This is a genomic window from Rhodococcus sp. NPDC076796, assembly GCF_040702765.1.
Taxonomy (GTDB): domain Bacteria; phylum Actinomycetota; class Actinomycetes; order Mycobacteriales; family Mycobacteriaceae; genus Rhodococcoides.
The window spans coordinates 1-96,577 of the sequence record NZ_JBFBMS010000013.1; the positions used below are offsets into that span (position 1 = coordinate 1).

The window sequence follows — 96,577 nt, forward strand, 5'->3', positions numbered from 1 at the left end:
ACGCGCCAGGCTCACAGATTCTCGCAGCTCGCGTACACGCAGGCCCGGCATCCAGCCCGAACTCGTCGCCATCTAATACGTTGCGTTACCGGTAATTGTCGTTATTGATAACGCGGGCGAGTCCCGTAGAACGCCTCAGGCCTAAATGTCTACGGTCAGCGGTTCAACACTTGCCGCCCCTTACATACATAGCACTAACATAGAGGAGTGACGGACACATTTCGGGGCCAGGTGCACGTCGATACGGATTGCGGCGTCGATGACGCCCTTGCTCTTGCCGTGGCGGCGAGGCTGGGCAACCTGCGCAGCGTGACGACTACGTGGGGAAACTGCACTGCGTTGCAGGCGGCCGCGAACGCCGATTACATAATCCGCCAGACCGGCGCAACTTCGATTCCGATAGTCCCCAATAACGCGGTGCCTCCGTCATCGTGGACGCCCTCGGACGTCCACGGTCGTGACGGACTGGGAGACGCCGTCGGCCTCGCGCCGATGCCGGCTTCGACGATGGACTATTCAGCCGCACAATCCATCGTTGAGTTCGCCCGAGCTGCGGGGAGAGCCGGTCGGCTGCTTGCCATAGCACCGTTGACGAATGTCGCAGCGGCTTACCGACTGGACCCGGAAGCCATGTTGTCGTTGGAACAGGTGGTGATAATGGGGGGACAAGGCTTAGCTACGCGGTCAGCTTGGCTTGATGAGTCCGGTGACACAAACACGCGACACGATCCAGCAGCAACCGCAGAGATCGCGGCAAGCGCTCTTCCCGTCACTTGGGTTGGCATCGATGTGACCCGGCACGTCCTGCTGAACTCTCGCTCGTTCGGTAACTCCAGTTTGGGTCTCAACCTTCTCTCCATCAGCGAGGGGTACGGACGAGCGCGAGCGAGCTCGTACGGTTACGACGAGGTCGGGCCAGGATGGCGGGTCCCGGCCCACGACACAGTTGCCGCTACCGTCCTCCTCGCACCACAGTCTGTCGCTAGCGCCTCCGCCCACCCGATAATCGATTCCGTAGCTGGATCGGAAGTGCTGCGCGGCCGGCGGACATCGTCAGATTTGGAGTCGGCCCAGCGCTTTGTGATTGCACCACCTAGGTTGCCCACGGTGGACGATCTCATACGAAAGGCGTTCGACGAGTGAGACTCCGCGATCGATTCGAGGTGCAGAGGATTCTCAGAGGTGCAGTCCGACACCGCGCGCGCACGATCCAAGCGCTGGTCGACTACTCCGAGCAGGTGACGGGGAAACAGATCACGGTTCGTGCCCTACCTGGATTGAGTTCTGTCAGCGGAGCCGTCAGCGATAGCGGGCGAGATGCAACGATCTACTACTCTCGGGACGGCGGAGAATGGCGGCAGCGAATCGTTATCGCACACGAGCTCGCACATCTATTACTCCGCCACACTTGCGAGCGCGCCAACTCTCCGAGGATCCGCGACATCCTGCAACTGTTCGCCGGTCTGCCCGAAAGCATGGTAATCCAAGCCTTGGAGCGGGCAGGATTCAAAGACGAACCCAACACTGAATCCTCGAACTACGACTCACCTGAGGAACAGGCAGCAGAAACGCTCGCGAGCAAACTTCTGGTGTTAACACTGGCTTCCGATGATGACTTCAACACCCTTAGTGCATACCAGCGCTGGGTATCAAACTCATCAATTGTAACGACGTTCATGGGTACAAGATGAAGAATACAATACCGTTGTACTTGGACTTGGCAATAGTTGCACTTGCACTAACATCAATTATCGCTCGAAGCATCTTCATGCGGACGCGGCAGGCGCGCTGGTTTACCCTACTCGTCACCTGCTTCTGCGCCGCTGACCTTATCAAGATGGGTCTGGTCAACGACCTATTGACCGACGTTCTGGACGCTCGGGCAGTTCGCGTCCTCGCACAGATATTTACCGTCGCCGCCGCCTTTGTCGCTTTTGCTGCTGTACGGGACGCAGAAACGACATGGGAGGGTCAACCTCGTCGGGCCGCGAATCGCATGATCGTGCGAGTAGTAGGGTGTTGGTGCGCTACATCGTTGCTGTTGATTGGAATAGACCTTGTGGCCGACGACCGCACAGGAGCGATAGAACTAGCTAGCCCCGGGTGGTCTATCGTTTACTTTTCGGTTTATGCGGGAGCAATACTGTGTGCCGACGGCTATGCCCTAACGCGTGTTGTTGCCGCGCTACGGTCTCACCAGCGTGCGGAAAGACCGCCCGGAGCATTGAGTCTCACGACCCTCGCTATTTTCGTCACAACAGGTCTGAATTCGTTGAGCCTGCTCTGGTACGCCATTGCAAGCGCCACCGGCAGAATTGGTCCAGCTGAGAGGCTTCAACGAGATAGCAACGGAAACCTCTTCGCGTATTTCACGCTCGGAATCACAATTGTCTCTATTGTAGGACTTATTAATTGGTTCGCACGTCGACGCGGAGAAGACAGCGACCTGGCATCCGCGATGCGTGGGCTGCCGATCGTCTGGAGGAGGCTCGTAACTGAAGTCCCCTCAGTACGGTTGATACCGACATCACCACTCGATCGCGACGAGGCCGTAGTAAGAATGGTCACCGAGTGCATTGACGCTCTGGTGATCCTGCATCACGCCGAAAGTGGCACAACCGGCCTGGGGTCCTCTGCTAGCGGTCCCGGCGAGGTTCTTCGTCTGGCTCGCGCGGCAGATCCGAAGCGGGCAGCGCCTTCCCTCGAAGTTTGAGCTGCCCGGGGCCGGCGGTGACCACCGCCTCCAGAAACAGAAACCTCTCATCCATTTCAGGTCTCTCTCCGTAGAACCATTCAACAGCCAGCCCAAGATGATCAGCGAGCCTCTCAAGCTCGTCGTTCTCCAGGTGGCCCGATTCCACAGCCTCGACACTGCACCCCGTCCGCCTGCTTACCTCGGCGGATGTGATGCCCAGTGCATGCAGTGCGCATCGCACTCGATCAGCCGGAGACATCAGTGGCTTTGTCATCGCTGGACCCTCCTCCCACCGCAGGGCGATCTTCGGAACTGGAGGATACCTGAGAGTGCAGCCGCCGCCTTTCCTTGTTGGCCGCTGTCCGGGCCGGCGTCTCATCGTCGGCGGGCCGAGACATGAAAGCCTCGATTGCCTGTGCCACGCGCGCCGCAGGAAGACCGTCGGACGCGTTTGAAGCCAGCATTGCCGATACGACACGCCCCACCAGAGGCGACAATGCGCTTCTGAGCTCAGCGATAGCGTCCGTAAGTGCACCGCCCACCGGCTCGTAGATTCTCGCGGCATGAGTGATCGAGTTGGCGGCTTCGACAAGTGCGGTCAACGAGCCCACAGCAACCCGCAGCTCTCCGCTTCGAAGCGCAGGGCCACGTTCGTCGCCGGCTTCGTTAAGCGGTTCTCCACCTGCGTAAACGCTCATGGCGCTGCCCGCCTGCCAATTCAGCGCCTGGTCAAGCTTGCGAAAGGTGGGCGCTCGCAAGGGCGGGGTTCGCCCACTCTCGATCCTCACCATTGTCGGTTCAGAAGGCCCACCGCGTTCCACCACGGCGGCAAGACTTAGACCTAATTCCTTGCGTCGCTTGTGAACGACGTCCGCAAGGTACTGACCGTCAGACATGGCCTTGGAAGGGGTTTCCCCCGGGCAGGTAGACGTACTTATATGTAAGCGTTATATTAGTGCGGTGGATAGGTCCTCATCCTTTCGTCAGGCTCACAGAATAGAGGTGCTTTGCATGGCGAGTAATGCACTCACTTCACCATCGCCGCCTCTTCCGGTCTGCAGTCATCCAGCGAGCCCTTCCACTGTCACGCACGACGATAACCACTGATCTAGGTAGGTCAGGGTCAATACCCAGCTCTAGCCGCGACAAACCGCGGTCCGTTCGGAGGACTGCTATGACATCTTCCCACCTAGGCACCCTGTTACACCTCAACTCAGGGTGTGAGCCCCCTCTTTGCTCGGCCATCAACAGCGGAGTCCATGGCCTGGCCGTGTGTTCCCTCCCCGCCGACCACGGCGGGCAGCGCCACGAAATGCGCTGCGACGAAGACCCCCGCGTGGTTCTTGCAGCATGGCGGACCGACGCCGACATCTCACCCGTACGCGACTCCCCGCCGCACACCGCAGCCTGACCCCTGACCCGAGTGGGCTCCCCCCGGATACCCCACTCGTGAGCTACAGGAGCTCCCCGACGCCCTGTAGCTCGACCGGTGGACCGGCGCGAGGGTCGCGCAGTGAGCGCATTTCATCATGTTCAGCGCTGCGCGGCCCCGCCGGGACATCACCCCTCGAACTCACACCCGTTCTCACAGAAAGGATTCCGATACCCGATGTGGCTTTTTCAGCAGCCTTGGTTCTGGTCGGTGGTCTTCGGCTGGCTCTGAGCCTCTAGCACGTGATGGGTGCGTGCGACTGGCCCACAACCTATGGATCGCACGCACCCATCCGCCTTCTCTACTCACTTCATTTAGAACCAATTGTCGCCAGAACGGTTGCTCCGCAATCGCATTCACCAGAACGACCCGACCATCGGGTCGCACCAGGAAGGGATCGACACACAATGCCAGCAACACCGGGCACCGGACACCACCGCTCATCCAACACGCGAGGGCGGGTGATCAAATCGCTGCCCGCCATGGCTGCGGTGACGATCGCAGGCCTGACCATGCAGGCCGCTCCCGCGCAGGCCGCACCCTCGCAGCCGGGCGTCATCGCCCCACAGGAATCGCAGCCGGGCGTCACCGGCACACCGCAAACGGCTCCGGCCACCCCGCCGCCGGCCGCACCGGAAGAACGCCAGTACCTACCCGGCTACCAGCCCTCACCACAGGTCCAGCAAACCCCGTCGCGTAGCTATGACGACTACCTGGCCGGTAACCAGCAGTCCTCGTACTACCAGAACACCTACTACGAAGCCCCTGCTCCGCAGGCCGCCCCGAGCGAAGCACCCCCGGCATTGCAGGCGACTCCGCCGCCCCCGCCGCCGGTCCCGACGGTGCAGCGCAAGGTCATCGCCCCGATCGACGCACCTGACGGTTACTTCCTCGTCGGCGGTGAACTCGTTCCGTACGACCCGAACATCGTAGACCGCAATTTTGTCGAGCAGTTCAACAACACCACCCAGGCAATCCAAGCCGACGGTGGTAACTGGCTCGTGGACAACGGTTTCGCCGATGCACCTCGTGCTGACCGCATCGCGGCCGGTACCGCCACCGGTGTCATCACCGGTGGCGCGGTCGGCCTCTCGGCGTCCGTCGCCCCGGCCGCAGTGATCACCGGCACCGGTGCCGCTATCGGTGGCGCGCTCGGACTTGCGGCAACAACTGCGGGTGCTGTCGCAGTTCTTCCGGCCGGACCGATCGGGTACATCTTCGTTCCCGGTGCGGCAGCACTTGCCGGTGCCGGCGTCGGTGCTGCCCTGTCGGCACCGATCGTGCTGGGCCTGACCGGCGCGGGAGCTGTCATCGGCGGTGTCCTCGGTGCCACCGTTCTCGGCGGCGAACAGCAGATCATCGAAGAGCCCGCGCCCGCGGTGGTTCCCCCGGCCGCCGACAGCGTTCCAGAGATCCCACCGGCCGCGACCGTCGATCTCCCGGGACCCGTCGGGCAGGTTCGCGACACTCTCGCCGCCGATCCGAACGGCCGCCAGGTTCTCGCGGCCGCCGACACGGCAGTCCAGAACGCTGCACCGATCGTCGACAAGGCCGTCAGCGATGCGTCGGTGTGGACCGCACCGGCCGTCGAAGCAGCGCAGGGGTTCACCTCGAAGGCCCTCGAGCAGCCTGCCGTCGCCGACACCGTCGCGGCGGTCAACACCGCAGCCGCACCGATCGTCGATCAGGCCAACGCCGCGCTCGCAGGATTGAACGCCGCCTTCGCCCCTGCGTGACCGCTCTCTCCCCGGATTCATCTCTCCCCGAAAGGATTCACCCTCATGGCGCGTGAGCACCACGGTTCGTCGATCGTCAGCGCCACCGGCCCGAGCCGGTCTCCGAGACGTCCACAACCACCGCGCGCCGCATCCGGATCCCGTGGCCGCAGTCGTCGCCGAGCAGCCCTGCTGTTCGGCGGCGCTGCTGTCACGGTCGCCGCGGTCGTCACCGGCGTCATCGTGGCCACCGGTGACGACCCGGAACCCGCGCAGGGCCCACTGCCGGCCGATGCACTGATCACGTCCGCGCCGTCGACGTCCACCGACACCTCAGCTCCCAACGAGAGCTCACCGACGTCTGCTCCTGCCGAGTCCGCGCAGGGGGATTGCTCGATGCCCGCGGGCGGGCAGGACAGCGGCGAGAACGCCATCAGGGCATTCGAGCACCGCCTGTACGTCGAACGGTCCGGCGCTGCCGCGTTCGAGCTCATCTCTCCGGCCGCCCCGCCGTTCACCAGCGTGGCGAACCTCGATGCAGGTATCGCCGCGACTCCGGTCGGCTCGACGTACTGCCTCGACCTCGATCCGGTTCTGCCTGGGCTGTTCACCCTCACCGTCAGTCTCGTTCAACCCGACGGGACACCCGGCCCGAAGTACCGAACCCAGCGCGTCACCACCTCCGTGGTCGACGGGCGTCATCTCATCGAATCGATCACCGAAGTAGGGGAATAGACCATGCGCAGTGCCGTCTCCGTCCGACTCGCCGCCCTGACCGCCACCGTGGCCACCGGACTCGTCCTCGTGGTCCCGGTCGCCTCCGCCGCACCCGCAACCGGGTCGCCGTGTGCGCGATACGTGGCGGTCCTGGCACCGGGAACCACCGAGACCCGCGCCGATGCCGACCCCACCAAACCGGCCGGGATGCTCGGACAAGTCGGCCAGGAGTTGCAGCGCCGCTACGGATCTCAGATCCAGGTCGTCTACCCCTCCTACCCGGCACAGGCGTTCCTCCAGTCGGGCATGACGTACGCGACCTCCAAGACCGAAGGCGATCGGGCCACGGTCGACGCCCTCACTCGCTGCCCCGGCTCGAAATTCGTCATCGGCGGCTACTCCCAGGGCGCTCAGATCGCCAACGACGTCGCGGTCGATATCGGGACCGGGTCCGGACCCACTCCGCCGGCCTCGGTACTGGCGGTCGCACTGTTGGCCAACCCCAAGCGCGGCACCGCAGGTGCGAAGGTCGTCGGTCCCACCCTCGCCGGTCAGGGAATCGGAGGACCCGACGCCCGCGGATTCGGTGCCCTGTCGGGGAAGGTCTTCGACATCTGCCACCCCGACGACAAGTACTGCAACACCGAAACGTCCTCGAACTCCTTCCTGGCCTCGCTCGGTCGCATCCTCGCCAACCCACCCGGCACCGTCGAAACAGCAGCCGGAGCCACCGTCACACCCGGCACCGGCGCGACCACAGCCACCGCAACCGGCCAATCCACCGCAGCAACCGCGACAGGCCAGTCCACCGCAACATCGACGCAGCCCACCTCGACCAGCGCCACCGAAAGCACCCCCACTCCGTCGACGTCCTCGACCCCCGGAGCCGCGACAGCCACCGGCGCAGGTGCAGGTGCAGGTGCGTCGTCGTTCCTGGACGCAGTCACCTCCGACTACGGATTCGCCGACCTCTCCGCTGCACCCGGTGCCGCGTCCTCGCTGGCAGCGTCGGTGGACAAGCTGCAGAACGCCGGCGCTCCGACCTCGACCTCGTCGGCTCTCGACATCGCCGAGATCGGCCAGCAGGCCAAGCTCCTGTCCGGCACGTTCGCACCGGTCGCCCAGACACAGTCGTGGATGGCAGCGAACCCCGCCGCCCGCGACGGCCTGCGCACCGCGGCCGAAGGGTCACCGGAAGCAGCGACCAGCGGAGTCGTCGACGCGCTCGATCAGATCGACATCCCGAAGATCGTCGGTGCCGCCGACCAGGTCGTGAGCTTGGCGAGCAGCGTCCTGTCGGGGGCATCGGCTCTGAGCGGGTCGGCCCCGTCAGCGGCCGGCGCGGTCCCCACCGATGCTGCGAGCACGTTCGCGGCCTTGTCCGGCCCCGCGCAGACGTTGAGCACGAGCGTGTCTCCGCTGGCCAGCACCCCGGCCGATCAGCTGGCGACCGCGACATCGGTTCTGTCCGCCATCAAGCCGGTCACGATCATCAACCAGGTTCTCGGCGTGGTGACCGGGGTGACGTCGGTCGACTACAACGGCGTCGCGGCGAACCTGCAAGCCCTCCCCGGATTCTTGCTCTCGGGCAACATCAAAGAAGCGCACCGAGTGTCGGGTGAGCTGAACAATCAGCTCTCTCCGCTGGTGAAGATGGCTGCCGGTGTCGACCTGTCCTCGATCGCGCGGTTGATCAGCCTGATTCCGGACCCGTCCGGCACCGCAGCAGCGACGTCGATGGTGGCGGGTCTGCTGGCGAACGTCGACGTCATCCGCCTCGCCCGCGACGTCGGCCAGCTCCAAGAGGTCGCATGGCAGGTCGTCGAGACCGGAAACCTCCTCGCTCTCGGTCAATTGCTGCCCATCGGAATCGATCTCGCCAACGTCGCGCTCGGTGTCCTGATGCCGAGCCAGAAGATGTCCGCCGACCAACTGCACGCACCCACCGATGCGATGACCGCGCTGATGAGCACCCAAGCGCAGAGCAGCGACCTTGTCGGACTCGGGAATTCGGCCTTGGCGACGGTCACGTCCCCGGACGCCGCAGCTCTGGGGCAGGTCGTCGACGCCGGGGTAACCGCAGCGAGCTTCCTGGGCTCGCGGGTGCACGAGTCCTACGGCCAGTGGCTCGTCGACGGCAAGCGCACCGCCCTGCAGGAAATGGTCGAGATCTACACCGACGCAATCGGAGGCTGACTCCGGCACCCGACACCTGTTCTGCCAGAACACAACACCGCATATTCACACCGCATTTTCACCACCAGATGAAGGACATTCGGCAATGGGCACGCAGTCCAGCTCCACCAAGACCGGCATGAAGGCCGGGGCCGCGATCATCGCGGCCGCGGTGATGCTGGTCGGTGGCCTGGTGCTGGGCAGCGACAACCCGAAGAAGATCGACGACTGCCTGCCCACAGCCCCGGTGTCCGGGCAGGTGGCACCGGGACCGGGCAACAAGACCCAACCCGTGCTGGCCGGAACCTACGAGATCACCTCGGGTTTCGGTCCTCGGTGGGGCACGATGCACCGCGGCGTCGACTTCGCCGGACCCCTGGGCACCCCGATCTACGCGGCTACCTCGGGAACCGTCGCCGAAGCCGGTCCGGCAGCGGGGTTCGGCAACTGGGTCATCATCGACACCACCATCGACGGCCAGCGACTGTCCACCGTCTACGGCCACATGAGCGCCGACACGATCACCGTGAAGAAGGGCGATCAGGTCACCGCCGGTCAACATATCGCCGGCATCGGCAACGAAGGCGGATCGACCGGCCCACACCTGCATTTCGAGGTCTGGCAGGGCGGGCGACTGCCCGACGGCGCGGGAACACCGACCGACCCGCAACCCTGGCTCGCCGGTGCCGCCGAACCCACACCAGCCGCCCCTACGACCCCGGACACCGCGGCCGCCTCGTCCCCGGCGATCGTCAATGCCGCCTCGGTCCGCCCGATCGGCGGGGCCGGATGCGCCCGCCCCGCGATCGGCGGCTCCGACCTCAAACCAGGCAGTGTCCCACCGGAATTCGAGCCGTGGATCGTCCGAGCAGCGGCCACCTGCCCGGAGATCACCGCCCCGCTCATTGCCGGGCAGTTCAAGCAGGAGAGCAAGTTCGACGTCAACGCCTACAACGTCCGGTCCGGTGCCACCGGGCCCGGACAGTTCCTGCCCGCCACCTGGGAGCAGGAAGGCGTCGACGGAGACGGCGACGGCAAGCGGGAGATGAACTCGGTCGCGGACGCGGTGATGTCGATGGCCTCCTACGACTGCAAGATGGTCGAGCTGTCGAAGAAGGGCCTCGCCGATGGCCGGCTGACCGGCGACGTCGTCGATCTGGCGCTGTCGATGTACAACTGCGGCCCCGGTGCCACTCTCTCCCAGGGCCACACCTGCGCCAACAGTGAAACCCAGGGCTACATCACCAACATCCGCGAATTCGCGATCGAGGAGTTCACCGCACCGGTCGCGGCGATCGTTCCCGGCGGTCCGTCGTCCGGATCGGCGGTCGTCGACGCCGCAACCCGGTGGCTCGGGACCCCCTACGCCTGGGGCGGAGGCGACGAGCACGGACCGACCGTCGGCACCCGAGACGGCGGGGTCGCCGATATGTACGGAGACTTCGCCAAGGTCGGCTTCGACTGCTCCGGTCTGGTCAAATACGCCGTCGCCCAGGCCACCGCGGGCCGCATCGTGCTCCCGCACCTCGATTCGGCCCAGATCACCGACTCCCGCGGAACGACGATCGCCAACCCCGCCGACCTGCGACCGGGCGACGTCATCCAACCCCACTCCGGACACATCTTCATCTGGATCGGTGCGAACACCGTCGTCGAAGCTCCCCAGTCCGGAGACGTCGTGAAGATCTCGCCCTGGACCCCGCCCGCGTCCGGACTGAAAGCCAAACGCTTTGTCTGACAACACGCTTGAATGCCCGCCCTACCCGTCCACCGATGAAAGGCAGAACCCCAAGATGACCGTTTCGGCAGCAACCGAATGGGAGCAAGCAGCGGCCGCAGTGCACTCGGCCGCCGACACCCTGCGCGACTACACCAGCGCGGACCTGCGGGCGTGGGCGAAGGAGAACAACCTGTTCGCACGCTCGATGTGGCCGAAGATCAAACGCGAACTCGTCAAACAACTCGATATCGACTACGACGAGCTCCGCGAGCGTGAAGCGATCACCCGCAAGAACGAAATCGCCGCCGCCGCAGAGAATGCACCGCTGATCGAGCTGTTCGCAGCGGGCGATGACCGCGGCAGCTTCGCCGTCCTCGGACCGGTCGACGACGCCGCCTGGTACGGCACCTTCCACCGCAACGACTCGGTATTCCGCAAAGGCAACCAGACCTCCGCGGACGACTCCGCGGCCGGGAAAGCGATCTTCCTCGCCGGCAAAGCCCGCGAAGACGCCGGCGTCGACGCGGTGCGCCTGCTGCTCCACATCAGCAACCCTCACGTCGACGGAACGGCACTGGCGGGCGTCGCAGCCAGCCACGGGGTCTCCCTCGAACTCGACATCACCGATGACAACCGCGCAATCGACTGGTGCGAGGAAACCGGATTCCAGGCCTGGCAAGCGATCCGGCTCTCGGACCTGTTCGTCGACGAGGACCCGTCGTGACCGCCGCACGCAAGGCCGCCATCGCCGCCGCCCTCCTGGTCGCGGTCGGCCTGGCCGCGGGTTGCTCGTCCACCGACACCGCCGCACCGTCGCCGACCACCACCACCGCAGGTGCACCGGCGCAGCAGTGGACCCCCGGCGCGGCCCCCAGCGCCACCCAGAACCGCCCGCCGGCCACCACTCCCGCCCAGGTACCGGACACCCTGGCCGGCGTCGACGACAGCGATCCTGTCGCGGTCGCCGATGCGGTGGTCACCACATGGTTCACCTGGAACACCACCGTCGACGCCGGCCCGAACGACGCCGCCGCCCGCGCCGGGTCCGCTCTGACCGACCGCTTCCGTGAGCAGCTCCTCGCCACCACCCCCACCGGGAGCCCGGGCGGTCAGTGGCTCGAATGGGCCGCCCGCGACGCCCAGGTCTGGCCGACGGTGTCCAACGTGCCCAACCAGGGCGCGATCGACACCGCGAGCGCTGTGCACCGGATGTACCAGGTCGAGCAGACCGCGATCGCAGCCGACGGCTCGGTCGCCGGCGTCGACACCGTCCAGGTCGCCGTCCTCGTCACGGGCGACGACGGCCGCTGGAAAGTCGATGCGGTGCAACAACTGTGACCGATGACCGCGCAGCACACCCCGGATCCGCCCCCTCCCCGAAAGGAACTCCGATGAGCATTCCTGACCCGTACAGCGAGCACCGCGAGAACTACGAAGCCGAAACCGCCGTCGACCTCCGCAAGCAACGCCTGCGCCGCCAGAGCGCCCCCGAGCCTGCCGCCCCCGAACCCACCGACGATGACGGCGAGCCGCAACCAACCGAGCTCACGGGCGACGAGGTGTTCGCCGACCCCTACCAAGTGGGTCAGGATGCGTTGGCCGCCAACGAAGAACCTGTTATCGACGTCCCTGCCGAGTACGGCGGCCGCGACTTCGACTCCGAGACCGCCGATCTCGACAAGCGCCCCGCCCTCTGGGGACTACGCGGCCGGGTCAACGCCGCGTTGGGATTGACCCGCCCACCCCTACCCGATTCCGCCGAAGCCCGGTTCCGGCAGTCGGTGCGGCGAGTCCAGCAGCCGCTCCCGGGATGCATGATCGTCTCGGTCATCGGCCTCAAGGGCGACGCCGGCAAGACTTCCACCACCACCGCGCTGGCGAACACCTTCGGCACTCACCGCGGCCGGGGAGTCGTCGCCTGGGATGCGTGCGAGAACTCCGGAACTCTCGGCCATCGCGCGGACCGCACCACCGACCCCGAACTCGGACCGTGGGACATCCTCGAGAACGCCCGCGCGCTGGCCTCCGCCGACGCGGTCTCGGGCACCCTGGGTCACTACCTGCGCCTGCAGCCCACCCACGACGAGGTCCTGGCCTCCGACAGCTCGACGAGCCGCCAGAGCGGTATCGGGTGGGACGAATGCGCCGCGCTCATGGCTGTGCTGCGCCGTCACCGTGACCTGATCATCGTCGACACCGGTAACAACGCCACCGCCAGCAATTGGCAGTGGGCCGTGCAGCATTCCGACATCCTGGTCATCCCGCTTCCGCTGCGCCGCGACATGGCGATCCTGACGATGAACATGCTCGACGGCATCATCGCCCGCGGCTACGAGCACCTGGTGCGATCGGCGCTGATCCTGACCGTCGTCCTGCCCGGCGACAAGGACTCCGTCGACACAGCACTGCGGCTCGAAGGCTGGCTCGAGAAGGAGCTCGAGGCGATCGGCGGGGTCGGACGCATCATGCGGATGCCGTACGAGCCGAAGTTCGCCAGCGGCGAGCGAATCCACTATCACGAGCTGAACCGAGCCACCGTCGAGGCGTACACCAACGTGGCAGCGGAAATCGCCGACAGGCTCGCCGATCGCGCATACGAGCGGACCGCCGAATACGCCGATGCGTACGCCCCACAGGAGTTCACGCGCCCCTCGCAGGCCGAACGCCGCCCAGCACGTCGCCCGTACTCGATACCCCCGCAGTCGGTACCGCAGCCCGCTCCGCAGAGCTACGACGACGGCGAGGACTACGACCGGCACCCGCCCCGCGAGCAGTGGCGGCCGCGAGCCGTCCCACCCCGAGACCAACCAAGCCGAGAGGACCCGTTCCGATGACCACCGAACCCGTCGCCCCATCCGACCCTGTTGCCCCACTGACTGTTTGCAGTGAAAGGACGCTACCGATGACCACACCGCCTCCCACCCCGACCCGTGGCCGTACCCTCGCTCGTCGCGCAGGGAAGGCCGCAGCGATGACCGCCGCCGCACTCACCCTCGCGGTCGTCTTCGCCGGCCCCGCCTCCGCCCAGGACTTCAACCCGATCAGCGGTGTCAAGCCGTCGTTCGAGTTCCTCGGCCCGGCCTTCCAGAACGTGTGGGCGCGGGTCGCCGCCTCGATCTGGGGTGTTCTGCTCGCCGGCGCATCGGTGAAACTGCTTGTCGCGCTGTACAAGATGCGCGCTGCGAAAGCCGGCGGTTACGGCGCGGAGATGAGCGACTCGATGGGCGAGGCGAAAGTCGCCGGGGTCGCGGTCGGCGCTCTGGCCATCGGCGGCGTCATCGTCGGCGCAATCATGTTCGTCGCCAATCCCGGCTGACCTGTCACCAACGACGTTTTGGCTCAAACCCATTCGATGAGAAAGAAGAACTGACATGGCACGAGATTTTTCCGCAGTCGGCAGTACCGGCTCGACCACCAGCGCGACGGGATCGGCGTCCGGCTCGCCCGGATCGGGCCTGTTCGGACTGCCCAAGTGGGTACTGGCGATGATCGCCGCCGCCGTGGCGTTCGTCGTCGTGATTGCCGTGGTCGTGTTGACATCCGGGGGGAGCGAGAGCTCCACCGATGACGGAGCCGACGCGATCCGCGCCGCGCACGGCCCGACCACCACCATCGACGGCGTCCCTGCCGGCTACACCCGCGATCAAGCGGGTGCCCAGACCGCCGCGGTGAACTTCACCCAAGCCAACGGCCAAGCCTACGCAGGTCGCATCGATGCTCAGCGCCTCAAAGACGTTGCCGTAGCGGCAGAACCGACACCGGCGTTGACAGAGGTCCTCGATGTCTCGTCCGAGCGCCAAGAGACCGGGCGCGGCACGGTCAACGGCGTTCCGATGATCGTCACAGTGGAGAACTTCTCGCAGGATTCGGCGACGGTGTCGGTCTGGGGCATGGGAGTGAGCCAGAGCCGGGTCAGCCAGGACAGCGACAAAGTCGGCATCTTGGCCATCTACTCCACCACCACCGTGACGATGGTGTGGGAGAACGACGACTGGAAGGCCAAGGACTGGAGCTACAAGTCCGGCCCCACCCTCGAGGAAGCACAGTTCCCCGCCGATGAGTCCTCCCTCGCAAAGCAGGCCGCGGACGGCTTCTACGCCTTCTACGTCAACTGATGAAGGGTCGGCCTGCGATGTGGCGAAGGATTCTGTTGACGATCGCTGTGGCGGTCATTGCGGCCGTCGGGTTCGCGTGGCCCGCGGCCGCGCAGCCCTCGGCTGTTCCGGCACCGGTTCCCGGTGGCGGATCGACCGCGACCACGACGGCGAAGAAGCTGCCCGAGACCTTTCCTGCGGATCTCCGCAAATACATCGCAGGTACCGACGAGTTCAAAGCAGCACCGTGGTTCACCGGGCCCTGCAAGGACAAGGGCGGCGACATGGGCCAGTACGTCGGATCGGTGATGAGCAACGAAGGCCGCCTGCTGTACTGGACGGCCACCGAGAACGACCGCATCGCGCGGTGGACCGCCGCGGTGTCCGTGCGCAAGGACCCGGTCCTGATCGGTGTCCTCATCGATGCCGGCGCGGTCGGCTCGCAGACCACCGGTGTCGATCTCGGGGTCGAGCAGAACCGCAAGGCCGCGCTGTCCATCACCGACGATGCGGTGCTCGAATCGTTCTACCCGCCGGTCTATCCCGCCGGCGATACCTCGATGGCGCCGCCGGCCCCGACCTGCGCACAGGATCTCGCTCGGTGGACGACCAAGACTTCGAGCACCTGGGGCTTCGAGTGGGCTTCGACTCCCGATACGGCCTCGCTCGCCGAGATGCAGGCGCAGCCCAACGCCGACCAGGTTCCCGAGCAGGCCTGGACCGACGCGTGCGGCGAGGGAGTGCCCGGATCGCTGTGCATGCACGCGATGTACGTCAACTGCAGCAAGGCAACCGACCGCGACGACGAGGTGACCTGCCGAGAATGGAACACCCGGATCGGAAAACTGTTCGGCGGCACCATGAACTGGATCGATCAGAACACCAGCTTCAGTGACCGCCTGAGCGAGACCCTTGAGTCGGCGTTCAAGGCGACCCCGCAGTACAAGGTCGGCAAAATGTACGTCGACGGGTTCTCCTGGGTATGGGACAACACGGTCGGCACGGTCGGCGACATCGTCGCCTTCGTCAAAGACCCCTCCGACGTCATCGACTCCTGGGCCAACAAGCTCAAGAGCGCCGCCGTCGGCACCACCACATCGGTCCTGCACGGGCTCGCCGGTGTCGGGGAGTTCAACCCCACCGACCCCGAATTTCTCAAGGTTTACGCGATGTCGACGGGTCTGGGCATCTTCGTCATGGCGCTGATGGTGCTGCTGGCGATCTACAAATCTTCCGACGGCAGCAGACCCGCCATGGAGCTGGCCAAAGACCTGTTCGCCTATGCCCCGGCCGGCGTGATGATGATGCTGTTCGCGCCCTCGTTCGCGCAGCTGTTGATCTCGCTCGCACACGAGCTCTCGGTCACTCTGGTCTCGTGGCTCGGTAGCTCCACTGATGAGGTGGTCGACAACATCTCCTCGGTCCTGGGCCCGTTGACCGACACCACCCTGATCGGCGGTGCCGTCGGTGCCATCGTCGGGTTCGGGCTGATGTTCCTCGGCGCGTTGTCGCTGTTCTTCGGGTTCTTGATGCACGCGAACGCCCTGCCGATCCTCGCGGTGGTCTCGGCGATCGCATTCGGCATGTGGGTGCATCCGACCTGGCGCAAGAAGGCCCTTCGCCCGGTGATGGTGTTCCTGGGCATCGTGTTCTCGAAGCCTCTGATGTTCGTCCTGCTCGCCGCCATCTTCGCGGCCATCAACATCTCCGCGGCCGGCGCGGTCGCGGACGACGGCGAGCTCGAATCCCTCGGGGACCTCGGCTCGATCGCCGTGTGCCTGGTGATGATCGGACTGGCCCCGTTCGCGCTGCTCAAGTGGTCTCCGATCCTGCCGAGCGCCTCCGATTCCGCCGACTTCGGCAGTAGCGGGTCGGCGACGGGTCAGATGATCGGATCGAGCGCCGGGATGTACCAGATGCGCGCCGGTGGCGGCGGCGGAGGAACCGGGGGCGGCGGGAGCGCGGCCTCGCGCAATGCCGGTGTCGCCGATGCACCCGGCCGCGTCGGTGGCGGCAGCGGTGCTGGCGGCGGTGGCGGTTCCCGGCCGGGTAGCGGCTCGTCGGCATCGAGCACCCATGCCGGTCAGCAGAGCGGCCAGACCGCATCGAAGTCCGGCGGTCTACCGGGCAAGAGCGGTGGCCACGGCGGCGCGAAAGCAGGTGGCTCGGAATCCAGGCTGCTCGCCGCCGCCGGAAAGACAGCAGGAATGGCCGCAGGTGCCGCAACCGTCGTCGCTCCGATCGCCCTCGCCTCGGCCGGGGCCGCGATGAACAAAGCCGGAGCGGCCGCGCAGAGCGCACCCGAACACCCCGACAGCGACAACTGATGTCCCACAACACGAACGGAGAGACCATGACCGCCACGGCTGACATCGGCTGGTTCGGTCCGCACCCAACGCCGACCGCGCGGCGGGGGGCGCGGCGGTGAGCGGGCCACGGTCGGCGATTCTCGGCCGTCAGACCGCGCGCCGGGGAGTGCTCCCGTTCCCCGAGCCGGTCGTCGCAGCGTGGGCAGCCACGCTGGTGGTGGCCCTGTATCTGCTGTTCATGGTCGGGCAGTCGACGTGGACGTTGGCGATCGATGCCGTCCTGATCGGCGGCGTCCTCTGCGCGACACTCGATTTCGGCCTGCACGAGTCCCACGCGGCCCGCAAGGTCAAAGCGATCCGAAACCGGCAGCGCCGCAAGAGAGGCGAGCACGTCTGGGTCTCACCTTCCGATCCGCACTACGGCGACCCCGCCCTCGATCCGGGGTGGACGATCCCGGTTCCGCTGTACCGCACCGAGCCGGTCGACCTGGCCGGAACGGGCCTCGACGACATGTTCATCCTCGAACACCGCACCCCGGGCGACAACGACTACTACTCCGTTCTCATCGCGAAACAAGGCCTGGCCGAAGGCCTGCGCGGCGACGACGCGTGGGCGGTCACCTCGGCCGCGTTCGGGCGAGTACTCGCCGGGTTCGCCAAACGGTCCTCGTTCGTCCGCGGCCTGGAGCTGCTGCACCGCAGCGTCCCGGCCGACATGGTCCCGCACGAGAACTGGGTCACCGAACAAATAGCGGCCGGCGACCCCGACATGGCCGTGGTTCCGGCGATCCGGTCCTATGGACAGCTCATCGACCGCATGAGCCCGTACTCCGAAGAGCACCGCTCCTACGCGGTGCTGATCTTCCCGAAATCGGCCTCGTTCCTCGCCGAAGCCGCGCGCATCGCCCGACGCAAGGACGCCCCGCTTGTCGGCGGTATCGCCCAAGTCATCCGCGATGACACCGCCCGCGCCGTCAGCGCCCTCGAGCGCGCAGGAATGGGCCGAGTGGAGGTCTACGGCGAACAGCGCGCCTGCGCGGTCCTGCGGGCATTCCAGGACCCCAGCTACCCCCTCGACGCCCACAGAGGCGTCCGGTGGGACAACTGCTGGCCCTCCTACGTCGGACGGGACGAATCGGTCGAGGTCGCCGGCACATGGCACACCCGAGTCGGCATCATCCCCACCCGCGCCATCGAACCGGTCGAGGTCGGCCCGCTGTGGCTGGCGACCCTGCTCACCGGAGTCGAACCCGACACCGGCGACGACGAGATCCCCGCAGCACCGACCATCCGAACGGTCACCGCACGAATGGACTTCGTCGAGGCATCCAAGGCCCGCGCTGCAACCAAAAAGGACGTCACCCAGGACAAGGCCCGTCAGATCACCGAAGAGCGCAAGGGAAAGATCACCGACGGTGCATCGGAGGTCGCGATCAGCGAATCCTCCCGTCGCCGTGAAGATCTCAAGCCCGGCACCGGGCACCACGGAATGATCTACACCCTCGCCGTCTCGGTCACCGGCCACGACGAAGACGACGCCCTGCGGGCGTGCACACGCGTCGAACAGGCCGCCGACGACTGCGGTATCGGCGAGATCGAATGGCAGGACAACCGCCACGACGTCGCCGCATTCGTCACCTTGCCCCTCGGCCGCGGACTCGCGGCCACCAAATGGACCCGCTCCCGATGAACCGACCCCCGAGTCCGCCGACCACAGAACGAGGCGAGAGACGATGACCAGTACCGACAACAAGCAGGACCGACGCCGTGGCCACGCCGCCAAACCGCGCACCGCCCGCCGTTTCTCGCTGACCCGGCGAAGCAAACGCACCGGCCCCGATCTGGCCGCGCAGGCCGACACGGCCGCCACTCTCGCCGCGGCACAGTCCGCCGGCATGATCACCACCCGTCGGCACCCGCCGACGCGGAAGAAGTGGCTCGACCGATGGGGCTGGTACGAGATCCGCGTCGAGGGCGCGTGGACGACCACCCGGCAGGGCGAAGCACTGAACCTGGCCACGATGCGCCGCTCCGTGCGTCACGAGGGCCTGCTGACCGGGCTGAACAAGATCAGTCAATCCGGAGTAATCACCGACCCCTACGCCCTCTACGGGTCGGAAATCGAGAACATCAACATCGCCGTCATCGGCGACATCGGCAAGGCCAAGTCCTCGCTCATCAAGACCGCGATGTGCCTGCGCCAACTGGCACTCCCGAACCGGCAGGTCGTGGTGATCGACAAGAAACGCCAGGGCAACAAGGGCGGCGAATACAGCGGGATCGCAGATGCGGTGGGCGCTGGTTCGATCCGATTCCGCACCGGCACAACAGGAATGCGCATCAACCTGCTCGACCCCGCGATCGCCACCGGCGTCGAACGCACCGACGGAGTCGCCCCGGCCGGCCAGGAAGCACTCGTCGGCGCAGTCATCGAGGACACGATGGGTCGCCCCCTTGTCGAGACCGAGAAAGCCGCACTCGGGCTCGCTCTGCAAGTGGTCAACGACCGCGCCGCCCGCGAGAACCGCGAACCGATCCTGATGGAACTCGCCGACGAGCTCCTGGGTCCCTCCGAAGACAGCGGCGCAGCGTTCGGTGAGCAGTGGGCGCAGGAATCGCGGCGTTGGGGCCTCAATCCCGGTCTGGCGCTGCGAGAGCTGTGCCTGGGCGACCTCAAGGGCCTCGTCGACGGCGCGACCTCACCGGAAGTCCGCGCGGCTCTCGATCACCCGTTCGTGCACTTCGATGTCTCGGCATTGCCGAACAAGGGTCCGGCCCTGCGGGTGATCATGACCGTGATCAACACCTGGTTGGCGAACGTGCTCGCCTCGCGGTCCGCACGGCACATGCAAACCCTGCTGCTGGTCGAGGAAGGCTGGCACGTCGCCGACGGCTCCACCGGAAAGGTCTTCCGCGAGAACATGAAACTCTCGCGCGGTCTCGGACTGTCGACCGTCTCGGCGTTCCACCACATCTCCGACCTGCCCGTCGATTCGCCGGCGCGGGCGCTGATGAAAGAAGCCGGCATCGTCTTCCTCTACGGGCAGGACCGGGTCGAGGACGCCGAAGAAACCGCCCGCATGTACCACCTGCCGCCTGGGTCTACCGAAATCATCATGTCCCTCGCCAAGGGTCACTGCCTGGTCAAATACGGCAACGCCGACCCGATCCTGATGGAACACGTGCGCTCGGATCTGGAAATCGCACTCACCGACACCGACGAAGTGATCAAAGGAGCAGCAGCATGACCGACCACTCACGCAGCGCAGCGCTCTCGCACCCTACGGCCGACCGCTCGACTTTGGTGGGTGTGGACTTGACGACCCTCGATGCGGCGGGCAGTACCACCGTAGGTCGACTGTTCCGGTCTCGTTCAACAGCAACAGCATTCGCCCTGACGCACGCCGCGCAGTCCTGGGCCACGCTGGTCTCACTCGACTTCACCGTCTACGAGTGCGATACAGCGTCACTGGATTCGGCATCGGAGGGCATGTTCTGCGCGTGGGACGAGGTGTCCGTGACGGGCTCGGTAGCCGAAACAGCCTGCGCTCTGGCCATTCTCGACGAATACAGCCTTGGGGTGAGGCGGGCGAGGTTGCCGCTGCCCGCTGCTCTGACGGCCGAGATCTACACACTGAGCAACGCCGTCGCTTCACCGGTGCATTCATCACGGGTCGACGACCCCGAGACGGTGGAGGTTCGCCTGTGCAGCATCAGGCCGGAACCCCTGCCGCACACCAGAACCTCGATAGGGTTCTACGACAGCGACGACGCCGAGCGGGTGGCCGGGGTCCTGGCGTATCGGTTCGGCGGCGACATCGCACCAGCGACCGAACGGGGCTGCATCCAGGTCCACCACAGCGCCGACATCAGCGACAGTGACCGCGCCGCAGTCGCCCGCTACACCCGCATCGGCGAACTGCGCGCCAACATCGCCGCACTGGACCCGCGACGAGACATCGCGGCGATCACGCGCCTCGACGGCGAGCTCGACACCCTCTGCTCGGCCGTACTCCGTCGACGATCGACCCCCTCGCCCACTCCCGTCGCCGGCAGCGACGTGGTCCGCAGATACCTTCCCGCGCCTGCTCCACAGCCCGACTCGACCGAGGACCGCCCCCGATGAGCACACCAGAACTTCGCCCCACTCCCCCGGTACTTCCCTACGGCACCGGACCCGTCGTCGGCTTCGTCGCCGGTGCACTCGTCTCCGTGGTCGGCGGCGGCTACCTGTCCGGGCTGCTCGCGGGCACCGGACCCGCACTGCCCGCCGGCATCTACGGGGTGATCCCAGTGGTGGTAGGCCTGTTCAGCAACCCATCCGACCCCGCGTCGGCGTGGCCGGCCGACTCCCAACCGGGCGGCCCCGTCCTGACCTGGCTGTGCATCGGCATCATCGCGGCCGCGTGCATCCTGCTCGGAGCGGTCGTCTCGGCGAAAAGCATGGCCCGCAAAGCATCTCGGCGGGTGCGTGCGAACGGATTCGCCGACCGAGACGCGCTCGCAACGGTCGGGATCGACGAGAAGAGCGCGGTGAAGAAAGCCAAGGCCACCCGGCTCTCCCTCTCCGACGTCCCGGTCCGCCGGATCGAGGCAGCAGCGGAGACCACCCGCATCGGCACGCTGTACGACGACAAGAAACAAGGGGTATTTCTCCAGTACCGGGACGGTGTGCTGGTCGAAGGCCCTACCGGATCCGGTAAGACCTGGCGCATGTTCTACAAGGCGGTCGTCGAGGCGATCGGGCCGGTGGTGGCCACGTCGACCCGCGGTGACCTTTTGCGCGCGACGTGGGCCGAGCGCGCGGCTGTGGGCAGGGTCGAGGTGTTCGATCCGGACGGGCTGACGGTGTATCCGAACAAGATGCAGTGGTCGATTCTCGACGGCTGCGACGACCCCGAGGTGGCCATGCGGCGTGCTGCGGCGTTGGTGCAGGCCATGCCGATGGACGGTACCTCGAATTCGAGCTACTGGAACGGCAAAGCCGCGATGCTCATGCGCGGTTACCTTTATGCCGCAGCGGTATTGGACAAGGATCTGGTCACACTGCGGGTGTGGGCCGCCTCGCGCAACGTCAAGCCCGTCCACGAGGTTCTGTCGAGGGATCTGCCGGACTGGGACGCAGACCTGAGTCAGGCGCTGGAATCGAAAGCCGATTCCTCCGACGACATGATCGGTGCCTGCACACGCCTGCTCGAGCCGCTCGCGTCGCCGAAGCTGATGCGCTCACTCAATGTCCCGCTCAGCGAATCGGCGGATCTACGTTCCCTGATCACCGAAGGGCGCAACACCATTTATCTCATCTCCGAGGGTGGCAGTGCGTCGGCGGCCGCAATGACCACCGTGCTCTCGGCCGAGCTCTATCACGTGGCGAAGACACACGGCCTGACCCAGCCCGACGACAAGATCGACCCGCCGCTGCGCATGGTGCTCGACGAGATGAACAACGTCGCAGCAATCCCGAACATGCCCTCGCTCATCACCGACTCCGGTGGCCGCGGAATCCAGATCTGGGCAGGAGTGCACTCCCGGCTGCAGAACGAACAACGCTGGGGCCACGTCGCCGGGCAGCAACTGTCCAACGACTCCCCCACTCGCCTGTATCTGACCGGTCTCGGCGACGCCGACGAGCTGGCGACGATCTCGAAGGGCCTGGGGATGCGTGATGAATACATGAGCGCATCCCGGATGGCCGGGCCCCGGTCGGTCCCGGTCATGGCCGGCAGCGACATCGCCCGGATGCCCGCCGATCAAGCCCTACTGCGCTACCGGGAGGCCAAACCGATCAAGCTGCACGTTCCCTCCGTCTGGGACGTACCCGTGCTCGCCGCCCGAGTGAAGGCCAATCAGAAGGCGTTCGACGAGTACTGCGCTACCGCGCACCAGGAGAACTGACGTCATGGCACTCCCGGCGTATACCCCCGGCTCGATCGACTGGCCGTACCTCGACAAGGACAGCGCCGCCCGACTGTGGGTCGAGCTCGGCACCTGGGTGGAATGGCTACGCGACCGCTACGAGCTCGGCCGCACCATTCCCCCGTGCTGGTTCAAACACGGCCCAGTGGTCGAAGAGCTGACCGCAGCGATGTTCGCCCGCCGTGAGGCGTACCAACAGGGCAAGAACGCCTATCACGGCGGGCCCGCAGCGTGGCACTACCAAGTTCTCTGGCCGATGGTGCACCGAATGAAGTCGATCACCGACTTCGAGCAGTGCACTCCCCACTCGTGCGGGTTCACCCCGCCGACGCCGGCCGTCGCCGGCGACTTCGCCGAATTCATCGCCACCGACATCGACGAGCGCGACGCCGCACCCGCCGCGACCCCATCGGAACTGACGATGGAGCAGGTCATCGACATGATCGACACCGACCGCGCTGTCGCAGAAGATCCCGCCGACGACTTCACCGCCGTCATCATCGACGACGCACGGTGGGAGTACGACGAAGCCACTGAGACCTACAAGCCTGCCCCTTGAGATCGATTCCGGAACAAGGGGTGTCGAGTCGCGGTCCGGCGGACGTCCGGACTGGCACTCGTCTCTCATCCCACAGCGTCAAGGCCGTACAACGTAAAGTCTCTGCGATGCCCCTGCTATCGAAGTCACTCAGCGAATCGGTGACACTCGAAGATATATCCATCAGGACATTCACATTCAACGTCGTTGGCACCCGCCCCATTCGGCGGTTCTCCTACCGAACCATCGAGCACATCACAATCCCCGCCGACGCCTTGTACACAAATTCCTGGGTATCCGTGCCGCCTGGAATATTTCACCCAGGGAGCACCTTCACCACCGAATATGCACATGGCGCTGGCCCCGGACCTGTTCTCGTGGAAGTTCGGTACACCATCTCGGCACTGCTACCGTTCTGGTTCCTCTCCCAACAGTTCGTGCTGCGCTAGAACTAGACCCAACGTTCTTCCCTGGCTTGCACACCGAACGAGCCCCACCACACTGAGTGTGGTGGGGCTCGCCGGCGAACTGGAACGACTAGCAGAGCTGCTTGTTACCGGTGTCCATCAGACCGATGCCGTTGGCGTTGCCGATCTTCACGCGGAAGGTCACGCACGCACTGCCCGGGGCGTACACCATCGGCGTCCAGTAGCTGTTCGGGCTGTTGCCGTACGAGGGCGACCACTGCCAACCCGAAGCCTGCGAGGCAATGCCGGCTTCGCTCTGCCGACCGGCTGCACCCGTGACGCGGACCCAATTCGTACCGCAACTGGGGCTGTACCGAACCTCGACCTTTCCGGATCCGAAATACGTGTTCTCCCAGATCGTCTGGGCACCGTTCGCGCACCCGGTCGAGAGCGGATCTCCGCTCGGGGCTGCCTGCGCCGTACCGGCAGCGCCGACAGTCAGAGCTCCGGCTGCAGCTCCTGCCATGGCCAGGGCTGCGATGTTCCTCTTGAGTTTCACTGGACTCTCCTCATCCCGAGAACACTGTCGGCAAAAGGCTTTTCACCGCTTCCGATCCCGTGGGACAAGACTGCACCCGCACATATTTATGACGCACCCGCTAAATTAATGGATCGCCTCGCGCACTCGCGCGACGCCGGGGGGGAGCACCGTCATGGACGAGGGTAAGAACACGCGTGGGCGGGGTCGGCCGCCGAAGAAGCTCGATCCACCCACCGATGCGCTCGGACGCTTCGCCAACCACGTGCGATCGGGACGTGCGATCGCGGGATTGAAGCAGACCGAGCTCGCGGACCGGGTGGGGTGTACACCAGGAAGCCTCAGCCAGATCGAACGCGGCATCCTGCGTCCGAGCCCAGCGTTGGCCACGGCGCTCGATCAGGCTCTCGGCTGCCACGGCTTGCTGCTGTCTCTGTTTCGTGATGCCCAGGAGGAAAAGGACCGAAAGACCGCTGACCGCATCGGCCGCTCCCACGACCCGACGACCGGAGCGCTGTCGACCGAGCTCACGCCTGCGGATCTACACCTCGAGCCCGGGGATGTGTCTCTGTGGGTCGCCGACATCACGATTCCGGACGGGACACTGATGGCTCCCGGCGAACGCTTCACGAAGATCTGGCGCGTCCGAAACGGTGGATCGGTCCACTGGGAAGACCGCTACATCAAACGGATGGGCCCTCTCGGCGGTTCCAGCCAGGTCGCAACCCCCAGCCTCACGCCGATCCCCGACACCGCACCGGGTGAACTCTGTGACATCGCAGTGGAATGCAAAGCCCACGTGCTGCCCGGGAGCTCGCAAGCCAATTTCAAGATGAGTGACGCGCACGGCCGCCTGTACTACCCGAACACCACCCCGGAAGGCGTCTTGTTGGCGATCACGGTCGTAGAGGGACTCACTTCCCGCTCGGCCGCCGATCGGTCACGCGACGTTCGGGGACTGTGAACCGCCAGTTGCACCGTTCGAAAGAACTCAACCCCGCCACAGAGTGGCGGGGTTGAGTATGTTCAAGGGTCACGCAACTGCGGACGATTACCACCTTTAAGATAACCGATGATCCGTCAGCCTTCGGCGGAAATGCTAGCAGGCAGGAGCACGGGTGACAAGCACGGCCGCAGGCGAGGTGAACCTGGACTTCGTCTTCGAGTCGATGCCCCACGCTCGGATGCAGAAATACCTGGACGCAGCGGGGCACCGCAAGGTCGAGGGTGCGCTCGATCTGTATCGATGGAACCTCAAGGCGTCCACAGCATTGTGGGAGGTGATCTGTCACGCCGAGGTGACACTTCGCCATGCGATCGACATCTCGCTCAGCGAGCGGCACGAGCAGCTGCGCAGGGAAGATGATTGGGTCTTTTACGCGCTGGAAGTCCCTGAGGGTACATCGGAAATGGGCAGTTGCTTCGAGGACCTGTCCAAGGCGTACGGGAAGCTGAAGAAGCGGGTCGGCAAGGGCAAAGGCGGGTTCGAGAGAGTCGCGGACATCGGCGCGGATGACGTGATTGCTGCTGTGGACTTCGGGTTCTGGAAGTTCATGGTTTCGGGAGACAAAGAAATAAAATTCGGGACTCGAATCAGGCGAGGCTTCGACAACGCGCCGCGCGGCAAAACTAGCAACGACATGGCGTTTCTGCGTCAGGTGGTCAACCCACTGCACACGGTGCGCAACAGGATTGCCCACCACGAGCCCATCTGCTTCGAATCGGGCAATTTCATCAAGAACAAGTTCGACAATGCCATCGCGCTGATCGGCTACTTCGACGACAACCTTCGTGACTGGGCGAGAGATCAGTCCGCCCTCGACCAGATCCTCGAAACGAAGCCGTACATGCGCCGGAGATGACCTGGACCGCCTCTGGACTTCCTCATTTCCCCAACAAACGTTCGGCCACGCGGTCGTCGACCGGCAGATCCTCCAGCCAGAGCGGCACGGGGTACGCAAGGCGACTCAGGACGACGTCGACGGCATCGGTTGCGAAGGGTGCCGTCACCGAGTCCGGCGGCGGTGGATAGATCACTCGATAGGGCACTTGCTCGTCGGACTCTTCATCTGCCGGAATCAGATTCCGCGAGGGATTCAACTTTCCACGTCGGCGGTTCGGCATCGGGTCGAATACATCGATCAGCCCGAACTCGTCCAGAACATGGATCGCTTCCAGGTAGGTGTCCTCACTGAGTCCATAGCGTTCCCATCGAATCGTTTCTCCGAGGGCCACGCCGATGTCTTTCTTCGACGAGCGCGGCTGCCCCTCCATACGTTGGGTGAATTCGACGATTGCCAGGAAGGTGGCTATCTCGCCCGGTTCGAGGACGAGGTGCCAGCCGCGGGCGAAAAAAGCGCGCGGTACGCGCACGGTCTCGGGACTGCGCCTTTCCGCCGGCACTGTGTACCGTCGACCGTTTCTGGCCTCGGAGTTCAGAATCCAGTTCTTGAACCTTCCCGCCACCGGGTCCGATCCGGTGTGCACCAGCCCGACAGCGTGCAGCACGGACAGCGCCCGGTTTAGCGCCCGACCTCGTTCGCGATTCATTCGAGCAGGTGAAGTTGGTTTGACATGAAGACCACAGAGCTTCCACCACGGCGCGAGCTCCGGTTCGACGAACACGTTGGGGTGTTTGTTGACGGACGTCTTGCCGGCCTCGAACTCGAGGTGCGCTACGTAAATCGCCGACATCAGAACCCTCAGTGCCGAGTTCTTCCGGTTGATCAAGCGGGTGGACGCAGGTCGGGTGTCTAGATCAGTCGATCGATCGTATTTTTCGCCGGGGGCGCGAAGAGGGCGTTTCGGGTTGAGTCGCACGAACGGAGTTCGGATTCTTACGTCCTCGAATCTGACCTCTTCGTACTTACCGCCGAGGCCGAGCAGGCTGTATTCCTTCGTCGCCGCTCTCACCGCGTCTGCGCGAGCCAGCAATGCCTCACGACGAGCCGTCCTGCGCGTCTCCCACACCTTGAGCACTGCCTTGGTGTACTGCTCCTGACCTGCGCGTTTCGCCTGTTGCTCCGCGGTGAACTTTTGAGCGAACACCCGTTTGGGGATTGCCGACGGCTCCCCGGTGTCGGTAACGTCGCTGTTCTCGGGCTCGCCGAGATCGTCCGATTTCGCCATGTCAACCATCAGATCTCCTCGAATTGGTACCGATGTAGCCGGTGCTGCGGGAACCGGACATTGCAACGTTAAACGTAGATAAGAGTAACGGGGCTATGTCCGGCCAGCCTAGACCCGGTGACCGGCCACCACGGTACTCCGAGCGGCGTGCGTGCAGCTCCAGAGCCCGCCACAGTTGTCTCCATGAACAACACACCAAACGGATCGAACGACGATCCTGACCAGGCCGGACGGAACCTCTTTCCGTCACTGACGACTCCTGCCGCATTTGCAGTTGCGGGACTCTTGGGTGCGACCGCTACGTACTTCTCGCGGGACCCATCCATTGGAGCAACGATCTTCGCCGCCGTACTGGGTGCTCTGACGAGAAAGTAGCCCACGGCGTGTATGAGGCCGTCCGCGTGGCGGGCGGCCTCACACGCGGTCTCACCGATGGCCACGAGTGCGACCGGCCCGCGCTTACAGCCGCGGGCCGCGCCGCTGGTGTCCGTGGTCGATGTTCTGCTGCGCGATGGTGTGGTGGTGCTCGATGTTCTCGGCTTCGCGCTGTAGTCGCTGCTGTTCTTCGTGCTCGTCGCGTCGTTGCTGCTCGATGTGTTCGTGCAGGGTGTCGATGTTCGTGTGGACGGTGTTGTACGGCGCGTGCTCGGCCCGGTTCTCGGGTCGGTCGCCGGCGATCGAGGTGGTGTCGGTGACCTGGTAGCGGTCTCGGTAGGCGGCGATCTCGGCGGCGGTGCGATTCCATTCGGTCGCGAGGCCGTCGTCGTCCGGCCGCTGTTCGAGGTGGCGGGTGAATTCGAGGTCCGGGGTCGAGGCCGGGTCGGCGATGGTGGTGATGCGGTCGACGGCGGCGGCGTGCTCGGCGGCGATGTCGTCGTATCGGTTGTCGAGTTGCTCGCCCAGGACGGGATCGACGAGGTGGGCGTCGAGGTCCGGTGAGGGCACCCAGTGCGGTGCGTCCTGGTCGACCGGTGTCCGGTGTGTGGGCGCGATGTCGTCGAGTGCGTCGACGATGCCTCCGGCGAGGACGCCGGGGTGTGTGGCGGTGTGGATGTCGCGGCACAGCTCGTCGAGGTCGTAGCCGCCGTGTGCGGTCAGTTCCCGCATTCGGGCGATTGCGGTGTTCCACCGGGGATCGTCGCTGCGGGCTGCGGTGGCCATGGCGATCGGGAAGTGCTCGCGCATCGTGTCTTCGTGCTCGGCGAGCCACCTGGTGTTCGCGCGTTCGGCCGCGTCGGTGACGGCGGGTACGAGGTCTTTGATGAGGGCGCGGGCGGTGACGTCGTCGCCGCGTGTGGTCAGTTGCTGGGCGTGCCAGGCGAGAACGTTCTCCGGTGACAGTCCCGCCAGCGCTGCGGTGCGCAGGTGTCGGCCGAGTCGGTGCACGCCGGGTTCGGCGATGAGGCGTTCGGCGGTCGCGGGGTCGAATGCGGCCTGGATGGGGCGCTGGACTCGTGCAGCGTCGAGTTCGGCGCGGGCAGCGTCGTAGTCGCGGATCCGTCGGCCGATGCCATCGGTTTCGGCGGGTGCCGGCCGAACGGTGGTGTAGCGGTCGGCGACGAGTCGGGCGTAATCGTCGAGCTCTTTGTCGGTGCCGGGTGTGCGCGGCGGGAGCGGGGGCAGCTCGTGTTCCGGTCGCCCGGTAGCGCCGGCCACCGTGTCGGTGTCGGTGGTGTCGGTGGAGCTGCGTGCCTCGATGATCCGTGAGTTGAGCACTCTCGCGACGTCGCGTGCGGTGTGGAGCTCGCCGGCGGCGAGTGCGTCGACGAGGACATGGCGGGCGCTGTCTCCGCGGTCGTGGATCTCGGCGAGGGTCGCGCGCAGTGCTGCGAGGCTTCCGGGGTGTTCGGCTTGCGCGGTCGCGTAGAGGGCGGCGGGAAGGGACCTGTCGAGGACGGTGTCGAGCCAATGATCACGCAGGCGGGTGTGGGCGGCGAGGTATGCCTCGCGGAGCCGGTCGGGGCTGTTCGCGTGTTCGGCGGCGTCGCGTATCGCGGTGATCGCGGCCTTGTGGCCGTTGTCGTTGGCGAGGATGCGCGTGAGGACCTCGCGGGAGTTCGGGGTCTCGATCTCCGAGAGGTGCATTCCTTCGGTGTCGAGGGTGACCCCCGGTTCGACGGGCACGTACAGCTCGTTGTTAGTGCGACCGCGTGTGGCGGCGACGTAGAGCCCGGCGCGGTCGGTGGTGGGGCTGAGCGCGGTGTGGGCGATGTCGACGGTGATGCCTTGACTGCGGTGCACGGTGGCGGCGTAGCCGAGTTCGGTCAAGCCGGACACGTAGTCGGCCGGGAGGGTGATCGTGCCGTCGTGGGTTTTGCTGCGGACGGTCAGCGAGCCGTCTTTGCCGACTGCCGTGACGGTCCACAGGTCACCGTTACGGACGAACATGTTGCGCCGGCGACCGCCCTTGGTGCGCAGCCACGGTGCGTTCTTGCGGGTAAGGACGGTGTCGCCGACTCCTGCGGTGAGCTCGTCCGACAGCTCGGCGGTGCGGCGGGACTTCACCGTTCCCTGGCTGCGGAAGTGCTCTTGGATGGCGAGGTTGACGGTGCGGACGTCTTCGCCGGTGGAGAGCATGACGAGCGAGGACTTACCGGCTGCGATGTCGGTGAGGTACGCGTCGGCTGCGGCGTCCTTCATCTCCGTGGCAGTGCCTGTGTGGACCCATCCGCGTTGGTAGAACATCTCGAGGCTTGCCGGGTCGCCGTGCCGCAGATCGAGTGAGTTCTCGGCCTGTTCGGTGTCGCTACCGAACCGAACGACGGTGGTCAGTTCCGGTGCGCGCGTTTCTTCGGCGAGCAGCCGCAACGCGCCGCCGGTTTCGACGGCGTCGAGCTGGTTCGGATCTCCGAGCAGGCGCACGACCGCGCCTTTGGCTGCGGCGATCTCGGTGATGGCGGCAAGGTCTTTGGTCGAGGCGAGGGACGCTTCGTCGACGAGCAACATCGCGCCGGGCCGAATCTCGATTTGGTCGGACAGGGTCCGGGGTTCGTTGCCGTTCTTGCCTCGCCACGGGTAGGTCAGGGTGGCGAGCGTGTGTGCGGTGACGCCGATTTCCTCACCGAGGTTTTCCGCGGCGACGGCCGACGGGGCGAGGGCGATGACCTGATACCCGGCCTTCTTCCAGGTGTCGGCGACGGCCTCCATGGCGGTGGTCTTGCCAGTGCCTGCCGGCCCGATACCGACCGCAACGAGGGTGCCGCTCCCGACGAAATGTTCGGCGAGTTCACGTTGCCCGGCGTTGAGGGTGCGTCCGTCCTTGCCTTTCGCAGCGGCGGTGATGACCTTGTCGAGCGCGGCCTGCGGAGCGATGTACGCGACCGGGGTCTGTGCGGCCTCGAGCAGAGAACGTTCTGCGGCCAGAACGCCGTGCGAGGTGTGCAGGGCGGTGCCGGGGCGGGTCAGGATGAACTCGCCGTCGCGGCGGCGCAGCGCTGTCGGAGCTTCGGGCAGCTCGGGGAGCGGCATGTGTACCGATGTTGCGAGAACACGGTCGATCACGGCGGCGGTGGCGGCGCGGCGGGCGGTGTCGTCGGTGAACGCGACGGCGGCGAAGTTCGCATCGACGGCGGAGTGGACGTGGGTGATCGCCCAGTTCGATCGTTTGTCTTCGAGGCGTTCGAGTACGCGCTCGACCTCCTCGTCGAGGGAGTCGAGGGTGCGCATGTGCTCGCCGACCTCGCGCACGCCGGAGGCGTGGTCTCGTTGGACCTGTTGCCACCCCTCGGCGAGGGCGTCGACGTCGCGTGGGGTGCCGAGGATCTGCGCGGACCGGGTGAGCCAGGCGTTCTGCATCTCACGCAGCGTCTGCGGTTCCTGCTTGCCGGCGCGGGTGTCGAGGTTGGCCTGTTGGTAGAGCGAGTACATCGCCTTGGGGGACGGCATCCGGCCGTGTTCGGCGCGGTACTCGGCGACGAGCTGGTCTCTGCGCGTTTCGATCTGGCTGCGGCGTGAGGAGAACATCTCGCACAGCTCGCGCGGGACCTGCTCGATTTCGACGATGTCCTGCCGGCCGTGACCGGTGGAGCGGGCGGCAAGGGAGAAACCGAGTTCGGTGTGCAGCTTGGACATGATGGTGGCGTTGTAGCGCTGCGAGGCCGGCACCGCGTACCGGTGCAGGATCGACCCGTCGAGGGCGCGCCATTTGCCGTCGGATTCGGTGCAGACCTTGATCGAGACGACGGCGTGGGTGTGCAGGTTCGGATCCCCGGCGCGGGAGTCGTAGTGGTCGTAGAGGGTCGCGACCAGACCGGTGGTGTCCTGGACTTCCTGGCTGGTGTTGCCGGTGCGGGTGAAGCACGCTTCCTTCTCGATCCAGCCGAGGGCGTCGGTGACGGTCTCTTTGTGGATGCGCTCGATTTCTCGGCGGGTGCCGTCGTCGGCGAGCGCCCACATCACCGACACGCTTTTCGGTGGGGTGAACACCAGGTCGTAGCCGGCCACTGGCTGGCGGACGCGGGACTTCTGCGCGCTGATCCACGAGCGGAGCTCGCGCTGATCTTCCGGCGGTCGGCCGTGGCCGTCGGTGAACAACCGGGTGCCGACCTCGTCCATGATCTGCTGCGACTGCGCTTTCGACGGCGCGTGCCCATGCTCGCTGCGGAACTCCCCTACCGCTACCTTGTGCTCGCGGAGCAGTTCGATGTCGTTGGAGAATTCGGGAAACTTACGGCCGAGTCGGGCCGCTTTGAGCGCGGCCTTCTCGTTCGCGCCCTTGGTAATTGAATTTTCGATCAACGCCGAGGCGTTCGGATGCAGCCCGCTACCGAACAGTGCTTTCATCTGCGGCTCGGACACCTGCCCACCGCCGGTGATCGAGCTGGCCGCAGTCGGGTCGATCCCGGCCTGCATCTGCTCGAGATTGTCCAGGCCGGCACCGAACCAGACACCCGGCGGTGTGCCGTGCGCGGTGTAGTAATCGGTCAGATCTTGGCCGTGCTCCCGTTCGCGGTCAGCGGTGGCCACCTGCTTGGTCAAGTACTCGTAGCCATCGCCCGCGTGCAGTACGTGGAGCGTCATCACACCGCCACCCTAGACGCCGCAGGCGGGCAGGCGGAAGGCCGGAACCCCCCAAAGTCTGAAATTCAGCAAGAGGTGTGTAAATCATCTAGGCTTTTGGCAGGCGGAGCCTGTGTGCAGTAAAGCCCAGGCATCAGGACGGTCGGCCAGGTCAGAGGCTGAGGGGCGGTCGGAACTAGGTCGAGGGGGTCAGAAGATGAAGGGGCAACGGGGTCATGGGGTCGACAGGAGATCGGGTAGCCGCCCGTGAGCGCGGATGGCAGAAGGCCACCCGCGCAGCGGGTACAGCGGTGCGGGAGCGCGAGAGCGCGGCGCGGCGATTCGCTGCAGCGCGGGCACAACGGGACGTCGCCGAACAGGTGATGGCTGCCGAGTTGGAACGGCTGTCGACGTCAGAGGGATCTGTGCCCCGTGCGGCGGAGCTGGTCGGCGTGGAGCTGGTAGAGGCCGAGCGGCTGATGTCCGCGCGTCGGATCGTCAGAGCTGTTCATGAGAGCGATGACTCGACGTCGTCGTGAGCACCCCACTGTCGGAACCTCGACGGGACCACCGGACGAGCCCTCGCCCGCCGGCCCCACGTGAGCACCGTGTGGGTGCGATGTCCCCTATCTGTGTGTCCGGCCCCGATTGGGGGTGCCTGAGATCGAGCGGAGCGGTGGGAGGAATCTCGGGCATCCATATGAGGATGAAGGCCGGTGCACAGTTGGGGGCACCGCACCCGATCCCCTCGCCCGTCGATGACTCCCCCGCCGGGCCGTGCACCGGTCGGGCAGGTAGGTCGTCTCGTCCGTCCGCTGTCGTCTACGACGCCCGGGCGGTAGAGTTCGCAGTGCGTTCTGGCGGTGCCGTGTGGGCCCTCCGCCGAACGTCGATCACGTGCACCCTCACCGACTCTTCCCGTGTCTGCGGGCGGTCGGTTCGACGAGAAAGGCCCACACACACCATGACTGTCACCCCGTTGGACAAGGACGCGATCCGCGCGGCCGCCGAAGCGGCGATCAACGAGCGCATCGCGAAGGTCGAGGCGATCACCGACGCGCAGCAGAAGGTCGTCGAGGCCGAAGCCGACGACGCGAAAGCGCGTGCGGCCGCCGACGCGGCGATCAAGGAAGCTCAGGCCGCGAAACGCTCGTCGGCCAAGTCCGTCGAGAAGGCCAAGGACGCGGTCACTGCCGCGTTGCGGGCCGCGCTCGACGGTGGATGGACGGCGCAGCAGTTGCGGGAGATGGGGTTGACGGTGCCGACCTCTGTCATCGCGTCCCCGAAGCCGGCCTCGACAGGATCGGGACGCAAGAAGCGCCCGGTGCGCATCGGTGTTGCGAGCACCGCCACCGACTCGGACAAGCCCGGTTCGGGCGAGTCGGCCGACGCCGCCACTCCCCCTCATACCGACGCCATACCGAACTCCGAGACGCCGCCGGCGGCGCAGGAGTTCGTCTCCGCCAGGCAGGGTGCGCAGTGAGCGCCCTGGGGGCTCTCGGCGTCGTCGTGTCGGACTCGGTCGGTCCCGATCCGTCGACGTTCGCGGCATCGATCGCCTACGCCGACAGTGCCGGTGAGCCGGGAGCACCGGTTGCGTACGGCGAGTTCTTCACCTTGCTCGACGCAACCCAGTTGGTCGTCACCCAATCCTGGGTACTGGCGATCACCCGGGAGCAGGAGCACCTCGCCGCGACGATCGTGCGCGGCGGCCCGGTCGACACCGGACTGCACCTGCTCGATGCGGCCGGGACACCGACGGAGATCTCCAACGCCGTCGGACAGCTGTTGATGGATCAGGCGGGTGCGCGATGACCGGCGAACACCGTGAGACGGACCTGAGCGAGTCCGATGTGTTGGAGCTCGACATCCTTGCGCTGCTGCAAACCGCGGAGGCGAACGAGGCGTTCGACACCTACGGCCCTCTCATCACCACGCGGACCGCGCCACAGTTCGCGGACCTGTTGCGGATGATCAACGCTCTCGCGGCCGGCGGCGACTTCGAGTCGGCGATCGACGCGGAAGTGTTCGCGGCCGTGCGCTCCCCCGTCGACATCTCGCGGTTGGAGAAGTTCGGAGTGTTCGCGACCTCGGACCCAGTCCTCAAACTCACCGCCGTGCAGACGCTCCGGACGATCCACGACGCCGAGACAATACCGGTATCGACTGAAGCGCAGTCACCGGCTGCGGGAGACGTTAGGTGATGGTCGGCAGGCCGGGCCGGTGCCGGAACCGTTAGGTATCGGCGGGGCAACAGAACTCGCACGGTTCGAGCGCTACATCGTGCGCGGCCCGCGCGATGGTTCGTGTGCGATCTGGGTCGGCGCGATCGCCGACGACGGGTACGGCCGGTTCTGGTTGATGCGCGATGGCCGGCAGCGAGTGGTGCGCCCGCACCGGTACGCGTTGGCGCGTGCGCTCGGTGTGCCGCTCACCGACGAGGTGACGGCATTGCACCTGTGTGACAACCCGATCTGTGTACGAGTCACCCTCGACGAGAACACCCGCGTTGGGGGTGTGCGTCACGTCGTCGATGGGACGCAGTCACAGAACCTGCTCGACATGGGAGCCAAGGGCCGCGGGGGTGGCCGGCGTCAGCGCGGGCTTTGGTACGGACCCGATCGGAGCGCGCGGGCCGCGCGGTCGCGGCGGCTACGCGATGCGGTGCGCGGTGGGTGGGACGAGGACGCGGTGCGTGCTGCGTTGCTCGGTGCGTCTGCCCCGACGCTGTTCTGAGTCCTGAACGTGCGCGGGCGGTGATGGTCGGTCGGTTGTGGCACCGACTGTGTCGGTGGGTGGGTGTGTACTGACAGCAATCGAAGACCGGTCGCGTCGAAACGTCTGCGCGAGTGAACGACACGAGGAACGAGGAAGGAAGGGGTGGGTTCGACGGCTGTGTATCTCGTCGCCGCTGCGATCCTGGCGTACGTGGTGTTGCGGTCCGGACAGCGAGCGGACGGCACGTGGAAATTCGCGCCGTTGCGCGCGACGGGAATGCTCGCCAGTGGGGTGTTCCGGATCGTGGTGTTCGTGGCCGTGTTCGCGTTCGCGCTCACGCTCACGCTCGGTGCATTGTTCAGCTCCGGTCGCAGCACGTTCATGCCCTAGCCTGCGTCCTTCTCGGCGACAGCGACTGTCCGGCAGATGAACCCCCGCCACGTTGTGGTCGGGGGTTCGATCGTTCCAGGGGTTCTACTGGTGGGGCCAGCCGCGGACGAGCTGGTCGGTGCTCGCGTGCACGGCGTTGAAGGCCGCGACGAGGTACGTCAGCCACGACGCTGCGGTCTCCGGATTCGGGACCAGTGTGGAGGGGACGGCGTTCTGTTCCTCGTCGGAGAGCTCGTTGAAGTCGGCGGGGTAGTCGGTGGTGTCACCGTCGACGATGTTCGGTGCGCCGTCGATCTCGTAGGTGATCACGAATTGGAGCTCGTGCCGGTTCGGGGCGGTGAACTCGGCCGACAGTGCGAGCTCGCCCCACAGTCGCCGGTCGTAGGTGACGGCCCCGGAGTTGATCGCGGCCTGCAGCAGCCAGTGCGGAGTCCACAATGCCTGCGCGCTGCCCGGTTCGGGCCACTCGAAGTCGTCGTCGAGCACGTCGGCTTTGGCGAGGTCGAGGGTGAGCAGCGGCGCGGACGGCGCGCGGGTTCCGTCGGCGGTGGGTGCGGTCATGGCCGGTGCCTCCAGGGTGTCGGTGTGGGTGTGGGTGACGATGAGGACACCGAGGTCGGTGCCGATGTTCGCACTGTCTCCGAGAGCGTCGAGCAGTCGTTCGGCCAGGGTTGCGGCGTCAGCGGCGCGGTAGGTGCCCAGGGTGCTCCACGTCGCGGCGTCGTACGAGGTTTCCGATGCTGAGCACACTTGCACGGTCAGCGCGCCGCTACCGGTCGGGACGCGCTCGAGGTCGTCGGACGCGTCGACGACAGCAGCGATCTGCTCGCGGATGTGCACGGGCAGATTCGGATCGACAGCGGCGCCGGTTGTCGGTGCGTTCGTGCGGTCCGGCGCGTCGTGTGGCGGCCGTTCGGTGTGCTCACCTGTCTCTGTCACTGTCCTCGTCTTTCGGTTGTGGCCAGCTAGCACCGTAGTGCCCTCGGCGTCGTCGACGCACCGACCGGTGTCCCTGTGGGTTCGTTCAGGATGTCGGTGGTTGCCGAAAGCTGTTGAGCCTGTTGAACGCTGCCCGCTGCCGGGTGCCGAGTTCGACCATGTAGTCGAACAGGTCGGCTTCGGGTGCTTCTTCGGCGGCCTGGGTCAGTCGTTGGCCGGCGATATGGAAGCTGCGGCGGTAGGACTGGGACAGGACGTTGTCGGCGTAGTGCACGGCCGCGACGGAGTGTGCGCCGGCGGTGACGATACCCATGAGGCGTTTGCGCAGCGGTGCATCTTTCGCTCCGTCGGCTCCGGATCGGATGAGTGCACCGGTGACGGAGGCGAAGTCGTGGGGTTGGCCGGCGGCGATGAGGTCGACGATGTGGCCGTACATGCGTGCGTGCGCGGGATCCTCGAAGTCCGCCGCAGTGAGCGTGCTGGCGATCCGCTCGATGTCGGTTCCATCGGCGCTCTGGTTACGCACGTCCATCAGGGCGCACAGGAGCATCGCTTCGGGGTCGGTGGCCGGGTCGTAGCCGGGTTCGACCGACGTATCGAGGTCTTGGACGGGTGCGAGGTCCGCGCGTGCCTGCGCTGCCGGGTCGTCGCCGGGTGTGGGGACTGCGCGTAGTGCGTTCATCGTGGGCCTCGTGTTCGGTTCGGGTCGGACGTCGTACCGGTGGGACAGTGCTACCGGCTGTGGTGCAGCGCGTCAGTGGTCAGGATGCGGCTTTGTCGATGTCGTTGTGCTCGCTGTCGGCATGGTCGGTCTGGCGTGTTGTGGGGTGTTCTGCGGTGAGTTCGGCGTCGATCTGGCGGTCGATGTAGTCGGGGTCGGGGGTGTAGGCGGGTACTAGTCGCATGGTGGGGCCTCTTCTGTGTTTGTGAGTTTGTGGGTTTCAGGCGGCGGCGAGCTCGTCGAGGGCGTCGATCCGGAATCCGCTCCAGTGGGTGTCCTCGTCGACGTACACGACGGGGGCCTGGAGGTAGCCGAGTTCGCAACTCACGAAGTGGCGAGCGGTGTCGTCTTGCGTGATATCGACGGTCCGGTAATCGAGACCGTGTTTGTCGAGTCGTCGTTTCGTTGCGTCGCATTGCCCGCAATTGGGTTTCGTATACACAGTGATCGACATAGCTTTCTCCTTGTCGGAATTGCTGGCGTTGACTTCTATTCTACGTCAATAGCGGCACATAAACCAGGGCTAATAGTCTTCGATGTCATCCATTTATGTTGCTGCACTTGCCGTTTCATTGCTCAATCTGACAGTACTGCTTACTCGTCAGGGGAATTGAAATACAGTTATAAGACACCTTCCCTGCCTCTTCTGTTACTGCGTTCTTTTCGCTTCCGGCTGGCGCGGAAAAGAGACGCGGCGCACGGTGTCGACGGTCAATGCCTGGCCGGTGCGAGTGTTCGCCGGGGAGCGCAGCGAGTGCGGGTCGGGCGAACAGTCGTGCTGGGCCCTGCGGGCCGAAGCGTGAGCGGAGTCAGGGGTTGATCCGGGAGACGACGGGTGATGCATTCTCGTTGCGAAGCCAGACGGACCGAAAAGAACCCTCCCTTGCCGTCGTCAGCGCCGAGCTCGCGGCCGCAGTTGTGCTCGTGCTGGTCGGTAGGGTGCTGGGGTATGGAGCGCTCGCGAATCGAACATGCCTTGTCCAAAGCAGTGGTGAACGCGTCCCCGCCACCGTCGGATCTGGCGCTCGATGCGATCGTGGCCGGTGTTCGGGTCGAGGACACCCGTCCACCCGCCGCCGACGTCGATATGGTGTGGCCGGCCAGTCCGACGTCCCTCTGAGCGCTGTTCCGCTCTTTTTCTCTGCCACGTCTGACCTCGCCGCACCCGCCTGCCCTTCTGTCGTTGCTGCGGATGGTGCGCGTTTGTCGGTGTGAGGGCTCGATGCCCGATGCACCGGCCCCGCGCCCGCGACCTGCGATTGCCGGGCGTGGCCACCTCGAACCGGTGGCCACGCTCGGCGGCGGGTGTCAGGTGTAGCTCTGCACTGTGCCGATGTGGGCGGTGATGTAGTCGGGGGTGATGACTCCGCCGATCCCCCTGACCTCTTCCGGTGGCATTCCGGCGTTGAGGACGCGGAGGAGAATTCCCGTCAGGCTCGGCAGCGGCACGTTGGCTCGTTCGGCGGTGCGCTCGGCGGCCTGTAGTGCTGCGTGAGCTGCTGCGCCGTCGCCGGTGCAGTACACGAAGTAGGCGGCGATGGTGAGGGCGTTCGCGCGGGCGGTGCCGCGCAGCGGAGCGGCGATGCGGGTGAACGCGTCGGCTGCGTCGGCGTCTCCGTGGATGGACATGGCCAGGAACGCGTCTCGGATTTCGAAGTGCCCGGTGGCCAGTGCCAGGCCGACGCGGGCGGTGAGGTCGGCGCTGGGGATTTCGCGGGCGTGGATGACGGCGGCGAGCTCGTCGAAGGTGACGGGCAGGAAGTCGGCGCCCATCGTGGCGGCGGCGGCGAGGGCGAGGGCTTCGGGAATCTCCGTGGTGGGGGCGTATCGGGCCTCGAGGTCGGCGCGTGATGCGGCGATGACGGCTCCGTCTGCGGTGCGGGCGGTCGCGAGTGCGGTGGTGGCGGGGTCGGGGATGGTGCCGTCGGTGAAGCGGTCGAGGTCGGTGAAGGTCGTTCCTGCGGTGAGGCTGTAGGTGTGCAGGGCGCGGATGGTGCGGATTCCGGCGGCGGCGAGCGCGTCGCGGATGGCGTCGAGTCCGAGCAGGGCTGCGCCTGCTTGGGTGGTGTCTGCGATGGCGGCGAGGATGACGGCGGTGATGGGGGTGTTCTGCCGGGTGAGCGCGTCGGTGATGATGCCTGCGGCGGCTTCGGCCTGGTGGGCGTCGACGCGGGCGGTGGGCGCGACGAGGTGGGAGCCGTTCCCGTCGTCGGCCAGGGCGATGATGACGACGGAGTTGTCGGGGGTGTAGCCGAGCAGGGCGGGGATGGCGGCGAGGGTGTCGGCGGCGGTGGTGAGGGACATGCGGTGTTGGGTCATGGCGAAAGCCTTTCGAGAGTGTGTGCGGGATGGGTTGGGGTAGCGCGGTTTTCAGTGGCGGAGTTCGCGGCGTGCGGTGCGGCGGTCGCGCCGTGCACTGGCGCGTTTGACGGTGCGGCGAACTTTCCGGCTGCCGTGGCGGTGGACGATGATGTCGATTTCGTCGGCGGTGGTGGGGTGTTGTGCTCGCATGACGGTCCTTCCCTGTGGTTGGTTGCTGCTGGGTCTCACCGTGTGCGGGTGAGGTTGCGCAGGAAGCGGCGAATTCGTTCGGTGATGGACGGCGGGCCGGGGACGGTTACGTCGAACCAGTCGATGGTGTGCTCGTAGCAGGTGGGGCAGTCGTGGTCTTCGCATGGCGAGCTGTCGGGAGCGCCGCGTGTGTCTTCGTTGATGCACGGGAGGTCGGGGATGGCACCTGCGGGGCAGTCGTAGTCGCGGCAGTCGCAGAGCGCGCCTGCGTAGAGCCGGTTGTTCTTGATTGCTGCGTAGTAGTCCTCGTGCATGACGGGCCTCTTCCCTCTCGACTGGTGGCCGGACCTGCTGCCCTGCCAATTTCTTTGTGCCGTGGTGGCTGGGGAGAGAAGTCAGCGCACGGGGCCGGAGTGTCAAGGGTCGGGCCGAAAAGTTTTCAGCCGGAGGCGTTTTGAAAAGTTTTCGGAGCCCTTGGGCCGGGAGCGGAGCGGACGCCGGCGGTTGATGCGGAGGTCACGGGTGATGAATGCTCGGAGAAGCCACCTACGTCACAAAGAAATTGATTCTTTTCGCTCTTTTGAGTGCGGAGCGCAGCGGATTTCGATTCGGTGCAGCCCGTAGGGGTGCGTGTGGCCCGCCAAGGGCCTGCCTGTGAACGTGGCCGGCCGCTGGTGGTGGGACGCAGAACGCCGCCGGAGCTGGTGCTCTACGGCGACGCGGTAGTGGGGTACGGCTGTGAACGTGATTGTGCGGGAGCGACGGAGGGTGACGACGCTCGGTGTCGCGGTAGCGCTGATTGGATGTGAGAGGGTGTCTTGCCTCGCGATGGCGGGGAGCTGTGTCGGTAGCCGGACTCTGGATGTCGGTGGCCTGTGGCAGGGTCACCGCCTATGGATATACAGGTGGAGGCCATGACGAGTCGGTCGCATTTGGATGACTGTCCTCGGTGCAGTAGCCCGATTCCGTTGCCGCTGGACAACTTCTGTTCCCAGTGCAGGTATCCGTTGCGGGTCGATTCGGAGGAGCGGGCGGCAAGGCTTCATGCTGCTAACCTTCGGCGGCTCCGTCGGCGTCGCGGTTAGACCGGTCAGGTGGTGGCGGGTACGAGGGTGTCGGGTTTGACGAGGTAGGGGTAGACGCCGGGGCCTGGTGTTTCGTTTTCGACGAGTACCAGGCCTTCATCGTGGATTTCGCGGACGACGACGATGCCGGGTGCGCCGGGTGCGAGGTGGTAGCGGTCGCCGATGTTCACGGTGTCTCCTGTGCTGCTGCGGTGGTGTGTGTTGATTGTCGGTGATCGAGGCCGATCCTGATGGCTTGTGCGGTGGTGGTGTCGGTCATGTGATGGGCGTGATGGCGGCGGCGGGGCACCATTGCCGGTCGAGGTCGAGTCGGCCTTTCTTGTTGCCGGTGGGGATCGAGAACGACACTTGCGCAAGCTTGTGCATACTCGGTCAGTGACCGGATGATGTGCGTCGATGACACGCAGCCGATGGCATGTTCGCACTACTGCCGCAGAGCTTCCCAAGCCCCGTTCCACACTTACTCCCAACGGCGTAACCCTCCCCGACGACTGGGCCGACTGGCTCAGAGCAACTTGCCAGACTCCGGGCACACCGTTCTTGCTCTCGCCCGCTTTCGACTACGACACGGACCTGAACGATTTCTTCCGCACCACAGCGATGGTCACCATGGCCACGACAACCCAGATTGGATATGCACGCGACCTCGCGAGCTTCCTCACTTTCGTCAACCACATTGACCGCAAACATCATTGGCGTGATATCACCGACAGTGATCACCTCTCGTACCTGCATTGGCGTCGACACGATCCCGACGGCCCGCGCGTGTCCGGCAACACGTGGAACCGTGAAGTGGCGGCAGTGAACAGGTTCTACCGTTGGGCACACACCGCCGGCCACGTACGAATCAATCCGATCCCCCAGACCTGGCGACGGCCCGCGCCCGCACACACCGGGTACGCGGTCTCGCGGCGATCCGATGAGCTCCGCCCAGCGACCTACAGTCACGACGGCGGCCGGGACCGCATCCAATGGCTTCCCCTTGCCGACTATCGCAGGTGGCGCGAGGTCGGTGTCCGCGGGTTCGACAGCTCCGGGATGCCGCGAGAGGGTTTCCGTGGCCGGTGGTCGGGGCGTAACGCGACCTACTGCGACGTGATGGTCCGGACAGGACTTCGGATCTCGGAACAGTCCGCACTCACCGTGCTGGAACTTCCACACATCGATACGACTCCGACTGGTTACCAGCGGTTTTGGCTTCCCGGTGCGATCGCAAAAGGCCGCTCCGCACGGTGGGTCTACGTTCCGGCATCCCTCGTACGTGACCTGGCTACTTACAGCGCCTTCGACCGAGCCGACGTCATCGCTGCAGCCCAAGAAAAGCAACGATACGAGCGGATCCGACACCCTCTGGTCGTGGAAGATCCCGAACGTGCGATCGCCACGCACGTCACAGGTGCCGCACTGAAGCGGACCGTGAAAGTCTCGGAGCTCAATTGGGCGGAGCGACAACGTTTGTTGATCGCGCGCCCCGGCGGTCTCGAACCCGCCGCGTTCTGGCTCGGCGAGCACGGTATGCCGCTGTCAGTGGCCGCGTGGAAGAAGATGTTCGCCGATGCCAACACCCGCTGCCAGCGTGCCGGTGTCCCACTGTCTGCCCACGCTCACATGCTCCGTCACACGTTCGCCGTCATCACCCTCGAACAGCTCCAACGCGGACACATCGCTGCCCTCGGCGCGCTGGAACCGGAGCAGCGCGGGCACTACACCCGCATCTTCGGCGACCCGCTGGACTGGGTACGCCGCCGACTCGGACATCGATCCGTGGTGACCACACAGATCTACCTCCACGCGCTCGCCGAACTCGAGATGGAGACGAGAATGGCGCTTGTGCCGGATGATTGGGAAATCCCCACCCCGGATCCGGCCAGTGCCGACGACCCAATGACTGTCGCGGCGGCCGGTGTTGTGCTGTGACCGAAGCGCGAACCCACCCCGGGAAGCATGCCCCACTCCCTACGCCCGGAAACTATCGCCCACCGTCCGTTGCTTCCTCGGTGCCGTCTCTGGTCGTCGACTTCCACGGCGACGACGGACGCACCGAAACGTTCGACGTCGAAGTCCTTGCAATGCCGAGCTGGCACGAGCCGGTGGCGGAAGCCTTGGCGCTGCGCATAGGTCCTGCCGGTGACAGACGGACCCACAGTTCGGCAACGACGGTGTTCTCGTCCGTCGCACGGTTACTGCGCTTCCTCGAAAGTCTCGACAACAGCCCCGCCTCACCGGCTGATTTGACCGTGGCGCACGTCGAGGGGTTCCTCACCAGAGTCGACACACCGCGAACAGTCGCCACGTGCACAGCCGAGCTCAGTGAGCTCCGCCTGCTTCTTCGGCTGCCTCCGCTGGCGAACCATCTCGATGCCGAGGTGCTCGACCATCTCAGCACCCCGGCGGGCAAGGGGACGTTCACTTCTCTGACCGGGTATTCCGACGGAGAGTTCGCACGCATCCTCGATGCCGCTCGTACCGACGTCGCGGAAATTCGTAGCCGCATCACCGCGGGCAACGACGCCCTCACGGCTATGGCTGCGTCAGGTGTGGAACCGTCGACGGAGTTCGAGCACATGGTCTCGCGTATGGCGGCCACCGGCATCGTCCCGGTGACCGGCGGACGAATCGTCGCACACCGCCACCGCCGCACAGCCTGGGCGGGCCAGCTGTTCGTCACGCGCGACGATCTCGCACCACTGCTGACCTTGTTCGTTGCAGTCACCGGCCGCAACGTCGAAGCCCTCAAGGAACTACCCGCTGAGCACCGGATCGTCGGAAACCGAGCGGTAGAAGTCCGGTTGAGCAAACGACGCAACGGCCCGAACCGATGGCACGACACCGTGACCTGGGAGATCGGACCATCGCACCGAGAACTGCACACCCCGGGCGGTCTGTACCTGCTGCTGCACCGCCTCATGGAACATGGACGGGCACTGAGCGATACGGCCGCACTCTGGTCGTCGTGGCGCAACACCAACCATGATCGTGGAACCGTCGCCGAACATCACAACCCGTTCGCGCAATCCCTCGCCGGCCGATTCACCTTCGCGAAATGGAGCAGACTGCGAGAACTACACACCGACGCCGACACAGCCGGACACACCGCACCGCTGGGGCTGGACATGCGCCGCGTTCGCACCAGTGTCGAGGTGCGCCGTACTCGATCGGTCGGTGGACATCTCCCCTCGGCTGCCCGATCGAACAGTGTCGAAGTGCTGTTCAGCCACTACCTTCGCGGTGATCCCACCGCCAAAGAGTGGGCGCGCCAGACGATGTCCGAGGCTCTCCGTGATGCGGAATCAGCGGCCCTGGCCGCACATACCCACGTCCTGGCCGAACATGGCGTGACGGAACTCGAGGTGCGCGTCGACACCGCCGCCGATGAAACGACTGCAGGCGAGGAGGGTGCCTGGACAGCATGCGCCGACTCCTCCGCTCACCCTGTCACCGGCCGTGCGTGTCGACGGGTGTCGTTCCTGGACTGCTTCCACTGCGGCAACTGCGTCGTCACCACGGCGCATCTACCCGCTATCACCGCACTGACGTCGACCTTGTCCACGCGACGCACCGAACTCGACGAGCAGACCTGGTGGACGCGCTACGGTCCGACCTGGACCGCGATCCACCACGACATCTACCCGAAGTTCACCGCCGCACAACTCGACTCGGCAAAAACCGAGGCACCCGAGTGTCTCCTCGAACTCGCCGAAGATCCCTGGGAGCACCCATGAACAGCCCCATCATCGTCGCCCCGGTACCGGCTGACGACCCGCTGTCCGATCCGGTGCAGGGCGATCCGGTGCTCGGTGAGCACCGTGTCCTGACCGGCCTGTGGCTTCGCTCTGGCTACTCGCTCACGGACACGTCGCAATTCCGCGATGACGTCTGGCGATTGGAACCTGCTGTTGCACAAGCACATGTTCGATCGCTGGTCGTCTCCTTCGACACTCTCGCCGACCGCTACCGTCTACCGGCCAAAGAACTATGCCTGGCGATGCTGTCAGGTCCTTTACCCGCAGGCGAACGGCGGCAGTCTGCCGTCGGGATCCGCGGCACCTTCATCGAACTGCGCAAGTTCCTGCACTGGCTCGCCGAACGCACACCGGCACACTCTGATCGAGAGCAGATGCCAGCATTGAGTTCGCTCACCGCGGCCGACGTCCTCGACTACCACCACTACCTGATGACTTTGCCCGTCGGAGTCGGATCGCGCGAGAACTCCCGACGAGCGGTATGCATGCTCTGGCGCTACCGCACCTGCCTGACCGACACGCTGACCTTCGATCCGCGCCGCATCGACGGTTGGACCATGTCCAAATCCAGCACCACCGAGAACGCCACCGGCCGCATCCCCGAGCCCGTCCTCGGCCCGCTGATCACCTGGGCGATCCGCTTCGTCGACGACTTCTCCGGCGACATCCTCACCGCCACCGCACACCGAGACAACCACCGGTCCAGACGCACCAACGGACGGTACGGGCGCAACAGCGGTGCCGCCGAAGCGCTCGAGAACTACCTCGCGCAACACGAGGCCGACGACGAACCGCTCCCCGGACATCAAGGCCGCCCGAACTTACGACAGATCGCCGCCGAGATCGGCACCAGCAGACACGGCCTCGACACCAACCCAGCAATCCGCACACGGCTATTTGCCTGCGCGGCGCGAGTCGGAGTCACCGAACACACCTGGATACCTCTCGCCATCGAGGGCCGACTTCACGGCCGTCCGTGGATAGAGGGCATCGCGCACCAGCACTCCACCAGCGGATACCTGCATCTGCAACGAATGTTGCACATCGCCTGCTACATCGTCATCGCGTTCCTCTCCGGGATGCGGGACGCCGAGATCAAACACCTACGCCGCGGTTGCCTGAGCACCGCACGCGATACCAGCGGCACCGCCTACCGCTGGACACTGAACGGACTGGCGTTCAAAGGCGAAACCGATCCTCGCGGAGTCGCCGCAGAGTGGACCGTCGGGGCTCCCGCCGCCAGGGCGATCGCGGTCCTCGAGAGAATGCATCCACCCGGCCAGGATCTGCTGTTCTCGCACCCGCCCGGCTCCGAAAACGTCCAACCCAGAAACGACGCAACGGTCGGAGTCTTGACCACCAAAACCACCTCCGGTCAACTGAAGGATTTCATCGGTTGGGTCAACACCTACTGCGCCGAACACGCTCTTACGGAGTCGATTCCATTGGTGAACGGACAACAGTGGGTTCTGAGTACGCGCCAGTTCCGCAGGACGCTGGCATGGTTCATTGCTCGCCGCCCTGGAGGGTCGATCGCCGGTGCCATCGCCTACCGCCACCTGAGCATTCAGATGTTCGAGGGCTACGCAGGCACCTCGGATTCGGGTTTTCGCGCCGAGGTCGAAGCCGAACAAGCTCTCGCTCGCGGTGAAGACTTGATGAGCATTGCCACCGACCATCCCCACACGGTCACCGGTCCTGCTGGCGATCACGCCCACCGCAGACTGGACGCGTTCACCACTGCCGCTGCATTCGCCGGTGCTGTCGTCACCGACAGCACCCGCATCAAGCGCCTGATGAAACGATCCGAACCCGCCATCTATCCCGGCACCTTCGCACTGTGCGTGTTCGATCCCGACAAAGCGATGTGCCAACCCCGCCCTGATCAACGTGGCAACACTCGACCGCAACTCGGTCACTGCCAACCCCTCGAATGCGGCAACGTTGCACTGACCGCAGACAACATCGACGCGCTACGCACCGAACATCGCTCGCTGCAGCAGGAATTGGCCACCCGAACAGCTCTCCCGCCGCTGTTGCTACACCGCTTACGCGAGCGAGCACGCCGACTCAGCGACTTCCTCGACCGCCACACATACCCGACAACCGACCATGTACAGACGATCGAAACGAAGCAGTGACGCGGAACTCCGATCAACCCGACGCCGCAGTGGTCAACGCCGCCATCGAGCATCTCGAACGCCAGACCGGCCGTTCACCGTCGGTGCTCACCGTGGCCCGCCATCTCGGCCTTGCGAACACCACATTTCGGCGGCGCTTCCCCGGCATCGTCGACCGGCTACGTGACCCGAACCGGGTACCGGCTACACCCGACGTCCGTCGCCAGGTCGGCTCGGACGTCATCCGACTTCGGCAGCGAAACCGGGAACTCACCGATGCCCTCACGCTCGCTGTCTCGAGCATCCAGCGCCTGTCCATCGACAACCGTTCTCTGTGCCGACAGCTCGAAGTTGCCACTGCCGTCACGCACCTCCCGAGGAAGTCATGACGCAATCGGCTGCCCGTTCAGATGTTGTTCACTTGACCTCTGCTTAGACGTACTTCAATATAGACGTATGTCGAACCAAAGCCTGCCGCTCGCGGCGACCAGCGGTGAATGTTGCTCACCGCTGATCCGGGAACCACTGTCCACCGATTGGGCCGGTGACCTGGCCCGCATGTTCAAAGCGCTGGGTGACCCGGTCCGGCTGCGGCTGTTGAGCTTGGTGGCCAGTCATGCCGGCGGCGAGGCCTGTGTCTGCGACATCTCCGACTCGTTCGACCTGTCTCAGCCCACGATTTCCCATCACCTCAAAGTGCTGCGAGAGGCGGGTCTGCTGGACTGTGAGCGCCGCGGAACCTGGGTGTATTACTGGGTCTTACCTGCTGCGCTGCAACAATTGTCGTCGGTCCTGTCGGCTGCGGATCCCACTGCCGACGATGCAGCGTTGGTGACCGCATGAGCACCTCGGCGAACACCTCCCAGCACCCGGCCGTGGTCGGCAAGCTCTCCACCCTCGACCGATTCCTGCCCGTCTGGATCGGCGTCGCCATGGTCGTCGGCCTCGTCCTGGGCCGCATGATTCCGGGCATGAACGACGCCCTGTCGTCGATTTCGATCGACGGGGTGTCACTGCCGATTGCCATCGGGCTGCTGATCATGATGTATCCGGTGCTGGCGAAGGTCCGCTACGACCGCCTCGACACCGTCACCGGCGACAAACGCCTCCTCGTCGGGTCGTTGGTCCTGAACTGGGTCCTCGGCCCGGCTCTGATGTTCGCTCTCGCGTGGCTTTTCCTTCCCGACCTGCCCGAGTACCGCACCGGATTGATCATCGTCGGCCTCGCTCGATGCATCGCGATGGTCATCATTTGGAACGACCTCGCCTGCGGAGACCGTGAAGCCGCTGCCGTCCTGGTCGCCATCAACTCGGTGTTCCAGGTCTTCATGTTCGCCGTACTCGGCTGGTTCTATCTCTCGGTTCTGCCCGGCTGGCTCGGTCTCGAGCAGACGACTATCGAAGCGTCGCCATGGCAGATCGCGAAATCGGTGCTGATCTTCCTAGGGATCCCTCTCATAGCAGGGTTCGCTTCGCGCTACTTCGGTGAACGCGCCAAAGGCCGTGAGTGGTACGAGGAAAAATTCATCCCGAAGATCGGGCCGTGGGCGCTCTACGGCCTGCTGTTCACGATCGTGATTCTCTTTGCGCTGCAGGGCGATCGAATCACCTCTCAACCCCTCGACGTGGTCCGCATCGCGCTCCCGCTGCTGGTCTACTTCGCAGTGATGTGGGGCGGCGGCTACGCCCTCGGTGCCGCAATGGGGCTGGGCTACGAACGCACCACCACCCTCGCATTCACCGCCGCGGGCAACAACTTCGAACTCGCCATCGCCGTTGCCATCGCCACCTACGGCGCGACATCCGGACAGGCCCTCGCCGGTGTCGTCGGCCCGCTCATCGAAGTACCAGTCCTCGTCGGCCTGGTCTACGTCTCGCTCGCTCTACGCAAACGCTTCACCCCTCGCCCGTCCGTGACGGCAGCGACAAAGGAGTCCTGATGTCCGACAGTGCAACCCATGACGACACCCGCGCACAACCCGAACTGCTCATGCCCCAAGCGGTCCTTTCCCGCACCGCGGAGAGGCTGTCGGAAAAGTACACCGGCATCTTCTCCCCACAGACGGTGGAGCGGTACGTCTTCGAGTCCTACACCGCGCTGCGGCGGACCTCGAAGATTCACACGCACCTGACGATGCTGGCCGGACGCTTCGCAGCGGACCGACTCACCGCCCTCGCTCAATCGCAAGGTGATGCGCCGAAGGAAGTACCCGAAGTGCTGTTCATCTGCGTCCACAACGCGGGCCGCTCGCAGATGGCCGCGGCGCTGCTCACCCACCGCGGTGCCGGCCGGGTCCATGTCCGTTCCGCCGGATCCGCACCGACGCACGAGATCAACCCCGTTGTCGTCGAGGCGATGACCGAGCTGGGTCTCGACCTCGGCGATGCCTACCCGAAACCACTGACCGACGATGTCGTCGCAGCCGCCGACGTGGTGGTATCGATGGGCTGCGGGGACGCCTGCGCGATCTACCCGGGCAAGCGCTACCTGGACTGGGAGCTCGACGACCCGGACGGAAAGTCCATCGAGGAGGTCCGCCGCATCCGCGACGACCTCGACGCCCGCGTCAGCACGCTTCTCACCGAACTGACCACGCCCGTTCCGGCCTGATGCAGCCATACGGCGACTCAACGTCACACCCATCGAAGGGGTCTTGATCTCATGTCCGACCTACCCAGCGTGTTGTTCGTCTGCGTCCACAACGCGGGCCGCTCGCAGATGGCCGCCGGATTCCTCACCCACCTCGGCGGCAACTCTGTCGAGGTCCGTTCTGCCGGCAGCGCGCCCGCGGAATCCATCAACTCTGCGGCCGTCGAGGCCATGGCCGAGCTCGGCATCGATATCTCGGCGCAGTCCCCGAAGATCCTCACCCCGGACGCCGTCGACACCTCCGACGTCGTCATCACCATGGGCTGCGGCGACGCCTGCCCGGTCTTTCCTGGTGTGAGCTACCGGGACTGGGCCCTGCCCGACCCGGCCGGCAAGGGCGTCGACGCAGTCCGTCCGATCCGCGACGAGATCAAGTCCCGCGTCGAAGATCTACTCACCGAACTGGTTCCCGCGCAGGCAGGGTCACGTCGATGAGCACACCGAGTGTGCTGTTCGTGTGTGTCAAGAACGGCGGCAAGTCGCAGATGGCCGCCGGACTCATGCGCAAGGCAGCCGGGACCACCGTCGAGGTGCATTCGGCCGGCACCAAACCCGGCAGCACAGTGAACGCGCTCTCGGCGCAGTCGCTGCTCGAGGTCGGTGTCGACCTCTCCGGTGAGCACCCGAAACCGATCGACCCGGACCTCTTGGCGCGGATGGACTACGTCATCACCCTCGGCAGCGAAGCAAAGCTCGACCCGGTCGACGGTCCGAGGTTCGAGAACTGGGACACCGACGAGCCGTCCGAACGCGGGATCGACGGCATCGAGCGGATGCGCCTGGTCCGCGACGACATTGCCGCCCGCGTCGACGATCTCGCCGCACGCCTGCAGCACTGACTCTCGTCCCAGACTGCACGCTTTCGCTCCACCGTCGTACGCCCACACGCCTCTGCTCAGAAGGAGCACCTGCCATGCCAGGACGCAAAGTCGTCGCCATCGGCGGCAGCGACGCCGGAATCAGCGCGGCCCTCCGCGCCCGCGAACTCGACCCCACCGCCGAGGTCACCGTCGTCGTCGCCGACGCCTACCCCAACTTCTCCATCTGCGGAATCCCCTACTACGTCTCCGGTGAGGTCACGCACTGGACGAATCTCGCCCACCGCACCGCCGACGACCTCGCCGCCACCGGAATGCGCGTGCTCACCGACACCCGCGCCACCGCCATCGACGTCCCCGGACAGTCGCTGGCCGTCACCGGCCCGGACGGGAGCACCTACTCGCTCGACTACGACGCCTTGGTCGTCGGGACCGGCGCAGTCAGCACCCGACCGCCCATCGCCGGCCTGACGGGGCCGGACGCACTGGGACCGACCGACGGCGTGCACCTGCTGCATTCGATGGGCGACACGTTCGAGGTCATGGACTCCATCACTACCCGCGACCCGAAAACCGCAGTCATCATCGGTGCCGGGTACATCGGCCTCGAGATGGCCGAAGGATTGACCACCCGCGGGATCGCCGTCACCCAGATCGAAGCCCTCCCCGAAGTCCTCCCGACCGTCGACCCCGGGCTTGGCTCACTCGTCCACGCCGAACTCGAACGCGGCGGCGTCGAGGTCGTCACCGGCACCACCGTGTCCTCGATCGGCCGAGACGGAGACGCGCTCACGGTCACCGCCGCAACATCGGCGGGCGAAACACTTACGCGAACGGTCGATCTGGTGCTCGTCGTGGTCGGGGTCCGCCCCGATGTCACCCTCGCAGCCGATGCCGGCGCGCAGCTCGGCGACAAGGGCGCGATCGTCGTCGACGCCGGCATGCGCACGTCCCTGCCGAACGTGTTCGCCGCCGGTGACTGCGTGGTCACCCACCACCGCCTGCTCGGGTCGACGTGGCTGCCGCTGGGCACCACCGCCCACAAGCAGGGTCGGGTTGCCGGGGAGAACGCTCTCGGCGGCGACGCCGTATTCGCGGGAAGCCTCGGCACCCAGGTGGTCAAAGTCTTCGATCTCGTCGCCGCCCGCACGGGACTTCGCGAGCACGAAGCTCGCGACGCCGGCACCGGCTGGATCCCGGTGTCGACCACCTCGACTCCGGACGATCACAAGGCGTACTACCCCGGTGCGACTCCGATCTCGATCCGTATCACCGGCGACACGGTCACCGGCCGACTGCTCGGGGCTCAGCTGGTGGGACGGCGGAGCGCGGAGATCTCCAAGCGCGTCGACACCTACGCCGCCGCACTGTTCCACGAGATGACCGTCGACGGCGTCAGCGAACTCGACCTGTCCTACACCCCGCCCCTCGGTTCCCCCTGGGACGCGGTGCAAATGGCAACCCAGGCCTGGGTGCGTGAGCATCAGCTCGATGCTCAGCGCCGAACCGTCACAGTGTGACCCCACCTGACATTGCTACACCGATGACCACCACCTCCAGCGACGTGGTGGTCATCGGCGGCGGCCAAGCGGCACTCGCTGCCGGGTACTACCTTCGCCGCGCGAAGATCGACTTCGTGATCCTCGACGACCAGCCCGGCCCGGGTGGGTCGTGGCAGCACTACTGGCCCTCGCTGCACCTGTTCTCCCCCGCCGAGTACTCCCGTCTACCGGGGTGGCCGATGCCGCCGTGGCCGGCAGGCTTTCCGCCCGCCTCGCACGTCGTGGACTACCTCACCGCATACGAGAACAAGTACGACCTGCCCGTGCACCGGCCCGTCCGAGTCGACTCGGTACACCGCCGCGACGGTAGTCGTGGATACCGACTCGACACCGACCGGGGATCGCTCGACGCCGCAGCGATCGTCAACACCACAGGGACGTGGTCCCGGCCCTTCTGGCCGGCGTATCCCGGCATGCGCGACTTCGACGGAATTCAGGTGCACGCCAGCACGTATCGTGATCCATCCGAGTTCGAGGGTCGCCGTGTCGCTGTGGTCGGTGGGGGTAATTCGGCCGCGCAGATCCTCGCCGAAATCTCGACCATCACCGACACCGTGTGGTTCACCGCCCGCGAGCCCCGGTTCCTCCCCGACGACGTCGACGGCCGAGTCCTGTTCGACGTCGCCAGCGATCGTGCTCGCGCACTGGCCGCCGGCGGCGACGATTCCGGTGGGGTCGCCGGATTGGGCGATATCGTCATGGTCCCGCCCGTGAAAGAAGCGCGTGATCGCGGCGTGTTGAAGAGTCGGCGCATGTTCACCGCGCTCGTCCCCGGCGGTGTCCTTGATGGTGACAACGTCGAGAAGATCGACGTCATCGTGTGGTGCACCGGCTTTCGGTCGGCGCTTCGCCATCTACAGCCCTTGCACCTGCCTTCGACGGCAGATGCACCGATTGCGTTGGACGGCAACCACGTTCGTGGGGAGCCGACCGTGGTATTCCTCGGCTACGGCGACTGGACCGGCCCAGCGTCCGCGACCTTGATCGGAGTGGGCCGCACCGCGCGGTCGGCCATCTCAGCCCTGGCAGCGGCACTGCCGTGACCGATGCCGGTGGCCGTCAGTGCGTATGTCGGCGTTCGAGCAGGACGGTGTCGCGCCAGCGTCCGTCGAGCTGGGCGATCCGCTCCCGGATCCCGACGGTCCGATATCCCGACGCATGATGCAGCGCAATACTGGCGCGGTTCTCGGGGAAGATCGAGGTCTGCAGCGTCCATAGCCCGGCAGCGTCGGCCTCGGTGACTTGCTTGTGCATCAACGACTTTCCGACACCGCGGCCACGGACACCGTCACCGACGTAGACGGAGTTCTCGGCGAGACCGCGGTAGCAGTCCCGACCAGAGACTGCGGTCAACGCTGCCCACCCGGCGACCTGGCCGGCGACCTCGGCAACCCACCGATGACCGGGAAGCCACTTGCCGTCCAGAACCGGGACGGTGGGGACCTCGGTTTCGAACGTTGCGTTTCCGGTGGCGATTCCTTCGGCGTAGATCCGGCGCACCGCCTCCCAGTCGGCGCCCGTCATCACCCGGACGGTGACGTCGCCGGGCAGATCCGCAGGGCAGCACGGGCGCGGGGTGAGCACTCCCATCACGGCGTCGGCGGCATGAGGAAGGCCGGTGCAGCACGTCGGGTTCACGGTCACGACAGTCGTCGTGCCTCGTTTGCCGAGGGTCACGAAGCCGACGTCGGCGAGCTTGCGGACGTGGTGCGAGACGGTGGGCTGCCCGATCTCGAGCGCGTCGGCGAGTTTGCCGACCGCGATGCCGGCACCCGATGCCGCGACCAGGTGCAGGATCCGCACCCGCATCGGCTCGGCCAGGCAGGCGAACCAATGGGCGTAGGTCGCCGCGTCGTCGGCGGCGAGCGGCGCGAGGTCGGCGGGCGAGTCGACGAGTGGCGCGATCGTGGTCATCACCGAAGTATATCGATGACCATCGATGGTTGCGAGTATCGATGGATATCGATACAGTCGCCTCATAAGCATTGATGATCGTCGATGAATGGGAGTGCACGATGTCCGAATACCCCGTCCTGGTGATCGGCGCCGGACCCATCGGCCTGGCCGCCGCCGCACATCTGACCGAAACCGGCTCTGTTGTCGTCGTTCTCGAACGCGGACCCGGTGCTGGTGCTGCTGTGTCGGAATGGAATCACGTACGCCTGTTCTCACCCTGGTCCGAGGTCGTCGACCCCGCCGCAGCACGGCTGCTGGCACCGACAGGGTGGACCGCGCCGGACGGTGACAGCTACGCCACCGGCCGCGAATGGGTCGAGAGTTACCTCGCGCCACTGGCCGCAGCACTCGGTGATGTGGTCCGGTTCGATTCCGAGGTCGTCGGTGTCGCACGGCGGGGACGGGACCGCGTCGTCGATGCCGGACGCGACACCGAACCCCTCTCGGTCCACATCCGACACAGCGACGGCAGCGAAGAACGCATCCTGGCCCGCGCCGTCGTCGACGCCTCCGGCACCTGGGGATCACCGAACCCACTGGGCAGCGAAGGACTCCCTGCGGTCGGCGAACGTACTGCGACCCAGCGGATCTCGTACCGGGTTCCCGACCTGGCCGACGAGGAGATCCGTTCCGACTACGCCGGCAAGCACATCGTCATCGCTGGCAGTGGCCACTCCGCGCTGACCGCGCTCATCACCTTCGCTGAGCTCGCAGCCCAGGCACCTGGCACGAGACTGACGTGGGCGGTGCGGCGCGGTATCACCGACGAGGTGTTCGGCGGAGGCGAATCCGACGAACTCGCCGCCCGCGGCGCTCTGGGCCTGCGCGCGAAGAAGGCCGTCGACGACGGCTACCTCACTGTCGTGTCCGGATTCCGCACCGAAACCGTTGCACCGCAAGGTGATCAGCTCACCCTCGTCGGCGACACCGGTGCCCGCATCGAGAACGTCGATCGCATCGTGGCACTGACCGGGTTCCGGCCCGACCTGTCATGGCTGTCCGAGGTTCGCCTCGATCTCGACCCCACCCTGCAGGCCCCGAGGTTCGTAGCGGAATTAGTCGATCCGAACATGCACTCGTGTGGATCGGTGTCACCGCACGGCGTCGTCGAACTCACCCAAGCCGAACCGGGTCTCTACCTGGTGGGGATGAAGAGCTACGGCCGCGCACCGACATTCCTCGCCATGACCGGCTACGAGCAGGTCCGCAGCATCGCCGCCGAACTCGCCGGCGATCACGAGGGTGCGCGGAAGGTCGAACTGACCCTGCCGGACACCGGTGTCTGCGGCGGAGCGGGACTGTTCGACGACCCGAACGCCGACGCAGCCGGCAGCGGCGGATGCTGCGGAGTACCTGCTGCCCCGGAGCTGATCAGCCTCAGCGCACCCTCGCGTGACTGAACAGGTCACCGACTCGGCGTCTCTGCAGGAAGCACCGCATCCTGGGCGACGCCGAGTCCTGTCGATCCTGTGTCTCACCGAAATCACCAGCTGGGGAATCCTGTACTACGCCTTCCCCGTTCTCTCCCCCGCGATCACCACGGACACCGGCTGGTCGACGTCGGTAATCGTGGCCGCGTTCTCACTGAGCCAGCTCGTCGCGGCTGTGGTCGGAATACCGGTGGGACGGATCCTGGACCGGCACGGGCCACGTTGGGTGATGACCGCCGGATCCGTTATCGCGGCCCCGGCGCTCATGGTCGTCGCCACCTCGCACAGCGTGGTCGTGTTCTACCTCGGCTGGATTGTTGCCGGGACGGCGATGGGTGCGGTGCTCTACCCGCCCGCCTTCGCCGCGCTGACGCGGTGGTGGGGCACAGACCGCATTCGGGCGCTGATGATTCTGACTCTCGCCGCCGGGCTGGCCAGCACCGTCTTCGCACCGCTCACCGCGCTGTTGTCGAACCAGAGTGATTGGCGTCGAACATATCTGGTCCTCGCCGCAATTCTGCTTGTTGTCACAGTGCCGGGTCATCTATTTGGTCTACGCGGACGCTGGCCGAGCGTCGCTGCCCCGCAACTCGACTCACCCGCTGTGATGGGCAGAGCCGATGTCGTGCGGAGCCGCCCGTTCCTGGCACTCACCGCGTCACTGAGTCTGGCGGCGTTCGTCGCGTTCGCCGGCGTGTTCAACCTCGTGCCGCTATTGCTCGAGCACGGCGCAGACCCGACCCTCGCCGCCACCGCGCTCGCACTCGGCGGGCTCGGTCAGGTCCTCGGGCGAGTCGGATACCTTCCGCTGCAACGCTTCACCAGGGTCCGCGGACGAACAGTGGGTATCATCGCGGCCACGGCGCTGACCACCCTCGCACTTGGCGTGGTCACCTCGTTGATCACATTGGTTGCCGTCGCGGTCGGCGCCGGACTCGCGCGCGGGATATTCACGCTCATTCAGGCCACTGCCATCACCGATCGCTGGGGCCCAACTCAGTACGGGCACCTCAACGGCATCATGTCCGCACCCATCGTCATCACGATGGCACTGGCACCCTGGGCCGGATCACTGCTCGCGGACTGGACCGGCAGCTACTCCGGTGCCTACATCACTCTCGGAATCCTCGCATCGATAGCCGCAGCACTGTCGACGGCGAGTGTGCCTACTGCAGCCAGGAAAACCACGGAACCCGCAGCATCATGATCGGATTCGGTCAAACGGTCATGCTCGAGCTGTAGCTACAAGCAAGCCAATCGCCGGTACCGGTCCGTGCCCAGGCGTACAGGGTTCCCTCGACGATGCTGTCCATGGCCAAGCCCTCGGCCCGGACTTTCAAAGGTGTGGTGTCGCGGAATCCTCCGCTTCCGGATCGTCCGATGGCGAGCGCGATATTGACGTTCACCGATTTGGGTGGGTCGACGATGCGGCGGGTGGGTGGCTCGAAGGTGGTGGGCCAGGCATCGAAGAGGCCGGCCTCGTTGTCGGTGGTCATTGCGCGACGGCGACGGGCCGGTGGACGGTGAGGTCGTCGGCGGGTGTGGGTGTCCAGCGCAGGCCTGTTTCGCCGAAGGTGGGGGCGGTGAGGGTGTAGCGGCCGGTGCGGTGTGGTGTTCCTCGGCCGTGGACGGTGGTTTCGAGGGTGATCGATTTGATGCGCCCTCGGCCCTGTTCGATGCCGCCGTAGCCGCAGATGGTGGAGGCGATCGTGAGATCGGTACCGGGCATGTGTCCATCCGTTAGGACCAGGATGCTGGCATGTCGACGATTCCTGGCGAGCAAAGCCCGTGCGCGCGTGGGCGGTACGTCTCGGCCGTGCACGGTGGTGACGACCAAATCTACGCCGTCGAGACAGATCGAGGCGGCGTCGAGCGGGTCCCCTGCCCCTGGATCAACGAGGTGGACTTTCGCGAGGTCGCCGCCGTGTTCGTGGACGGCGAGCAGGCTCAGGCGGGGTTGGCCGATGAGGGCGACGTGGTGGCCGGCGGCGGATGCTTCGGCGACGAGGGCGATGAGCATGGACCCGGCGCCGGTGACGGTGACGGCGGTTCCGCGGGCCAGGGCTCGGTGTGGGAGCAGCGCGGCGAGCGGTGGGGGCACGGGCATGGTGCGGAGGGTTTTGCCGCGTATAGCGGCGCTGAGCGGTTCAGGGTCGCAGCCCTGGCCCGCGAGGTCCGTACTGCCTGCGGTGGGTGCCGCTGGTTCGGGTGCGGTGATGGTGGGGAGGTCGGTGGGTGCGTGGTCGCGGCGGCCGCCGGGCACGGTGGCCATCCGGCGGCGTAGAACGTCGAGCTGGGTGGCCTTGTCGAGTCCGGTGAGGTCGGGGATGGCGTCGGCGGTGGCCATGTGGATCGACCTTTCGCCGTGCCGGTAGGAACTACCGCCAGAATAGTCGAACTAATGTTCGACTGTCGAAACGTGCTGGTCAGTTCGTTCGGCGGGGAACGGAGACGCCGTCGAGGTCATCCTTGGTGAAGGTCCAGGCGAGATGTCGGTACAGGCGTAGAGCGTGTTTGACCTGGTCGAGGGCGTGAGAGACGGCCGGGTGGTCTGGGTCGTGGCCTTCCGTTCGGATGGCTGCACGCTCGTCGTGGTCCATGTTTTATTGGACGCACGGGGTTGTGCGGCGGTTCCGGGCAACAGTCATTCACTCGAATGGCTGGACGGGGAGGTTCGGAGACGCGGCAGTGACCGCGTCGACGGGGTGCGTTTCGAATGAACCAGGGCCACGCATCTGTGATGCGTGGCCCCTGTTCGATGTTGGGTGACGGTGTTCGCCAGTGCGCCTCTCGGCAGGTGGCCGCTCGTAGCGGCTGATGGTTGGTACCCGGGGCATTGGGATCGAACGCCGTCGAGTCCTACAACGACAGTGCTGTCGGTGGTATTCCAGCCGATGCGGGAGGCAAAAAAAGGGGGGTCCCGGCCCCCGTGGTGGGACCGGGACCCCGGAGGGCCTGGTGCTCAGTGGGTGCACCAGAAGGACCCGACCGGGATGGCTGCTCCCGGCTGCCCGGCGCACCACCGGCAGGTGGTGTCGTGCTCGATCCGTCCGAGCACTCCCTCGGCCTCCTCGATGAGGATGGGTAGCTCTGCTGCGCTGGCGAGCGCGAGCGCTTCGGTGGCCCACCGGGCCGCGCGCGGATCTTCGGCGGGGAGCTGAGCGGCATTGCCGATGAGCTCGGTGATGATCTGGTGATCGTTGAGCAGGTTGTTGTTCATGACAGGGACACCTTCCAAAGGTTCGGATGAGACGTCCCCGATCGACATGACGAGGGTGGCCTGTCAACTCCGAAGAGGGAGCGTGCGACCGCGGGTTGACTGGTCGGGGTCCCCGGCATGTCAGACTCGGGCGACTCGTACGACCACATTGGTGACCCATATGGGGCGGCCCCGGAGGGGACGTGCGACCGCTTGCGGTCGGCTTTCGATGGTTCGCCGGTCCCCTACGCGGGCATTCGTCGTCGATGCCCGCGAATCCGTTGTCTCCGATGCTTGCCACTGCTGGGCCGCTCCCGTCCGGACCGGCCTGGGTGTGGGAATGGAAGTGGGACGCAACTGCGCGGGTTCACAGAAACTCGCGGACGATAGCGGCGCAACTCGCGCGTGGGTGGAGCATCAACCCCTGAGGGACAACCGCATTCGCAGACTGGCGACCATCAAACGCCTCCTGCGGCCGCCAGCACAGCCTCGCGTTGGATCCGGCAAAACCACTGCCGTCTACCGATCGGCTCCGGCCCACCCCTTCCCTCATACCCCCACGGGTACTTGCATACCCCCCTAGGTATGTGTCACAGTAGTGATGTACCCGCCAGAAAGGACCGCCATGTGCTACCCCGTCCCGTGCCCGGCATGCGGTAAGACCACCTGGGCTGGCTGCGGTCGACATGTCGACAGCGTCATGAAGAACGTTCCGCGGTCGCAGCAGTGCTCCTGCTCCATGGAGACACCCGCCCCAGCTACACGCGACAACTTCTTTCGTTCCCTGTTTCGTCGCTGACCCCCACCCCAACAGCACTCCACTGCATTTCGCAGGAATCTCTGGGCGTCTTCAACACTTCTGAATACCCCCACCCGTATTAGGAGAAGCAATTGTGACCAAGCCCGCTACCGCGGCGGCCACCGGCCGCCACGACCGCCATCGGCCACCGGCACCCGGCGCACTAGGCCGCCTGGGAAGCACGATGGTCGCCCGCCGCCGGTGGGTGTTCGGCATCTGGCTGATCGCCCTCGTTGCACTGGGATCGGCTGCACCATCGGTGTTCTCATCCTTGGCCGGGGCCGGCTGGCAGGCCAACGGTTCCGAATCCGTCCAGGTCCGCGAGCTCGCCCAGCAGCATTTCGGCGGCAATTCCTCTGCAGCAGTGCAGGTGGTCGTTCACTCCGACACCGCCACGATCGAAGACGCAGCGATGCAGCAGACACTCACCGACGTCGCGGCCGTATTCGACGGTGACACTCGCTTCGGTGAGGTCATCGCCCCCCAGCCGGGCATGACGATCAGTCCCGACGGTCACACCGGCATCTTGATCGCCGGCGCAAACGCGAGTACCGACGACATGGTCAAGGCCGTCGACGAGGTGAAGGGCGAGCTGACCGAACTCTCCGGCGACGGCATCGAGGTCTACCCGACCGGATCCTCCGCACTGTGGTCGGACTTCAACAAGGCCAACCACGACGCCATGATTCAGGCCGAATTGTTCTCCTGGCCGGTCACTTTGGCGATCATGGTGCTCGCGTTCGGCTCCCTCGTCGCCGCGGGATTGCCGCTGCTACTCACCGTTGCCGGCCTGGTCGCATCCGCAGGCGGACTCGTTCTGCTCAACGGCGTCACGCCGATCTCGGTGTGGGCGATGAACTTCGCGATGATGTTCGCCCTCGCCCTCGGAATCGACTACGCCCTGTTCATCGTCGCCAGGTTCCGCGACGCACTGCGCAACGCCGATCCACGTGCCGCGGTCGCCGAAACCATGGACACCGCAGGCAAAGCCGTGGTCCTGTCCGGTCTGACGGTCTTGGTGAGCCTCTCGGCCGTCCTGCTCGTTCCCGCACCGGCGGTGCGCACCATGGCCGTCGGCATCATGCTCGCCGTGACCTTCGTGCTGATCGCCACCATGACCCTGCTCCCCGCAACCCTGGGTGCACTCGGTTCCAAGGTCAACGCCGCCTCCCTGCCCTACGCCAAGCGCCAGCAGCACCGCTCCCCGAAATTCGCAGCCTGGGGCGAACTACTCCACAAGCACCCCTGGCCGTTCGCACTGGTCTCCGTCGGCATCCTCATTGCGCTGGCCCTTCCGGTCCTCGGACTGAAAGTCGCAATGCCCTCGATCACCGTCGTCCCAGAAGACGCACCGGTTCGCCAAGGCTACGAGCTCGTCCAAGCCCAGTTCGGCGACGGCGCACCCGGCGCACTGCAGATCGTCGTCCCCTCTTCCGACGCCGCCGCGACCGCCACCGCAGCCAGCAGCGTCGACGGGATCTCGATGGTGACTCCGCCCCAGCCTGCCGCGGACGGCTCGAACTACTCACTGCTACAAGCGCTTCCCGCCGTGGACCCCTCCGACGAGAGTATGGGCACCATCCTCGGTGACCTGCGCGCGCAGCTCCCGGAGTCGGCATTGGTCGGCGGGGCACCGGCGGAGAACCTCGATCTGCAGCAAGCCCTCAACGACTACCTGCCGCTGGTGATCGGGATCATCCTCGCGCTCGGTTTCATCCTGCTGCTCGTTGCACTGCAGGCACCGCTGATCGCGATCCTCGGCACCGCCGTCAGTCTGCTCTCGACCGCAGCCGCATTCGGAGTAGCGAAGCTGATCTTCCAAGACGGACACGGTGCATCACTGCTCGGCTTCACCCCACAGGGGTTCCTCGACGGCTGGGGACCGGTGTTCTTCTTCGCGATGATCTTCGCCATCGCCATGGACTACACCGTGTTCCTGCTCGCCACCGCCAAAGAGCACTACGAGAAGACCGGCGACCCGAAAGCCGCCCAGGTCGACGGCCTCGCCCACTCCGGCCGCGTCATCTTCGCTGCCGCCGCGGTCATGGTCGCCGTGTTCTTCACCTTCGCACTCTCCGATCCGCTCCCACCGAAAGAAATGGGCATCATTCTCGGCGTCGCGGTACTGCTCGACGCCTTCCTGATCAGGCTCATCCTGCTGCCGGTCCTGCTGCGTTTGAGCGGACACGCCGCATGGTGGTCACCGGCCTGGCTGCGCAAGGTGTTGCCCTCGATCAGCTTCTCGCACTGACACTCTCACCGCACCGAACGGAGCACTGATGACCGATCCGAACACCACCCGCTCGTCCGCGTTCGCGGGATGGCCGATCGAACGTATCGTCCCCGCCCTCGCCGCCGGCGTCACCGCCACCGGCCTGGCCCTCGGCGAACTCCACGCACCGCAGTGGCGACTGCTCAGCGCGTTCGCTGCCGCGAACCTCGCCCTCTACGCAGCGGTCGGCTGGTGCCCGGCCAGCGCACTGCTCACCAGGGTGGGCGTGCCGAGTATTCGCCAGCCCCGAATCGGGTAGGCCCAGATCACCGCAGTTCGACGACCGAAAGGAACTTCCCTTATGAACATCGCACTCTCGACCACTCTGACCGACACCGACTTCGACACCGCAGTCGACGCCGTCAAAGCCTCCCTCGCAGATCAGGGCTTCGGTGTTCTCACCGAAATCGACATGCAGGCCACGTTGAAGGCCAAGCTCGGCGAGGACATGGAGCAGTATCTGATCCTCGGTGCCTGCAATCCCACCCTCGCGCACCGCGCCGTCGGGGTCATGCGCCAGATCGGCTTGCTGTTGCCGTGCAATGTCGTCGTCCGCGCCGACACCTCCGCTTCCGGATCGGTCATTGTCGAAGCGATGAACCCCGACATCATGGTCCAAGCGACCGGCGAGCCAGCACTGTCCGACGTCGCGGCCGAGGCCACCACCAAGCTCCAGGCCGCCATCGACGCACTCGGTGGCCAGGACGCAGCCCACAGCTGATGACCCTGACGCTGGCACTGGTCCTCGGCGTCGCCGTCGGCATCCTGCTCGGTCTCCTCGGAGGCGGCGGGTCGATCCTCGCCGTCCCGGTTCTCGTCTACGCCCTGGGAATGGACCTGTCGGAGGCGATACCGACATCGTTGCTGGTGATCGGTGTCGCCTCGGCGACCGGGGCCATCCCCAAGGTGCGGGCGAAGCTCGTCGAATGGCGACTGGCGGCGATCTTCGCGGCCACCGGTATCGTCGGCACGCTGGTCGGCAGCGTCCTGGGCAGGCATCTGCCCGAGGCCGCAGTGATGATCGGCTTCGCGATCGTCATGATCATCGCCGGGGCGCGGATGCTGCGCAGCACCGACGATGTCGGAACCGCTTGCAAGACAGGAAGTTCCGGGATCGATTGGCGGCGATGCGCACCACGGTCCATACCGACCGGGTTCGGGGTCGGTGTCCTCACCGGACTGTTCGGCGTCGGCGGAGGATTTCTGATCATCCCCGCTCTGGTGCTGTTGCTGGGAATCGAGATGAGTGTCGCTGTCGGAACGTCGCTGGTGGTCATCGTCGCCAACTCCGCCGCCGGACTGATCGCTCAGGCCGACGGGCTCGGCGGGAACTGGCCACTGAAAGCGGCGTTCGCCGGTGCTGCAATCGCAGGCTCGCTGGTCGCCGGAAAACTGAGCACACGCATCGACACCGACAAGCTGCGCACGTGGTTCGCCTACCTGGTGTTCGCCGTCGCGGGCTATGTACTTGTCGACACCCTCGTTCTTTCATGACCGACTGCACACACCGAACCGATGCCCCCGGGGGTAATCTGGAACGACTACCACCATCACACACCCTCAGGAGACCGCAATGATCGGCGACGAAGACAGCATCGCATTGGTACTCAACCGTCTGCGCCGCGCACACGGCCAACTCGCCGGAGTGATCGGCATGATCGAGAACGGACGCGACTGCAAAGACGTCGTCACCTAACTCGCCGCCGTCTCCCGCGCCCTCGACAAAGCCGGATTCAAGATCGTCGCCACCGGCCTCCGCGAATGCATGACCGGCGACACCGCAGACAACAAAGAACCCATGACCGAAGCAGAACTGGAAAAACTCTTCCTCGCACTGGCCTGAACGAGGACGTTTCACGTCAGAAACGAGGCCGACCCGACAACACCGTAGGAGTACCCCATGAGCACCACCGATCCAGACATCGCCATCATCGAAACCTCGAGCCTGGGCGACCGCAGTTACCTGGTCAGCCACGACGGCATCGCCGTTGTGATCGATCCCCAACGTGACATCGACCGCGTCCTGGCATTGGCAGCGGAGAAGAACGCCACCATCACCCACGTACTCGAAACCCACATCCACAACGACTACGTCACCGGCGGCCTCGAACTCGCACGCGCCACCGGAGCCGAATACGTTGTGCCCGAGGGTGACCCGGTCGAATACGAGCGACGGGCAGTGGGGGACGGCGATGTCGTCGACGCGGGATCGGCGACATTTCAGGTCATGCACACCCCGGGCCATACACATCATCACGTCAGCTACGTACTGCAACTCGGAGACGAACCGATCGCGATCTTCACCGGCGGCTCGATGCTCTACGGATCCACCGGCCGCACCGACCTACTCGGCTCCGAACACACCGACGAGCTCACCCATGCCCAGTTCCACTCGGTCCGTCGAATCGCCGCCGAACTCCCCGCCGACGTCGAGGTCTACCCCACCCACGGATTCGGTAGCTTCTGCTCCGCGACCCCCACCAGCGGCGACTCGTCGACCATCGGTGAACAGCAACAGTCCAATCCCGCGCTGACCCAGGACGAACAAACCTACGTCGACGAGTTGATCGCAGGACTGTCGGCCTACCCCGCGTACTACGCCCACATGGGCGTCATCAACACCGAAGGCCCCGCACCGATCGACCTGTCCACCCCAGAACCCGTCGACCCCGACGAACTACGCCGCCGCATCGACGACGGACAATGGGTCGTCGACCTCCGCGCACGCACCGCCTTCGCTGCCGGACATCTCGACGGCTCCCTCGGCTTCGAGCTGTCGACGACATTCGTCACCTACCTCGGATGGCTCTACCAGTGGGGTGCGCCGCTGACCTTGATCGGCGACACATCCGATCAAATCGACGATGCCACACGAGAGTTGGCACGTATCGGCATCGACCACCCCTCCGGCTCCGCTGTCGGAGAGATTCATTCGCTCGCCAGCGACGGGCGCGTACGGTCCTACGAAGTGTCCGACTTCGCCGGACTCGCCGCAGAGGACTCGGACATTGCAGTGCTCGACACCCGTCAACAGTCCGAATACGCGGACGGCCACATCCCCGGTGCGATCAACATTCCCCTCCACGAACTGCCGCACCGACTCGCAGAAGTTCCCGACGGCAAAGTGTGGGTGCACTGCGCCTCCGGCTATCGCGCCTCGATCGCGGCCTCACTACTCGACCGGGAACATCGCAGCGTGGTGCTCATCGACGACGACTACAACCGCGCAACAGATCTCGGACTCGACACCTCGAAGACATGACGAAATGCTTCGACGACCGAACGCGACGAGACAGGCGTACCCCCAGGGGGTATATGTTGGTATCATCGGCCGCATGCACTCAGTGAATCGGCACGGTCGACGGGGCACAGCTCCGACGGCAGCTTTACTGATTGCACTGACGGTGTTCGGTGTCCTGTTGATGCATTCGGTGACACCGATGTCGATGCCCGTGACCGGCTCGATGTCCACATCGATGAGCGGCGGCCATGCCTCGTTCGCAGCACCGTCCCACACGGACGCCACGGTTCCGGTGATGACCGGGGAACATGACTGCCCGTCGGGGCACCAGATGATGCATCCCTGCGTCGGCACGACGGTGTCGTGGCCCGCGCTGACGGTCCCGGCGATGAGCGCAGCCCTCGACCTGGCGCCGACATCGGTGAACCGGATCATTGGACGGGCCGACTCCACGCTTGAGCGTGCGCCGCCGTGGACGTTATGGGAGTTGGACAGATCGGTGACCTTGCGAGTGTGACAGGGAGCCCGGCAGACGCGTGTCTGTCGGCGGATCGAACGACATCCAATTCTCTGCACTACCCACTCTTGCAAGGAGTTTCCTCATGCGTACCAAAGTCATTGCCTCGATCGCTGCTGCCGCCGCGAGCGCGTTCCTCGTCGTCGGCTGTAGCGACAACGCGGCCGATTCGTCGATGGACGGCCATGCGATGGGATCGATGTCCTCGGCACCGATGTCCTCGGCCCAAGCAAGCGCGTCCGCAGAGTTCAACGATGCCGACGTGATGTTCGCGCAGATGATGTACCCGCATCACGCCCAAGCAGTCGAGATGGCCGACATGGCGAACGGCCGCACCGACAACCCGGAGGTGCTGTCGCTGGCATCGGCGATCGCCGCCGCGCAACAGCCCGAGATGGACCAGATGACCACCTGGCTCACCGAGTGGGGCCAGCCCATGCCCGACATGGACAGGGGTGACATGGGTGACATGGGTGACATGGGCGGGATGGACCACAGCTCCGGCAGCGGCATGATGACCGCTCAGGACATGGACGCGTTGATGGCAGCGTCGGGACCGGAATTCGACCGCCAGTGGTTGACGATGATGATCGCCCACCACACCGGCGCCATCGAGATGGCCAACACCGAAATCGCAGACGGTTCCAATCCTGACGCCCTGGAGATGGCCCGCACCATCGTCGCCACCCAGCAGCAGGAAATCGACACCATGCAGCGGCTGCTCGGCTGACCCGGCCCGCTATAGACAACGATGGCCGCATCCTCTCCGGCGGAGAAGGTGCGGCCATCAACGTTCCACAATTGTCAGGGCTGCGTTCCCGGTACGAGATCAGCTCTCACAGTGACGGTGTGCGCTGCGACGGAGGGTTGGAACTCCCCTCGTTCACCGCTCCGGTGATGGTGTCGGGTGTGAGGTCGAGTCGACGCAGTAATTGTGCGTTCGCAGCGACGATGATCGTCGACAGCGACATCAGGATCGCGCCGATCGACATCGGCAGCACGAACCCGACCGGCGCGAGCACTCCTGCCGCGAGCGGAACCGAGATGAGGTTGTATCCCGCTGCCCACCAGAGGTTTTGCTTCATCTTTCGGTACGAGGCGCGCGAGAGTTCGATCACCGACAACACCGACCTCGGGTCGTCGCTGGCGAGGATCACTCCGGCCGATGCGATTGCGACGTCGGTGCCGGCCCCGATCGCGATACCGACATCGGCCTGCGCCAGAGCCGGGGCGTCGTTGACTCCGTCGCCGACCATCGCCACCGTACGGCCTTCGCTCTGGAGTTCAGCGACGTTGTGCGACTTGTCTTCCGGTTTCACCCCGGCGAAGTAGCGGTCCACACCGAGCTCGGTGGCGACGGACTTCGCGACGGCGTCGGCATCACCGGTGATCATCACGACCGCGATTCCTCGCGCGTGCAGCGCGTCTACCGCAGTGCGTGACTCGGACCGGATCTCATCGGCGAGCGCGAGGGCACCGATCACGGCCCCGTCGGCGAGGACGTGCAGGATGATCGCCCCGTCCCCGCGCCACCGGTCGGCGACAGCGAGTTCGGATCCGTGTTCCTGCTCGAGCAGTGCCGGCCCGCCGACCTGGATCCGGACGCCGTCGACGTCGGCTGCGACCCCGACGGCGGGGGACGACTGAAAGCCGGCTGCAGCCGGGACCGTCAGGTTCCGCGCGCGTGCGGCCTCGACGATGGCACGGGCGAGTGGATGTTCGGAATCTGCTTCTGCGGCAGCGGCCAGCGCGAGAACGTTGTCGGCGGTGCGCCCGCCGGTCACCTCGACTGCGGTGACGGTGGGTTCACCCTTGGTGAGGGTCCCGGTCTTGTCGAACAGCACGGTGTCCACCGTGCGCATGGTTTCGAGTGCGAGCCGGTCCTTGACCAGAACACCGCCGCGGGCGGCGCGTTCGGTGGCGATGGAGACCACCAGCGGAATCGCCAGTCCGAGTGCGTGCGGGCAGGCGATGACCAGCACGGTGATGGTGCGGATGACGGCGTCGTCGGGCATCCCGACCAGAGTCCACACCGCAGCGGTGATGATCGCGGCACCGAGAGCGAACCAGAACAGCCAGCCAGCGGCGGTGTCCGCGATGCGCTGAGCGCGCGAGGTCGAGTTCTGGGCGTCGGCGACCAAGCGGCCGATGCCGGCGAGGGCGGTGTCCTCCCCTACTGCAGTGACCTGGACGCGCAGACCTGAGTCGGTGGCGACAGTGCCGGCGACGACTTGATCGCCGTCGCTGCGGCGGACGGTGCGTGATTCCCCGGTGATCATCGATTCGTCCATGCTCGCCGATCCGGAGACGATGGTGCCGTCCGCCGGTACGCGGCCGCCGGGGCGGACGACAACGACATCACCGAGCTGCAGCTCGGACGGGGGCACCGGCACCACATCGTCGCCCTCGACGCGTTCGGCGACATCCGGGAGCAACGCCGCCAACGAGTCCAGAGCGGAGGTGGTCTGGGCGAGTGATCTCATCTCGATCCAGTGCCCGAGCAGCATGATCACGATCAGCAGGGCCAGTTCCCACCAGAAGTCGAGCTGATGATCGAGCAGGCCGAGGCTCGCTCCCATCGACGCAATGAATGCGACGGTAATCGCCAGGGCGATGAGCAGCATCATTCCCGGTGCACGGGAACGGATTTCGCTGACTGCTCCGGAGAGGAACGGAGACCCGCCCCAGGCGTACATCACCGTTCCGAACACCGGAGAGACCCAGGCAATCCACGCTGCGTCGGGCAATGAGTAGCCGAGGAGCATCGCGAACATGTTCGAGGCAACGATCACCGGAACGGCAAGGACCAGCATGACCCAGAACAGGCGACGAAACATACCGACGTGATCACCGTGACCGGTGTGCCCGCCGTGCTCTGCGTTGTGCCCGCCGGTGTCGTGGTCCGACTGCGGAGTCGCCTTCTCTGCCCCGTCCGTGTGCATTTCGGGTCCTTCTTCATGCCCGCTGTGCTGCAGTCTGTTCGGCGGATCCGTCCGCGCGGAGTCGACGTCGGAGTGTGTGTGATCGTTCATCGTGCAGTCCTCTCATCCATCGAGTTCGATATCCATTCATCCCATGAACTCGTGGGTTCTGGTTCGGCTGTGCATTCGGCGTCGAGGGCGACAATGATCTGCGCCTGGACGAGCGCGGCTGCACTGGTGACCGTGAATGTCCCTGCCGCCGCCGATAACGCGACAGTGTCCATTCCGATCACGGCGTTGACGTCGTTGCGGACCGACGGCTCACAGTGGCCGTACATCAATACCGGCGTAACTGACAGTGCGTGATGATCATGCGTAGCTTTCGACATCTCGGACAACATATACCCCATAGGGGTATATGTTGATCAAGTCGAACCATACCCCTTCCTGATCCCATTGGGAAGAACCGTCAGGGTGTTGTCAACGCGTGAGCGCCAGTCGGCTGGCCACCAGGTGCACCCGCGGTCGCTGTCATGCTCACGGACGGGCATGGATGTCGATACCGATTCGGTCAAGGGGCGCATGCATCCGCGGCACAGCTGAGCCTTACAGCGACGGGCGTACCTGCACACGCGCGTGGATCATCGGCGTTCGCTGCGATTTCCGTTACGAGTCTTCTCACCGACTGGAGGCAGGGCAGGGCGAATTACGCCGTGTCACGGCGCGCATGGCGAGCCCGCGTGTCGACTCTCGAAGATCGCGGAACTGCTCGTTCGGTCGATCGCTGACGCCGCAGATCGGACGGTGGAGCGATACTGTCTCGTTCACCATGGGGCTGCGGCGCCGCCGATGTAGCGTTGAGTAAGTCGTAGATGGGTGTATCACTCACGTTCGGTTCCACTTTCGATCTGATCGTTTCGGTGCGCCTTCGAACGCGCCGACAGTTGCCGCTCACCGGCCCCGGGCGAGCCCTGCCCTACCGGCCAGCCGGCGCGCACCGACATATCCAGTCCGCAAACTCGGTCACATGCGGTGAAAATGCCTGCCCGTCACACCGCAGTTGCTCTTTACCGAGTGTCGGCACGCTTGCGCAGCGCAGCGGTCGCCAATTCTGCGACCGCTGCGCGATAGAAATCTCGATCTATCTCCCCGGCCGCGAATCTACGATCGAGGATTTCCTGCGCGTCCTCCCCCGATTGCGGGCGAGCGGACATCAGCCGAACCGCACCCCAGATCAACAGAGCGATCACGACCAGCCAGAACGCGGCCATTCCTGCCATCATCGTCCATCCGCCACTCATGGTGCCCATATTCATCATTGCTGCTCCTCACTCTCGCACCAGCCACCTGCTGACCTGCGGAGTGTGGTCATCCCGCAGCTCCTACTATAACGCTTAGTAGTTCAGCTACTATCGAGCATAGTAGTTGACTGCTGTCGAGACGCCGTCGCCCGGACAGGCGATGATGGAGGCAACCTGTGGGAAAGAAATCCAGCAAGTCGCGATCGAAAGCGCACAAACGACGAACCACGGCGACACGATTCGGGGGCGGCCCACCGGCTCCCCACCCCGGTGCCATACGTACTGAGCCCCAGCCAAGGCATCCCCTCTCAGCGGTGGCCCCACATTCTGCGGTCAGCGTCGCCGCCGCCGATTATCTTCGAAGCAGGGGCCACTCGCCCGGCAGCGGTGCACTCCATCCCACTGTCGCCCGGGCTTTCGCGCCGGACTCCACTACCCCACCGCGAGCGTCGGCCCAGGCCGCAGAACCGACGATCGATACTGCAGCGCCGCCGGAGCGCCCACGTGCCCGCACGCCTGAAGCTGTTGCGCCCGCACCGCAGAGTTACGCACCCAAGCGCTCACCAGCCACCAGTTGTACCGATGAGATTTCCCAGGTCGAGCCGCTGGGGCTTGCGGTGACGTACTGGGGTGTCGGCGGGGCCGATGCCGAGCCCAGCCACGACGTGGCGATTCGCTTCACTGGATCGCGGGTGGAAGTCGAGGGCCATGCATCGACCGAGAAGGTCGGTTTCGATCGGACTCTGGTCGTGAAATCACGTCCTGCCGCTGGAGGCCGGTTCGCCGCGACCACCCGTATTCAGGGCATTGCCAGCGGGGAGTGGGAGGTGAGTGCGCGACGCATCGACGGGGGCGCAGACAGTAGCGAACGGCAGCAGAACTCTGTGCTCACCGCGCGCACTGCGCTACTGACATACGGTCCCGCTGTGCGGGTGTGGAGTTGGCCGGCGTTGGTAGCCGCGGGAGCGGTGGTTGCATTGATTGTTCAGGGATTCCTGCTCTCACGCATGGATGCCAATGTTGCTGCTGCTGTTGCAATTTCAGCTCTGAGTTGCGTTTTGGGATATATCGGTGCCAAGGTTTGGTACTTGATCTTGCACCGTCGACCGATATCTACTTTCATCCGCGCAGGAGCGTGCATACAAGGCTTCCTCCTCGTTTCGCTCGGCACCTTGGTCATCGGCGGAGCACTCGGGGGTATGGACGTCGGCGCAGTCCTGGATGCAACCACCCCGGGATTGTTTCTCGGCATGGCGATCGGTCGTCCGGGATGCTTCTTGGCGGGCTGCTGTTCGGGGCGTCCGACTCGATCTCGGTGGGGCCTGTTTTCGTCCGATCGCACCCTGGCGACGAGGAGGATTCCGGTTCAGCTCTACGAGGCCGCTGCAGCCCTGTTGATCGCGGGAGTTGCGCTCGCCGCGGTACTTCAGGTCGACCTTCCCGTCGGAGGGCTGGTCTTCCTGGGGAGTATTGCCGCATACACATTGGTCCGGCAAGGCCTGTTTCTGTTTCGAGTGGACGCGCACACTCGTCGAGGCCGACTCACTGTCTCGCTCATCTGCTGCGCGGTCCTCATCGGCGTCCTCGCAGCGTCGCAGGTGCTCTCGTGATCACCGAACGTATTTTTATGCGTGTGCCTTTCGGTGATCACCTCGATGCGATGGCACCGCATTCGGTGTCCCGATCGACGCTCCGTAGTCCGGCATCGATACTGACTGTCCTCGTCCTTGCACTCGCTGGATGTACCGGCGGCGAGGTCTCTGAGCCCACCGCGTCGATGCCCGTTGCTACACGGGCGGAACTGCTCGATCCCGCTGACTTCGCCGCCGCAATCGCCGATCCCGCCCGAGTCACGATCAACGTCCATACCCCCGACGAGGGCCAGCTCCCGGGAACCGACTCGAGCCTTCCCTTCGACCAGATCCGACAACAGGCCGCGACGTTGCCGCCCGACCGGACCACGCCGCTGGCGATCTACTGCCGTACCGGGACAATGAGCGCCACCGCTGCGAAAGAACTGGCCTCTCTCGGCTACACCGATGTCGTCGAACTACAAGGCGGCATGCTCGCGTGGCGAAACACCGGACGAACCATCGGAGAATGATCACGCACGTTCCGCACCACCGCCCCCGAAGGTCGAGCACCAGAACCGATCCGGTGAAATCGAATGCCGAGATCGTCTTGGTCAGGGTTTACCAGGTCGGGACCGGACACTTCGCCGATGGTCCCGCTACTGCCGGGAAGTGAACCTATCGGTTTGCCAGCGGGCGCAAACGACGTCGAACGGGCCCCGGCCTGTACCGGCGAATCAGAACCTCGCCCGCTGTCACCCTCAGTGCTACCAGCGCAGGCGTGCCCTCGCCCCAGGTTGCCTTCTCCTCGGCGGTGGTTCGGCTCCGTCGGCCGACTCGCTCACGATCGACAACGTATGGACGTGCTGGCAGCGCGCGATGTCAGGCGAAGAACGAGACGGCCGGTCGTCGGAAGACGCGGGCGGCCCCTACACCGAGGCGTACAAGCGTGAGCGCCGCCGTCAAGGTCGGGGTTGGGTGGTCCCTGATGGCGGGTGTCGTGATCGGTGCGACCCACGTCGTAATTCATCTCGGGCAGCTTCGGTTTCTTCCGAGCGCCGGATGGCAGGATCTCGCGGTCGGCTATCCGATGGCGATGGTCCTCGCGCTCGTCGGTCTCATGATGATCGCTTCCCGCACCCGAAAGCCGAGGGGCGAGTATTGCGGACTCGCTCCCGTGATCTGTAGTGCCGCGCGGGGCATTTCATCCCACCGCGCAGGATGCCAACGTCATGGCCCCCAGCAGGGCCACTACTGGTAACGCAGGCAGGGCAACGGCGGTGCACGCTACGAACGCCCGCGCCCACCGGAGGGGAGCATGCGGGATCACTCGGTCCACGGCGAGACGATCGAGCCGCACAACGGTGGCATCGGAAACCATACCGAGGGCGGGCAGAGGAACAGGGTGCGGGCGCAGCGAAGTCAGAGCGCGCCGCACGGGGTCTCGTCCGTGCGAGCGGGCTGCGCGGGCGTCCGCGTCGAGTTCGACCAGAGCGCGCACGAGCGAAGGTGACGCTCGCATGATCGGTAGCCACGGAAACGCATAGGCCACCGACTCGGCAATGCCTACGAGCAGATGATGCCGGCCATCGATGTGTGCACGTTCGTGTGCGAGGACCGCCTCGACTTCAGCAGGCGTCAACTGCGTACGCAGCCCCTCGCTGGCCACGACCATCGCCGGTCGTCCCGCGACGCTGTACGCGAGAGGACTGTCCAACGGAAGCCACAAGGTCGACGCGGGTTGATTCGAACCGGAAAACCCGACGCCTCCAGCGATGATGCGCAGCAGATCGATGTGCCGCTCGTACACTCGCCGTCGCTCACACACTGCGCGCCTCAGGTGGACGATCCAGCGGACTGCGCCGCAGCCCAACATCGCAATCCCGACAACCCCGACGATGGCCTCGACGCGGGCAGGTATGTCGCCCTGAAGGGCGAGCCAGCATTGGTGTGCGATGTCGACCAGGGTCGTCACGCCCCCATGACTGGGGATCGCACTGAGCACGACCGGTACCGCAATGCTGACCAAGGTGCCCACAACGAGCGCCGACCACGTCAAGAGCGTGACGTGCGCATCGATACCTCTGTCGATCATCGACCTCATCAGCAATGGCGCGGCAGCCGCAACCAACAGCCCACCGAGGGCCCACAGGAGTACGGCAGTCACCTCTGACGCTCTTTCAGACCGCGGGTGAGCACCTTCGATTCGTCATCGGAAGCGCCGCGGGCGAAGTGCAGCAGCACGCTCGTCGGGTCGCCGGTCGATTCGAGAAGTATTCGCAAGGCGTCGGAGGCGGCTTCTTCCCTGCTTCGGGTGGCTTCGTACCAATATGCCCGTCCGTTGCGTTGTCGGTGTACCCAGCCTTTACGGTGCAAATTGTCGAGCACCGTCTGAATCGTGGTGTACGCCGGTTCTCGACCGTCCTCGAGTTGATCGATGACATCACGAACCCGGACTGCGGCGCTGGTATTCCACACCACGTCCATCACCAGAGCTTCGAGCTCTCCCAAACCCTGCATGAGTGCCTCCTAGGCGCGTGTTCACTCTATCCCGTCGAACGAGCCAGCCACGTGATCCTTCGGTAGCGAGCACCCTGGTCCGAGAGGTTTGCATGCCTCGAATACGAATGCGGCCGTAGGCTCACGCCAGGTAGGACACCGATGTCATCATTCCCGCTTCCCCGTGATAGAGGTTGTGGCAGTGCAGAAGCCACTGGCCGGGATTGTCGGTGTCGAAGTCGACTTCGACAGTTTGGTTCGGCAAGACCAGCGAGGTGTCCTTCCGGGGGCCTGATCCGGCACCGTTGACAACCTCGAAGGTGTGTCCGTGCAGATGCATGGGATGAAACATCGTGGTGGCGTTGACGAAGCGAAGTCGTACTCTTTCGCCTTCGCGAACGTCGAGGGGGGTGTGCTGCTCGTACGTCTCACCGTTGAGCGTCCAGGTGTACCCGCCCATCTCCATCCCGAGAGCGATGTCGTACGTGCGATCCGGCTCGCGTGCGGACAAGCGGACCGTATCGAGCGACATCAGTTGATCAGCCATCACCGGGGCTGCAGAGAGTTCGGCAGGCCGGACTGAGGACTGCGGCGCGGCGCCTGGCCCGGTACGCAACACAGCGAACCCGCTCCCGTCCTTACCTTCCGCGGCGGCGACAATCGGAAACGCCCCGTCCTGCAAGGTGATGATTGCGTCGTAACGCTCTCCCATCCCTATCAACAAGCATTGCGCCTGCTCGGGCTGAACCGGAAATCCGTCGCTGTGAGTAACAGTGAGAGGATGCCCCCCCACTGCGAAACGGAAGGCCGTGTCGGCAGCTGCGTTGATGATGCGCAGGCGCAGCCGCTGGCCCGGCCGTCCGCCGAGCACGATGGGGTCGGCGGCGATCTTGCCGTTGATCAGGTAGTACGGGTAGCTCACGTCGCCGGTGTCGCCACCGAGAGGCGACTGGGCGGTGGGCGCGCTCATCGACATGCCGCCCATCGACATGCCCTCGCTGCGCAGCCGTTCGAGTTCTCGATCGGGGTCGCCGGCTACCCCGTCGAGCCAGTCGTCCAGGACCAGGACGGCTTCGAGGTCGTAGTCCGAGCCGTCGGCGGGGTCCTCGACGATCAGCGGTGCATACAGTCCTCTGTCGAGTTGGGTACCGACGTGAGGGTGAAAGAAGTACGTGCCCGCGTCGGGCACGGTGAAGTCGTAGCCGAACGAGTCACCGGAAGCCACAGCCGGCTGAGTCAGGCCCGGCACTCCGTCCATGTCGTTGCGCAAGGCGATTCCGTGCCAATGGATCGTCGTCTCCTGCTCGAGGCGGTTGTCGAGCTGTGCGCGCAACACATCACCTCGGCTCAGGCGAATCTCGGCACCGGGGAGTCTGTCGCCGAAAGTCCAGGTCTGTACCTGCACTCCGCCGAGGTCGATCGTGCTCGACTGAGCTCTCAAGGAAATATCGACTTGTCTGCCGACGGCCGAGCGCCGCGCGTCCTCGGCCTGTCCCACCACATCGGAGTCCGGTCCGACAACTGTCGCTGCGGACGAGCCATTGCCGCATGCCGCCAACACGACGGCACTCGTTCCGGCCGCGCTCAGCGCGAGAAAGTTGCGGCGCGTGAGCGAGAACGCACCTGCCCGCTGCCTGGTCATACACATCTCCCAATTCTGTAGAAGTCCGTCCGCCGGCGGGCGTTCGATCCTCGCCGCGTTGCTGGTGCTGGTGCTCGTGCTCGTGCTCGTGCTGAGATCAGCGCACAAGCGCTGTTACCGCCTCCCGCACCTGACTCGGGTCGTAGAACACCGGCGTCGAGGTGATGCGCTCGATCGTTCCATCGCTCTGGACCAAGAAACTCAGGGGCAGGACAGGGGGCGCGTCAAGTGTCTGCAACGCCGCGTCGGCCTGATCGAACGAGGGATAGTGCACTCCCAGCTCGGTGAGCAGGCTCAATGCCGCATCGGCATCGTCTTGGACGTTGAGACCGACGACCCGAACCGCATCCGGTTCTGCGGCGTACTGGGCCAGAACCGGAATCTCCTGTCTACACGGACCGCACCACGACGCCCAGACATTGAGCAATGTGGGTTGCCCAGCCAGGGAGGTCCCCAGATCGGATAAGTCCGACGTTCCCAAGCATCGTGCGGACGTACCGACGAGCTCGCCAGTTACGGGGGACGGAACCGGCGACGAGGTCGGGCACGGCTCGAGGGCAGCACGGGTAGCGATCACTGCCGACGGGAGATCCTCGTCCTCGACGTGAGGTGCCGATCCTGCGGACCCCACCGACTGGGTCGAGGGATCTCGAGACCACAATGCCAGCGCTCCAACAACTGTCACGATGACGATGATCGCAAGTAGGGACCAGCGTGTCGTCACCCGCTGCACCCTGCACCTCTGTCTCGTTCACCTCGACGATGTCTTCCGGTCTGTCAGCGTCATACTACACGATCTACTATCTTCGATAGTAGCAACGTGGATCCTGCACGCCGTCAACGCTTTCGCGGCCCCTTCACCCTCGGGCCTCACAGTGCCAGCACACAGCTCTCCGGCCGTTCGCCGAAGACGACCGTCCCCATCGAGGCGCACGATGAAGGCCGTCCAGCGACGCCGAGTCCTTCTGGCGCAGAAGATATTACGTACATGAACTTCGGCTCCCGAGAAACAACCCGACGATCGAAATGGGTCGCAGGGTGCGAATGTTACCGATGTAATTCACTGTGACTGATGGTGCTTGTGCGGAAAGGGTGTAATAGTGATGCGGCGTGTCGCCTTGACTCGAAGGCGACCTGAATTACTGCCAGGTATGCAGTTGCCGTCCAGGAGGACCACCGACATGAGACCTCTGCCCTCGTCCTCGTACATGGCGCACCGAACTCGGTGGGGTACTCGCATCCTCGTCGGTACCGCGTTCGTGGGAGGCATCCTCGCGCTGGCACCCACGGCGTCTGCAGCCCCGGACGCCGATCCGGCTGCGCCGCCGCCTGCCTTCCCCGCGCAGGCCCAATCGGACCCGCACGTCCAACAGGAGGTCCTCGATCTCGTCGTCGGCGCACTACGCGAGATTCGCGCCAACGGCGCTCTCGACGACCTGGCCGGCCCACAGAGCCGCATCGTCTCCTGCCTCGTGGGCACGATCGGAGCCACCGATACAGCTGACGGACCAACGGGAGCCCTTTCGCGACTGATCCCCTGTCTCGCGCCGATCGACGACATCGACCCCACAGTTCTCCCCCGACTGGTGTCGTCGATGGACGTCGCCACACTTGCATCCACACTCGCGGCCGCCGAGACTCCCCACGATCCGGCCACCCCGCACACCTCGTCGCGCGGACATGCGGCGGTCCCACCCGGCAGGTCGAACGCCGAGCCCTCGACCGAACAACCGACCGCCCAAGGCACCCAGGACACTCAGGACACTCAGGACACTCAGGACCCCGAGTCGGCCGCCGACCCGTCGACGCCCGAACTGCCCGCGCTCGAACCCGACGCCACTGTGCCTGAAACGTCGGCACCCGGCACGTCATCTGAAACAACGACACCCGAAACCACGACACCCGAGGCGGGCGATCATCCGTCGGCCGCCCCGCAATCCCCTACCGGCACAACAGGGTCGAGCAACGGAAAGTATCGTGCGCCGACAACAGGAACGTTGACCTCGACCTTCGGCGACGGCCGCGCCCATCAAGGAATCGACATCGCCAACTCCACCGGTACACCGATCGTCGCCGTTGCGGACGGCGACGTGATCAGCGCAGGACCGGCCCAGGGCTTCGGACTCTGGGTGCGCATACGCCACGATGACGGCACCGTAACGACCTACGGGCACAACAACGACAACCTCGTGACCGTAGGTCAACGCGTCACTGCTGGTGAAGAAATTGCGACGGTAGGAAACCGGGGTATCTCCACCGGTCCACATCTGCACTTCGAGGTCGACACACCCGCCGGCAACAAGGTCGACCCCAGACTTTGGCTCGCGGAACGCGGAGCCACCATCACCGGTTCGGACCGTGACTCGTAGTCGAGCCTCGACCGCACGGCCCGCCGATGGGAACGAATTCCGCACTGTTGCACTGACTTCGGATGCGTCTCTGCGGTCTCGTTTTCACCATCAGACCTGAACCCTCGGTGCCTCGACATGTTCAGCGGGCGCGCAGTACGATCGCCCGCATTCCGGTAAGTTCGCCGTACCTACTGCGAGCCCGAGAGGTGAAACGGGGGCCTACGACCGAACAGCCGCGTCGGACAGCGCGACACCCCGAGAGGCGAGCCACTCCTGAGGATCGACCTTGCTCCCCGCCGCGTCGACGACCTCGAAATGCAGGTGAGGCCCGGTCGATTGGCCACGATTGCCGACAGTGGCGATCTGCTCACCGGCTTGCACTCGTTGCCCCACGGTCACCAAGGTTTGATCGATGTGCCCGTAGACCGTTGTCGTTCCATCGTCATGCTGAAGACGTACCCAGAGGCCGAAACCGTCTGCAGGACCGGAGTCGAGCACGGTAGCGTCGGCTGCCGCGTAGACGGGAGTTCCGATAGCGTTGGCGATGTCGAGCCCGGTGTGCGTAGTCCCCCATCGTGGACCGAAATCCGAGGTCAGGGTCCCGGCGACCGGACGAACGAACAGTGGTCGCAGCGCCGCTGCATCACGCGCAGCGCTCTCCTCTGCCCTTCGTTGCCCCTTCGCCAACTGCTCGATCGCATCGTTGATATTGGAGATCTCCGGTATGGCGAGGATCTGAGGCAAGTATTCGGCCACCGGGTCCTGCATCGGTGTCGCTTCGTGCACGGGGACTGCCTGCGCCTGGGCGGGACTCGCATATTGGGCACCCGCCGTGACCAGAGCGCCCGCTGCCACCGCAATACCGACAGCGACACTGCCGCGGCGCTCGGTGGCGCGCGCCCGAGCGCGATGCCGCCCTCTCGGCGTCACCGCCACTCCCGGCACGTCACAGTCCGACAACTGTCGACGTCGGTCGGTCATGCGGGTCATACGGTGTTGTGCCACAGCAGAGTCCTCGGTAATCGAATGGAGCGAGGCGTAATCATCGACGTGCGCACCTCACTGATGTATCGAACGGATCACGACGCGATAACGAAAAGATACACGACGAGTGGGGTAATTACTATCATGGTTAGTAGTTCGATGTCCCCCGCAGTGGTTTCGTGCCTCACAGCGCGGTAGCACCGGACGTCGACGGTCGGAGACCATCGGCCGGCGAACGCTGCCTTCTCCATGCGAGAGCACACCCCACGACAGCAAGAACGACCGCGGCGTACTCCGGAAGCGGTCCCAGCTTTGTCGCCCACGTCGATCTCGTTTCCAGGGCAACATCAGCGACCAACGTCTGCGCAGCGAACAAGCCCGAACGATCTGCGACCTTCCCCTGTGGGTCGATGACGGCACTGACCCCACTGGTCGCCGCAACGAGAACAGTCCTGTTGTGCTCGACCGCCCGCAGCCGCGACATCGCCAACTGCTGGTAGGTCATATCGGTGCGCCCGAACGTCGCATTGTTGGTGGGGACCGTGATCAGCTGCGCCCCCGCACGCACGGAGTCGGTGACCAGCTCGTCGAACGCGACCTCGTAACAGGTGGCGACGGCCGTCGGAATTCCGGCGATATCGACGACACCGTCGCCCGACCCGGGAACGAAGTTACCGGCCTGCGAGGCGTAGGAGGACAACCTCGTCATCACAGATCGCATCGGGAGATACTCTCCGAAAGGAACAAGTTTGCGTTTGTCGTGTCGCTCCCCCGGTCCGAGTACCGGATCCCACACGATCGAGGTATTCATCGAGGTGCCGTCGTCGTTACCGAGCACAGCTCCGACCAGAATCGGCACCCCGACCGACCGCGCTGCAGCGTCGATCCCGGCAGTGGCGTCGGCGTTGCGCAGTGGGTCGATATCGGATGCATTCTCCGGCCAGATCACCAGGTCGGGAGCGGGCACCCTGCCGGCGGTGATGTCGTCCCCGAGCTGCATTGTTCGCTCGATGTGATTGTCGAGAACTGCTCGACGTTGCGAGTTGAAGTCCAGACCCGACCGCGGAACGTTGCCTTGAACAACGGCGACCGTCGCACGCGCTGCGCCTGCATCGTCAGCGGGAGTGAGCGCGAAAGCCAGAGCCGGCACGATCACCACAGTGGCCACCGACCCGACTGCGAATCGCGGCGTCGGCGGGCGTACCTGGCGGACCACACTGGCCAGTGCCGCGCCGATCACTGCGACTGCAAAAGATACACCGGGCGCACCGGCGAACGCGGCAAGCGAGAGCAGAGGGCCGTCTGCTTGGGCGAAAGCTAGTTTCCCCCACGGAAATCCCCCGAACGGAATCCGTGCGCGCAGACCTTCGGTGGCGGTCCAGATCGCGGCGATCCACAGCGGTTCGAAGCGCAACCCGGACACTGCGGCCGCTGCAGCGCAGAACAGTGCCACTGCTATCGCTTGGATCGCCGCGAGCGCCAGCCACGGCGGGGCACCGACGTAGACACCCACCCAGGGCAGCAGAGGCAGAAAGAACGCCAATCCCGACAGATACCCGTAGAAGAACGCCGCCCGGATGGAACGGCCGCGGATGACGAGAACAAGAACCCCGACACCCAACGGCGCGAGGAACCACAGCGACCGAGGTGGAAAGCCCGCGTACAACAGCACACCAGCAGATACCGCACACGATGACCTGCCTGCTATCGCGGTGAACACACGGCGACGTCGGGTTCGTCGGTGACGGTTCACTGTTGTTGCGCTGGACTCGATATCGAGCATGCCTGCATGGCTCTTTTCTCATGTACGGCATAGCGCCACCTGACCACCCTCGGTTACTACTATGCACGATAGTAGTAACAGCGGTGAGCCCGGACCGGCTCCCCCGCCGACACCGCGCCTCTGCGACGTCGATGCATACCCCGGGATATCGACCGCGCACCTTCGCTGTGCCCTTTGTCCTTCGCGGTGCCCTTCGTGGCCGGGCATCGACCGGTGCACGGACCACCCTCGGCTCGCACAAGATGCGTGCTGGACCCCGGGATGGAGACTGGCTTCTACCGCGCCGCAGCACGCCGACATATGCGGGTGCATCTGCTCTGGCGGCCATCATGATCACCGCCCCGATCGTCCTGGCCGTGTTCGACGTGACCAGAAACATGTGGTGCCTGCGGGCGGGCGGTGTGACCGCCCGATTCGGCGGCGGCACATCAGGGGCACCCTGAATGGGTTTGGGCCAACCCAGTTTCCGGCTGCTACCGTCGAGGCGTTGTGAGAATCTCTGCGCTGGGCCCGCCGCGCCTGCGGACGGTTATCGCAGTCGCCGCTGTCCTGTATTTGTTGGCTCACACCATCGCTCAATGCGGCATCGCCTGGGAACAGGACCATCACAGCGACGGCGTACACATCGTTTCGTCCTCGTCTCAGGCCGCCGCGGAACTCTCCCCCAACCACGCGCACATCGACGACGGATCGCCCCACATGGCGCACGATACGAACACCGTCATCGCAATGCCCCGATCCGACAACCCGCCCCGCCCATCGACCATCGCCGCGGTCGCAGCGATGGCCTTCGCTGTGGTGTTGGTGGCGATGTCTGCCCCGCGCATTTCGCGAGCCCCACCGGATCTACCCATTCCGATCCGGCACGGCCGAACCGTCTTGAACGAACTCTGTATCAACAGGTGCTGATCAGCAGCCCGCGGGCCATCCGAGGACTTCTCCTCTCATGGCCCAGTTCGTGCTGCCCATCACTCACTTACTGCGCTCCTCGCAGATCACATACAGGGACTACTCATCATGAACAGTGCTGTTCGCTCCACACTCGTGCCACCGTCCTCCGCCGGCCACATGTTGGCGACCGCCAAGAACTGCCCGGAACCGAGCACAATGGTCGGCAACACGCCCGTTCTGTGGATCGGTGAACCGTTCGCGGACTCCGGCCGCGGCTTCTGGGCGAAACTCGAAGGCAGCAATCCCGGTGGGATGAAAGACCGCCCCGCGCTGCACATGGTCGAAAAAGCCAAGGCCCGCGGCGACCTCGCTCCCGGCGCGATGATCATCGAATCCACCAGCGGAACCCTCGGCCTGGGTCTGGCCCTGGCCGGGATCACCCATCACCACCCCGTCACCCTCGTCGCCGACCCGGGACTGGAACCGATCGTGCACCGGATGCTCGCCGCGTACGGTGCCCGCGTCGAACTGGTCACCACACCGCACCCCGACGGCGGCTGGCAGCAGGCCCGGCGTGAGAAGGTCCGTGAGCTCCTCGATACACATCCAGGGTCGTGGTGCCCGGATCAGTACACCAACCCGGACAATGTCGAGGCGTACGAGTCGCTCGCTCACGAACTCATCGCCCAGCTCGGACGCGTCGACACCTTGGTTTGCTCGGTGGGCACCGGAGGGCACTCCGCCGGGGTGGCCCGGGTGCTCCGGCAGTTCTGCCCCGACCTGAAACTGGTCGGTGTCGACACCATCGGATCGACGATCTTCGGGCAACCCGCCAGCACTCGGCTCATGCGCGGGTTGGGTTCGAGCATCTATCCCGACAACATCGACTATCCCGCCTTCGACGAGGTGCACTGGGTGGCCCCGCACGAAGCGGTGTGGTCGTGCCGCACCCTGGCGGCGACGCACCACGCCAGCGGCGGCTGGAGCGTCGGGGCCGTCGCCCTCGCGGCCGGCTGGATCGCTCGCACCAGCCCGCCGGAGACCCGGGTCGCGGCCGTCTTCCCCGACGGACCGCAGCGCTACTTCGACACCATCTACAACGACGACTACTGCACCGAGCACGGCCTGCTCGACGTTGACCCGCCGACCGAGCCGACGACCATCGCCCACCCCACCGATGAGACTGTGACGTCGTGGACGCGGTGCGCCACCGTCGTCGATCCCACCGTCGTCGATCCCACCGAGAGCGTTCGATGAAAACTTTTCTGACCAAGTTCCGTAGCTTCGACCGGCCCAGCCAGGTGTTGATGGTCAACCAGTTCTCCATCAACGTCGGTTTCTACATGCTGATGCCGTACCTGGCCGGGTATCTGGCCGGTTCCCTGGGCCTGGCGGCGTGGGCGGTCGGGCTGGTGCTGGGGATGCGGAACTTCTCCCAGCAAGGGATGTTCCTGCTCGGCGGCACCCTCGCCGACCGCCTCGGATACAAACCCCTGATCGTCGCCGGCTGCCTGCTGCGAGTTGCCGGTTTCGTACTGCTCGCGGCCGTGGAATCGCTGCCGGCGATCCTGCTCGCCTCGGCCGCGACCGGGTTCGCCGGTGCGCTGTTCAACCCGGCCGTGCGGGCGTATCTGGCCGCCGACGCAGGGCCACGGCGGGTCGAGGCGTTCGCGGTGTTCAACGTGTTCTATCAGGCCGGGATTCTGCTGGGCCCGTTGATCGGTCTCGCTCTGACCACCCTCGACTTCCGAGTCACCTCACTGGCAGCGGCCGCGATTTTTGCTGTTCTGACGATCGTGCAGATTTGGACGCTCCCCGCGCACCGGGCCGAGACGACCGGGGCCACGACATCGGTACTCGAGGACTGGCGGGTGGTGATGGCCAACCGACCCTTCGTGCTGTTCGCGCTGGCGATGATCGGATCCTACGTGCTTTCGTTCCAGATCTATCTTGCGCTGCCGCTGCAGGCTGCGGTGGTAGTCGGTAACGGCAGGTCCGACACCGCTCTGGTGACCTCGTTGTTCGTGGTCTCCGGCGTGGTCGCGATCGCCGGGCAGTTCCGGATCACGTCCTGGTTGTCCCGCAGGTGGGGTTCGGGGCGAAGCGTGGTGGTCGGTATGGCAATCATGGCGCTGGCGTTCCTCCCGCTGATCGTGCTGCCGAGCCCGGCCGCGCTGGGCGGGTGGGCCGCCGCCGGTGCCCTGGTGTTCACCGCTGCACTGTTGGCGGTCGGCACCGCCGCGGTGTTTCCGTTCGAGATGGACACGGTGGTGACCCTGTCGGGCGGGAAGCTGGTGGCCACCCATTACGGGTTCTACAACACCATCGTCGGGGTCGGCATCCTGCTCGGCAACCTGGGTACAGGAGCCGTCTTCGGGCTTCTCAGCGACGCGCATCTGGGTGCACTGATCTGGGCGATACTGACCCTGGTCGGGGCGGCATCTGTGGCCGCTCTCTATGCGCTCGATCGATCCGACCGGCTCACCCCACCCCCCACCGAGACCACGGTGACCGAAAGCGGCGAGGTACCGGCCACCGGCTAGCGGCAGTGCACGCCGAGAAGTGGCCTGCATTGCCCACACCCGAGACCTCGACGATGATTGCCGAACACGAGGGTATCGACGCGGCACCGTTCACGACTATCCACCGACCGGTGGCCCGCATTCACACGAATGCGGGCCACCCACACCTCAGGCGGGGGTACTGCGGTGACGTTGGAGGCGACGGACGACGGGGTAACCCGTGACCACCCCGAGGACGATACCGATTTGCATGAGCATCCAGAACGCAGCATCGGTGGCCGGTGGCATGGTCTCGGTGTAGTACAGCAGCAGCATCCAACCACCCATCCCGAGGTCGAACGCCAGTACGGTCAACGCAGCGACGCCGACCGCAGCCAGGACAGAACGCCGAATGGATTGCCTGCGCACCGACTACCGGTGTGATGGCCGAACGCTCGTATACGAAGAGCATGATCGTGGCCAGTATGGCGATGACGATGATCATCACCCAAAGAACACTCTGTCCGCACGAGATTCGACGTCGGCAAGGACGGAAGCGACATCATCGAGAAGATTGTGGGCATCTCTGCGCGCGCGTAATCCGCGTTCGTAGTAGCCGGAGTCGAGGACGCCCGCCGATGCAGGCTCTGGTGCGACGTTCGATTCTGGGTGCCGCTCCCGCATCCGAGGGCGGTGTTCCGGTCAGTGCCCAGGGTCATGCCGTAGCACCGGTGCGGCACATCTCGTTGCATACCGTAGGGGGGTATGGTAAATCTGTAAGTGGGTCGCGACGACCTCGATCACATTCCGAATCGAAGAAAGAAGGGCATCGATGAACACCACCGTCACCGTCACCGGAATGACCTGCGGGCACTGCGTCTCCTCGGTCCGAGAGGAGATCAGCGGCATCCCCGGTGTGACCGCCGTGAATGTCGACCTCGCGAGCGGCCGAGTCGATATCGACTCGGACACCCCGATCGAGCAGACGGCCATCGCCCACGCAGTCGACGAGGCCGGCTACCAGCTCGCCTCCTGATCGACACCAGACCCGGACAGGAGATTCGCACGATGAACGCATCATCGAAGTTCGTCGGATTCACCATCGCCCTAGCCGCGGTCTTCGGGCTCGCCTTCGGAGCCGGGGACGCCTTCGGCCCCGAAGGTGCCGCACCACCCGACACACACGACACCTCGACTCACGACGCCGCCGCGGTGTCCACTGCGGGCGGGCCCGTCGCCAATCAGAGACCTGGAGGATTGATGGTCACCGACAGCAGATACGCCGCGGTGCCCGCCGCCTCGGAGCCGATGCCCGCCGGGCACGGACACTGACACACCACCACACCCCGAGAGGAGCGACGATGAATCCCGTCACGCACCACCCCACCGCCGACGGCCGGGTCGAACTCGACATCAGTGGTATGACCTGCGCCTCCTGCGCGAACCGGATCGAGAAAAAGCTCAACAAGCTCGACGGTGTCACCGCGACGGTGAACTACGCCACCGAAAAAGCACGCGTCGACTACGTCGGTGATGTCTCGACCGAGGATCTCGTGGGCACCGTCGAGCAGGCCGGCTACACCGCCACGGTCCCCGCGCCCGCCGCCTCCTCCACCGACCCCGACGCGGCCGGGCCAGCCGAGATCGACCCCACCGCCTCGCTGCGCCAACGCCTGCTCATATCGCTGGTGCTCAGCGTGCCGGTGATCGCGATGGCCATGGTTCCGGTACTGCAGTTCACCAACTGGCAGTGGCTTTCCCTGACCCTCGCCGCACCCGTGGTGGTGTGGGGGGCATGGCCGTTCCACAAGGCCGCCTTCACCAATCTGCGGCACGCCACCTCAACGATGGACACCCTGATCTCGATGGGCACCATCGCAGCACTGGGGTGGTCGTTGTATGCCCTGTTCTGGGGCACCGCCGGAACGGCCGGCATGACACACCCGTTCGAGCTGACCATCTCCCGCTCCGACGGGGCCGGCAACATCTACCTCGAGGCCGCAGCCGGAGTCACCACCTTCATCCTCGCCGGCCGCTACTTCGAAGCACGCTCCAAGCGACGCGCCGGTGCCGCCCTGCGTGCCCTGCTCGAGCTCGGTGCCAAGGAAGTCTCCGTCCTGCGCGAGGGTGTCGAACAGCGCATCCCCACCGATCAACTCATCGTCGGTGACGAGTTCGTCGTCCGCCCCGGGGAGAAGATCGCCACCGACGGCGTGGTCGCCGACGGCTCTTCCGCGGTCGACAATTCGATGTTGACCGGCGAATCCGTGCCCGTCGAGGTAGGACCCGATGATCTGGTCGTCGGCGCGACGGTCAACGTCGGTGGCCGAATCGTGGTCCGGGCGACCCGCATCGGCTCGGACACCCAGCTCGCACAGATGGCGAAACTCGTCGAAGACGCTCAGACCGGTAAAGCCCAAGCTCAGCGTCTGGCCGACAAGATCTCCGGAGTCTTCGTCCCGATCGTGATCGCCCTTGCCGCGGCGACACTCGGCTTCTGGATCGGCACCGGCGGTGGGATCGCGGCCGCGTTCACCGCAGCCGTCGCCGTCCTGATCATCGCCTGCCCGTGTGCCCTCGGCCTGGCCACCCCGACCGCGCTGATGGTCGGCACCGGCCGCGGCGCTCAGCTCGGCATCCTGATCAAGGGTCCCGAAGTGCTCGAATCGACCCGCCGTGTCGACACCGTGGTACTCGACAAGACCGGCACCGTCACCACCGGCAAGATGACTCTGCTCGACGTGATCACCGCCGACGGCGAGGACACCGCGCAGGTGCTGCGCCTGGCCGGTGCACTCGAAGATTCGTCCGAGCACCCCATCGCCCAGGCCATCGCCAAAGGTGCCCGCGAGAAGGTCGGAGCCCTGCCACCGGTGGAGCAGTTTATAAATATCGAAGGCCTCGGGGTGCAGGGCATAGTCGACGACCACGCAATGATCGTCGGACGGGCCCGCCTCCTCGCCGACCGGGCGCAGCAGCTGCCGGACGAACTCGAAAGTGCGATGCGTGCAGCCGAATCCGAGGGCAAGACCGCCGTCGCAGTCGGTTGGGACGGTCGGGCTCGCGGAGTACTGGTCGTCGCCGACGCGGTCAAACCCACCTCCGCCGAGGCGATCGAGCAGCTGCGGGGCCTGGGTTTGACGCCGATCATGCTCACCGGCGACAACGCAGCCGCCGCGCGTGCCATCGCCGACCAGGTCGGCATCCACGAAGTGATCGCGGAGGTGCTGCCCGCAGACAAGGTGGACGTCGTCAAAAGGCTGCAGGAGCAGGGCAAGGTAGTGGCGATGGTCGGCGACGGCGTGAACGACGCCGCCGCGTTGGCGCAGGCCGACCTCGGTCTGGCGATGGGCACCGGTACCGACGTTGCGATCGAAGCCAGCGATCTGACGTTGGTGCGCGGTGATCTGCGCGCAGCAGCGGATGCTATCCGCCTGTCCCGCCGAACGTTGGGCACCATCAAGGGCAACTTGTTCTGGGCGTTCGCCTACAACGTGGCCGCCCTCCCCTTGGCTGCGGCCGGGCTGCTCAATCCGATGCTGGCCGGTGCAGCGATGGCGTTCTCGTCGGTGTTCGTGGTCAGCAACAGCTTGCGGTTGCGCCGGTTCAAGTCCCTCACCGGATAACCGCGCGGGTAGAACAAGCACCCAAAAGGCTGGGGTGGGCGTGGCATGCAGGCGCGCCACCCCACCCCACCGCTACAACCCCGATGCAGCCTACGAAAGGAGAGGGCCATGTCCTTCGTGACAACGACCTTGGTGCAGATCACCCGGCACCCGGCGACCCGAGCGGTGGCCCGCTGCGCGGTGATGTGCGCTGCGGCGGCGGCCCAGCGACGACTCGACGGACCGACCCTCTCGCGCCATACCCCGGGCGGGCATAATCGAGGATGCTCGGCATGACACTCGGATTCCAGGAGGACACCATGGCCACTCCCGCGGCCGCGCAGGCACCCGCCGAGACCGACGGCCATGATCACGCCGCGCACGGCTACATCACCGAAAAGGACGCCTACCTCAAACGCCTCAAGCGCATCGAAGGCCAGGCCCGAGGACTGCAGCGCATGGTCGAGGAAGACAAGTACTGCATCGACATCCTCACCCAGGTCTCGGCGATGACCAAAGCCTTGCAGGCGGTGGCCATGGGCCTGCTCGAAGCTCACATCAGCCACTGCGTGGTCGACGCCGCCATCGCCGGCGGTCCCCAAGCCGACGCGAAGATCAAAGAGGCCACCGACGCGATCTCACGGCTCGTCCGCTCCTGAGCACCGGCAGTGCGAAGCCATTCCTCGCCGTCCACTCCCGCGTGCTTGTCGGAAACCTCGGCGAGGCGGCGCAGGCAGAGACCGTCATGACCGAAACCGTATCGGCGATTCTGCGCGATCGCCGAGTCCTCGCCACCGTGGCAGCGCTGGCAATACTGGCAGTGGCTGCCGCCCTCGTACCCCGCCCGTCGATCATTGTGGTGCGCGAGTGGGCGGAGTCGATGGGCCCGTCGTTCGTGGTGGTGTTCTTTCTGACCCAGGCGGTGTTGACGATTGCCCCGGTACCGCGCACGGTGTTCACCCTCAGCGCCGGACTGTTGTTCGGTCCCGCCACCGGGGTCGCCGTCACGATCGCCGCCACAACTGTCAGCGCTGTGCTGGCGTTGCTGCTGGTGCGCGCGCTCGGGCGCACCGCGGTGCAGGAGCGGCTGACGAATCCTGCGGTCAAGTCCATCGATGCCCGGTTGGCTCGGCGGGGGTGGCTGGCCGTCGGGTCCTTGCGGCTCATTGCCCCGGCACCGTTCGCCCTGGTCAACTACTGCTCCGGACTCTCCGCGGTGCGCCTGCTGCCCTACACGACGGCCACTGTCGTGGGGATTCTGCCCGGTACGATCGCCGCGGTGCTGTTCGGGGACGCTTTGACCGGGCGAACGAATCCGGCATTGATAGTGGTGACGTCGGCCTGCGTGGCCGCCGGGGTGGCAGGATTGCTGGCCGACGCCCGCCTGCCGGTGTCGCAGGCACAGCCCAACACCGCAGATGGCGCATCGAGAAGCGGTCGCCTTCGTCGTCTGTTGCTGCCGGACCGCGGATAGGACGTGGCGAGAAATCCTACAATTTTGCTGCGCCTGCACCGCCAAAGCCAGCGGAGTTGCCGAACTCCTGACCTACGCGAGAAGTAGGGCACGCGCGTTCCCCGCGGATTCGCAGTCGAAGAGCCCACACCATCACCCCCACCGACATCACTCCGATTACGGGCTGCACGGGTGCCCATAGATCCAGAGCACCGCTCACCCCGACCGCCACCACTACCAGTTTGTTGCATATCGGACATCCGACTGCCAACAACGACAACGCATTCGCACTGACCCCTACACGGGAAGAAACCGACGACGCCAGCCCAGTGCTCACGTATGTCGCAAGAATGAGGCCACTGAGAACTGCGGTGGCAATCCACACCGGATAGTTCCACCACAACACCGGGGTCATTCGAACGTAGAACGCAGTGTGGATGATCCCGGTGGGGATCGCCACGACCAGCGCGGCCACCGTCGCGCCCAGTAACGCGGCCACCCAACGCCGCGCCGGCCAGTCACGCATCGTCACAGTCGTCATCCCTCTCCCGGTCAGCGGATACCACCCCACCATCTACTATGAATGATAGTAGTTTGCAGGTGCGGTGAGTCGGCGTCAATCGACGCCGACTCGCCGCCCATACGGCACAGGCGTCGAGCGTCGACGCGAGCCTCAGCCGACCGTGAGGAACCGTCTACGACTGCCGATACCCGACAATGGTGACCGGCGAGGCCGGACACAGTCCCATGCGGCTCTCGCCGCGCTCCGTTTCCTTCGCTGGTGACGCAGGGAACCCACACCGACCCCAGAGGATTTCTTCTGTGCATTCTTTTTCAGGCCCGACGCGGCGTGTCCGCGCTACCCTGATCGCCTCGATCATCGTTGTTGCCGCGGCATTTTCGGTAAATGCTCCAGCTTCGGCGGACCCTGCTGCACCCCCGGTGAACGCATCCGAAGCCGTACGACAACTCGCTGAACTCAATGCGACCGCCTTCACTCTCACCGAGAGCATGTACGCCGCGCAGGACACCCTCGATCGTCGCCGCGGCGAACTGAGTACCGCAGTTCAATTCGCCCACGAGACCTCGGCGGCGGCTCGGGAAGCCGAAGTGGCCGCATCTGCCAACCGTCGAGCACTGGCCACAGCTGTCGACGCCGCGTACAAAGGTGTACCGCAATCCCCTCTCGGGGCCGTTCTGGTCGCGGACAGCCCACAGCAACTACTCGATCAGATGGTGTTGTTGGACCGGATCCTCGCCGATCGAGCCGCTGCACTCGCCGACTCGACACAGATCGACGACGAAGCGCGAGACCAGCTCGAACAAGCCCGGCAAGCACAGGCGTCCGCTGCGGTAGCCGAGGCGGACGCCGCACGTACACAACGCGACCTCGAGCAACGCCAGACCGACCTGGCCGATCAGATCGCCAAAATCACCGACCAATTCGCCGCCCTCACCGATGCGGATCGAGCTGCCATCGTCAGCCCCGGCACCACGAATCCTTCCGAGCTACCCGCCGCCGTCTCGGCTGCGAGTGGAACATCAGCGGAGGCGATGCGCATCGCCCTCGACCAACTCGGCAAACCCTATTCCTGGGGAGCTACCGGGCCGGGGTCCTTCGATTGCTCCGGACTGATCTACTTCGCCTACAAACAACTGGGACTGACCGTTCCACGCGTGGCCGCAGACCAAGCACGAGCGGGCACACCTGTCTCCCGCGAATCAGTGCAACCGGGTGACTTCATCTCTCTCTACTCACCGATCGGACACATCGGGATCTACATCGGCGACGGGAAATACGTCAACGCCCCCACCGGCGGCGACGTCGTCAAAGTCGCGCCCGTTCCCTGGGATGAAGTGACCGCAATCAACCGGCCCATCGCCACCTGATTCGATGTCCACGGTCCGGACGCCGCGACTGCGAGGAGACCGGATGCCCGTGTGGCAGACCGGTAAGATCGAACCGGTGAGGACTTCAGCCACGGAACCTATGAACCAGAAGTGGCTCCTAGGTGCTGTTTGCGCTTCGATAGTGCTGTTCGGAGTCCTTCTCATGCATTCTGCGCCGATGTCGTTCGCAACGGCGACGAGTATCGGCGAACACTCGATGACCTCGACGGTGAGCGCTCCACCTGCCGTCGACGAGCATTCGGGAGCATCATCTGCGACAGCATCGGAGAGTGGTTCCGCAGCACACTGCGGGAACGGCTGTGGCGATCACAGCTCGGTCATGCATCTGTGTCTGGCTATCATCGGTGCTGTCGCGGCGTTGGCCGTCTTACGGGCAATCGTTGTGGGCTTCGCCGGTTCTCTCGTCCACGCTGCGCGGCTGTCGGCAGTTCGTCGTCGAACCGGGCACCCGCCGCCCTGGACCATTTTCACTCTCTCCGAATTGTCTGTGCTTCGGATCTGACAGGTGACTCACCGTTGTGTGAGACACAGATGTCGACGGGTCAGTGTGCCTGTCGATCCGAACCACCCCACCATAATTTCAGGAGTTTGTTATGCGTTCGAATCGATCTACCCGTTTCACGATCGCGATAACGGCGGCTTCCGCTGTCGCCGCCGCAGTTCTCGCTGGCTGCAGCAGTAACGACGGCGAAATGAACATGCCCGGCATGTCGAGCAGCGATACACCGGCCTCGTCGTCCTCCGAGAATTCCGCCGAAGCATCGGCCGAATTCAACGATGCCGATGTCACGTTCGTCGAAGGGATGTACCCCCACCATGCACAAGCGGTGGAGATGGCTTCACTTGTCGACGGCCGAACCGAGAATGCTCAGGTCATCGAGCTGGCCCAGGCCATCGAAGCAGCTCAAGCACCGGAGATGGAGCAGATGAATGCCCTGCTCACCGCATGGGGACAGCCCGCAGCGTCCGCCGACATGGGCGGAATGGACATGGGCGGAATGGACATGGGCGGTATGGACATGGGGAGCGGTGGCATGACCGGCATGATGAGCCAGGAAGACATGGACATGTTGTCGGCCGCTAACGGAGCGGAGTTCGACTCCATGTGGCTCACCATGATGATCGAGCACCACAAGGGGGCAATCGAGATGGCTCAGATCGAGTTGGCCGACGGCTCCAATGCTGATGCCAAGGAGCTTGCCTCCACAATCATCGATGCGCAGCAGAGCGAAATCTCCACAATGGAAAGTTTGCTCGCCCAGTAACTCTCAATTCTGGGAACTATCAACCGTAGGGCGGGGCTCGGCTAATACCGAGCCCCGCCCTTCGGTTTCGAAGGACCTGGCCCTTTTAGCTGCCACACCGATCAACACGGCCCCGGAAACATGCCCTCCCCTGCTGATGCACCCGCCTGCGGGGTCCTTGGGACACGCAGATCCGCGGTAGGGACAGGGGGCGGCTCTCGGATCGGGTCGTCGCGGCCCGGCGGGGGCGCGCCGTCGACAGAGAGTGGGTTCGATACCACCGGCACTGGCAGTTGGGGAGGCGTGGTCTTGCACGTGCGGCTGCTCGGTTTCCTTCTCAGATGGGTAATACAACCGAACTGACGAATTCATTGCGTATCCAGGCAATGAACAGACCCCACACCCCCGTCAGCAGGGCGACACCGACGGCGATCATGATCACTCCGCCTGCCACTTTGATTCTCTGCGAGTTCCGCCGTAGCCAGCCGACACCGCGCATCGCCGAACTCGAGCCGAACGCGAGGACCACGAACGGTAGACCGAGTCCCAGACAGTAGGCGACGATGAGAGTGACGCCGCGCGCTGCGGTTGCGCCTTCAGTGCCAGCGGCAACGGACAACACCCCGGCGAGCGTGGGGCCAAGGCACGGCGTCCAGCCGAGCGCGAACACGCCACCGAGCAGCGGCGCTCCAGCAAGAGACGAGATGGTTTGCGGCGCGAATCGAGTGTCGCGTTGGAATGCGGGAATGAACCCGATGAACGTCAAGCCCATGATGATCGTGATGGCACCGCCGACCTGCTGAAGCACCTGTTCGTTGATGCGCAGGGTGCCGATGACCCCGAAAATCGAGGCGGTGGCGAGGACGAAGACGATGGTGAAGCCGGCGACGAACAACCCCGCTGCACCTGCCACGCGCCAGCGGCTTGCCAGCTTCGGCGGTGCTTCACCAGTCGAGGCGGCGGCGAGCGACGGCACGTCGGCACCTGCGATGCCCGCCAGGTACGACAGGTAGCCCGGCACCAGGGGCACCACGCACGGTGACGCGAACGAGACCAGCCCGGCGAGCATACATGCGGCGATCGCCAGTACCAGAGGTCCGCTCGATGCCAGATTTTGGAACGTCGAGCCAACGCCGCCTTGGGCAAGAAGAACAGTCATTCGTCTGCTATCCGTTCGACGACAGGGAGCAGGTCTTCGGCGAGGAGGGCACGCATGAACACTGCCGCCACCCGGTGCTCTCGATCGAGTACCAGCGTCGAGGGAATCACGCTGGTCGGGTAGTTCCCGCCGAGGGCGATCAGCGTCCGCATCGAGGGGTCGTAGATCGAGGCGTAGGAGACATTGTTGTCGACAACGAAGTCCTGCGCTTTGTCCTTCTGCGGATCTCGAACATTGATACCGAGGAACTGCACACCGCGCTCGCGGGTTGCTTCGTAGACCTCTTCGAGGTCGTCGGCTTCGCCGCGGCAGGGGCCGCACCACTGACCCCAGAGATTGATCACGACCACCTCGCCGTCATAGTCCGACAGAGCGGTGTTCTTACCTTCCTCCATCAGATCGGGTCCGGCGAGTTCACCGATGGTTCCGCGCGTTTCGGGGGGATCGTAGACGATGTCGGTTTGACCACCGGGTGCAACGAAATCGAAGCTACCTCCGGAGGGCACGGCGTCGGCGCCTGCGGAACATCCGGAGACCAGGAGTACAACGGCAAGGATGGATGCCGTTGCCGTGGCGGGCAGACTGCTCTGTTCGCGTGTGCGAGCCCCCGTAGGGCGGCCGAGTCTCATGAAGTCGACGCCTTTGCTGCAGTACGGATCTGCGCCGATGTCTCGAACATCGTGGGATCGGTGACGCGGTCGATGCCCCAGTCTTGGCCGGTGACGAAGCTCGGGGCACTGTGACTTCCCTCTCCGGAATGCACTACGGACACGAGGCAGTCAGTTGATTCGGATCGTGGTCGTGGCTCCTGGATCCTGGTCCGGTCGATACCCGGTCGGCAACACCGGCCGGGTCGACGCGGGATTGACGCGACCGGTGCCGCATGACCTCGCCGAAGCACAGGGCGGCGGCTAGCAGGCGACATCAGTTCAAACCCGCGTACGAATGCAGTCCGGAGACCACCATGTTGATGATGAACAGGTTGAACAGCATGGCCACGAATCCGGCGATGTTGATCCACGCGGCCCGGGTGTCACGCCACCCGCTGGTGGCCCGGGCGTGCAGGTACGCGGCGTAGATGATCCACGCGATGAATGAGACCGTCTCTTTCGGGTCCCAGCCCCAGAACCGACCCCACGCGGCCTCGGCCCAGATCGCGCCGAGGATGACACCGATTCCGAACAGGGGAAACGCGAAGATGGTGGTCTTGTACGCCAGCACGTCGAGCGAGTGCGCCGAGGGGAGACGAGCGACGATCCGGCCCACTCTGCTGTCGGGGACGGCGTTGTTGTTGGGATATCGGATCCGGATCAGGAACAATGTGCTGGCTGCACCGGAGATCAGGAACACCCCGCTGCCGAGCGAGACGACGGAGACGTGCACGGGGAGCCAATACGACTGCAAGGCTGGTACGACGGGCGCCGCGTTGGCATAGAGCACAGTTCCGGCAATGAAGAGCAGGATCAAGGTCGGCACGAGGACGAACAACCATAGTGTGCGCAGTTGCTCCGAGCGCAGCACGATCAGTCCGGCAAGTATGCCGGCCGCGCATGTGACGGAGACGAATTCGTACATGTTTCCCCACGGCGGGCGGCCAGTGGCGATCCCGCGCAGGACGATCGACCCGATATGCAAAGTGAGTGCGAGCATTACCAGGGCGAGTCCCGTGCGGCCCAGGCGTTCGGACGGGGCTCTTCGCTCGGGGACCGGCACGTATCCCGGTGTCGATGATGTCGCTGCGATCAGTTGCGGATGCAGACTCGAGGCCCGGCTCAGAGTCGCTGTTCGTGTCGTTGCGAGTTGTGCGATGAACAGGATCGCGGCGAGAAGGTAGACCACGAAGGCGGTCTCGAAACTGATGTCGCTCCAGCGGGCGAGGTTGTCGTCGATCGGCATGGCGCTACACCGTTTCTGTATCGAGGGTCTCGGAGTGGTTCTTTGTCCGCGGCGTCCAGATTTCGGTGCGGAGGGTCTCGAATTCGGGTCCCCATCCGGCGTGATCGGTACGGGCGAGCCCGCCCATCTCCACGCTCGATCGGCCTGTTTCGGCCGGGAGTACACGGAACCAGACTCGACGTCGCTTGATCACCAGCGAGACCAACAGTCCGGTCATCATCGTGATCGCGAACACGAGCACCCACAACTGTGCGGGGTCGTATCCGACCTGCAGGTTGGCGAACTCCTTGGCGCCGTTGAATCGAATGTTGGTGCCGTCGGTGAGGGTCGTCGATTCACCGGGACGCAGGTTCACCCGATCCTGCTTGACAAGTCGGCCCTGGTTGATCATCTCCTGGTCCAGGGAGAAGATCGACTGGGGTATGCCGGTGTCGAGGCCGGTATCTCCTTTGTAGATATCCACTGCCACAGCAGGATCGACCAAGTCCGGGAAGCGGGAGGAGAGCAGGGTTCCGTTGAATTGCGCAGTGGGAGCGAAGAGGCCTTCGATGGCGATCTGGCCGCGGCGTCGCTCATCGGCGGTGGCATAGGTCCCGCCGGGTGGATCGAAACGCAACGCCCCGCTACTCAGGAACGTGGTGGCGTCGTCGGGCCGGAACTGCAGGGCCTCGGTTCGACTCTGACCGTCGGGGAAGGTCACGGTGAATTCCGGGGCGTATCCGTGGCCGGTGAGGTAGATGCGTTCATCTCCGAGCCGGAGGGGTTCGTTGACTTTGAGTTGATAGTCGCGCCAGGTGTCTGCGGCGATGTCGTCGGCGGACTGGTAGGAGATGTTCGAGGTGAACATCTCTGCCTGGCCGTTCTCAAGGTAGTCGGCGTTGAAGTCCTTGACTCTGATGCAGAACGGCTCCAGCCCGGTTCCGTCGGTGCTGTTGCCGGCCCGGAAGGAGTCGTAGATGGCGGGCGAGGTGTTGCAGAAACCGGGCCCGTTGTCGGCGATGACGATGACCGATCCTTCGTAACCGAAGAGCTTGCCGATGGCGATGGCCGCGAGCAGACCGATCAGCGAGAAATGAAAAAGTAGGTTTCCCGCTTCGCGGGTATAGCCCTTCTCGGCGGAGAGGGTGAGCGCCCCATCGGGCTCGGGCCTAACGGCAGTACGCCACCCTCTCAAGTGGGGCGCGATGTCGTCGATGACGGTTTTCGGGCTACCGGCGAGAGCGCCCGAATGATGAAGCGGTAGTCGCGAAAGGTTTCGGGGTACGCGAACTGGCTGTGCGCGAAGGGCTTTACCGTGTTCGATCATTCGGGGAGTCAGGCAGCCGATCAACGACACAAACAGTAGGACGTAGATGGCGGTGAACCAGAAGCTTCCGAATACGTCGAACAATTCCAGCGTGTCCATGACGGCCCCGAGAGCCGGGCGCGCTGCGATGTAGGAATCAACCGCCTGGGTGTTGAGATTGCGCTGTGGCAGCAGGGCGCCTGGGATTGCTGCGATAGCGAGCAAAAACAGCAGCACCAGTGCCGTTCGCATCGAGGTCAGTTGCCGCCACCTGTTGCGCACCGCAGCGATTGCTCTGCGTAACCGTCCCTGCGATGTGAGCGCCGGGGTTTGATCAGCTGTCACACCGCCACACCCTTTCGACGATTGCATCTCAATTACTATGCAACATAGTAGTTGATGGGCCGTGTGCAGTTGTGTGCGGTAGTCGCCTCATATGGAGGTCGGCCTGTCAACGACGGCATGGTGAAGCGGTGGCACGCACCGTCGTGTGTGCCACCGCTTCCTGTTGCCGGGATGGTGATCG

Annotated in this window: 94 protein-coding genes and 2 pseudogenes; 65 read left to right on the forward strand and 31 right to left on the reverse strand. The window is 65.2% G+C overall.

The genetic code is table 11. The features are described from left to right. The first annotated feature begins 231 nt into the window (after positions 1 to 231). Positions 232 to 1,143, forward strand: coding sequence for a nucleoside hydrolase (locus tag AB0366_RS24385; RefSeq protein WP_366246346.1), 912 nt, complete (start codon positions 232 to 234; stop codon positions 1,141 to 1,143). Further along, positions 1,140 to 1,691, forward strand: a complete 552-nt coding sequence (locus tag AB0366_RS24390) for an ImmA/IrrE family metallo-endopeptidase (RefSeq protein WP_366246299.1) — start codon at positions 1,140 to 1,142, stop codon at positions 1,689 to 1,691. Before AB0366_RS24385 ends, AB0366_RS24390 begins: the two co-directional genes overlap by 4 nt. 945 nt (positions 1,692 to 2,636) lie before the next feature. Here the strand turns inward: AB0366_RS24390 and AB0366_RS24395 are convergent. Beyond that, the gene (locus tag AB0366_RS24395) at positions 2,637 to 2,969 is read right to left on the reverse strand and encodes a helix-turn-helix transcriptional regulator (protein WP_366246300.1); all 333 of its coding nucleotides are present in this window, start codon (positions 2,967 to 2,969) and stop codon (positions 2,637 to 2,639) included. 1,565 nt (positions 2,970 to 4,534) lie between these two features. Between AB0366_RS24395 and AB0366_RS24400 the strand changes: the two genes are divergently transcribed. From AB0366_RS24400 to AB0366_RS24470, 15 genes are all read left to right on the forward strand, one after another. Then, positions 4,535 to 5,863 (forward strand): hypothetical protein, encoded by a 1,329-nt coding sequence (locus AB0366_RS24400; RefSeq protein ID WP_366246301.1) that lies wholly within the window; start codon positions 4,535 to 4,537, stop codon positions 5,861 to 5,863. A gap of 45 nt (positions 5,864 to 5,908) precedes the next feature. Continuing rightward, positions 5,909 to 6,577, forward strand: coding sequence for a hypothetical protein (locus AB0366_RS24405; protein ID WP_366246302.1), 669 nt, complete (start codon positions 5,909 to 5,911; stop codon positions 6,575 to 6,577). Positions 6,578 to 6,580: 3 nt separating this feature from the next. Further along, positions 6,581 to 8,755, forward strand: coding sequence for a cutinase family protein (locus AB0366_RS24410; RefSeq protein ID WP_366246303.1), 2,175 nt, complete (start codon positions 6,581 to 6,583; stop codon positions 8,753 to 8,755). Between the two features lie 85 nt (positions 8,756 to 8,840). Continuing rightward, complete coding sequence (locus AB0366_RS24415; RefSeq protein ID WP_366246304.1) at positions 8,841 to 10,472, forward strand: peptidoglycan DD-metalloendopeptidase family protein; 1,632 nt, start codon at positions 8,841 to 8,843, stop codon at positions 10,470 to 10,472. Between the two features lie 55 nt (positions 10,473 to 10,527). After that, positions 10,528 to 11,178 (forward strand): hypothetical protein, encoded by a 651-nt coding sequence (locus AB0366_RS24420; RefSeq protein ID WP_366246305.1) that lies wholly within the window; start codon positions 10,528 to 10,530, stop codon positions 11,176 to 11,178. Further along, complete coding sequence (locus AB0366_RS24425; RefSeq protein WP_366246306.1) at positions 11,175 to 11,792, forward strand: hypothetical protein; 618 nt, start codon at positions 11,175 to 11,177, stop codon at positions 11,790 to 11,792. Before AB0366_RS24420 ends, AB0366_RS24425 begins: the two co-directional genes overlap by 4 nt. A 53-nt stretch (positions 11,793 to 11,845) precedes the next feature. Further along, complete coding sequence (locus AB0366_RS24430) at positions 11,846 to 13,288, forward strand: ParA family protein (protein ID WP_366246307.1); 1,443 nt, start codon at positions 11,846 to 11,848, stop codon at positions 13,286 to 13,288. Between the two features lie 68 nt (positions 13,289 to 13,356). Further along, positions 13,357 to 13,770 (forward strand): hypothetical protein, encoded by a 414-nt coding sequence (locus AB0366_RS24435; RefSeq protein ID WP_366246308.1) that lies wholly within the window; start codon positions 13,357 to 13,359, stop codon positions 13,768 to 13,770. A gap of 55 nt (positions 13,771 to 13,825) precedes the next feature. Then, complete coding sequence (locus AB0366_RS24440) at positions 13,826 to 14,569, forward strand: hypothetical protein (protein WP_094619218.1); 744 nt, start codon at positions 13,826 to 13,828, stop codon at positions 14,567 to 14,569. Between the two features lie 35 nt (positions 14,570 to 14,604). Continuing rightward, positions 14,605 to 16,875: a hypothetical protein gene (locus tag AB0366_RS24445; protein WP_366246309.1), complete on the forward strand. Its 2,271-nt coding sequence runs from the start codon at positions 14,605 to 14,607 to the stop codon at positions 16,873 to 16,875. Positions 16,876 to 16,972: 97 nt separating this feature from the next. After that, entirely contained in the window at positions 16,973 to 18,547 is a 1,575-nt protein-coding gene (locus AB0366_RS24450) for a hypothetical protein (protein WP_366246310.1), read from the forward strand. Positions 18,548 to 18,590: 43 nt separating this feature from the next. Next, positions 18,591 to 20,105, forward strand: a complete 1,515-nt coding sequence (locus AB0366_RS24455; RefSeq protein WP_366246311.1) for an ATP/GTP-binding protein — start codon at positions 18,591 to 18,593, stop codon at positions 20,103 to 20,105. Further along, positions 20,102 to 20,983, forward strand: coding sequence for a hypothetical protein (locus AB0366_RS24460; RefSeq protein ID WP_366246313.1), 882 nt, complete (start codon positions 20,102 to 20,104; stop codon positions 20,981 to 20,983). Before AB0366_RS24455 ends, AB0366_RS24460 begins: the two co-directional genes overlap by 4 nt. Continuing rightward, positions 20,980 to 22,752 carry a TraM recognition domain-containing protein gene (locus AB0366_RS24465; RefSeq protein WP_366246314.1) on the forward strand — a complete coding sequence of 591 codons (1,773 nt, stop codon included), beginning with the start codon at positions 20,980 to 20,982 and terminating at the stop codon, positions 22,750 to 22,752. The genes AB0366_RS24460 and AB0366_RS24465 overlap by 4 nt, the downstream gene beginning before the upstream one ends. 4 nt (positions 22,753 to 22,756) lie before the next feature. After that, positions 22,757 to 23,332, forward strand: coding sequence for a hypothetical protein (locus AB0366_RS24470; RefSeq protein ID WP_366246315.1), 576 nt, complete (start codon positions 22,757 to 22,759; stop codon positions 23,330 to 23,332). Between the two features lie 516 nt (positions 23,333 to 23,848). Here the strand turns inward: AB0366_RS24470 and AB0366_RS24475 are convergent. Then, positions 23,849 to 24,277: a DUF2690 domain-containing protein gene (locus tag AB0366_RS24475; protein ID WP_141214649.1), complete on the reverse strand. Its 429-nt coding sequence runs from the start codon at positions 24,275 to 24,277 to the stop codon at positions 23,849 to 23,851. Positions 24,278 to 24,431: 154 nt separating this feature from the next. Between AB0366_RS24475 and AB0366_RS24480 the strand changes: the two genes are divergently transcribed. Further along, on the forward strand, positions 24,432 to 25,220 hold the full coding sequence (locus AB0366_RS24480) for an NBR1-Ig-like domain-containing protein (RefSeq protein ID WP_366246317.1): 789 nt from the start codon (positions 24,432 to 24,434) through the stop codon (positions 25,218 to 25,220). Positions 25,221 to 25,374: 154 nt separating this feature from the next. Beyond that, entirely contained in the window at positions 25,375 to 26,118 is a 744-nt protein-coding gene (locus AB0366_RS24485; protein WP_094629901.1) for an Abi family protein, read from the forward strand. Positions 26,119 to 26,140: 22 nt separating this feature from the next. Here the strand turns inward: AB0366_RS24485 and AB0366_RS24490 are convergent, their stop codons facing one another. Further along, on the reverse strand, positions 26,141 to 27,394 hold the full coding sequence (locus AB0366_RS24490; RefSeq protein ID WP_366246318.1) for a hypothetical protein: 1,254 nt from the start codon (positions 27,392 to 27,394) through the stop codon (positions 26,141 to 26,143). 174 nt (positions 27,395 to 27,568) lie between these two features. On the opposite strand from AB0366_RS24490, the gene AB0366_RS24495 reads away from it, so the two are divergent. Beyond that, entirely contained in the window at positions 27,569 to 27,760 is a 192-nt protein-coding gene (locus tag AB0366_RS24495) for a hypothetical protein (protein WP_366246319.1), read from the forward strand. Positions 27,761 to 27,844: 84 nt separating this feature from the next. On the opposite strand, the gene mobF is transcribed toward AB0366_RS24495, so the two are convergent. Further along, on the reverse strand, positions 27,845 to 32,404 hold the full coding sequence (mobF, locus tag AB0366_RS24500) for a MobF family relaxase (RefSeq protein ID WP_366246320.1): 4,560 nt from the start codon (positions 32,402 to 32,404) through the stop codon (positions 27,845 to 27,847). Positions 32,405 to 32,619: 215 nt separating this feature from the next. Here mobF and AB0366_RS24505 point away from each other — a divergent pair, with 215 nt between their 5' ends. The 6 genes from AB0366_RS24505 (at position 32,620) to AB0366_RS24530 (ending at position 35,491) form a co-directional block, all read left to right on the forward strand. Further along, a complete protein-coding gene (locus AB0366_RS24505) occupies positions 32,620 to 32,922 on the forward strand; it encodes a hypothetical protein (RefSeq protein ID WP_366246321.1) in 303 nt (100 codons plus the stop codon). A gap of 425 nt (positions 32,923 to 33,347) precedes the next feature. Beyond that, positions 33,348 to 33,866 carry a hypothetical protein gene (locus AB0366_RS24510; RefSeq protein WP_366246322.1) on the forward strand — a complete coding sequence of 173 codons (519 nt, stop codon included), beginning with the start codon at positions 33,348 to 33,350 and terminating at the stop codon, positions 33,864 to 33,866. Continuing rightward, positions 33,863 to 34,198, forward strand: coding sequence for a hypothetical protein (locus AB0366_RS24515; protein ID WP_366246323.1), 336 nt, complete (start codon positions 33,863 to 33,865; stop codon positions 34,196 to 34,198). The genes AB0366_RS24510 and AB0366_RS24515 overlap by 4 nt, the downstream gene beginning before the upstream one ends. After that, positions 34,195 to 34,587 (forward strand): hypothetical protein, encoded by a 393-nt coding sequence (locus AB0366_RS24520; RefSeq protein ID WP_366246324.1) that lies wholly within the window; start codon positions 34,195 to 34,197, stop codon positions 34,585 to 34,587. The genes AB0366_RS24515 and AB0366_RS24520 overlap by 4 nt, the downstream gene beginning before the upstream one ends. 19 nt (positions 34,588 to 34,606) lie before the next feature. Further along, the gene (locus AB0366_RS24525; RefSeq protein ID WP_366246325.1) at positions 34,607 to 35,119 is read left to right on the forward strand and encodes a hypothetical protein; all 513 of its coding nucleotides are present in this window, start codon (positions 34,607 to 34,609) and stop codon (positions 35,117 to 35,119) included. A 144-nt stretch (positions 35,120 to 35,263) separates the two neighbouring features. Next, positions 35,264 to 35,491 (forward strand): hypothetical protein, encoded by a 228-nt coding sequence (locus AB0366_RS24530; protein WP_366246327.1) that lies wholly within the window; start codon positions 35,264 to 35,266, stop codon positions 35,489 to 35,491. A gap of 84 nt (positions 35,492 to 35,575) precedes the next feature. Here the strand turns inward: AB0366_RS24530 and AB0366_RS24535 are convergent, their stop codons facing one another. The 4 genes from AB0366_RS24535 to AB0366_RS24550 form a co-directional block, all read right to left on the reverse strand. Then, positions 35,576 to 36,430 carry a hypothetical protein gene (locus AB0366_RS24535; protein ID WP_366246328.1) on the reverse strand — a complete coding sequence of 285 codons (855 nt, stop codon included), beginning with the start codon at positions 36,428 to 36,430 and terminating at the stop codon, positions 35,576 to 35,578. A gap of 85 nt (positions 36,431 to 36,515) precedes the next feature. After that, the gene (locus AB0366_RS24540; protein ID WP_366246329.1) at positions 36,516 to 37,112 is read right to left on the reverse strand and encodes a DnaB-like helicase N-terminal domain-containing protein; all 597 of its coding nucleotides are present in this window, start codon (positions 37,110 to 37,112) and stop codon (positions 36,516 to 36,518) included. Positions 37,113 to 37,191: 79 nt separating this feature from the next. Further along, positions 37,192 to 37,335: a hypothetical protein gene (locus AB0366_RS24545; RefSeq protein ID WP_366246331.1), complete on the reverse strand. Its 144-nt coding sequence runs from the start codon at positions 37,333 to 37,335 to the stop codon at positions 37,192 to 37,194. A 36-nt stretch (positions 37,336 to 37,371) separates the two neighbouring features. Then, entirely contained in the window at positions 37,372 to 37,605 is a 234-nt protein-coding gene (locus tag AB0366_RS24550) for a glutaredoxin domain-containing protein (RefSeq protein ID WP_037174601.1), read from the reverse strand. A gap of 495 nt (positions 37,606 to 38,100) precedes the next feature. Between AB0366_RS24550 and AB0366_RS24555 the strand changes: the two genes are divergently transcribed. Beyond that, complete coding sequence (locus AB0366_RS24555; RefSeq protein WP_366246332.1) at positions 38,101 to 38,271, forward strand: hypothetical protein; 171 nt, start codon at positions 38,101 to 38,103, stop codon at positions 38,269 to 38,271. A 188-nt stretch (positions 38,272 to 38,459) separates the two neighbouring features. Here the strand turns inward: AB0366_RS24555 and AB0366_RS24560 are convergent, their stop codons facing one another. The 4 genes from AB0366_RS24560 to AB0366_RS24575 all read right to left on the reverse strand — a co-directional run bounded on the left by AB0366_RS24560 (position 38,460) and on the right by AB0366_RS24575 (position 40,917). After that, positions 38,460 to 39,470: a DUF4192 domain-containing protein gene (locus tag AB0366_RS24560; RefSeq protein WP_366246334.1), complete on the reverse strand. Its 1,011-nt coding sequence runs from the start codon at positions 39,468 to 39,470 to the stop codon at positions 38,460 to 38,462. Positions 39,471 to 39,521: 51 nt separating this feature from the next. After that, positions 39,522 to 39,662: a hypothetical protein gene (locus AB0366_RS24565; RefSeq protein ID WP_155289018.1), complete on the reverse strand. Its 141-nt coding sequence runs from the start codon at positions 39,660 to 39,662 to the stop codon at positions 39,522 to 39,524. 35 nt (positions 39,663 to 39,697) lie between these two features. Beyond that, complete coding sequence (locus AB0366_RS24570) at positions 39,698 to 39,976, reverse strand: hypothetical protein (protein ID WP_206499029.1); 279 nt, start codon at positions 39,974 to 39,976, stop codon at positions 39,698 to 39,700. Positions 39,977 to 40,752: 776 nt separating this feature from the next. Further along, positions 40,753 to 40,917, reverse strand: coding sequence for a hypothetical protein (locus AB0366_RS24575; RefSeq protein ID WP_155292902.1), 165 nt, complete (start codon positions 40,915 to 40,917; stop codon positions 40,753 to 40,755). Between the two features lie 226 nt (positions 40,918 to 41,143). Between AB0366_RS24575 and AB0366_RS24580 the strand changes: the two genes are divergently transcribed. The 11 genes from AB0366_RS24580 to AB0366_RS24630 all read left to right on the forward strand — a co-directional run bounded on the left by AB0366_RS24580 (position 41,144) and on the right by AB0366_RS24630 (position 52,683). Next, complete coding sequence (locus tag AB0366_RS24580; protein ID WP_094661952.1) at positions 41,144 to 42,664, forward strand: site-specific integrase; 1,521 nt, start codon at positions 41,144 to 41,146, stop codon at positions 42,662 to 42,664. Continuing rightward, positions 42,661 to 44,469: a hypothetical protein gene (locus AB0366_RS24585; protein WP_206489113.1), complete on the forward strand. Its 1,809-nt coding sequence runs from the start codon at positions 42,661 to 42,663 to the stop codon at positions 44,467 to 44,469. The genes AB0366_RS24580 and AB0366_RS24585 overlap by 4 nt, the downstream gene beginning before the upstream one ends. Beyond that, positions 44,466 to 46,631 carry a hypothetical protein gene (locus tag AB0366_RS24590; protein ID WP_094661948.1) on the forward strand — a complete coding sequence of 722 codons (2,166 nt, stop codon included), beginning with the start codon at positions 44,466 to 44,468 and terminating at the stop codon, positions 46,629 to 46,631. Before AB0366_RS24585 ends, AB0366_RS24590 begins: the two co-directional genes overlap by 4 nt. Continuing rightward, a complete protein-coding gene (locus AB0366_RS24595) occupies positions 46,628 to 46,999 on the forward strand; it encodes a hypothetical protein (protein WP_094661946.1) in 372 nt (123 codons plus the stop codon). Before AB0366_RS24590 ends, AB0366_RS24595 begins: the two co-directional genes overlap by 4 nt. A gap of 67 nt (positions 47,000 to 47,066) precedes the next feature. Beyond that, positions 47,067 to 47,453, forward strand: coding sequence for a metalloregulator ArsR/SmtB family transcription factor (locus AB0366_RS24600; RefSeq protein WP_094661944.1), 387 nt, complete (start codon positions 47,067 to 47,069; stop codon positions 47,451 to 47,453). Further along, positions 47,450 to 48,550, forward strand: coding sequence for an ACR3 family arsenite efflux transporter (arsB, locus tag AB0366_RS24605; RefSeq protein WP_094661942.1), 1,101 nt, complete (start codon positions 47,450 to 47,452; stop codon positions 48,548 to 48,550). Before AB0366_RS24600 ends, arsB begins: the two co-directional genes overlap by 4 nt. Then, a complete protein-coding gene (locus tag AB0366_RS24610; protein WP_094661940.1) occupies positions 48,550 to 49,221 on the forward strand; it encodes an arsenate reductase ArsC in 672 nt (223 codons plus the stop codon). The genes arsB and AB0366_RS24610 overlap by 1 nt, the downstream gene beginning before the upstream one ends. 51 nt (positions 49,222 to 49,272) lie before the next feature. Further along, positions 49,273 to 49,695: an arsenate reductase ArsC gene (locus AB0366_RS24615; RefSeq protein WP_094661938.1), complete on the forward strand. Its 423-nt coding sequence runs from the start codon at positions 49,273 to 49,275 to the stop codon at positions 49,693 to 49,695. Continuing rightward, complete coding sequence (locus AB0366_RS24620; RefSeq protein ID WP_094661936.1) at positions 49,692 to 50,099, forward strand: low molecular weight phosphatase family protein; 408 nt, start codon at positions 49,692 to 49,694, stop codon at positions 50,097 to 50,099. The genes AB0366_RS24615 and AB0366_RS24620 overlap by 4 nt, the downstream gene beginning before the upstream one ends. Positions 50,100 to 50,173: 74 nt before the next feature. Next, the gene (locus AB0366_RS24625; RefSeq protein ID WP_094661934.1) at positions 50,174 to 51,598 is read left to right on the forward strand and encodes an FAD-dependent oxidoreductase; all 1,425 of its coding nucleotides are present in this window, start codon (positions 50,174 to 50,176) and stop codon (positions 51,596 to 51,598) included. 23 nt (positions 51,599 to 51,621) lie between these two features. Then, positions 51,622 to 52,683, forward strand: a complete 1,062-nt coding sequence (locus AB0366_RS24630) for an ArsO family NAD(P)H-dependent flavin-containing monooxygenase (RefSeq protein ID WP_230074507.1) — start codon at positions 51,622 to 51,624, stop codon at positions 52,681 to 52,683. Positions 52,684 to 52,699: 16 nt separating this feature from the next. On the opposite strand, the gene AB0366_RS24635 is transcribed toward AB0366_RS24630, so the two are convergent. Continuing rightward, positions 52,700 to 53,554: a metalloregulator ArsR/SmtB family transcription factor gene (locus AB0366_RS24635; RefSeq protein WP_230074506.1), complete on the reverse strand. Its 855-nt coding sequence runs from the start codon at positions 53,552 to 53,554 to the stop codon at positions 52,700 to 52,702. Positions 53,555 to 53,655: 101 nt separating this feature from the next. Here AB0366_RS24635 and AB0366_RS24640 point away from each other — a divergent pair, with 101 nt between their 5' ends. Together AB0366_RS24640 and AB0366_RS24645 are read left to right on the forward strand one after the other, a co-directional pair. After that, positions 53,656 to 54,996 (forward strand): NAD(P)-binding domain-containing protein, encoded by a 1,341-nt coding sequence (locus tag AB0366_RS24640; RefSeq protein WP_366246338.1) that lies wholly within the window; start codon positions 53,656 to 53,658, stop codon positions 54,994 to 54,996. Then, the gene (locus tag AB0366_RS24645) at positions 54,989 to 56,233 is read left to right on the forward strand and encodes an MFS transporter (RefSeq protein ID WP_230074504.1); all 1,245 of its coding nucleotides are present in this window, start codon (positions 54,989 to 54,991) and stop codon (positions 56,231 to 56,233) included. The genes AB0366_RS24640 and AB0366_RS24645 overlap by 8 nt, the downstream gene beginning before the upstream one ends. A 10-nt stretch (positions 56,234 to 56,243) precedes the next feature. Here the strand turns inward: AB0366_RS24645 and AB0366_RS24650 are convergent, their stop codons facing one another. The 4 genes from AB0366_RS24650 to AB0366_RS24665 form a co-directional block, all read right to left on the reverse strand. Continuing rightward, positions 56,244 to 56,522, reverse strand: coding sequence for a hypothetical protein (locus tag AB0366_RS24650; protein WP_366246339.1), 279 nt, complete (start codon positions 56,520 to 56,522; stop codon positions 56,244 to 56,246). Further along, on the reverse strand, positions 56,519 to 57,373 hold the full coding sequence (locus AB0366_RS24655) for a hypothetical protein (RefSeq protein WP_366246340.1): 855 nt from the start codon (positions 57,371 to 57,373) through the stop codon (positions 56,519 to 56,521). Before AB0366_RS24655 ends, AB0366_RS24650 begins: the two co-directional genes overlap by 4 nt. Positions 57,374 to 57,452: 79 nt before the next feature. Beyond that, entirely contained in the window at positions 57,453 to 57,626 is a 174-nt protein-coding gene (locus AB0366_RS24660) for a hypothetical protein (protein ID WP_366246341.1), read from the reverse strand. A 362-nt stretch (positions 57,627 to 57,988) separates the two neighbouring features. After that, on the reverse strand, positions 57,989 to 58,246 hold the full coding sequence (locus tag AB0366_RS24665; protein WP_048320462.1) for a hypothetical protein: 258 nt from the start codon (positions 58,244 to 58,246) through the stop codon (positions 57,989 to 57,991). A gap of 962 nt (positions 58,247 to 59,208) precedes the next feature. On the opposite strand from AB0366_RS24665, the gene AB0366_RS24670 reads away from it, so the two are divergent. The 8 genes and pseudogenes from AB0366_RS24670 to AB0366_RS24705 all read left to right on the forward strand — a co-directional run bounded on the left by AB0366_RS24670 (position 59,209) and on the right by AB0366_RS24705 (position 65,784). Further along, entirely contained in the window at positions 59,209 to 61,275 is a 2,067-nt protein-coding gene (locus AB0366_RS24670) for an MMPL family transporter (protein ID WP_366246347.1), read from the forward strand. Positions 61,276 to 61,303: 28 nt separating this feature from the next. Then, positions 61,304 to 61,555, forward strand: a complete 252-nt coding sequence (locus AB0366_RS24675) for a YgaP-like transmembrane domain (RefSeq protein ID WP_032382543.1) — start codon at positions 61,304 to 61,306, stop codon at positions 61,553 to 61,555. A gap of 42 nt (positions 61,556 to 61,597) precedes the next feature. Continuing rightward, positions 61,598 to 62,017 carry a DUF302 domain-containing protein gene (locus tag AB0366_RS24680; RefSeq protein WP_366246343.1) on the forward strand — a complete coding sequence of 140 codons (420 nt, stop codon included), beginning with the start codon at positions 61,598 to 61,600 and terminating at the stop codon, positions 62,015 to 62,017. Then, positions 62,017 to 62,790, forward strand: a complete 774-nt coding sequence (locus tag AB0366_RS24685; protein ID WP_047269964.1) for a sulfite exporter TauE/SafE family protein — start codon at positions 62,017 to 62,019, stop codon at positions 62,788 to 62,790. The genes AB0366_RS24680 and AB0366_RS24685 overlap by 1 nt, the downstream gene beginning before the upstream one ends. Before the next feature lie 79 nt (positions 62,791 to 62,869). Beyond that, positions 62,870 to 63,139: pseudogene (locus AB0366_RS24690) on the forward strand (metal-sensitive transcriptional regulator). Positions 63,140 to 63,196: 57 nt separating this feature from the next. Then, positions 63,197 to 64,558 carry an MBL fold metallo-hydrolase gene (locus tag AB0366_RS24695; protein WP_366246345.1) on the forward strand — a complete coding sequence of 454 codons (1,362 nt, stop codon included), beginning with the start codon at positions 63,197 to 63,199 and terminating at the stop codon, positions 64,556 to 64,558. 73 nt (positions 64,559 to 64,631) lie between these two features. After that, on the forward strand, positions 64,632 to 65,054 hold the full coding sequence (locus AB0366_RS24700; RefSeq protein ID WP_027494146.1) for a DUF6153 family protein: 423 nt from the start codon (positions 64,632 to 64,634) through the stop codon (positions 65,052 to 65,054). A gap of 85 nt (positions 65,055 to 65,139) precedes the next feature. Continuing rightward, positions 65,140 to 65,784 carry a DUF305 domain-containing protein gene (locus AB0366_RS24705; protein ID WP_008720034.1) on the forward strand — a complete coding sequence of 215 codons (645 nt, stop codon included), beginning with the start codon at positions 65,140 to 65,142 and terminating at the stop codon, positions 65,782 to 65,784. Between the two features lie 106 nt (positions 65,785 to 65,890). On the opposite strand, the gene AB0366_RS24710 is transcribed toward AB0366_RS24705, so the two are convergent. Together AB0366_RS24710 and AB0366_RS24715 are read right to left on the reverse strand one after the other, a co-directional pair. Continuing rightward, entirely contained in the window at positions 65,891 to 67,996 is a 2,106-nt protein-coding gene (locus AB0366_RS24710) for a heavy metal translocating P-type ATPase (RefSeq protein ID WP_230593579.1), read from the reverse strand. A 1,046-nt stretch (positions 67,997 to 69,042) separates the two neighbouring features. After that, on the reverse strand, positions 69,043 to 69,276 hold the full coding sequence (locus AB0366_RS24715; protein ID WP_230593574.1) for a hypothetical protein: 234 nt from the start codon (positions 69,274 to 69,276) through the stop codon (positions 69,043 to 69,045). Between the two features lie 314 nt (positions 69,277 to 69,590). On the opposite strand from AB0366_RS24715, the gene AB0366_RS24720 reads away from it, so the two are divergent. Then, positions 69,591 to 70,886: a prolipoprotein diacylglyceryl transferase family protein gene (locus AB0366_RS24720; protein WP_230595438.1), complete on the forward strand. Its 1,296-nt coding sequence runs from the start codon at positions 69,591 to 69,593 to the stop codon at positions 70,884 to 70,886. A gap of 17 nt (positions 70,887 to 70,903) precedes the next feature. Then, positions 70,904 to 71,380, forward strand: coding sequence for a rhodanese-like domain-containing protein (locus AB0366_RS24725; RefSeq protein WP_231578189.1), 477 nt, complete (start codon positions 70,904 to 70,906; stop codon positions 71,378 to 71,380). A gap of 671 nt (positions 71,381 to 72,051) precedes the next feature. On the opposite strand, the gene AB0366_RS24730 is transcribed toward AB0366_RS24725, so the two are convergent. From AB0366_RS24730 to AB0366_RS24745, 4 genes are all read right to left on the reverse strand, one after another. Further along, positions 72,052 to 73,014: a M56 family metallopeptidase gene (locus AB0366_RS24730; RefSeq protein ID WP_032375712.1), complete on the reverse strand. Its 963-nt coding sequence runs from the start codon at positions 73,012 to 73,014 to the stop codon at positions 72,052 to 72,054. After that, a complete protein-coding gene (locus tag AB0366_RS24735; protein WP_032375711.1) occupies positions 73,011 to 73,367 on the reverse strand; it encodes a BlaI/MecI/CopY family transcriptional regulator in 357 nt (118 codons plus the stop codon). The genes AB0366_RS24730 and AB0366_RS24735 overlap by 4 nt, the downstream gene beginning before the upstream one ends. Before the next feature lie 121 nt (positions 73,368 to 73,488). Continuing rightward, on the reverse strand, positions 73,489 to 74,994 hold the full coding sequence (locus AB0366_RS24740; protein WP_045841174.1) for a multicopper oxidase family protein: 1,506 nt from the start codon (positions 74,992 to 74,994) through the stop codon (positions 73,489 to 73,491). A gap of 91 nt (positions 74,995 to 75,085) precedes the next feature. After that, positions 75,086 to 75,712: a TlpA disulfide reductase family protein gene (locus tag AB0366_RS24745; protein WP_032375710.1), complete on the reverse strand. Its 627-nt coding sequence runs from the start codon at positions 75,710 to 75,712 to the stop codon at positions 75,086 to 75,088. Positions 75,713 to 76,169: 457 nt separating this feature from the next. Between AB0366_RS24745 and AB0366_RS24750 the strand changes: the two genes are divergently transcribed. After that, the gene (locus tag AB0366_RS24750) at positions 76,170 to 77,357 is read left to right on the forward strand and encodes a M23 family metallopeptidase (protein ID WP_230593571.1); all 1,188 of its coding nucleotides are present in this window, start codon (positions 76,170 to 76,172) and stop codon (positions 77,355 to 77,357) included. A 201-nt stretch (positions 77,358 to 77,558) separates the two neighbouring features. Here AB0366_RS24750 and AB0366_RS24755 read toward each other — a convergent pair whose 3' ends face one another. Both AB0366_RS24755 and lnt read right to left on the reverse strand, forming a co-directional pair. Beyond that, positions 77,559 to 78,320: a M23 family metallopeptidase gene (locus AB0366_RS24755; RefSeq protein WP_176460367.1), complete on the reverse strand. Its 762-nt coding sequence runs from the start codon at positions 78,318 to 78,320 to the stop codon at positions 77,559 to 77,561. Between the two features lie 187 nt (positions 78,321 to 78,507). Further along, positions 78,508 to 80,043 carry an apolipoprotein N-acyltransferase gene (gene lnt / locus AB0366_RS24760; RefSeq protein WP_230595449.1) on the reverse strand — a complete coding sequence of 512 codons (1,536 nt, stop codon included), beginning with the start codon at positions 80,041 to 80,043 and terminating at the stop codon, positions 78,508 to 78,510. A gap of 305 nt (positions 80,044 to 80,348) precedes the next feature. Between lnt and AB0366_RS24765 the strand changes: the two genes are divergently transcribed. From AB0366_RS24765 to AB0366_RS24780, 4 genes are all read left to right on the forward strand, one after another. After that, entirely contained in the window at positions 80,349 to 80,549 is a 201-nt protein-coding gene (locus tag AB0366_RS24765; RefSeq protein ID WP_141215005.1) for a hypothetical protein, read from the forward strand. Positions 80,550 to 80,595: 46 nt separating this feature from the next. Then, the gene (locus AB0366_RS24770) at positions 80,596 to 81,015 is read left to right on the forward strand and encodes a hypothetical protein (protein WP_230593569.1); all 420 of its coding nucleotides are present in this window, start codon (positions 80,596 to 80,598) and stop codon (positions 81,013 to 81,015) included. A gap of 159 nt (positions 81,016 to 81,174) precedes the next feature. Then, the gene (locus tag AB0366_RS24775; protein WP_230558241.1) at positions 81,175 to 82,254 is read left to right on the forward strand and encodes a PLP-dependent cysteine synthase family protein; all 1,080 of its coding nucleotides are present in this window, start codon (positions 81,175 to 81,177) and stop codon (positions 82,252 to 82,254) included. Further along, positions 82,251 to 83,540 carry an MFS transporter gene (locus AB0366_RS24780; protein WP_032375707.1) on the forward strand — a complete coding sequence of 430 codons (1,290 nt, stop codon included), beginning with the start codon at positions 82,251 to 82,253 and terminating at the stop codon, positions 83,538 to 83,540. The genes AB0366_RS24775 and AB0366_RS24780 overlap by 4 nt, the downstream gene beginning before the upstream one ends. 147 nt (positions 83,541 to 83,687) lie before the next feature. Here the strand turns inward: AB0366_RS24780 and AB0366_RS24785 are convergent, their stop codons facing one another. Continuing rightward, positions 83,688 to 83,927, reverse strand: coding sequence for a DUF4396 domain-containing protein (locus AB0366_RS24785; RefSeq protein ID WP_032375706.1), 240 nt, complete (start codon positions 83,925 to 83,927; stop codon positions 83,688 to 83,690). Between the two features lie 403 nt (positions 83,928 to 84,330). Between AB0366_RS24785 and AB0366_RS24790 the strand changes: the two genes are divergently transcribed. The 6 genes from AB0366_RS24790 (at position 84,331) to AB0366_RS24815 (ending at position 88,577) form a co-directional block, all read left to right on the forward strand. Continuing rightward, entirely contained in the window at positions 84,331 to 84,534 is a 204-nt protein-coding gene (locus AB0366_RS24790) for a heavy metal-associated domain-containing protein (RefSeq protein ID WP_032375705.1), read from the forward strand. Between the two features lie 32 nt (positions 84,535 to 84,566). Further along, complete coding sequence (locus AB0366_RS24795; RefSeq protein ID WP_032375704.1) at positions 84,567 to 84,830, forward strand: hypothetical protein; 264 nt, start codon at positions 84,567 to 84,569, stop codon at positions 84,828 to 84,830. A 29-nt stretch (positions 84,831 to 84,859) separates the two neighbouring features. Then, positions 84,860 to 87,124, forward strand: coding sequence for a heavy metal translocating P-type ATPase (locus tag AB0366_RS24800; protein WP_032375703.1), 2,265 nt, complete (start codon positions 84,860 to 84,862; stop codon positions 87,122 to 87,124). A 108-nt stretch (positions 87,125 to 87,232) separates the two neighbouring features. Then, complete coding sequence (locus AB0366_RS24805) at positions 87,233 to 87,400, forward strand: hypothetical protein (protein WP_155288777.1); 168 nt, start codon at positions 87,233 to 87,235, stop codon at positions 87,398 to 87,400. 23 nt (positions 87,401 to 87,423) lie between these two features. Beyond that, positions 87,424 to 87,762, forward strand: coding sequence for a metal-sensitive transcriptional regulator (locus AB0366_RS24810; protein ID WP_032375786.1), 339 nt, complete (start codon positions 87,424 to 87,426; stop codon positions 87,760 to 87,762). Positions 87,763 to 87,848: 86 nt separating this feature from the next. Next, positions 87,849 to 88,577, forward strand: coding sequence for a TVP38/TMEM64 family protein (locus AB0366_RS24815; protein ID WP_045841173.1), 729 nt, complete (start codon positions 87,849 to 87,851; stop codon positions 88,575 to 88,577). Positions 88,578 to 88,593: 16 nt separating this feature from the next. Here AB0366_RS24815 and AB0366_RS24820 read toward each other — a convergent pair whose 3' ends face one another. After that, the gene (locus tag AB0366_RS24820) at positions 88,594 to 89,097 is read right to left on the reverse strand and encodes a hypothetical protein (RefSeq protein ID WP_176457804.1); all 504 of its coding nucleotides are present in this window, start codon (positions 89,095 to 89,097) and stop codon (positions 88,594 to 88,596) included. 401 nt (positions 89,098 to 89,498) lie between these two features. Between AB0366_RS24820 and AB0366_RS24825 the strand changes: the two genes are divergently transcribed. From AB0366_RS24825 to AB0366_RS24835, 3 genes are all read left to right on the forward strand, one after another. Further along, positions 89,499 to 90,446 carry an NlpC/P60 family protein gene (locus AB0366_RS24825; protein WP_032375702.1) on the forward strand — a complete coding sequence of 316 codons (948 nt, stop codon included), beginning with the start codon at positions 89,499 to 89,501 and terminating at the stop codon, positions 90,444 to 90,446. Positions 90,447 to 90,546: 100 nt separating this feature from the next. Next, complete coding sequence (locus AB0366_RS24830) at positions 90,547 to 90,969, forward strand: DUF6153 family protein (RefSeq protein WP_353806439.1); 423 nt, start codon at positions 90,547 to 90,549, stop codon at positions 90,967 to 90,969. A gap of 205 nt (positions 90,970 to 91,174) precedes the next feature. Beyond that, a complete protein-coding gene (locus AB0366_RS24835) occupies positions 91,175 to 91,732 on the forward strand; it encodes a DUF305 domain-containing protein (RefSeq protein WP_308051299.1) in 558 nt (185 codons plus the stop codon). Between the two features lie 316 nt (positions 91,733 to 92,048). Here the strand turns inward: AB0366_RS24835 and AB0366_RS24840 are convergent, their stop codons facing one another. Both AB0366_RS24840 and AB0366_RS24845 read right to left on the reverse strand, forming a co-directional pair. After that, on the reverse strand, positions 92,049 to 92,870 hold the full coding sequence (locus AB0366_RS24840) for a cytochrome c biogenesis CcdA family protein (RefSeq protein ID WP_032375700.1): 822 nt from the start codon (positions 92,868 to 92,870) through the stop codon (positions 92,049 to 92,051). Continuing rightward, the gene (locus tag AB0366_RS24845) at positions 92,867 to 93,499 is read right to left on the reverse strand and encodes a TlpA disulfide reductase family protein (protein WP_080736598.1); all 633 of its coding nucleotides are present in this window, start codon (positions 93,497 to 93,499) and stop codon (positions 92,867 to 92,869) included. Before AB0366_RS24845 ends, AB0366_RS24840 begins: the two co-directional genes overlap by 4 nt. A gap of 151 nt (positions 93,500 to 93,650) precedes the next feature. Here AB0366_RS24845 and AB0366_RS24850 point away from each other — a divergent pair. Next, positions 93,651 to 93,785: pseudogene (locus AB0366_RS24850) on the forward strand (DUF3703 domain-containing protein); the annotation flags it as partial. A 9-nt stretch (positions 93,786 to 93,794) separates the two neighbouring features. On the opposite strand, the gene ccsB reads toward AB0366_RS24850, so the two are convergent. Together ccsB and AB0366_RS24860 are read right to left on the reverse strand one after the other, a co-directional pair. Further along, a complete protein-coding gene (gene ccsB / locus AB0366_RS24855) occupies positions 93,795 to 94,766 on the reverse strand; it encodes a c-type cytochrome biogenesis protein CcsB (protein ID WP_032375699.1) in 972 nt (323 codons plus the stop codon). A 4-nt stretch (positions 94,767 to 94,770) separates the two neighbouring features. Then, entirely contained in the window at positions 94,771 to 96,396 is a 1,626-nt protein-coding gene (locus AB0366_RS24860; RefSeq protein ID WP_032375698.1) for a cytochrome c biogenesis protein ResB, read from the reverse strand. Positions 96,397 to 96,577 lie beyond the last annotated feature (181 nt).

Bases quoted from the DNA above. Each gene is read 5' to 3' on its own strand.
- AB0366_RS24395 (WP_366246300.1), bottom strand. From the start codon at position 2,969: ATGACAAAGCCACTGATGTCTCCGGCTGATCGAGTGCGATGCGCACTG.
- AB0366_RS24400 (WP_366246301.1), top strand. From the start codon at position 4,535: ATGCCAGCAACACCGGGCACCGGACACCACCGCTCATCCAACACGCGA.
- AB0366_RS24405 (WP_366246302.1), top strand. From the start codon at position 5,909: ATGGCGCGTGAGCACCACGGTTCGTCGATCGTCAGCGCCACCGGCCCG.
- AB0366_RS24410 (WP_366246303.1), top strand. From the start codon at position 6,581: ATGCGCAGTGCCGTCTCCGTCCGACTCGCCGCCCTGACCGCCACCGTG.
- AB0366_RS24415 (WP_366246304.1), top strand. From the start codon at position 8,841: ATGGGCACGCAGTCCAGCTCCACCAAGACCGGCATGAAGGCCGGGGCC.
- AB0366_RS24420 (WP_366246305.1), top strand. From the start codon at position 10,528: ATGACCGTTTCGGCAGCAACCGAATGGGAGCAAGCAGCGGCCGCAGTG.
- AB0366_RS24430 (WP_366246307.1), top strand. From the start codon at position 11,846: ATGAGCATTCCTGACCCGTACAGCGAGCACCGCGAGAACTACGAAGCC.
- AB0366_RS24435 (WP_366246308.1), top strand. From the start codon at position 13,357: ATGACCACACCGCCTCCCACCCCGACCCGTGGCCGTACCCTCGCTCGT.
- AB0366_RS24440 (WP_094619218.1), top strand. From the start codon at position 13,826: ATGGCACGAGATTTTTCCGCAGTCGGCAGTACCGGCTCGACCACCAGC.
- AB0366_RS24455 (WP_366246311.1), top strand. From the start codon at position 18,591: ATGACCAGTACCGACAACAAGCAGGACCGACGCCGTGGCCACGCCGCC.
- AB0366_RS24460 (WP_366246313.1), top strand. From the start codon at position 20,102: ATGACCGACCACTCACGCAGCGCAGCGCTCTCGCACCCTACGGCCGAC.
- AB0366_RS24465 (WP_366246314.1), top strand. From the start codon at position 20,980: ATGAGCACACCAGAACTTCGCCCCACTCCCCCGGTACTTCCCTACGGC.
- AB0366_RS24470 (WP_366246315.1), top strand. From the start codon at position 22,757: ATGGCACTCCCGGCGTATACCCCCGGCTCGATCGACTGGCCGTACCTC.
- AB0366_RS24480 (WP_366246317.1), top strand. From the start codon at position 24,432: ATGGACGAGGGTAAGAACACGCGTGGGCGGGGTCGGCCGCCGAAGAAG.
- AB0366_RS24490 (WP_366246318.1), bottom strand. From the start codon at position 27,394: ATGGTTGACATGGCGAAATCGGACGATCTCGGCGAGCCCGAGAACAGC.
- AB0366_RS24495 (WP_366246319.1), top strand. From the start codon at position 27,569: ATGAACAACACACCAAACGGATCGAACGACGATCCTGACCAGGCCGGA.
- mobF (WP_366246320.1), bottom strand. From the start codon at position 32,404: ATGACGCTCCACGTACTGCACGCGGGCGATGGCTACGAGTACTTGACC.
- AB0366_RS24505 (WP_366246321.1), top strand. From the start codon at position 32,620: ATGGGGTCGACAGGAGATCGGGTAGCCGCCCGTGAGCGCGGATGGCAG.
- AB0366_RS24510 (WP_366246322.1), top strand. From the start codon at position 33,348: ATGACTGTCACCCCGTTGGACAAGGACGCGATCCGCGCGGCCGCCGAA.
- AB0366_RS24520 (WP_366246324.1), top strand. From the start codon at position 34,195: ATGACCGGCGAACACCGTGAGACGGACCTGAGCGAGTCCGATGTGTTG.
- AB0366_RS24540 (WP_366246329.1), bottom strand. From the start codon at position 37,112: ATGAACGCACTACGCGCAGTCCCCACACCCGGCGACGACCCGGCAGCG.
- AB0366_RS24545 (WP_366246331.1), bottom strand. From the start codon at position 37,335: ATGCGACTAGTACCCGCCTACACCCCCGACCCCGACTACATCGACCGC.
- AB0366_RS24550 (WP_037174601.1), bottom strand. From the start codon at position 37,605: ATGTCGATCACTGTGTATACGAAACCCAATTGCGGGCAATGCGACGCA.
- AB0366_RS24555 (WP_366246332.1), top strand. From the start codon at position 38,101: ATGGAGCGCTCGCGAATCGAACATGCCTTGTCCAAAGCAGTGGTGAAC.
- AB0366_RS24560 (WP_366246334.1), bottom strand. From the start codon at position 39,470: ATGACCCAACACCGCATGTCCCTCACCACCGCCGCCGACACCCTCGCC.
- AB0366_RS24565 (WP_155289018.1), bottom strand. From the start codon at position 39,662: ATGCGAGCACAACACCCCACCACCGCCGACGAAATCGACATCATCGTC.
- AB0366_RS24570 (WP_206499029.1), bottom strand. From the start codon at position 39,976: ATGCACGAGGACTACTACGCAGCAATCAAGAACAACCGGCTCTACGCA.
- AB0366_RS24580 (WP_094661952.1), top strand. From the start codon at position 41,144: ATGACACGCAGCCGATGGCATGTTCGCACTACTGCCGCAGAGCTTCCC.
- AB0366_RS24590 (WP_094661948.1), top strand. From the start codon at position 44,466: ATGAACAGCCCCATCATCGTCGCCCCGGTACCGGCTGACGACCCGCTG.
- AB0366_RS24600 (WP_094661944.1), top strand. From the start codon at position 47,067: ATGTCGAACCAAAGCCTGCCGCTCGCGGCGACCAGCGGTGAATGTTGC.
- arsB (WP_094661942.1), top strand. From the start codon at position 47,450: ATGAGCACCTCGGCGAACACCTCCCAGCACCCGGCCGTGGTCGGCAAG.
- AB0366_RS24610 (WP_094661940.1), top strand. From the start codon at position 48,550: ATGTCCGACAGTGCAACCCATGACGACACCCGCGCACAACCCGAACTG.
- AB0366_RS24615 (WP_094661938.1), top strand. From the start codon at position 49,273: ATGTCCGACCTACCCAGCGTGTTGTTCGTCTGCGTCCACAACGCGGGC.
- AB0366_RS24620 (WP_094661936.1), top strand. From the start codon at position 49,692: ATGAGCACACCGAGTGTGCTGTTCGTGTGTGTCAAGAACGGCGGCAAG.
- AB0366_RS24625 (WP_094661934.1), top strand. From the start codon at position 50,174: ATGCCAGGACGCAAAGTCGTCGCCATCGGCGGCAGCGACGCCGGAATC.
- AB0366_RS24630 (WP_230074507.1), top strand. From the start codon at position 51,622: ATGACCACCACCTCCAGCGACGTGGTGGTCATCGGCGGCGGCCAAGCG.
- AB0366_RS24635 (WP_230074506.1), bottom strand. From the start codon at position 53,554: ATGACCACGATCGCGCCACTCGTCGACTCGCCCGCCGACCTCGCGCCG.
- AB0366_RS24640 (WP_366246338.1), top strand. From the start codon at position 53,656: ATGTCCGAATACCCCGTCCTGGTGATCGGCGCCGGACCCATCGGCCTG.
- AB0366_RS24650 (WP_366246339.1), bottom strand. From the start codon at position 56,522: ATGACCACCGACAACGAGGCCGGCCTCTTCGATGCCTGGCCCACCACC.
- AB0366_RS24655 (WP_366246340.1), bottom strand. From the start codon at position 57,373: ATGGCCACCGCCGACGCCATCCCCGACCTCACCGGACTCGACAAGGCC.
- AB0366_RS24660 (WP_366246341.1), bottom strand. From the start codon at position 57,626: ATGGACCACGACGAGCGTGCAGCCATCCGAACGGAAGGCCACGACCCA.
- AB0366_RS24665 (WP_048320462.1), bottom strand. From the start codon at position 58,246: ATGAACAACAACCTGCTCAACGATCACCAGATCATCACCGAGCTCATC.
- AB0366_RS24670 (WP_366246347.1), top strand. From the start codon at position 59,209: ATGGTCGCCCGCCGCCGGTGGGTGTTCGGCATCTGGCTGATCGCCCTC.
- AB0366_RS24675 (WP_032382543.1), top strand. From the start codon at position 61,304: ATGACCGATCCGAACACCACCCGCTCGTCCGCGTTCGCGGGATGGCCG.
- AB0366_RS24680 (WP_366246343.1), top strand. From the start codon at position 61,598: ATGAACATCGCACTCTCGACCACTCTGACCGACACCGACTTCGACACC.
- AB0366_RS24685 (WP_047269964.1), top strand. From the start codon at position 62,017: ATGACCCTGACGCTGGCACTGGTCCTCGGCGTCGCCGTCGGCATCCTG.
- AB0366_RS24695 (WP_366246345.1), top strand. From the start codon at position 63,197: ATGAGCACCACCGATCCAGACATCGCCATCATCGAAACCTCGAGCCTG.
- AB0366_RS24700 (WP_027494146.1), top strand. From the start codon at position 64,632: ATGCACTCAGTGAATCGGCACGGTCGACGGGGCACAGCTCCGACGGCA.
- AB0366_RS24705 (WP_008720034.1), top strand. From the start codon at position 65,140: ATGCGTACCAAAGTCATTGCCTCGATCGCTGCTGCCGCCGCGAGCGCG.
- AB0366_RS24710 (WP_230593579.1), bottom strand. From the start codon at position 67,996: ATGCACACGGACGGGGCAGAGAAGGCGACTCCGCAGTCGGACCACGAC.
- AB0366_RS24715 (WP_230593574.1), bottom strand. From the start codon at position 69,276: ATGAGTGGCGGATGGACGATGATGGCAGGAATGGCCGCGTTCTGGCTG.
- AB0366_RS24725 (WP_231578189.1), top strand. From the start codon at position 70,904: ATGCGTGTGCCTTTCGGTGATCACCTCGATGCGATGGCACCGCATTCG.
- AB0366_RS24735 (WP_032375711.1), bottom strand. From the start codon at position 73,367: ATGCAGGGTTTGGGAGAGCTCGAAGCTCTGGTGATGGACGTGGTGTGG.
- AB0366_RS24740 (WP_045841174.1), bottom strand. From the start codon at position 74,994: ATGTGTATGACCAGGCAGCGGGCAGGTGCGTTCTCGCTCACGCGCCGC.
- AB0366_RS24750 (WP_230593571.1), top strand. From the start codon at position 76,170: ATGAGACCTCTGCCCTCGTCCTCGTACATGGCGCACCGAACTCGGTGG.
- AB0366_RS24755 (WP_176460367.1), bottom strand. From the start codon at position 78,320: ATGACCGACCGACGTCGACAGTTGTCGGACTGTGACGTGCCGGGAGTG.
- AB0366_RS24765 (WP_141215005.1), top strand. From the start codon at position 80,349: ATGCGTGCTGGACCCCGGGATGGAGACTGGCTTCTACCGCGCCGCAGC.
- AB0366_RS24775 (WP_230558241.1), top strand. From the start codon at position 81,175: ATGTTGGCGACCGCCAAGAACTGCCCGGAACCGAGCACAATGGTCGGC.
- AB0366_RS24780 (WP_032375707.1), top strand. From the start codon at position 82,251: ATGAAAACTTTTCTGACCAAGTTCCGTAGCTTCGACCGGCCCAGCCAG.
- AB0366_RS24790 (WP_032375705.1), top strand. From the start codon at position 84,331: ATGAACACCACCGTCACCGTCACCGGAATGACCTGCGGGCACTGCGTC.
- AB0366_RS24795 (WP_032375704.1), top strand. From the start codon at position 84,567: ATGAACGCATCATCGAAGTTCGTCGGATTCACCATCGCCCTAGCCGCG.
- AB0366_RS24800 (WP_032375703.1), top strand. From the start codon at position 84,860: ATGAATCCCGTCACGCACCACCCCACCGCCGACGGCCGGGTCGAACTC.
- AB0366_RS24805 (WP_155288777.1), top strand. From the start codon at position 87,233: ATGTCCTTCGTGACAACGACCTTGGTGCAGATCACCCGGCACCCGGCG.
- AB0366_RS24810 (WP_032375786.1), top strand. From the start codon at position 87,424: ATGGCCACTCCCGCGGCCGCGCAGGCACCCGCCGAGACCGACGGCCAT.
- AB0366_RS24815 (WP_045841173.1), top strand. From the start codon at position 87,849: ATGACCGAAACCGTATCGGCGATTCTGCGCGATCGCCGAGTCCTCGCC.
- AB0366_RS24820 (WP_176457804.1), bottom strand. From the start codon at position 89,097: ATGACGACTGTGACGATGCGTGACTGGCCGGCGCGGCGTTGGGTGGCC.
- AB0366_RS24830 (WP_353806439.1), top strand. From the start codon at position 90,547: ATGAACCAGAAGTGGCTCCTAGGTGCTGTTTGCGCTTCGATAGTGCTG.
- AB0366_RS24835 (WP_308051299.1), top strand. From the start codon at position 91,175: ATGTCGAGCAGCGATACACCGGCCTCGTCGTCCTCCGAGAATTCCGCC.
- AB0366_RS24840 (WP_032375700.1), bottom strand. From the start codon at position 92,870: ATGACTGTTCTTCTTGCCCAAGGCGGCGTTGGCTCGACGTTCCAAAAT.
- AB0366_RS24845 (WP_080736598.1), bottom strand. From the start codon at position 93,499: ATGAGACTCGGCCGCCCTACGGGGGCTCGCACACGCGAACAGAGCAGT.
- ccsB (WP_032375699.1), bottom strand. From the start codon at position 94,766: ATGCCGATCGACGACAACCTCGCCCGCTGGAGCGACATCAGTTTCGAG.